The organism is Diplocloster hominis, assembly GCF_032380655.1.
GTDB classification, from domain to species: Bacteria; Bacillota; Clostridia; order Lachnospirales; family Lachnospiraceae; genus Diplocloster; species Diplocloster hominis.
In genome coordinates this window covers 288,357-403,699 of record NZ_JAWDIY010000001.1, presented here as the reverse complement: position 1 = coordinate 403,699, position 115,343 = coordinate 288,357, and the positions used below count along the sequence as shown (strand labels likewise).

Sequence of the window (115,343 nt, the reverse complement as noted above, 5' to 3'; positions counted from 1 at the left end):
TTTCGAGGGCCATATGTTTAAAGGCGCTATAGATGATTTGAAAGTATACGATCAGGCCTTGTCCGATGGAGATATCAAAAAATTAGCGGAAATAAATGGTATCAGAGTTGAAATAGAAACGCCCAAGAGCGATCAGATCATCCAGAGAGAAGAAGATGGAACCGCTGCGATTCCAATCAGAGGGAAACTCGTGGGAAATCAGTCCGCCGATGTGGAGATTACGTTGCTGGACACTGCGGGTGAAAAAGTAGCGGGTTTTGAACCAGTGCAAGCTGATATTTCCGAAGGGACATTTCAGGCGGAAATACAAAGAGTCCCCGCCGGACTGTATCAAATACAGGTATCCGGAAAAAATAATGAAACGACCATATTCCAAAGTTCGCCGGTTCGGGTAGGAGTAGGGGACTTATGGATTATCGCCGGACAGAGCAACGCAGCGGGCTACGGCCGTTACCTGCCTGATGAGGAAATAAAAAGCGCGGCGGACGATCCCTCCATGGAAGGTGTAAACCTATACCGGTGGGCAAGCGGGACCTGGTGTCAGGCGTCCCAGCCGATTGGGGAGGTACAGTCTCCGGAAAACCACGCTCCGGGCCTGACATTTGCGAAAGAAATCAGCCGTGCTGAGAATGTGCCGGTCGGCATCTTACAGGTTGCGGTGGGAGGCAGCAGTATATCGGACTGGCTAAAAGGGAAACCCTATTATGAACGTATTTTAAACTGCTTCGATTCCAATGACCGGAGAGCGAAAGGTATCTTTTGGTATCAGGGGGAGGCCGAAACACTGTCCACAACCGACGGTTCTATACCTCAGGAAAATGTGGACGCTTACCCGGCACGTTTTACCCGGATGGTCGAGGATTTACGTGCTGATTTCAATAACCCCGGTCTGACCGTGATAACAGCACAGCTCAATAGCCATGCGGACCGGGATCAAAGACATCCGCCGGCATCGCTCTGGTATCAGATGAAAGAAATACAGCGCCAGTTGGGTGATCCGGAAAGCGAAATATATATCCCGAACACAGCAGTGATATCCACATCAGGATTAAGACTGAGCGATGGAATCCATAACAGCGCCAACAGTAATGTTATTTTGGCAAAACGTATGGCGCAGGCAGCGCTGGCTCTGGCATACAAAAAGGAGATTTCCTGGGAACAGCCGAGCCTCAGCCACGGTATTATCAAAGACCGCACGGTTCTTCTGACCTTTCGTTATGCGGACGACGGGTTAAAGTCAAACCGAGCCGTTACAGATTTTACCATACAAGACGACAGCGGTGCTGTACCTATAATAAGCACGCAGATCGACGGCTGTCACGTCAAACTGACAGTGAGCCGGGAATTTTCCGGCGCGGTAAAAGTAGATGGGCTGGCGTCGGTAAAACCGTCCCCCACGATATTCAATCAAAGGGATGAACCCATCTTAGCTTTTTACCACGTGCCGGCCGAAGCGGTAAATACAAAAACGCTGCTACAATTAGTAAAAAATGCAGAAAAAATTACCGAGAACATCTATACTGCGGGAAGCTGGGACTGTCTGCAGAACGTGTTAGCAGATGCGAAAGCGGCCTTGCAAAATGAGTACAGCACACAAGAAGAGACAAATGAAAAAGCAGATCTCTTATTCAAAGCGATCGAAGAACTGGTAACAGTTAAAAATCTGAACGACCTTTATCAGACGAATAAAGATAAAAACAACAACAATTACACAGCCTCAAGCTGGACAACTTTCCAGAATGCGCTAAAAAAAGCGAAAGAAATTTTGGAAGATCCAAAGGCCAGTCAGGAGCAAGTAGATACGGCCTATAATAATCTGGTTTCAGCAGTTAAATGCCTGCAGGCAGAACCCGTTAAAAAAGACAGGTTGTTACAGCTATACCAGGCCAACAAGGATAAGAAAAACGACGGATATACCGATGACAGCTGGACAACCTTCCAGAATGCTATAGCCGTTGCCAAGGACAGGCTGGATAATCCCCAAACCACCCAGCAGCAAGCCGATCAGGCCTTATCCGATTTACAAAAAGCCATAGACAGTCTCAAAACGGAAAAAAAGGAACCCGGCGGTACCAAAACGGAGGAAAACAAAATAGAGGAAAACAAAACAGAGGAAAACAAATCAGAGGGTACCCCATCCGCTGAGGAAACATCCAGGGAAAATATTCAAGCGCCGCCTACTGGCGACGGATTCAATTACCTCTTAAACAGTCTGATGATTGCTATATCAGGAGGAACCATTATATACATATGGAAACGAAAAAAACTAAGCAACTAATTACAGATCACAAATTAAGTCGTTGAAATCAATAGAAGCACCCGAAGCTGCGGACGGAGAGGAACCAGAAGGGAGAGGTAACTGCTCTATAATGCCGTGTCCAAACCTATATTACAAAAAAATCCGGGAATCGGAGCTGCTGCAAAAGCAGTTCCAATTCCCGGAAATCCTGTCCTTCCAACATTGCCAGATACTATCCAACCTTGTATTCACATACCCTGCAAATAAATTCTCCATCGCCCCCAAATTGTGTGCACATGGTATTCCGCCTCTCCCTCCGTCAAAGGGTGTCTGGAATCCAATTCAGTTTTCTTTCTTTCAATGCTCTCAAGCAGATTTTCTGCGGACTTATAGCGTCTATCCTCCAGCTTTCCAGCCTCTGCTGGTATATCTCGGAACAACAGCAGCGCCATCAGAATAATATTTTCCGTCTATCGGGAAAATGCAAAAAAATCCTTCCATCTATATTATTTCATATTCCAACACATCGGCCTATTCGGCAAGTTCTTAATAACGCAAGGTATCCCGCTGGAGCTTGTAACGACATCTCTAGGGGTTAAGAAATCGAATACTGACAGCTAATTTTATAATAAGGGTTGTGTTTTGGACAAACCCAGCATATAATAAAAATGTGATTACTATACACAGAAACTTCAATAAAAGTGTGAAGGAGTGTATCTATGGAACGATTGATTTTGAAAAATCTGCTGGACTGGAAGAATTCTCCCTACCGCAAGCCTCTGATTCTGAAAGGTGTGCGGCAGGTAGGTAAGACCTGGATTCTCAAAGAGTTCGGCAGACACTATTATGAAAATACGGCTTACTTCAACTTTGACGAGAACGAGGAATATAAACAGTTCTTTGAAACTACTAAGGATGTAGACCGGATCTTGCAGAATCTGATGCTGGCCAGTGGTCAAAAGATCGTACCGGAAAAGACCCTTATCATATTTGACGAAGTACAGGATAGTCCCAAGGTTATCAATTCCATGAAGTATTTCTGCGAGAATGCGCCGCAGTATCACATTGCCTGTGCTGGTTCTCTGTTGGGCATTGCCCTGGCGAAACCGTCCTCTTTCCCCGTGGGCAAGGTCAACTTCATGCAAATCGACCCTATGACTTTTACAGAGTTCCTGCTGGCCAATGGTGATGAAAACCTGGCAAAATATTTGGAATCGGTAGACACGATTGGGCCAATTCCCGATGCCTTCTTCAACCCCCTCTATGAAAAGCTCAAAATGTACTATGTGACCGGAGGTATGCCAGAATCTGTTCTGATGTGGACGGAGGCACGAGATGTTTCTGCCATGCAGGAAGCCCTGTCCGGGATCATTGGTGCATATGAGCGCGACTTTGCAAAGCACCCGAATATCAATGAGTTCCCGAAAATTTCGATGATTTGGAAGTCCATACCGTCCCAGCTGGCGAGGGAGAACAAAAAGTTTATCTATAAAGTGGTCAAAGAAGGGGCAAGAGCCCGTGAATACGAAGACGCTCTGCAGTGGCTGGTGGATGCCCGTCTGGTGCATAAAATCTACCGCAGCTCTGCTCCCGGCCTTCCTGTAGCTGCCTACGATGACCTTTCCGCTTTTAAGATTTATCTTGTGGATGTGGGGCTGCTCCGCCGTCTGGCGCAGCTGGCACCTACAGCCTTTGGAGAAGGCAACCGCCTCTTTACGGAGTTCAAGGGGGCATTAACCGAGAACTTTGTGCTTCAGGCATTAATCACACAGTTTGAAGTGGTTCCCCGGTACTGGACACAAAGCAATCCTCCTTATGAGGTAGACTTCCTCATTCAGCGCGAAAATGATATTTTTCCTGTAGAGGTCAAATCCGAGACCAATACCACCAGCAAGAGTCTCAAGAAGTTCAAGGAACTGTTCCCAGATCAAGTGAAGCTCCGTGTTCGGTTTTCTCTTGATAATTTGAAACTGGATGATGATGTGCTGAACATCCCATTGTTCATGGCTGACGAAGCAGATCGGCTGATTGGGTTAGCGTTGGAGCAAAGCCTTCTCTTGCAGCGGTTCAGTATCCGCTGAAAATTCTTGTTTCAAATCGTTTCCCTTGACAGAATGCGGTTTCCGGACTTATAATATGTTAACGCACAGCTACACATATCATAAGAAAAAACGCAGACGGAGACAGTAAGATATTCCAAACGCAGCAGCGAGCCGGGGATGGTGTAAGCCCGGTGCCAGTCGGGATATTCAGAAGATCACTCCTGAGTTTCAGCCTGAAAACCGCCCGGCGGTCAGTAGGGACTGACGGCATCCCGCCGTTACCGGGAACGCGTATGATGGTATGCGGTGATAGGTGGTACAACGGAGTCAAGACCTTCGTCCTGTTCGCAGGAGGAAGGCCTTTTTTATTTCATAGGAAAGTGCTCCTATGAAATATTAAACGCTCCGCGGGGATCGCACAGCGGCGGAAAGGAAGATGCCGCTTGCGCGGCCCGCCGCAGGCGGAGAGTTCCGCAAGCGAAACTCTTATTCATATTACTTAAGGAGGGAATAATATTGTACGACAAAGTATCAACCGACCTGAATTTTGTGGAACGGGAGAAAAAGACAGAAAAATTTTGGGCAGATCATCACATCTTTGAGAAGAGCATGGAAGACAGAAAAGGATGTGATACTTATACATTCTATGACGGACCGCCGACAGCTAATGGAAAACCCCATATCGGACACGTGCTGACACGTGTGATCAAAGATATGATTCCCCGTTTCCAGACAATGAAAGGACACATGGTTCCCCGGAAGGCAGGCTGGGATACACATGGACTGCCGGTGGAGCTGGAAGTGGAAAAACAGCTGGGACTGGATGGAAAGGAGCAGATCGAGGAATATGGCCTGGAGCCTTTTATCGGCCACTGCAAGGAAAGTGTCTGGAAATATAAGGGCATGTGGGAGGATTTCTCCGCTACGGTAGGTTTCTGGGCGGATATGGAGCATCCTTATGTAACCTATCACAATGACTATATCGAATCTGAGTGGTGGGCTTTGAAGCAGATCTGGGAGAAAGGCCTGTTATATAAAGGCTTTAAGATCGTGCCCTATTGCCCCCGCTGCGGGACTCCGCTGTCCAGCCACGAGGTGGCACAAGGATATAAGGATGTCAAAGAAAAATCCGCCATCGCAAAGTTCCGGGTAAAAGGTGAGGATGCGTATATCCTGGCCTGGACCACCACACCGTGGACGCTGCCGTCCAACGTGGCGTTATGTGTAAACCCGTCCGAGACTTATGTAAAGGTGAAAAATAACGGCGAAGTCTATTATCTGGCCCAGGCACTGACAGACACCGTGCTGGAAGGCGATGTGGAAGTACTGGAAACCTACGTGGGGAAGGACCTGGAGTATAAGGAATATGAGCCTCTCTTCCCGTTTGTCAAGCCCAATAAGAAAGCGTACTATGTTACCTGTGATAATTATGTCACTCTGACCGATGGTACGGGTATCGTCCATATTGCTCCGGCGTTTGGTGAAGATGACTCCAACGTAGGGAGAAAATATGATCTTCCCTTCGTTCAACTGGTGGACAGCAAAGGCGAGATGACGAAGGAGACTCCCTGGGAGGGAACTTTCTGTAAAAAAGCCGACCCGCTGGTATTAAAGGATCTGGAAGACAGAGGCCTTCTGTTTTCCGCGCCCAGTTTTGAGCACAGCTATCCTCACTGCTGGAGATGTGACACCCCTCTGATCTATTATGCCAGAGAGTCCTGGTTCATCAAGATGACGGATGTGAAAGAGGACCTGATCCGGAACAACAATACCATCAACTGGATTCCGGAAAGCATCGGGAAAGGCCGGTTTGGGGATTGGCTGGAGAATGTACAGGACTGGGGCATCAGCCGGAACCGTTACTGGGGGACACCCTTAAATATCTGGGAATGTGAATGCGGCCATATGCACTCCATCGGCAGCATCGAAGAATTAAAAGAAATGTCCGGGAACTGTCCGGATGATATCGAGCTCCACCGTCCGTTCATCGACAACGTAACCATCCGCTGTCCCAAATGCGGGAAGGAAATGCACCGGGTACCGGAAGTGATCGACTGCTGGTTTGACTCCGGAGCCATGCCTTTTGCACAGCACCACTATCCGTTTGAAAATAAGGAGCTGTTCGAGCAGCAGTTCCCCGCGGACTTCATATCAGAAGCGGTGGATCAGACCAGAGGCTGGTTCTATTCCCTGCTGGCGATCTCCACGCTGATCTTTAACAAAGCGCCCTATAAGAACGTGATCGTTCTGGGACATGTCCAGGATGAAAACGGACAGAAGATGAGTAAATCCAAAGGAAACGCGGTGGACCCCTTTGACGCCCTCAATACCTACGGGGCGGATGCGATCCGCTGGTATTTCTATATCAACAGCGCGCCCTGGCTGCCGAACCGCTTCCATGGAAAAGCGGTAACCGAAGGCCAGAGAAAGTTCATGGGTACGCTGTGGAACACGTATGCGTTCTTCGTGCTGTATGCCAACATCGACCAGTTCGACGCCACAAAATATAAACTGGAATATGAGAAGCTGCCGGTTATGGATAAGTGGCTATTGTCCAAACTGAACACACTGGTGCAGACAGTGGATGACAATCTGTCCAATTACCGGATTCCGGAAGCAGCCAGAGCACTGCAGGAATTCGTGGACGATATGAGCAACTGGTATGTCAGGAGAAGCCGGGAGAGATTCTGGGCCAAGGGAATGGAGCAGGATAAGATCAACGCCTATATGACCCTGTATACCGCGCTGGTAACCGTGTCAAAGGCCGCTGCGCCTATGATTCCTTTTATGACGGAGGATATCTACCGGAATCTTGTATGCAATATTGATCCGGCCGCGCCGGAAAGCGTACACCTATGCGATTTTCCCAAGGCGAAGGAAGCATGGATCGATAAAGAGCTGGAAAACAACATGGACGCGGTGTTAAAAGTGGTGGTTATGGGCCGTGCCTGCCGTAATTCCGCCAATATCAAGAACCGCCAGCCCATAGGACAGATGTTTATCAAGGCTTCCTTTACCCTGCCTGAGTTCTACCAGGAGATCATCGAAGATGAGCTGAATGTAAAAAAATTAAGCTTTACGCAGGACGTCAGAAGCTTTACTTCCTACAGCTTCAAACCGCAGTTAAAAACGGTTGGACCTAAGTACGGTAAGCTATTAGGAGGCATTAAGCAGGCGCTTGCCGATGTGGATGGGAATGCCGCCATGGATGAATTAAATGAAAGCGGCAGTCTGAAATTGAATATTAACGGTCAGGAAGTCGTATTATTGAAAGAGGACCTTTTGATCGACACGGCGCAGATGGAAGGCTATGTATCGGAGCAGGACGGCGATGTGACAGTAGTTCTGGATACAAACCTGACACCGGAACTGCTGGAAGAAGGCTTCATCCGTGAGATCATCAGCAAAATCCAGACCATGAGAAAAGAAGCCGGATTCGAAGTGACCGATAAGATCAGTGTTACTTACGAACAGAATGTAAAAATCGCAGAGCTTATGACAGAACACGCCGATGAGATAAAATCAGAAGTACTGGCTGTATCCCTGAGCCAGGAGACGGTACTAGGATATACCAAAGAGTGGAATATCAATGGGGAGAAGGTATTGTTCGGAGTGGAGAAACAGTAAACTTCTGCCAAAACAAGGAGGTAATGATTATTGACCAATCAAATGTTTAATAAAGAAACTTTTAAGAAGAGTGTAAAAGATAATGTAAAAACGCTCTACCGCAGAACCCTGGAGGAGGCCACACCCCAGCAGGTATTTCAGGCAGTGTCCTATGCGGTAAAAGACGTCATCATCGATGACTGGCTGGCCACACAGAAGACCTATGAGCAGGAAGACCCAAAGACTGTATACTATATGTCCATGGAATTCCTGATGGGCCGGGCCCTTGGCAACAACCTGCTGAACCTGATGGCCTACGACCAGGTGCGGGAAGCTCTGGAAGAGCTGGGATTCGACCTGAATGCGATCGAGGACCAGGAACCCGACCCAGCCCTCGGCAACGGCGGTCTGGGCCGTCTGGCGGCCTGTTTCCTGGACTCCCTGGCGACCCTGGGCTACTCGGCGTATGGATGCGGAATCCGCTACCGTTACGGAATGTTCAAGCAGAAGATTGAAAATGGCTACCAGATAGAGGTGCCGGATCAGTGGCTGAAAGATGGATATCCCTTTGAGCTTCGCAGGCCCGAGTATGCCAAGGAAGTGAAATTCGGCGGCTATGTGCGTGTGGAGATGGAGCCAAACGGCAAAATGAAATTCATCCAGGAAAATTACCAGTCCGTATTGGCGATCCCCTTTGATATGCCAATCGTCGGCTATAACAATCATGTGGTAAATACGCTGCGGATCTGGGACGCGGAAGCGATCAACAATTTCCAGCTGGACAAATTCGATAAGGGTGAATACCATCAGGCGGTGGAGCAGGAGAACCTGGCAAAGACCATCGTGGAGGTATTGTACCCCAACGACAACCACTACGCCGGAAAAGAGCTGAGGCTGAAACAGCAGTACTTCTTTATATCGGCCAGTGTGCAGGCGGCTATTGAAAAATATAAAAAGAAACACAGCGACATCCACAAATTTTATGAAAAAGTGACGTTCCAGCTGAATGACACCCATCCCACCGTGGCCATCGCTGAGCTGATGCGTATCCTGATGGATGAAGAAGGCCTGGAATGGGATGAGGCGTGGGAGATTACCACCAAGACATGTGCCTACACCAACCATACGATTATGGCGGAAGCACTGGAAAAGTGGCCCATTGAGCTGTTCTCCAAGTTACTGCCCAGAATCTACCAGATTATCGAGGAAATTAACCGCAGATTTATCATGGAAATCCAGCAGAAATATCCCGGTAATCAGGAAAAGATCAAGAAAATGGCCATTATCTACGATGGTCAGGTAAAAATGGCGCATCTGGCCATCGCTTCCGGCTATTCAGTCAACGGTGTGGCGAAGCTGCACACGGAGATCCTGAAAAACCAGGAGCTGAAAGATTTCTATGAGATGATGCCATGGAAATTCAACAATAAAACCAACGGAATTACCCAGAGAAGATTCCTTCTGCACGGCAATCAGCTGCTGGCGTCCTGGGTAACGGACCACATCGGCAAAGAGTGGATCACCGATCTGCCGCAGATCTCAAGGCTTAAGGTCTATGCGGATGATGAAAAGGCCCAGCAGGAATTCATGAATATCAAATACCAGAACAAACTGCGCCTGGCCAAATATATATACGAGCACAACGGCATTGAAGTGGACCCCAGATCCATCTTTGACGTACAGGTGAAGCGCCTGCACGAATATAAGCGGCAGCTGCTGAATATCCTGCATGTCATGTATCTGTATAACCAGATCAAAGAGCATCCGGATATGGACTTCTATCCCAGAACCTTTATCTTCGGGGCCAAGGCAGCGGCCGGCTACCGGAGGGCGAAGCTGACCATCAAGCTGATCAACGCCGTGGCTGATGTGATTAATAACGACACCTCAATCAATGGAAAGATCAAAGTGGTCTTTATCGAGGATTACCGTGTCTCCAACGCGGAGATGATCTTCGCGGCCGCGGATGTCAGCGAGCAGATCTCCACCGCATCCAAGGAAGCTTCCGGTACCAGCAATATGAAATTCATGCTGAACGGGGCCATCACCCTGGGCACCATGGACGGGGCCAATGTGGAGATTGTGGAAGAAGTGGGAGAGGAGAATGCCTTTATCTTCGGTCTCCGGTCCGATGAAGTGATTCAGTATGAAAAGAACGGCGGCTATTATCCTATGGATATCTTCAACAATGACCAGGATATCCGGAAAGTGCTGATGCAGCTGATCAACGGGACATACGCAAACGGCGACATGGAAATGTTCCGGGATATCTATGATTCGCTGCTGAACACCAAGAGTTCGGAACGGGCCGACACGTATTTCATCCTCAAAGACTTCAAACCTTACGCGGAGGCGCACAGGCAGGTGGAGGCGGCTTACCGGGATGAGAAGCGCTGGGCGAAGATGGCTATTCTGAACACCGCCAGCTGCGGGAAATTTACTTCAGACCGTACGATACAGCAGTATGTGGATGAGATCTGGCATTTGGATAAGGTGCAGATCGTGACGGAAGGGTAGCAGATCCCTATGGGGGACGACGCTTGATCGATAATATATAGCTGTAATTAAATAGAACAAAGCCCTTAGCGCTGGTATGATCAAACAGACGTTAAGGGCTTTGTTCTAATTGTAGAGCTTTAGGCATATATCTAACAGACCCAGCAACAGGCCATGGTGCACGGTTTTGAAATATGTGATTGCTAAGTGCAAAGACAGGAAAAAATAATATGGTGAGAATGGAATCCTTACTCTGCGCATATAGATATAAGGACAAAGTATACGCGGTGATCCTTTGAAAGAAAAATTAAAGAATTTAGCGGCAGTGGCGGTTGTAATACTGCTGCTGCCTTATGTATTGACCCTCTTTATCTCTGGGAGGGATGAGAGTTCTGTCACAGCGCCAAAGGTCCGGGACCAAACCCGGAATGAGGGACGGACTGAGAGCCAGGCAGGGGAGCATGGGGGCACGGACGGTATCGATATGGAGGACAGGGTCATGCATATTGTCGCGAAACAGATTCCTATGACATATGAAGACGAGGCCATTAAGACTCAGGCGGTCATAGCCAGAACAGAAGTTTATAAAGAAATCGGGGAGGGAAAAGATCCGTCGGCGTCGGCGGGTACAGACGACCTTGAAAAGCTGTGGGGATTTGAAAATTTCACAGAAAACTATGACAGGCTGAAAACGCTGGTCCAGTCTACGGCGGGACAGGTAGCCATCTGGCAGGGAGGACTGATCGAAGCGTCCTTTCACGCTGTCAGCGCCGGTAAGACCAGGAGCGCAGCGGAGGCTTTGGGCAGTGATCAGTATCCCTATCTGGCCAGCGTGGAATGCCCGAAGGATCTGGAATCAAAACAGTTTCTGGAGATCCGTACCTACAGGCCGGACGAGATCCTGGACCGGATGCGGGAGAAATATCCGCAGATGGAAGTCACAGAAGATGATCTGCTGTCACAGATTCAGATCGCAGGCACTGACAGTGCGGAATATGTAAGCCAATTACAGATAGGTAATGTGACCATGTCCGGCGAAGAGTTCCGGACGCTGTTTGATCTGAATTCCAGCTGCCTGTCCTTTGGCATGACCGGCGATGAGATCAGGATTACTACCAAAGGATTGGGACATGGACTGGGAGTCAGCCAGTATCAGGCCAACGAGCTGGCCAAAGAAGGAAAAGGATATCAGGAAATTCTGGCCTACTTCTATCCGGGGATCGAAGTCAAGGCCTACGATGGTACCAAATAAGCCATAATTATATTTGAAAAAATAAGGGAAATCAGCCAGGAATTCCCTCAGTAATCTGCCTAAATAAGTATATCTTTTCCGGAATCCGGCAAAGATATATGCGAGGTGATGATTATGAGGAGAAAGAAGGCAGTAAATTTTCTGAAATCACGGGCGACAGTTGTAACCTTGAGTCTGTGTTTCGTAGCTGCCGTTGCATTAGTTGGTATGTATTGGGCCGGAAACAGATCAAAAGATGATACGCAGGATCTGGTTGATTTAAGTGATACGGCAGAGGAACAGCTGGCACAGCAGACACCGGCACCTGATACCGCTGAAGCGGCAACCAACCACGTTGTAAATGAGGAAGTAATACCTGAGGCAACACCGACTCCCACCCCCGAGGCGGAAGAGACGGTAGCCGAAGCAGAGGAAACGGAACAGGAACCGGAGGAAGAAGAACCTGCGGCGCAGACAAATGCCAAAGTGAATCCCAGTCCCAGCTTTAGCGAGGAAGATAAGATCGCGTGGCCGGTAACAGGAAATGTACTGATGGACTATAGCATGGATAAAAGCATTTATTTTTCCACACTGGATCAGTATAAATATAACCCCGCACTGATTATACAGGGCGATGTAAATTCACAGGTATTTTCAGCCGCACCCGGAACCGTCACATCCGTAGTTGTCAGCGAAGAGACCGGAACCACAGTGACCGTAGATCTTGGCAATGGCTTTGAAGCCATCTACGGACAGTTAAAAGAAGTGCCGGTAGAAGAGGGCAGCAATGTAAAAGAAGGAGAGATTATCGGTTATATCAGCGAGCCTACGAAGTATTACAGCGTAGAAGGAAGCAATCTCTTTTTTGAAATGCGTAAGGATGGTGCGCCTGTAGATCCTATGAACTATCTTGAGTAATTGAAAAATCCATACACAAAAACCGGAAAGTGGAGTATAATATATTAATCGACGGATTACGGAACGAGCAGCACATCACGCAATCGAATATACTTTACTTTCCGTTTCTCGTTCTATTATGGGTAATATACTGTTTGGTCGATTGCTTAAAATAGACGGCGTGCATACTTCGTTTTTAGTATGTGCGCTTTACATATGGAGCAGCTATGAATTATACGTATATAGTCAAATGTAAAGACGGCAGCTTGTACACCGGCTGGACAAACAATATCGAAAAAAGGATCGCGGATCACAACAGCGGCAGAGGTGCGAAATATACCAGAAGCCGGGGCCCTGTCACGTTGGTTCATCTGGAGACTTTTGATACAAAAGAAGAGGCCATGTCCAGAGAGGCGCTGATCAAAAGGATGAATCGTAAAAAAAAGATGGATCTGATCAAATATGCGCAGTGCATAACTCCGGGTAAGTCTGGAGAGGCAGGAGAGACAAAAGAGACAGGAGAGACGAGTAAGAAATAAAGAAGAACCGTGGATGTTACTTAGCAGAAGTAAAAAGTCCGTCCATTGGGGATCAGAATATAATAGGACCTTTGAATCGGAAAGCGCTAGCTGTAATTCGGATTCAAAGGTCTTGCTTTATATCTGGAGACAGTACAATTATCCCCTTGTGGCTGAACGTATCACATTCCTGAGACATGTGCTTTATAGAATGTTTGTAATTATGTTTTGTATTATCTGGCTGTAATTATGTTTGTAATTCTGGCTGCAATTATAATTGTTATTTTGGTTGTAAGTTTGAACAAAGTTAATTATTGCATAAAATTCCTGGTATCTGCATAGATTTGAAAGCAGTGTTATCTGCAGCGGCCTTTATAGCTGCAGTACATAATACATGACAATATAATGGCAGACACTGCCGGCCATGACGAACAGGTGAAAGATTTCATGGGACCCGAAATTCTTATGCCGCGAGTTAAATATTTTTAATTTTAACGCGTAGATAATTCCGCCCACTGTATAAATGATGCCTCCAGCCAGAAGCCAGACAAAGGCAGCGGTTGGCAGAGCGCGGACAATTTTGGCAAAAGCCAGGACACAGACCCAGCCCATGGCTATATATAATATAGAAGAAAACCATTTCGGGCAGGTGATCCAGCAGGCTTTAATGATGATCCCGCCAAGGGCGATACCCCAAACGACGGCCAGAAGCCAGTAACCCGTAGTTCCCTGAAGGACGATCAGGCAGATGGGAGTATAAGTACCGGCGATGAGTATAAAGATCATCATATGGTCTATTTTCCGCAGGGTCCGGTTGGCGCGTGCCGACAGATCCAGGGAGTGATAGGTGGTGCTGGCTGCATATAACAGGACCATACTCAGCATAAAAATAGCCATTGAAATCAGATAAACCCGATCAGGGCGTTGGGATGCTTTCATCAGAAGGGGGACGGCTCCGATGAGAGCCAACAGGACTCCAATGAAATGTGTGACTGCACTGCCGGGATCTTTTATATGTAACTTCATAACAATACCTCCTGATGGTGTTCTGGTTAATGCGTAACATAGTATTAAATACTACATTACACGCATTCCGCAAAAAAAGCAACCAAAAGTTTAGGTCAAAGCCTTTTGGGAGGGGACTGCCGAAAGATGCCAGTCCCCTCTCTGCACAGCAATCTAAATTTATAAAAATTAAATGTTGACAGAAGCGATCGAACTGATTATAATAAAAACAGTAATAATTATTATTATTTGAGAAAGGAGAATGCTTTTGTCAGCTCTAAAATACAGCCGTCAGAGGGAATCGATTAAAGAGTTTCTATCCAATCGCTATGACCACCCTACTGCTGATATGATATATGCGAATATGAGAGCACTGTATCCGAACATCAGTCTCGGAACGGTTTACAGGAATCTGTCTCTGCTGGTAGATATGGGAGAAGTGCTGAAGCTTTCGGTAGGGGATGGCCCGGACCGCTTCGATGGTAATACGGAACCGCATTATCACTTTATATGCACAGAGTGCCAGAACGTCCTGGATCTTAAGATGGAAAGCATCGATCATATCAATGTGATTGCCGGTCAGAATTTTGACGGTGAGATCAAGGGGCATATGGCATATTTCTATGGAGTCTGTGGTGATTGTATAAAAAAATCTTAAAAAAAATTTTGAAAACCTATTGACGAAAATGGAAACATGTGGTAAATTAATATCAGTAATCGTTACTACTATTAAAAAATAAAATATAAAAAAAGAAAAGGAGATAAGTAAGATGAAAAAATTTGTATGTTCTGTATGTGGTTATGTTCATGAGGGAGATTCTGCACCGGAGTTCTGTCCGATCTGTAAAGCACCTGCTGAGAAATTCATCGAGCAGTCCGGCGAGATGCAGTGGGCAGCTGAGCACGTAGTTGGAGTAGCTCAGGGTGTCAGCGAAGATATTATCAAAGACCTGAGAATGAATTTTGAGGGCGAATGTTCCGAAGTAGGTATGTACCTGGCTATGGCGAGAGTAGCTCACAGAGAAGGATATCCGGAAGTAGGCCTTTACTATGAAAAAGCTGCTTACGAAGAAGCAGAGCATGCTGCAAAATTTGCAGAGCTTTTAGGTGAAGTAGTTACCGCCAGCACCAAGAAAAACCTGGAGATGCGTGTAGAAGCTGAGAACGGCGCTACCGCTGGTAAATTCGACCTGGCAAAACGCGCGAAAGCTGCTAATCTGGACGCGATCCATGATACTGTTCATGAAATGGCCAGAGACGAGGCCCGTCACGGTAAAGCTTTCAAAGGTTTACTTGACAGATACTTCGCATAATAGGATAATAAAACATAGGCATTCATAACGGGGCAGGCAAAGGGATAATGCCTGCCCTTATTTATTCAACAGGCGCCTAACGTCCATGTTGGAAACGAAGGAGGAGAAACACATGTCAAAGTACGATGGAACAAAGACAGCCCAAAATTTGGCAGACGCATTTGCCGGAGAATCGATGGCAAGAAACAAGTATACATATTTCGCTTCCGCAGCGAAGAAAGCGGGATTTGAGCAGATGGCGGCTCTGTACCTGGAGACAGCGGATCAGGAAAAAGAACATGCAAAAATGTGGTTCAAGGAGCTTTACGGAATCGGCAGTGTAGATGAGAATCTTTTAAGCGCGGCTGAGGGAGAAAACTACGAGTGGACCGATATGTATGCCCGTATGGCCAGAGAAGCCAGAGAAGAGGGCTTTGAAGAGCTTGCGGTTAAGTTCGAAGGCGTTGCCCGTGTGGAAGCTGCCCATGAAAAACGTTACCTGAAGTTATTAGACAGCTATAAGGCAGACAAGACCTTCAAGACCGATGCTCCTCTGGGATGGAAATGCAGAAACTGCGGTTATGTACATATGGCAGAGGAAGCTCCTGAGATTTGCCCGGTATGTTCCCATCCCCGCGCATATTTTGAAAGAAAAGTTGAAAATTACTAAAAGAACAGTTTATTTATAGAAGTGGGACATGTCCATATCAGATCTGTTCCGGCTCAATAGTTAAAATCCGTCGAGGTTTACATAGGATCGGCGGATTTTTTCTTAAACAGGGGAATACTAATTGTTGAGCGGAATAGATTTGGTATATAACTGCTAAAATAATAGGGAGAGAGCGGATCGATCTCCAGAAAAAATGGAAGAAAAGGAGTACAGCGATATGGGACATATATATGATCTTATTATAATAGGAAGCGGGCCGGCCGGACTGTCCGCCGCGATCTATGCCCAGCGGGCGAAACTGGATACACTGGTAATGGAGAAAAACTATGCCAGCGGCGGCCAGGTGCTGAATACTTACGAAGTGGATAACTATCCCGGCTTAAAAGGGATCAATGGATTTGAAATGGGAACCAAGTTCCGGGAGCATGCGGATGAACTGGGTGCGGTATTTGCCGAGGCACAAGTGCGCAGGCTGGTGGATGACGGCGCGGTTAAGAAAGTGATCACGGATCAGGAAACCTACGAAGCGAAAGCAGTCATTATCGCCACCGGTGCCCGTCACAGGAAGCTGGGTGTACCGGGGGAAGAAGAACTGTCAGGTATGGGCGTTTCCTACTGTGCGACCTGCGACGGCGCGTTTTTCCGCGGTAAAACGGTAGCGGTGGCCGGCGGCGGGGACGTAGCCGTGGAGGACGCGATCTTTCTGGCCCGAATCTGCAAAAAGGTATATGTAATCCACCGCAGGGATGAGCTGCGTGCGGCAAACATACTGCAGCATAATCTATTCGAACTGGATAATGTGGAAATGGTCTGGGATACGGTTGTGGATGAGATCAGCGGGGGGCAGCAGGTAGAAAAACTGAAGCTTCATAATAAGAAAACCGGCGAGGCCAGCGAGCTTGCGGTAGACGGCATTTTTATTGCGGTGGGAATCCTTCCGAATTCCGATGAATTTGAACATCCGGTGGAGATGGATGAAGGGAAATATCTGATCGCAGGGGAAGAAGGCCTTACGAATATTCCGGGCGTGTTTGCGGCCGGGGATGTGCGAACGAAAATGTTACGGCAAATTGTTACGGCGGTATCTGATGGGGCGAACGCGGTAACCTCCGTTCAAAAGTATTTACTGACCCTGAAATAAGCCCTTAAAGGCCCTTAAATATTAACAAAATGTGAATTCTGAACAAAATGTTAAATTTATCCAGTGTATTGACAAGGCTCTGTGCTTGCAGTATACTGGATTTAACATTTGTAACAAATTTGTAATAATTAATAATATATCTGAAATAACTAATAGTTCGGAGGATTCACATGAAAAGCAAGTACCTGAGAATTGCAACAGGCTGTCTGGTCGGCGCGATCACATTCAGCGGAATGACTATGAGCGCGGCAGCGGGAACAGCAGGAGTCACAGCAGGAATCGGCACAATACTTACAGAAGCAGAAACCACGAATCCAAATGTGGACGCCCAGATAAAGGAATATCTGGTCCCCACCGTAAAGTCTGAATATTCGGACATCGCCATAGCGCAGGTAGATAATTACGTGAACATTCGAGACAGCGCCAGTGAAGAAGGCCAGATTCTCGGTAAATTATATAATAATTCGGCAGCTACCGTTCAGGGCTCAGAGGGAGACTGGTATCAGATCACCTCAGGCACCGTTACCGGATATGTAAAAGGAGAATACGTAGTTACGGGGGAAGCGGGCGAAGAACTGGCCAAGCAGGTTGGCCACAGGGTAGCGAAGGTAAATACCACCACCCTTTATGTACGCCAGGAGATGAACACGGAATCCACGATCCTGACGCTGGTACCCATCGATGAAGAACTGGACGTAGTGGAAGAGCTGGACGGCTGGGTTAAGGTATCCTTAGACGCCGACGTAGTCGGATTCGTATCCAGTGAATATGTAGATATCAGAACAGATTTTGTACAGGCAGAATCGACAGAGGAAGAGCAGGCCAGACTGGAAAAAGAAGAGGCAGCCAAGCAGGCGGCACAAAACGCTGCGAGACAGGCGGATGCGAATTCCCAGTCGAAGAGTTCCAAGTCAGAGGAAAGCGCAGTGCCTTCCTCAGGTGGAGAAGCATCCGGCAGCAGAGCGGCTATCATCAATACAGCACTCAGCGTAGTGGGTCATCCCTATGTAGCCGGCGGCACCAGCCTGACAGACGGGGCGGATTGTTCCGGATTCACCATGGCGGTATTCGCGAATAACGGGGTGGGAATCCCGAGAGATTCCAGATCCCAGGCAGCAGGCGGAAGAGAGATTTCTATGGATTCTATCCAGCCTGGAGACCTGTTGTTCTACTCTAACGGGGGAAGCATCAATCATGTGGCACTGTATATCGGAAATGGCCAGGTAGTCCACGCCAGTACCCCTCAGGGCGGGATCAAAGTATCGAACTACAATTACCGGTCACCGGTTAAGGCTGTTAGTTATCTGAATTAGTAAAGTTAGGACCTCTGCGGATGCAGAGGTCTTTTTTTAGGCTTTAAGCGGGCTGGGAACGGGCCAGGAACGGTTCTTCCTCTGGTTTGGGTATGCCCTTTGCCTCAGGCGGCGCTGACCGGCCCGAATCCTGGGCTGCCAAAGGCACTGGGGGGCCGTTTGTGTCACCCTGGACGAGCGGAGGGCTTGCGCTGGCAGCAGCTAGGTGAGAAAGAAGCCCCAGATTCAGGAACCGGGCCAATTCACCAGGAACGCATGATGCGTTCCCGGTTCAGTGGCCCTTGCGTGTCGGCCGTGAAGGCCGCCCCGCATCCTGAATCTGGGGCTTCTTTCTCACCAAGCTGCTGCTCAGCCGCCCTATGCTCGTCCAGGGTGAAACAAACGGCCCCCCAGTGCCTTTGGCAGCCCAGGATTCGGGCCGGTCAGCGCCGCCTGAGGCAAAGGGCATCCCAAACCAGAGGAAGAACCGTTCCTGGCCCTGGGGATTTTAAGATTTTTGTGCTAGCCCTTTTCAGGTAACATTTACGCAGATTGATTTTCACAGATTCGGGCTTATTATAATTTAGAGTGAGTTTATAGGTTGGGATTCGGGGATGGTAGCAAAATGAAAGTGTACTTTATTAAGTACATTGGGCTTTGGTGTTGACAAGGAGGAGAGTATGCATTTTGCACAAAAATGTCAAATTTCGTCGATAGTACTTAACATAAAAAGGGGGTGTTATGGAAAAAGTTATCCACATTGAAAACTCGAAAAAAGTAGATGAAATCGAGTTATACACTAAGTTATGCACATTATCCACATTAAATCACATAAATCGAGCGAATGTGAGTGGATAAAAAACGAACAGAGGTTTTGTTTAATCCTCATAAATCGACGTTTTTTAAAAAATATGTTGAAAAAAGTATTGACTTTTTTATCGTCTGAACGATGGTCCGAAATGTCGAAAATTGTCTGATAACGGACCGGTAAGGGGGTCATTGTATGATAATAAATGAGGGATTTATTGGTGGTTATAGGATATAGGTTATTAGACTGCTAAGAAAGAATTTTATGCAGATTGCAGGAGGTGGGTTCGATTAGCCGGAATCCGGACGGGAGAAATATGGGGGGAAGGGATGAGAGGATTTATAGCGCTTATGGGGGGCAGGGATTGTGCGGGATAAAGAGGGGGTGTGGGATAGGAGATTTGATATAGTTGATATAGATAAAAGAAACGCCGTAGGAAGCGGTATCGCATCATACGGCGTTTCTTTGTATCTTCTGTTTTATTTGGACTGCATCCGTTTTATTACTTTCAGACGGGTGAATTCTTCCCGTTCCTTTTCTTCCAGAGCGTTGGTGATCGATGTGACCAGCTCCGTATAGTGGGGGATCGTAATATTCTTCAGCGCGTTGGCGCGTTTTTGGGTTTTCTTGATATTGGCTGCCAGCCGGTAGGCGGCGTTTTCAATCATGGCCAGCTGAATCGTCAGGTCCTTCACTTTTTCAAAACAGGTTTTGGCTTTATCTAATGACTCCTTGGTGGACATGAAATCGTAGGCCGGAGCATTGGTCTGGCTTTCGTACCGGACCAGGGGGATTTCTGTCCCCATGACACTTCGGGACTTGATCTCGATGGAGGACTCGATGGGGATAGTCCCGGCCAGATCGTAGACGTAATGGATCCCCATCTCGATATTAGCCTTCTGGAGGGCGATATAAGCCGCTGTGAAGGTGGAATCGATCTGGGTCTGGATTTCCTTTGCCTGATCGATCAGATTCATGATTTCCCGTATCAGAATATTCCGTTTTTTGTCCATCAGGTCGAAACCCTGCCTGGAAAGTACCAGGGAGTTTTTCGCTAACATCAGATTTCCTTTTGTGGGAAATGTTCTGGGATCCATGAAATCACCTCTTATTCTGCGTTGGAAGGTCCATCTGTGCTGTCCTCTTCGGAAGGCAGCTCAGATTCTTCTTTATTATAATATACATCCAGTACCTTTGTATCGATACGGTCCAGCTCTTCCCTGGGCAGCATACGCAGCAGGTGCCAGCCGATGTCCAGTGTCGTTTCGATGGTACGGTTTTCGTCGGCTCTCTGGCCCAGGAATTCTAACTCGAAGGCTTTCCCGAATTCCAGATATTTTTTATCCAGAGGGGACAGTTCGTCTTCCCCGATAACGGAGGCCAGGGCTCTGGCGTCTCCCACTTTTGCGTAACAGGAGAACAGCTGATTGGCTACATCCTGATGGTCGGCCCTGGTGAACCCTTCACCGATACCGTCCTTCATCAGACGGGACAGGGAAGGAAGGATATTGATCGGCGGATACACGGACTGGCCGTGCAGGTTCCGGTCCAGCACGATCTGGCCTTCGGTAATGTATCCGGTCAGGTCGGGGATCGGGTGCGTGATGTCATCGTTGGGCATGGTCAGAATCGGGATCTGCGTGACAGAACCGTTTACGCCCTCCACGATACCGGCGCGTTCATAGATGGTGGCCAGTTCGCTGTACAGGTAGCCGGGATAACCCTTTCTGGAAGGGATCTCGCCCTTGGAGGAGGAGACCTCACGCATGGCCTCCGCGAAGGAGGTCATATCCGTTAAGATGACCAGCACATGCATGTTGCAGTCAAAGGCCAGATATTCGGCCACAGTTAAAGCTACTTTGGGTGTGATCAGCCGTTCCACCACCGGGTCGTTGGCCAGGTTTAAGAACATGACCACGTGATCTGACGCCCCGCTTTCCTGGAAGGTCCTGCGGAAGAAATCGGCTACATCGTACTTGACGCCCATGGCGGCGAATACGATGGCGAAGTTTTTATCCGCTTCGGCGTCTCCCAGAGAAGCCTGGCGCACGATCTGGGCGGCCAGCTCATTGTGGGGAAGGCCGTTCCCGGAGAAGATCGGCAGCTTCTGGCCCCGGATCAGGGTAGTCAGGCCGTCGATGGCGGAGATACCGGTACGGATGTAGTTCCTGGGATATTCACGGGTTACCGGATTCAGGGGCAGGCCGTTGACGTTCCGCTTAATATCGGAGACGATTCTGCCCAGCCGGTCTATGGGGCGTCCCAGACCATCAAAGGTACGTCCCAGCATTTTCGGGGACAGGGAGATTTCCATGGGATGCCCGGTCAGTTTTGTATGGGTATTGTGTAAGGACATATTTTCCGAGCCGGCGAACACCTGGATAACGGCTTTGTCGTCGTAGACTTCCACAATACGCCCTAATTTCTTTTCTTTGCCCTCAACCGTTAATTCTACGATTTCCTCGTAGGCGGCGTTTTTTACACCTTCCAGAGCGATCAGAGGGCCATTAATCTCACTTAAACCTAAATATTCGATAGACATGCCGCTTCAGGCCTCCTTACGCATTCTTTTCCATAACACGGTTATAGAAAGCATCGATATCTTTTTCATATTCATCAAATTTATACATCTCATCATTGGCGATATCATATTTGACAGAGATGATTTTTTCAAATATATTTTCCTCCCGCAGTACGGAGATGGGCATTCCCATCGTGATCAGCGATCTGCACTTGCGGTAGAGGTAGAGAATGATCTCCATCATCCGGAACTGCTTTTCCATGGGTACGCAGGTATCTTCCTGGTGGAAGGCGTTCTGCTGCAGGAAGCCCAGGCGGATGACTCTGGCGATCTCCAATACCAGCTTCTGGTCGTCCGGGAGGACGTCGCTGCCGATCAGCTTCACGATTTCCATCAGGGAGCTCTCCTGGTTCAGGATCGCCATCAGCTGGTTCCGGTAGTCCACGAAGTTGGGTGAAACATTGTCCTTATACCAGGGAGCCAGATCCTGCAGGTACTCACTGTAGCTGGTAAGCCAGTGTATGGCAGGGAAATGTCTGGCGTAGGCCAGGGATTTATCCAGACCCCAGAAGCAGCGGACGAAACGCTTCGTATTCTGGGTTACGGGCTCGGAGAAGTCACCGCCCTGGGGCGATACAGCGCCGATTATGGATACGCTGCCTTCCGTACCGTTCATATTGTGCATCATGCCGGCACGCTCGTAGAACTCCGAGAGCCGGGAAGCCAGATAAGCCGGGAAACCTTCCTCGGCGGGCATCTCCTCCAGGCGGCCGGACAGCTCACGAAGAGCCTCCGCCCAACGGGAAGTGGAATCCGCCATGATAGCCACATCATATCCCATGTCCCGGTAGTATTCGGCCAGGGTGATGCCGGTGTAGATACTGGCTTCACGGGCCGCCACGGGCATATTGGATGTGTTGGCGATCAGAGTGGTACGGGCCATCAGTTTATTGCCGGTACGGGGGTCCACAAGCTTCGAGAAATCCTCCAGTACCTGTGTCATTTCATTTCCGCGCTCTCCGCAGCCGATATAGATAATAATGTCGGCGTCAGACCATTTGGCGATCTGATGCTGGGTCATGGTTTTTCCTGTGCCGAACCCTCCGGGCACGGCAGCGGTCCCTCCCTTGGCGATGGGGAACAGGGTGTCCAGGATACGCTGGCCGGTGATCAGGGGCCGGGAAGCAGGAAAACGCTTATGTACCGGCCTGGGTACACGGATCGGCCATTTCTGGACCATGGTTAGATTCACCTCTGTGCCGTCCTCCAGCTGAAGCACGGCGATGGTATCGTGAATGGTATATTTACCGTCTGTTACTGCGCTGATAATCGTTCCATCCATATTGGGAGGAACCATACATTTGTGTACAATGGCGTGGGTCTCCTGGACTTCGCAGATAATCGAACCGCCCAGAACCTCCTGGCCCTTGTGGACGGTTATATGGGCATCCCACAGCTTCTCGCCGTCCAGGGAATCCACGCTGATACCGCGGGATATATAAGCGCCGGAACGCTCCGCTATTTTGGCCAGCGGACGCTCGATACCGTCAAAGATATTGTCCAGAATACCCGGCGCCAGTGTGACTGAGATAGGCGCGCCGGTTCCCACCACGGGTTCGCCGGGTTTGACACCGGTGGTCTCCTCATATACCTGGATGGTGGTCCGCTCGGAGGATAGACGGATTACTTCACCGACAAGCCTCTCGTTCCCGACGTAAACCATCTCAGCCATTTTAAATTCAGTCCGGCCCTTCACATAGACGACCGGGCCGTTGATTCCGTATATAACACCTTTACTTGTCACCTGTCTTTACCTCCATGTGAATGCATCTTTGGCTTCCGCAAGCTTGGTCTGGAAGGAATTGTCGATCAGAATATTCTTCGAGGGGATCACCGCGCGGGTTCCGCCTAAAAAGGAATACTGGCTGATGGTAAGACCGACTCCCGTAGCCATCTCAAGGCCTGCCAGGCGGGAGGAATCGGAAGGATCTATATAGATTATGATCTCATCGTCTTTCGCGAATTCCTTAGCCTCCCGGATCTGCCGTATCAGCATATCGTTATATTCATGCGTTGAGGTGAAGTTGGTCAGCATATCGCCGATCTCCACGAAGAGCTTATCGGTCAACGCAGTTTGTTGCCTTGTCAACTTTCTCTTAATATGAAGCTGCTCCCGGGAAAGTTCTTTATTCTTATTACGTTCCAGATCAGCTGTCTGCATCTCTATTTGAAGCTTCGCCTGCCGTAATTTGTCCTGCTTATGCTCTTCCAGCTCTTTTTCCAGGGCTTTCGTGTAATCATCCAGCATCTGCCGGCTTTGCTGTCTCGCATCTTCCATGGCCGAAGCCTGAAAGTGCTGAAGCTTTTCTTCTGTTGTCATAGGACCCACCTTCTTTTCATTACAATTTAATCCCAATGGCCTCATTTACGTAGGCAGTGATAAAGTCTGGCTTACGGCCGGTTCCGTGCCGGTCAGGTATTTCCACGATAAGCGGGAGCTTCCGGTTCAACTTAATATCGTCGACGATCTCCGGGAATTCCCGGCCGAATTTTTCGGTCAGCAGGACGATGCCGATTTCTTTGTCTTTTATGACTCCTTCCAGAGCCGCTTTTAACTCAGCCCTTTCATGAACCACGACACCATCCACCCCTGCCAGTCGCATACCTGTCTGGGTGTCCACATTATCACTGATCAGAAACATCTTCATGACAGCTTACAGCTTTCCTAAGATCATGATAGATACGATCAGGCCGTACAGAGCAACTCCTTCTGCCAGAGCAACGAAGATCAGGGATTTACCCAGGATACTGGAATCTTCGCTGATCGCACCCAGTGCTGCACTTGCGGAAGATGCAACGGCGATACCGGCGCCGATACAGGAAAGGCCCGTGGCTAATGCAGCGGCCAGATAACCAAGCCCGGAAGCGGTGGATGCCGCTGCGGCACCGTCAGCCGCATAGGCCTGGCCTCCGAACATGGCGATACTGACACAGACAATCGTACCAAAGAAGAAAAACACGTTGATGCCGAGGGATTTTTTGAAACGGCCCTTATTTTTTTCACCAAGCAAGAAAGCTCCAAAAGGAATAATAATGCTTAACAACAGTGCTGCAATGATAACAACCTTCAATAATAATGACATAATACATTTCCTCCTCAAATAATTATTTTTTAGATTTCACTTCCGTGTAGGGAATAAATTCCCTGCCGCTTCCAGAGAAGAACCGGCTGAACATCTCGTAGTATTCCAGACGCAGAACATGGATTCCTACGATCAGGCCTTCCATACCCATAACAAACAGGTTGCCGATCACGACTACAGGCCAGTTGGGACTTCCCCCGTTTTCCGCGTGAGCTAACATCAGTACGACCTGCATCATACCGGCGTGGCTTAGAGCAAAAGCTCCGATACGGACGAATGAAATGGTATTGGTCAGATAACTTAAGACCACTTCAAACAGTTCGAAAACGGACTGAACGAGAAACATCCCTTTTTCCTTCGGCATGAGTTCCGCATGTCTGGTTACCAGGGCCGTAAGAGGCTCCTTGAAGAGAATCAGCACCAGGGGCAGAACAAACATGACGATCAGCAGGATTGCTGCGGGTAATGTGTTTCCGGTCATCAGGAGCACTACGGTTAAAACCAGAGCGCCGTAGAAAATGAAACCGGATAATCCATTGCTGTCAAAAAATATTTTTCCGACATTGTGCTGCTTAATGCCGTTATATATGTTAATCAGCATGGCAATCAGTATCATTGCCATACCAAATGCGACAGCCAATACTAATACGGTATTGAGCGTTCCGACAATCGGGAGCGTGATCACCTGTTCCATGGGCTTTAGCCACAGAGCCGGTATCACATCCTCAAAACCAAAGAAACTGCCGTACAGGACACCGAAGATCGTCGAGAAGATTCCGGCGGTACCGATGATGGCGGCCAGGTTCGACTTCTTGAATTTGTAGAGAAGGAACCCTCCGATCACCAGCAGGATACCCTGCCCCGCATCTCCGAACATACAGCCGAAGATGAATGTGTAAGTAATCGCTAAGAATATGGTAGGGTCAAACTCATCATAGACGGGAAGACCGTACATTTTAATAAACATTTCAAATGGCCGAAAGACTTTCGGGTTCTTAAGCTTCGTGGGAGGCTTGCTGAACGTCTCATTGTGATCGTCCTCGATCAGTACGAAGAGCTCATCATCCTTTTCCACATCGCTGATAAAGTCATAGGCATCCTTCTCCGACATCCAGCCGCAGAGGATGAAGAATACCTGCCCCTTTTCGCTGGTACAGGCGGCCAGTTTACGGATATCGAAGTTTTTGAAGGCATGGGCGATCTTGTCTGCAGCGCTGACCAGTTCCTGTCTGGATTTGCTCAGTTCCGCGCCGATCTGCTCGTTGATATCAGCGATCTCTTTTTCGCATTCGGAGATCTTTCTGAGGATATCCTGATAAGCCTCTTCGGGTGTTCCCTGATAATCATCCGGGAGGAAGATACGCTCAAAATGAAGGGAGGAATAGACCGCGTCTATTTTTTCCTTTATTTTGGCTGGCACAAAGTATACGCCCCATACGTAATCCTGGTCCACATGGCATTTGTAAAATATGGTATCAAGACTTTCGTAGACATATTTTTCAAATTTCTGGAAATACTCCTGCGAGATTTTACCAAACCGGTATTTTACAAACCGGAAATTCAATAACTGGTGGACGTTATACGTCAGTTCCCGGAATGGTTCGATCATATCCAGCGATGTATGCAGATTTTTCCAGTTTTCTGAAGCAGCGTTCCGCCTGGCCTGCAGATCCGTGATTTTCTCATCGATGTGGGTGATCACTTCCTGCGCTTCCTCCAGGCTCATGGACGGCTGGGGCTGCAGATTTTTGGAGTCGATGAGACTTAAATATTCTTCCGATTTTTTCATCAGGTCCTTGTAGGGGTTCACCTCGACGTATGGACCCAGGTCTTTCACTGTCTTCAGCTCCGAAAGGGCATTTTCCAGTTGGACTTCATACTTGGCCAGGTATTCGTCCGTGACCCTGTCGATGGAAGCTCTTGGGCCCGTAATGGTGATGAATTTCATTTTCACTATCACCGGTGTTACCTCCTCTTACTTAAATGATAATGTACTTCATGATATCAGCCGGCTGTAAGCCATAGCGGATAGATTCCAGTATTGTGGTCAGATTGTCTATTTCCTGTCCCTTTTCAAAGAGATAGGAGTTGATACAGGCGATGGAATAGGGGTTCCGGCGTTTCGCCAGCTGGTGCATCTTATAGATCAGATTGTTATACAGGGATTCCAGCTGCGCCCCGTTTAATTCATCCGCCCGTTTCGCATAATAAGTAGTTTGCAGGACATGGTCGAATTCATTCATGTCCGCCGCCTCCACCAGCTGCGCAATCTGAACCTGTTTCAGTTTGAACCGAATCGGTATGAGCAGGGCGTAGATATCGGCGCTGGTGATCCGGTAATATTTCTTTGACCGGTAAATCCATTGGATATTCAACAAATCGATCATACTTCCATAAGTTTCCCGAAGTGTCATTAATTCCTTTCCCTTGAACATCTTATGATAGGTCTTCCAGAGATAGGAGAAATAGAACAAATCCAGTGTCATTTCGTAGTCAAACAAGGTGGGATGCTCCATCTGTGACAGATGCATCAAAGGCTTATGATACTCGGTACCCGAAAGGTCATTGACGAATTCATCGACCGTCTTAGCGGTGACCAGCTTCTCCAAATCCAGCGTGGAGTGCTTACGGAAAAATTCTCCCGCCATCTGCGGATTCCACGTCTCGTCCGAAGGATTAAAAATCGTCCGGAGAAAATATTTCATGAGAATGATATCATATTGGCGAAAATACATATCCAGAAAATGACGCTGCTTCAGCCCTGAGAAACGGTAAAGCTTGGAAAAGTCCTTATACAGGGAACGGATCAGGACAGCCTCCACGTCTCCCCGATGCAGATGCGCCTCATCAATGGATTCCAGCAGACGCTGGTAGGCGGGCTTTGACCGGAGATAATTGACAGCCTCGGGCACACTGCCAAGCAGAACCAGTTCCCGGTAATCGTCGGGTTTTATTAAATTTTTCTGCATGGCGCGGATCTTAGTTGCGATTCCGCCGTAGGTTAATATATTGCCCATAGTGCTACTCCTTTATGATTTGGTTCACTACATATTTGGCCAGCTCCGTGTGATGGTCTTCGTAGGCTTTGTCCAAAGCGCTCATCAGCTTTTCCGTATCATCCTTTAACTTGGCCAGTTCCTCTTCTTTTTCCTTTGTCAGCTTTATATTCAGATCCGACAGCCGCTTCTGTGTGTCCAGGTCGACCTGCTCGTCAAAATCCCGTGTCAGCTGTTTGAAGTGTTCGGAAATCTCTTTCTTCTGTTCTGTGGCATGTTCGATAATTTTTACCGATGCGGCTTCGATCTCAGACAATTGATTGATGATCAGCTCCATGTAGCAGCCTCCTTTATGAAATGAGTAAAACAAATGCGTTGTAACTTCTTACTTAAGAACATTATTATCATACTCCTTTTTTGATATTTTGACATTAGTGAATATAACAAAAAACGTCTTTCAATTTTTAGTAGAATAGTGTAAAATAACGTAAAGAATAAAGGAAGTGTTAAGATTTGAGATTACGAAATATAAAAGGTTCCAGGGAAATTATCCAAAAAAGTCCATATGTGGTTCACGAAGAGGTAAGCGCGAAGGGAAAGTGGCAGGACATATTCGGGAACCAGAATAAGATCCATATAGAGATCGGTATGGGTAAGGGCCGGTTTCTCATGACCCTGGCGAAGGAACACCCGGATATCAATTATATAGGAATAGAAAAATATTCCAGCGTGTTGTTGAGAGCCCTGGAAAAGCAGCAGGAAGAGGAGCTGCCAAATGTAAAATTCATCCGGATGGAAGCGGAATATCTTCCGGAAGTATTTGCGAAGGGTGAGGTGGACCGTGTCTATCTGAATTTTTCCGATCCATGGCCAAAAGACAGACATGCCAAACGCAGGCTGACCAGCCGGGAATTCTTCGCCCGGTATGATCAGATCCTGGCGCCTGAGGGGCTTGTGGAGTTCAAAACGGATAACCGGGTTTTATTTGAATTTTCATTGGAAGAAGTGACGGAAGCCGGATGGTGCCTCAAAGTATCCACCTTCGACCTGCATCATGACCCCGTATTAAATGAGGGAAATGTCATGACGGAATATGAGGAAAAATTCTCATCCATGGGCAATCCGATCCATAAATTAACAGCAGTCCGCAAGCTGCCTGTATAAAAGGCGGCAGTAATACATAAGCTAAAAAAAAGAAGTAAAGTGATGTCTATGGCAGCAAAGCGGAACATGTCGGACCGTGTGAACCAGATGCTCTACAACAAGCCAGGCCTCGACCGGTCGTTACGCGATATGAAGAATTCCATGAATGAAGTAAACAAGATTTTAGACAAAACAGCAAAAATTACGAAGAAAAAGAAGAAAGGATGATCAGAAGATGGCACTTACATTTAATGATGAAAATTTTGAACAGGAAGTATTAAAATCGGACATTCCGGTACTGGTGGATTTTTATGCGGACTGGTGCGGCCCTTGTAAAATGATGGGACCGGTGGTGGAGAAGCTGGCGGACGCGTATAACGGCAAGGTGAAGGTTGGTAAGCTGAATGTGGATAACAGTATGGAGACAGCAGGAAAATACCGGGTCATGTCCATACCCACTTTTATTATCTTCAAGGACGGGCAGCCGGTGGACACCATCCAGGGCGCGGTACCGAAAGAGATGATTGAGTCAAAATTAAATGCACTTTAATAAGTAGATAAGCAATCCGTAAGGCCGCCCGGCCAGACAGCCGGCCTTACGGATTATTTTTATTTCATTTCATAGGAAAGTGCTCCTATGAAATAAAAACGCTCCGCGGTGCCTGAAGATTTTTACTGGGAAAAACTAAAGATATTACCCGAAATCAAAAGATTTTACTCTGCCCAAAGTGGATGCATTCATTTAGAATAGAGACGAAACAATCATTTCGAAAGAGAATGTGATCACGATGATCAAATAAACAAGGGCGAAAGTCCGGGAATGATCAGGAGGAGTGAATAAGATGGTGAAAAAGGAAAAAGGAAATCTTGTTAAGAGAGGATGGGGCGTGAAGCGGTTCATTGCAATGGCATTGGCCTTCGTGATGATCTGTGTCTCGATGATCTCCAATGGCGGGACTTTGGCAAAGGCGGATGAGAACGGGAATACAGCGCCTTCTCAGCCCACGGACTTAAAGACGGAGATGCTGGAGTACGCGTATGGGTTGAATACGAAGAATCCGGCTTTTTCCTGGGTGCTGCATGATGCGGATAAGGACGAGATTCAGACTGCTTATCAGATCCAGGTGGCAAAGAGATCGGGTGATTTTAATGGAGGGGTTCTGGTGCATGATACCGGTAAGGTGGAGTCACAGGAGAGCTCTTTTGTTCATGTGGACAAACTGGCTGAGTTATTGGAGGATAACCAGTTGTATTATTGGCGGGTGAAGTCCTGGGATAGGGGGCAGTTGGAGAGTGCCTGGTCTGAGGCAAGGCCGTTTATGACAGATATCAGCTCTGAGTGGGAAAGCATGACGGGGATCTGGGCGGATCCGGCGGCGACGGCCGGGAAGTCCCTGTGGACAGATTATAACGCGGAATTTACGATGGGGATCGATAGTGGGAAGGCTCTGGCGGTGATGGTTCGCATCGGACAAACTTCACGAGATGGATATATGCTTCAGTTCAGAGGGAACGGAAGTGAAGCCGGCGGCGAAAAAAATATGATTAAGTTCCATAAGGTCAATGGGGGAAATGTGGTTACGAACACGTTCGCGGTCCTGAATCTGACGGATAAAGGAGTATCGCTTCCGGCTGATAACAGCGCCTTTGGCGTGAGTATTAAGGCTCAGGGTTCCGCGCTGACAATCGGTGTGAAAACGGATCTTGCGGCTGGGACTTATACGGAAGTGGGATCGGTGGATATCTCGGGACAGGGGGATCTGACTGAAGGCACCATCGGTTTCCGTACCGGCGGATCGGAATCGGGCGTGATTGATGATCTGACAGTGACGGCCCTGGATGGAAAGGATACGATTCTTTATCAGTCTGATTTTTCAGGTGATGATGGAAAATTTGCCGGCGGCTGTTCCGTAGCGGATGGGAAATTAAAGGTTGGGAAGAGTACCTTTTCCCTGTTTGGCGGGGACCTGACTACGGCGGGGTTTGGCTGGCTGGATTATACGGTGGAAGAGACGATTCAGACGACGGATAATATATATACTCTGTTCCGTTTTGCTAACGGCAAAGAAGCGGCTTATATGTATCGGGTGAATCCAGGTACGAACGAGATGGGATTCTATACGAGAGCGAATTCGACCAGCGCTCCGGCGCATCAGGGGGATGTGAATCTGTCTGGGAAAGTAACGCTGTCTGCGGATAAACCGTTCCGGATTAAGATTACTGTAAAAGGAGATTCAGTGAATACCTGGCTGGATGCGGATGCATCGGATGGCGCAGAAAGCTGGGTGCTGGTGGATGCTGACCGGGATCTGGCTGAATTTGCTTATGGAGCCGGTTATCTGGGCTTCCGCACGGATACGGCTGCTGCTGCAACGGTGAGTGATATTAAGGTCACGGATGCTTCGGGAAATGTGCAGTATCAGAGTGATTTCACGGAATCCAATCCGTTTTCAGACAGTAGTGTGAAGGACGGGAACCTGGTAATCCCGGGGGATCTGAGATCCTGTGCGATCTATAAGCCAGCCGACGCAAAACTGACGAACCTGGGCCGTTATACCTTCCTGCGTAGTCCCAGGCTTAATTTTGCCAAAGGAAAAGAGATAGAAAAGGTGATTGTCAGCGCAGCCTGCCGCGGAACCGGGAAGGACCGGGGGATTATTTATGATTTATATATGAATGGAGTATGTCTGGGAGCCGGTTCTGCGCGCGAGCTGAATAATGTGGGGGACAGCAATTACAGACAGGTATATTATAACTCTTATGATGTGACGGAGCTGATCGCGGCCGGTCAGGATAATGTGATCAGCGCGGTCGGGAATTCCCGGGATGATGCCCGCAGTATCCTGGTACAGGCGACGGCTTTTTATAAAGATGGCTCGAAAGAAATCATCTGTAACAGCGGGAAGGACAGAGACAGCTGGAAGACATTTGACGGAACCAATGCGTTCGGGGATGACGGCAGCGGTATCACGACCGGATATGTAACGCTGATGCATGATAATTATAATGCAAATGAATATCCGACCGGATGGCAGGAAGTGGAATTTGATGATTCCAAATGGTCCACACAGCATAAGACGTTTGAAGTGGCCACGGATAAATCAGGGACACAGGGGAATGTACTGTATCCATTTTCATCGGAGAACGCGCTGCGGGTGGTGACGGATGAACCCACGAAACGCGTGTATCAGAATACGCTGGGTAATGTAGTTATCGACCTTGGCAAAGAGGTGATCGGAGGACTGAAAGTCTCGCTGACCAGCAGCACGCAGCAGTCGGTAGGCGTACATATGGGTGAGGAGATGAACGGCGACGGCACGGTTAAGAATAAGATGAGCTCGCTTCAGGGCGGTTCTTATGAGGATGTGTGGACGCTGAAAAAGGGTGTTAATGCGTTTGAAACCATTACCATGCGGAATTTCCGCTATGTGGAGCTGATCGGCCTGGACGACGGGACAAAGGCGGAGATACTGAAAGAAGAGAATAAAGGCTGGATCAAAGGCTGGGCGATTCAGCAGCCCTTCGATGAGAATGATTCCTCTTTTGAGGCAACCGATGGAAGTGATGCAGCCACGCTTATGAACCGGCTGTATGAACTTTCGAAATATACCATAAAAGCGACCAACCAGGATCTGTTTGTAGATTCCCAGGCGAGGGAGCGCGCGCCATATGAGGGTGACCTGCTGGTGAATTCCAACACCAGTTACGCAGTGTCCGATAACTATTCGCTGGCCAGGCATTCCAACGAATGGCTGGTGGATAATCCGCAGTGGTGTAACGATTATAAGCTATTCTCTGTGGAAATGGCATATTGGGATTACATTTATACGGGCAATACGGATTCACTGACAGAGTTTTACAATGCGCTGGGACGCAAGCTGACAACGGAAGTGATCGAATATGAGGACAGCGCTACCGGTTTCATCCGTCCCAAAGGCAGCCAGGCAGGAAACTCCGCCCTTATTGACTGGCCGACCAGTGAACGTGACGGATATCAGGGCAGCTATTACGATGTAGTCTTAAACAGTGAGTATGTTGGCATCTATGATCGGATGGCATCCATCAGCGAGGCAGTCGGAAACAGCGGGGATGCGCAGACATACAGGGAAAAATCTGCTAAATTAAAGGACAACCTTATCAAATATGCCTATGACGAGACAAACGGATGCTTCTATGATTCGCTGGCGCAGGATTATACGCCGACCAGGCATTCGTCTACTCACGCGACAGCATACGCCCTTACCTACGGTGTATTTACCGATCAGGAAATGGCAGACCGTTTGTGCCAGTTTGTCTATAATAATTGTAAGGATGAGTTCCGGGGTAGTGTCTATGTCACCTATTTCATCCTGAAAGGGCTGTATAACGGCAACCACGGTGAAATGGCGGAACGGTTGATGACCAATCCGAAGGTGGGTACGGATGTGAAGACATTCGCTTCCCTGCTGGATGATCTAAACTGTACGATTACTCCTGAGGCGTGGGGACATAAATGGAAAGGAAACATGACCCTGTCGCATCCCTGGGGAGCCGCTCCCGGATGCTCCATCGTACAGGGAATGTTTGGAATTCTTCCCACAAAAGCAGGCTTTGATGAATTTGCCATAAAACTGCAGCCGGGTGATATATCTTCCGCCAGCATCAAGGCGCCTACGGTAAAGGGACCGATAACAGTTTCTGTTGAAAATGCAGGGGAAGAAGGGATCCGGACAAACCAGATGAAGGCTGTGGTTACGATCCCTGTAAATTCAAAAGCAAAAGTATACATGCCGGTAGAGGATAATCTGCTTACTTATCTGGATATCGACGGGGTTAAGACCGATGGGATCAAAGAGGACGGTTATCTGGCCGTGGAATTGGGATCCGGTACTTATACGGTCTCTGTCAATCCGGAAAAGCCGGATTATGAGCCGGTTCTGACCATGACACTTAGTGTAGAATCCGATAAATTAACCGTAGAAGACGAGACTATAGTCAAAGCAGTTGTAAAAGATCAGTATAACAATAACCGGACAGAAAATTCTGCTTTTACCTACAAAAGTAATGATGAAAACATCCTTACCGTAGATGAGACAGGTAAGATAACCGCAGTTCGAAGGGGAGACACCACCGTAGAAGTGACAGCGGAATATAAATATTCGGAAAGTAAATCTGCCACGGTAACCGGTACAGTAAATGTTCATGTGGATGCAGTATTGAAGAATTTTGCCCTGAAACTGGACAGCGGGAACGATGCGGTTGAAACCGGTGAGACTGTTAAGGCTTCGATGGCGGCTGTTTATAACGACGGTCAGGAAGAAATCTTAGATAATACGAAAGTGACGTACACGGCAGAAGGAGACGCTGCCACCGTTAACAGTGCAGGGCTGATCACCGGGGTAAAAGAAGGGACCGTGACAGTCAAAGCGGATATCCGTGACAAGTTCACAAAGATCAACGCAAAGATGGAACCTGTGCCGGTTATGACCCGGAAGGCATGGAGTTTCGACGGTGTAAACAGCCCGCTGTCAAATGTTGCCGTTAAAGACGGAGCGCTGCATGCCGGGTTGGGCCAGAAGGTGATCAACACGGATGCGGATAAACAGGGAAGTGTATTCAGCGGAACATTTTCTGTGGAAAATGTGGCTGCAAGTATTGCCTTTAATGTAAAAGATGATAACAACCGTTATTTCTGGCAATTCCGGACAGACAATACGCTGAAAAAACACAAAGGAAACGCGGATCTGATGGAGGTCATTCCGATCCAGCTTGAAGAAGGGGATAATACATTCCTGATCGCGACGATTGACGGAGTAATCTATACATACCTGAACGGGAAACTAATAGACATCTGCGGTGCAGACCCTGGTATGCCGGTATCCGGCGGATTCGGGGTACGCAATGGCAATTCCGAAAGCTTCTACCTGAAAGAGATGAATGTCGGAAGCGACCCGGCATTCCGGATCGAGAGTACCCTAAAAATTCAAAATCCGCTGCCCACGGTAACATCCGTTCAAAATCCAAAAGATATTACGGTAGACCTGGGAACCACCTTAGAAGAACTGAATCTGCCTTCAGAGGTGGATATCACGCTGGATAACGGGCAGACCGTAAAAGCTGAAGTGAACTGGACAGGAATCTACGATGGCAATGCGGAAGCGACTTATACCTTAACAGGAACACTCACGGCCAGTGATACCTTCAAGAATCCGGACGGTGTAACAGCGGAACTGAAAGTAACGGTAAAAAAATCCGCCCCCAAGGTAATCTCGGTACAGGAGAGCAGTTATGAGACCGTGGTGGGAACTGACTGGGAATCCCTGTCCCTGCCTGGAGAAGTAACAGTGACATTAAGCGACAACACTACGAAGGATATTCCGGTTACCTGGCAGAAGGGTGATTACGATAAGGATACCGTCGGCGATTACACAGTAAGCGGTGACCTGACCGTAGATGAAGGTTACGAGAACCCGGATAATATCAGAGCGCAGATCACGATCTCTGTGAAATCCCCGGATCTGCCGAAGGTCGTACTTGTCCAGACGTTCGGGAAACTGGAAGTAGCATTCGGGACAGCCAGAGAAGACCTGGAGCTGCCGGCGACAGCAGAGATAACACTGAACGACGAAGCGTCCACGATAAAAACCGCAGCCATTAGTTGGAGCGGAGCGTATGACGGCAACACGGCAGGAGACTATACCCTGACAGGAAGCCTTGCAGACAGCGAAGAGTACACAAACACGGATAACCTTACGGCAGAGATCGTGGTAACTGTGAAGCAGGGACTGCCCGTTATCCGGTCTGTAAAAGCAATACCTGACAAAGAAGTGCCCCACGGTACCGCGGCGGAGGAACTGGAGCTTCCCCTAACGATAGAAGTGACCTACGAAGATACGACAACACAGGAGCTGTGTGTAACCTGGTCGGGAGATTACGACGGAAATGTGGCCGGAGAATACCTGCTTACCGGGACCCTGGAAACCGACGGTATCTGTACCAACCCGAACGACATAAAGGCGGCCGTGAAGATAGTCGTGCAGGAAAAAGCAGCAGAGCCTACGCCTACGCCGGTACCTACACCAACCCCTACAGCAACGCCTGTACCCACCCCGGCGCCTACCGTTACACCTGTACCTACACCCACTCCGATCCCGTCCGAGAAACCGGATGACATCATCCGCATAACGGACAGCGAAACCGGCGTTACCGTCCAGGCCAATCCTGGTATCGTGCCCAAGGATGTACAGCTTAAGGTAGTTCCGGAGAACAGCGGAGAAGTATACGAGCAGTTAAAAGCCAGTGTAAAAAATACGGCCGGCAAAGAGCAAAAACAGGTGCTGGTGTACGATATCACCCTGTACAGCGGGGGCGTGGAGATACAGCCCGACGGAGCGGTAAAAGTAACCATCCCGCTGCCGGAAGGCACAGACAGCAAAAATATTCTCCTTTACCATGTAAAAGCGGACAAACAGCTTGAAAAAGTCGATTTTACCGTGGAAGGAAACAGCATAATATTTTATGCCAGCTCCTTCAGCAAATATATAATAGCTGAAAACAAAGCGGATGCGGACGATCACAACAACTCCGGCAACAATGACAGTCAGAATCAGAATTCGTCCTCTGATGATAATTCTACAGTAAAAGGAGCCCAGACCGGCGATAACGGAATGCTCTATGAAACCATGCTGCTTATGCTGGGAGCTATAATGATCATCGGCACGCTTTGCTACAGGAACAGGGCAAAAAGGTCCGGACACAGATAAACGGCCAACAATCAAATGACCGGTAACAGACACATTATAAAATAAACTGGATATAAAAACGGAGCTGTAAGTCAGGAGGCATCAACAAACCGATCTTCCTGACCAACAGCTCCATTTTCTTAAACCATTCAATCGATATGCAGATCCTTATCCGCCAGCCGGTGATCGATGGCCCGCTTGGAAAGATAAGCGATGACAGCCACGACAGGAACACCAAAAAACATACCCAGAGGCCCCCAGATATATCCCCCTATGGTAATGGCGAAGATGATCCACAGCGGTTTGAGCCCGGTGGAATCCCCCAGGATCTTCGGCCCCAGAATGAGCCCGTCGAACTGCTGCAGGGCGAGAATCAGCACACCGAAGATCAGAGCCTTAATGGGATCGATCAGCAGCAGGATGAACAGGCCCGGAATCGCCCCGATAAAAGGTCCGAAATAGGGGATCATGTTCGTCACACCTACGATTACACTGATCAGCAGCGCATAGGGCAGCCGCAAAAGTGTCATGAGGAGAAAACACAGAATACCTATAATGGTGGAATCAATGGTTTTACCGATGATAAACCCGCCGAATATACTGTTGCACTGTTTGAGCGTTTCCAGGAAGCGGTCCACCCGACTCTGGGGGATATACGCATAGAGCAGACGCTTAAAATTCAGTTTGAGCGTTCCCTGGTCGGACAGCATGTAGGCGGAAACAATGATGGCGATCAGGATATTGATGATCCATTTGATGACCGACACGGAAGTGGTGTATATCACAGGGATCACATTGGTTACCAGATTTTTCAGGTAATCCAGCAGATCCGGGCCGAGGCTTTCCAGTATCTGGTTGATAAACCGGAAATCAAAATCCGGATAACTTTCCTCAAAGGTCTCCATGAATGTCAGCAGACGGGTGTAAGTGCTGGGGATCAGGGCAATCAGATCGGTCAGGCTGGTGACGATCTGGGGCAGTATCCGGAACAGCGCGATGATGATAATTCCCACGACAATAATGTAGGAAATCAAAATGGATAAAAATTTGCGTAAACGGGGTGTTTTTCCCTGAAACAACTTTTTCAGCAGGCTGTCCAGACGTTTCACCAAAGGGTTCAAAAGGTAAGCCATAAATGCGCCGATCAGGAACGGAGACAGGATCACCACAAAATTGTTAAACAGGGCTTTGGCCTTATCCCAGTCCATAACAATTTTGACGATCAGGGCTCCGATCAGTATCACAAAAAGAGCGTAAATGCAGATCGTAAAGTATTTTTTGTTAGATTCAAACTTGTTGTTTCTCAAAGGATTCATGTAGTATTCTCCATTAATTTCATTAGTTCCTAACATTGATTATACTTGCTGGCGGAATACGAAACAAGGGGGAATAGTAATTCTAACTAAAAATTAACATCTTTATACTTTATCGAAGTTTAAAGTTATCTCACCAGATTCAGGCACTTATCAGGCTCAGGCGCAAACAGGGAGGTGATCACAATCCCATCCTCCAGCCCTTCTTCTCTGAGCATATCTTTCAATACAGACATGAATACTCCGGAACCGCGCGCCAGCCGGCATTCAGAGAGGGTCTCCGGCAGGTCCGTGCGGCAGTCAAAGGAGCCGTACCAGTTGGCCCGGCAGGTGTAATCAACCCCGCAGCTGGGGCTTCCGTCAACTCCCACAAATCCCAATACCTCAAAGCGCTGGCCGTTGGCCAGATACTCTTTCAGCTGATTCAGAATCGGGGTAAGTATCTTCCTGCAATGGGTACGGAAGAATACATTATCAAATTGATCGCTCACATGTCCCCAGCGTTTGGCGCCGTACAAAGTAAACTCAGGGCATGGAAGCTGGATCACCTGAATCTCATTGTCTATCACACGTCTCATAAATGTTTTGCGAAGTGCCTCCTCTGCATCGATCTCCTCCTGATTGTATAGAACGACTTTGGAAGCGGTATTAAGAATACAGTGAGCGGTAAATATAATCTTTTGCATATCTTAATTCCTCCTGAGTGTAACCGTAGTGTCGCCCGCATATGCCTCTGCCAGGCGTTGATATGAAGAATGTAGCACAGGAAATCAGAAAAGTAAAGCCTGGATGTTCAGAGGACAACATCCCCGTATCGCACTTTCAGACGTTCAAAATGTTCAGTCTCTATAACGATTTTTCCTTTCCGCCGTGTGAGGTAGCCGTTTTCATTCATGGAGTCGATCAGCCGGTAAAGGGTGCGCAGATTGATATGTAATTTTTCTGCCAGCACCTGCCGTGTCAGCGGGCAGACATAGGGGAGAACATGCTCCGCCTGAAGGTACAGATAATGTCCCAGAATATCTTTGGGGTGGAACAGGGAATTCGTCTCCGCCCGGTTCATATTGGATTCCAGAACCTTTCCAAGTACCAGCAGGGTCTGATAGCAGAGAAAGGCGTTCTGCTGGATAATATGGACAAAAACCTCCACAGGAATGCGGAACAGGACACAGTCTGTCGCGGCTAATACAAAGGCAGTGTAAGCATCGACATTGTTCAGGTATTCCACCATACCTAAGATATCAAGGGGCTCCAGAAAATCCACCACATTGTCATTGCTCCAGGTAATGTGGTTCAGAACACAGGCCCGCCCTTTTAAAAGAAGATAAAAATATTTGACGGGGTCTTTTTGATTGATAATCGTATCATTTCTCTCGGCGGTAATCAATTGATTCTTAGCCGCGATTCCCCGCAGAGCGGCGGCAGGGTTCCTGAGATCGTATTCGCCTTTAAAAATGATTTCTAACGCCTTGATGGTATTATTATACATAAAATGTTTGAAATCCTCCCTTCTGTTGTGAAAAATAACAATAAAAACTGACAAATGTCATTTTCCATATTTTACATGTATGATAATGTAAAGTCAAGCTTGGAACATGATATATAGTACTTTGACAAACAGCAACAATAGACACAACACTGCTGAGTGGAAGATGCCTGGAGGGTAAATAAAATAACAGCAGACTATTTATGAAGGAGGAAATGAGATATGGGAAAAAAGAAATATTCAATCAAGGAAGATTTTTCGATGCTGGCAATTCTGGTAATTCCTGTAGGTGTGGCGGTTAACTTCGTGGGAGGCCAGCTGGCGTCACTTTTGAAACTGCCGATGTATCTGGATACCATCGGAACGATTTTTGCAGCTATGCTTTGCGGACCGTGGGTAGGCGCGGTGACAGGCGGTTTGACCAACGTAGTTACGGGCATCGCCAACCCGGTAAACTTTGCATTTATTCCGGTCAATGTGATCGCCGGCCTGGTAACCGGTTTTCTGGCAAGAAAGCAGATGTTCGGTGTTTGGTGGAAATGGATACTTTCCATGCTTATTATGGCGGCCGTATCTATCATTTCATCCGCACCGATCGTTGTTCTTGTGTACGGAGGTGTGACCGGCGGCGGAACGTCCATCATTACCGCGGCGGCAATGGCCGCAGGAGCGAATATCTGGGCGGCGTTTTTCGGAACAGAAGGTATCTTCACGGTACTTGACCGGGTCATTTCATTTGTCATCTGCTGGCTTGTGATCAAAGTCATCCCGGAACGTACGTTAATCAAATTCGGGTGCGGAAGTAATTATATAAAAGAAAAGAAATAGTACAAATACCCTCCGGCAGCTCTTCAAAGAATCAAACAATAACCATACTGTAAAAGAGGTTAGATATGGAAAAAACTTATACGGAAATGATACAGATTCACAAAGAAAATAAACTGGCAGGGCTCTATCCGTCAACGAAGCTGCTGGTAGTCTGCTTATATATTGTATGCACCTTTATCATTGGAACCGTACATGTGACAAAAGTGGGTCTGTCTCTGCTTCTTATCCCATGGTTTATCGCAGTACCTGTCCTGTGTATCGCAAGCGGTGCCTTTAGAAAGTGTATTAAAGTACTGAAAGCAGTCTCCATTGTAGCGGCTATTATTTTGGTGGTACAGACGTTTCTGGTTCCCGGCGGGGAACTCCTTATGAAATTCGGATTCATAACTATCTATGAAAAAGGGTTGAAAACAGCCATATCCTTATCATTTATGATTATGAACATAGCAGGGATATTCATATGGCTTTTTCAGACTACAGAAAACAAAGAGATTGCAAGAGCTATGGAAGCTTCCGGAATGAATTATAAGGCGGCCTATGTATTTACATCCAGTCTGCAGATGATAGAAATTCTGAGCAAAAACAGTAAAACGATCATGAATGCGCAAAAAGCCAGAGGGGTAGAGACAGAAGGTAATATTTTCATCAGGGCAAAAGCGTTCTTTCCGTCCCTTGTTCCTCTGATTCTGGGGGCAGTGATCGGCTCGGAAGAGCGGGTGCTTACCCTGGAGGCGAGAGGCTTCTCCATACAGGGAGAAAAGACACGTTTATTTCATCTTGAAAAGTCGGGATGTGAAAGAGAAGTGGCGGCTGCCGCAGTGATCATCACAGTTCTGGTATTGGCGGGGAGGGTGGCTTTATGGATCCTATAATAGAAGTTAAAAATGTCACGTATTGCTATCCGCTGACGAAGATACCGGCTATCCGGGACTTGAATGTGAACATCGAGCGGGGCAGATTCTATGGAGTGATCGGAGAGAATGGATCAGGAAAAACCACATTCTGTGCTCTGCTTCGAGGATTCATACCAGATTTTTATAAGGGAGAGTTAAAGGGCGAAGTCCTTGTGGAAGGAAAAAAGACAACGGATTACGGCGGGGAACTGTCTGCGAAGATCGGATATGTATTCCAGAATCCATTCACCCAGATAAGCGGTGTAAAAGAGACGGTATTTGAGGAAGTGGCTTATGGTCTGGAGAATTTCGGTGTGCCGGTGGAAGAGATCGAAAGACGCGTGGTGGAAGTTATGCAAATGACCGACATTGAAGCGCTAGCGGAAAAAAATCCTTTTGATCTGTCAGGCGGACAAATGCAGAGAGTGGCATTGGCCTCCGTCATTGTTCTGGAACCCGATATCCTCATCATCGATGAACCCACCAGCCAGCTGGACCCGGAAGGCACGGAGAGTGTTTTTGCGATTATTAAAACATTGAAGGAAAAACATAAGACCATCATATTGGTAGAGCACAAGATCGACCTGATTGCGGAATATGCGGACGAGGTTCTGGTATTTAAAGAAGGACGCCTGATTGCTTCAGGGGATAAACAGGAACTATTGTCGGATCTTTCCCTTTTGGACCAGGGGGCGGCACTTCCGCAGGTAGCGATATTGGGAAGCAGGTTAAGGGAAAGAGGACTGCCCGTATCCAGGATACCCGTAACAGAGAAACAGGCGATAGAGCTCATTGCCGGGGCACTCAAAGAAAGGGATAAGAAATGAGCGATTTAGTATTAAAAGACGTAAGCTTTTCATATCCGGGCGGTTTCCTGGCGGTGGACCATATCAACATGGAAATCAAGGCCGGAGAAAATGTGGCCATAGTAGGGCAGAACGGAGCCGGAAAGACAACCACGGTAAAGATGATGAATGGACTTCTGCGGCCCACAGAAGGTCAGGTCCTGATCGGAGAGATGAATACCAAAGATTATACTACCGCACAGATATCCAAAGTGGTGGGATATGTATTCCAGAATCCGGATGACCAGATTTTCCACTCCACCGTGGAGAGCGAGGTGAGGTTCGGTCCCAAGAGGATGAAGCTTTCTTTGGAGGAGGAAAACCGGAGAGTGGAGACGGCGCTTGCAATGACCGGGATGGAACGTTACAAAGATGAAAATCCCTATAACCTGCCGCTGTCCACACGTAAATTTGTGACCATCGCAGCAGTAATTGCTATGGAGACAGACATTCTGATCTTTGATGAACCGACAGCGGGCCAGGATATTGAAGGAAACAGGAGACTGAGTGAAATTCTTAAGACTCTTCACGAGAAAGGGAAAACGGTTATTACGATATCCCATGATATGGAGTTCGTGGCGGACAATTTTAAAAAGGTTATAGTCATGGCAAAGAAACGAATCGTCCGCAGCGGTACTCCGGAAGAGATTTTCTGGGATTTTGAAGCACTGGAGCAGGCGATGCTGAAACAGCCTTACGTAAGCAGAGTGTGCAGGGCTCTGGGATTGGAAGGCAGGGTCATCAACATCAAGGATGCCATAGAAGAAATCATAAGTAGGTAAATCATGCGGAAAAATAATACTCTTATCGCGTTTTTGGCATTTGCCATGTATTTTTTAACAGGAGCAGCCTGTATCGTGGTGGGCAGCGGCCTTCCCCATCTGGTGAAAATGTATCATATGCAGCTGGATCAGGTAGTACTTCTGGGTTCGGCCTATGCTTTCGGGCGTGTGCTTACCGTCTATACGACAGGAAGGCTGGTGGAAAAACTGGGCCCGGTCAAAGTGCTGGCGGGGGGCGTTATCCTGATAGCAGTCTTTCTTTTTGGACTTCCGACTTTTGTGAATTACTATGCGGGTCTTTGCTTTGCCTTCCTCGGAGGCGTGGGGATGGGAGCGCAGGATACCGTATGTCCGGTACTCTTAAGTGTAGCTTTCCGGAAGAATTATGCGGGCTCGCTGAGCGCGGGGCAGGCGCTGTTCGGCCTGGGGAGCTTTGCCACCCCATTTTTGGTGGGTGTATTGCTGGCAGGCGGCAAGATCTTCTTCTATGCCTACTACATATTATTGATTGTGCCTGTCGTGATGCTGATCTGTATGCCGTTTGTGAAGCTGGATTTGAAGGAGCATGCACTAAATCACGAGGAGAGTGTAAAACCCATCCATGTGAAGCACAAGCTGCTGGCCTACGGGGCCATCCTGCTCATATGCGCGGCGTACAGCGCGGTGGTGAATACGCTGGGTCTCTACCTCTCAAGCTTTGCCGAAAATATAGGGATATCACAGTCAACGTCCGCATTTATGCTGACGGTCTATAATGTGGGTTGTGTAATCGGTTCCTTTGTTTTTGTGCTTGTGCTGAAAAAAGTAAAAGCCCAGATGGTACTGCTGGTCAACAATATCTGTGCAATGGCCGCGGTGGCGGCTGCGCTTGCGATTCATACGGTGGCGGCCTATTTTATAGGGATGTTTACGGCCGGATTTTTTCTGGGAGTATTGTTCAGCGTTATCGTCGCGGTTGCCACCAGAATCGGCTATGAGCGCATTAGTGTAGCCAGCTCGCTGGTAGCCACTGCGGGCGGCCTGTCGGATATTCTTACGCCTGTCGTAACAGGGTTTCTGGTGGGAAGGCTGGGTGTGGGATTTTCTTTCAGGTATGCAATTATTATGATGGCTGTAAGTATCGCGGCTGCCGTGGTTTTGCAATTAAATACAAGCGAAAATAAGCAGGAGGTAGAGAAAAATGTCAATACAGAGTAAAGAGGTAATCAATGACTTGGGGCAGCAGTACCACATCTGCTGCAGGAAAGAGGATATCGGCAGATATGTGCTGCTTCCGGGTGACCCGTTCCGTACAGATCTTATTGCCCGGCATCTGCAGAATCCGAAGCTTGTGGCGCATAACAGAGAGCATAAGACCTGGACGGGTACGCTAAACGGGGAGAAAGTAACGGTCATCAGCACAGGTATGGGATGCCCGTCGACAGCCATCGCGCTGGAAGAACTGATTCATTGCGGCGCCGATACGTTTATCCGGGTGGGGACCTGCGGACGGGTGTGCCAGGAGAGCTATGACGAAAGCCTGGAAGGCGTTATCATCACCGGGGCTGTCAGAGATGAAGGGACCACGGTCCATTATGTTCCGATTGAATACCCGGCCATCGCGGACCGCCATGTGACCGACGCGCTGGCCAGGGCGTGCAGGGATAAGGGATATAACTTCGCGGAGGGAATTGCGCAGTCCAAAGATTCTTTTTATGGACAGCATGACCCGGACAGTATGCCTAACAGCGGCAGGCTTCATCAGCGCTGGGAGGCGTGGGAGAAGAGCGGGGTAATGGCATCCGAGATGGAGACGGCGGCGCTGTTTATCGTATCCTCGATCAGAGGCGCAAGAGCCGGTGCGATTATGGCATACGGCAGTATGAATGACCACACCATTGAGCTTGCCTGTGACGCGGTCAAAATTCTGATAGAAAGAGATAAAAAGTAAAAGACAGGCACATAGGACGGAAAGGAGCTGCCGGGTATGGGATTCTATGAAGAAAAGCTGGTTCCTGTTATCCGTGAGGTGTGTGGAGTAATCGAAGAGACTCCGCATATGCAGGATATATTAAAGGGAACCATGCCCTATGAAAAATTTCGGTTTCAGATAAAACAGAATTATCAGTATTTGTTGGATTATACCAGATGCTGGGCTGTGGGTTTTTCAAAATGCAGCTGTTTTGCCGAGATGGAGGAATGGTATCAGATCGTAAAAAACACCATGGAAGGAACGGTTATGGTGAACCGGGATTTCTGGGCGGAGCAGGTGGGGGTGAGCCTGGAGGAGATGGATGCCGTTATGGAAGCTCCGGCAAAGCGTTCCTACACGGCATTTCAATTGATGTGCGCAGAGCAGGGCGGTCTGGCCGAATGTATGATGGCGTTATTCCCCTGTAACATATTGTACCGTTTCTTCGGGGAGGACCTGCTGCCCAAATGTTTGCTGCCGGAGGATAATATGTATTACCAATGGCTAGCCTTTTATGTCAGTGAGGCATATCTGAATAAAACAGACAATGAGATCCGAATGGTGAACAGGCTTTGCCGGAATAAGACGGAAAGGGAACAGGCAAAGCTTCTGGAAATTTTCGCAGCCGGCTGTAATTATGAGATTCTGCAATGGCAGGACATGTATCAAAATATGACGACGTGGCCGCTGGACCACATTTTCCCCAAAAAATTTACCATGGTAGAGGAGTAGTAATGGAGACAACAAGAAGGAAAAAAATAATCATTGACACAGACTGCGGCTCTGATGATGCTATGGCGATAGCGATGGCGCTGAATGATCCGGCATACGAGATTGTGCTGATTACAACGGTGTCAGGAAATGTGGATGTAAAGCAGGCCACCATCAATACACTGACCACTATTGAATATGCAGGGACTTACGAGCCTCCGGTGTATATAGGTTCGGAAAAAATGCTTCTGCGGGATCTGGTATTTGCCCATGAAACCCACGGCAATGACGGTATGGGGGATATCGGACTTGTGCCAAAACGCCTGAAGGCACAGAAGGAAAATGGTATTTTTAAAATGCTGGATACACTCAGGGAAAGTGAGGCAGGAGAGATTGACATCGTGGCATTGGGCCCCCTCACCAATCTGGCATTGGCCATCAGACTTGACTGTGAAGCGATGAAAAAAGCCGGCCGCATCGTCATCATGGGGACTGCGGGACTTGGCACCGGCAATGTGACTCCTGTGGCCGAATTTAACATCTGGCAGGACGCGGAAGCGGCTAAGATCGTCACGGAATCAGGGCTTGACGAAATTATCTATGTAGGGTGGGATGCCTGCCTGGGGGACAGTATGCTGAATCCGCAGGAGATTGAAAAAATTCAAAATGGCAGCGAACTTGGGAAATTTGCCATTGACTGCAATAAAAAACTGCTGGCAATGAACCAGGAGCGGTTCGGAGATAATTATCTGGATATGGCAGACCCTTCCGCTATGGCGGCGGCCCTGTATCCGGAATGCATCGACAAATGTGAAAAATATTACTGTGAAGTAGATGTTTCCAACGGCCCAAGCTATGGGGCCGTGCTGGTAGATGTCAATCACTTTTCGGGAAAAGAACCGAATGTATCTATCTGCAGTAAGCTGCACGCGGACAAATATAAAGATTACATTTTCAGAACACTTAAGATACAGTAACCATACAGGAATGGAACGAATGGAAAGACATCCGTCCGTCTGAAAAGGAGGAAAAAGCCATGGAAGAATTAAAAGTAAAGTTTTTAATGGGGCCGGCAGAGTGTAATGACCGTTATATACCCACCTACAGCCAGGAATTTTTGGAAGAGCTGAGCAAAGCCATGGGAGTGGACATAAAATGCGCACAGATGGATGAGGTGAAAGACCAGCCTCTCCCGGTCTATTTCATTGCTTCCGGCGGGGCAGAGCAGGGGTTTAAGGCCTTGTACCAGGAGACAGAGGAACCGTACATCTTATTGACTACCCCCGGATATAATTCCCTGGCGGCATCCATGGAGATCCTGGGATTCCTCCAGGAACACAGCCTGAAGGGGGAGATCCTCCACGGTTCTGCGGAAGAGATCGCGGCGCGCTTAAAGGTTTTGAAAAGGGTGGCGGATGCAAAGGATGAATTAAAGCATACGAAGCTTGGATGCTTTGGAACTCCGGGAGGCCTGATTGCCAGCGACGCAGATTTCGATGCGGTAAAAAAAGTAAGCGGTATGGAGCTCGTTTTATTCGGACTGGATGAGCTGGTGGCGGAATATGAAAAAGGCGGTTATCCGGAAAATACATACACAGAAGAATTGAAGAATCAGGGATACCGCCCGGAGGAAACGCAGAAGGCGCTGAATGTCTATGGGGCGCTCAAACGCCTGATTGGGAAATATCATTTAAACGGGGTTACCGTAAAATGTTTTGATCTTTTAGATATGATCCATACCACAGGATGTCTTGCTTTGGCGATACTAAACGCGGAAGGCATTCCGGCCGCCTGTGAGGGCGATCAGAAGAGTCTCGTGAGCATGGCTGTGCTGAAGGCATTGACAGGTGTATCCGGATTTATGGCAAACCCCAGCTGCATGGACCCGGGCAAGAGTGAGATTATCTTTGCCCACTGTACCCTTCCTATAGATATGCCCGACTCCTACCGCCTGACCACCCATTTCGAATCCGGAATAGGCGTGGCGGTGACCTGCGATATCGCGGCCCAGCCCATGACTATTTTCAAATGTGACGATACGCTGCATAGATATTACGCCGGACGTGCCGAGTTACTTGAGACCATGCACAGAAGCGACCTGTGCCGTTCGCAGATGCGCCTGCGTCTCACAGACGGAACCGGATATTTCTCCAGCTGCCCAATCAGCAACCATCATATTATCTGCAAAGGGGACTGGAAGGAAGTAATCGACGAATACTTCAGCCAGATCAAATAAGGAAGTAAGATTATAGAAGCCGACGTGAAAGACCGGCTATAGGAAGGCCCCGGCGGTCAGAAGCCGGGGCCGCTCTCTTTCTTTTACCCTATAAAAATCCCTGGGTTTAAGTTGACAATTAGATCGAATCCCAATACAATAAATTTAGTAAAGTTGTTTTACCACAATAGGAATAAGGGTATTTATTTAAATATAAAGGGGTAAAATGGATGCTGTTAAAAGTTATCATCGCAGATGACGAGGATAAAGTATGCCAGCTCATATATGGGCTGATAGACTGGGAATCACTGGGGATGGAAGTGATCGGGATCGCCCATAACGGCCTGGAAGCGCTGGAAATGGTGAAGGCCCTGGAGCCGGATCTGATGATCACGGATATAAGAATGCCCGGATACGATGGTTTGGAACTGATCGAACGCTCAAAGGCACTCAGCGATACACTGGAATTTATCATTATCAGTGGGTTCCGGCATTTTGAGTATGCGCAGCATGCCATAAAATACGGGGTGGGAGACTACCTGCTGAAACCGATCAAAAAAGAAGAACTGACCCATACCCTGGAACAGATCGCGGAAAAACATATGCGCAGGACGGAGCGTATAAGCAACGAGGAGCGCTTGAAAATGCGGCTCCAAAGTGACATAGACAGACTCAGGGCGAACCTGTTCCTGGAAATAATGATGAAGCCGGAACAGGAGGATATCACTCTTGCTCAGGTGAACGAAGATTACCACTACCACTTCCGGGAGGGCTGTTTCCAGGTGGCTGTGGTGAAATATGACTGCGGCGTGGATGAGCAGTACGACAGCAGTATTAAGGTGCTGGAAGAGAAAGTCGTTCAGATTATGAACCGGCAGCTTGGCGGCGAATGTTTTGATATGGAGCATTTCGGCCTTGAGAACAGCAGCTTCTATCTGTTGAATTATAAGGCGGAGAATAGAAAGCTGATCAGAAAGCAGCTGAAAGAAGTGCTGGATGAGCTGACCGTCCAGAAGAGTGCCTTTGGTTATGTGGAATTTACCATCGGGGTCGGGGAGGCAGTGGAGCAGATCGGTAAGATCGCCGCTTCCTGCGAGGACGCCCGCGAGGCCATCGCGCAGCAGCTGATCGAGGGGACCGGCCGGCTGATCGATCATGTGGAGCGGAATGACCAGAAGGAGCAGGTGGACGCCCTTTTGGCCGGTTTTAACAAAGCCATGGATCAGGCGCTGGAGATTCTGAATAAAGACGCGGCCTTGAAGGTGATTGCGGATCTTAGGACAGCCGTGGGAAGCGTCCGTGATATGAACGGGATAGATATCCTGAATCTGGCCCTGGAGGCGTGCGATACTTATGCTATGCTGGTGCGCAAGAACCAACTGCCGCTTACAGAGGGCGATATTGCACAAAAATTCAGAAAATACGCACAGCGGTGCGGAAGTGTGGATGAAATATTTCACTATTTTTCCGATCTGGTTTCTTGGTCCCTGGAGATCATGTTAAAGGAAAAGAAAGAGGAAAATATCCGGCCCATCCGCCTGGCGAAGCAGTACATACAACAAAACTTTATGAAGCCGATATCGCTTGAGGATGTGAGCAGTGTGGCAGGATTCAATGCCACTTATTTTAGTTCACTGTTTAAAAAAGAGACCGGAAGTAATTTCGTGGAATATTTGACAGAGATTCGGATGAACCGGGCAAAGGATCTGCTGAAAGAGACGAATATGAGTATTGCCGCTGTCTGTGAGGCAGTGGGTTATAATGATCTGAAACATTTTACAAAGAGCTTTAAGAAGGCCACCGGCATCAAACCGGGAGAATATCGCAAACTGTATTCTTAGGAGATATCCATATGAAGAGGAAACAGACCCATTATCTGTCCTGCCGCATGAAAATCATGGTTGCCATACTGGCAGTGATTCTCCTGCTGATGCTCTGGACCCTTTCTGCCGCCGCGTTCCGGGACAGGTCTTTTGTGATACCGTCAGTCCTTTCCTGGATCGGATGCTTCGCTCTGGGATATGGCTGTGTGAACTGGCTGTACCGGCCTTATAAAGAAAACACAAAGGTACTGCATCTGTTCGTGACCGGATACCTCTTTGAGGGGGTTTTTAACCAGAGGGTGGATATCAATCCCGAGACGGCCCAGGCCATGGATAAGTTCCGGGATATGATTAAAACCAATGAGCTGATCAGCGCCTCCAAAAAGCAGGCACAGTATCTGGCTTTGCAGAATCAGATCAACCCGCACTTCCTGTACAACACCCTGGAGGGAATCCGCGGGGAAACCATGAAAGCCGGACTGGAAAACGTGGCGAAAATGACGGAAGCATTGGCTACATTTTTCCAGTACACCATATCCAATGTGGAACATCTGGTGACGCTGGAAGATGAGCTGAAAAATGTGCAGAATTACTACATTATCCAGCAGTACCGTTTCGGAGAGCGGCTGTCGCTTCAGATACGGGACCGGACCGAGGAGGAGGAAGAAGCCATGCAGTACCGGCTTCCGAAACTGACGCTGCAGCCCATCGTGGAGAATTCCATCTTCCATGGGATCGAGCGCAAGATCGGGAAGGGAAATCTGGAGATCGGGATCGAGACAACACCAAAACGTCTGATCATCACTGTGTCGGATGATGGGCTCGGGATAGAACGCAGGTCTTTGGACGAGCTGAACGCCAAGTTAAGCAGCAGCTCCGTGGACACAGTGAAAGCGGATACGGACGCCAAGGGCGGAATCGCTATTGTCAATGTAAACAGCAGGATCAAGCTGCTGTTCGGGGAAGAATATGGTATCTGCATCTACAGTACCCAGAATGTGGGCACGGATGTGGAGATCACGCTTCCGCTGATTAAAAAAGACATGAAGGAAATCTTATGAGAGAAGAAATTCTGAGACTGGAAAATGTCACCCGGGTGGTGGATGATGTGGTTCTTCTGGACAAGCTGAACCTGCATATCTTTTGCGGCGAAATCATGGGCGTCGTCTGCCTGAACGGGTATGGACAGGAGAGTTTAATCGAACTGATCAGTCAGAATCTGCCTATTCTCTACGGACGGATTTATTTTCATGAAGAGCTGGTCAACAACTATGCCCACAGCTCCAATACGCTTAACAAAGTCTATGTGATCGAAGATCCTACAAAGCTGGTCAAAGATCTGTCAGTGGCGGACAATGTATTCGTGCTGCGCAGAGGCTTTCGGAATTATGTGATCAAATCCCATGTGCTGAACCGGCAGTTAAAAATGCTGATGGATGAGCTGGATATCCAGATCGACGGGAAAACCCAGGTGGAGGTGCTGTCCCCCTTTGAAAAATGCGTGGTGGAACTGCTAAAGGCGGTGACCATGGGCGTCAAACTGATTGTGGTGAGGGATATCTGTAATTTTATCAGCTCAGCCGACCTGCCCAAATTCCAGAGGCTGATACGGATGTATGCCGCCCAGGGGGTTTCTTTTTTGTATGTCTGCAACCATCATGAGGAGGCGTTCAAGATCTGTGACCGGATTTCTCTGATGGAAAACGGTAAAATACTGAGGGTTTTAGAGAGGGCAAATTTCCGGCGTGAATTGATTAAGCCGTACTATGTCAACGCATTTCACCGGGAAGAAATCCCTCACAAAGAGGGAAATGGTGTTCTGGGATTCCACGATGTGGTGACCAATAATATGAACGGCCTAAGCTTCCGGATCGAAAAAGGGGAGTGCGTGATCCTTCTGGATATCAACCATACGGTGGCGGACGACATTGTCCGGGTGATGAACGGGGAAATGGATGTCATATCCGGAGAAATCCGGCTGGAGGAAAAGCCATACCGGCTCAAATCCTCCGGGGAGGCGCTGCGGGCGGGGATTGCCTTTATCGGACAATATCCCGTACCGGGAATGCTGTTTGAAGATATGAGTTATATTGAAAATCTGTGTTTTCTTCTGAGTGAAAAGTCGAAGAGGATCTGGTTTGACAGACGTGTCTTAAAAAGTGTAATCAGAGAGTATGAACCTCTGATTGGACCGGATATCCATGCTAAAAATATCACGGAGTTAAGTCTGACGTCTCTCTATAATCTTGTCTATTACCGGGTTCACGTCTATCACCCCAAGATCTTATTCTGCGTCCAGCCGTTTGCGGATGCGGATATGCCGCTGCGCTCACAGATCATCCTGCTGATACAGCAGCTGAAAAAGAAAGGGATTGCGGTGGTCATCCTGGCGACCAGTTTTTCCGATTCGCTGATGGTGGCGGACCGGATGCTCCAGGTGGAAAATGGAAAGTTAAGCCAGGAATTTGACCGGTCCCAGTTCCATCACTTCAGCCAGGACGCAACGGTTATCTGAAGGATAAAATCCGTAAATAGTACCAAAAATAGTCTAAAGAAATTGTCTAATTTGTACATGAAGTACAAAAATATCTGAAAAAAAGCCCTATAATTCAAAATCCATCCCCCTTAACGCGCCGGGATCCGTTTGCTATACTGATATCACAGAACAAGAGAAAGTGTAAGGTCGGGTGATAGAAGGATGCAGGATTATATAGTTGAGATTAACCATGTGAGTAAGACATTCCCCGGTGTAAAAGCGTTGGATGACGTTTCCTTTCATTTGCGTGCGGGAGAGGTTATGGCGCTGCTGGGTGAGAACGGCGCTGGAAAATCCACACTGATGAAGGTACTGAGCGGTGTGTATACAAGAGACAGCGGCGAAGTAAAGATATTCGGCAAGCCCCAGGGGGACCTGACGCCGAAGCTGGCCCAGGAGCTGGGAGTCGCCATCATTCACCAGGAGCTGAATATGTGCGCACATCTGTCGGTGGCAGAGAACATATTCCTGGGGCGGGAAGAGATACATACCGGCGTACTGGCTAACCGCCAGATGTGCAAAAAGGCCAGGGAAGTGCTGGATCGTCTGAATATTGACATCGATCCGAATATGATCGTGGGGGACCTGCAGGTATCCAAACAGCAGATGGTGGAGATCGCAAAAGCGCTTGCTACAAACGCCAAGATCCTGATCATGGATGAGCCTACTTCGGCGCTGACCTCTAAGGAAATCGATGATTTATTTGTTATCATCCACAAGCTGAAAGAAGAAGGATGCGGGATTGTCTATATCTCCCACCGTCTGGAGGAATTGCAGCATATTGTGGACCGGGTCACCATCATGAGGGACGGTAAATACATCACGGAGATGAACTATAAGGATACACAGCTGGAAGACATCATTTCCCTGATGGTCGGCCGTGAGATTAAGGAGAAGTTCCCCCGGGTACAGTGCAAGCGGGGAAAGAAAATCTTCGAAGTCCGGGGTTTGAATGCGGGCAAAATGGTCCGGGATGTAGATATAGAGCTGTACGAAGGTGAGATCGTGGGAGTCGCCGGATTAATGGGCGCGGGACGTACCGAAACGACAAGAGCCATCTTCGGGGTAGATCAAAAGGAGAGCGGTGAGATTATCCTGGATGGCAGCAAAGTGGATATTCACAGTCCCATGGATGCCATCAAGGCAGGCATCGTTCTCGCTCCCGAGGACCGGAAAAAGGACGGTCTGTGCACCAAGCTCAGTATCCGGGAAAACATCGCGCTTCCCAACCTGGATATTCTCTGCAACAAGGCAGGGGTGGTGAACCGGAAAAAAGAGCGGACCATGACGGAAAAAGCGGTGGTGGATCTGAAGATCAAGCTGCCAAATGCCGAGGTAAACGCGGCAACGCTTTCCGGAGGAAATCAGCAGAAGGTAGTGGTGGCCAAGTGGCTGGCCAGAAATTCCAGAGTAGTTATTTTCGATGAGCCCACAAGAGGAATTGACGTAGCGGCAAAGGTTGAGATTTATAATCTGATGAATCAGCTGAAGCAGCAGGGAATCGGTGTTCTGTTTGTATCCTCGGAAATGCCGGAGGTTATGGGGATCAGCGACCGCATTATAGTCATGTGTGACGGGCGGGTAACCGGAGAGTTGAAGCGGGAGGAAGCGACCCAGGACCTGATTCTGAAGTTTGCGACCAGATTCGATAATAAATTAGACAATCATGCTGCGGTAAATAATTAGAGGAGCTAAGGAGATAAAAACAATGGAAAAGAAAGAAAAGAATAATTTTTTTAAAAGTTTTATGGCCATCCGCGGTATCGGGCAGGTCATTACGGTTACCGTCGGTCTGATTGTATTGTGCATTGTATTCGGCATTATGAGCCCCACCTTTTTCTCCGGAAGAAACGTGACCAATCTTCTGCGTCAGGTGGCTCCGATCCTGCTGGTGGGCATCGGACAGTCCTATGTGCTGATTACGGGAAATATCGACCTGTCGATCGGGTCTGTGATCGGAATGAGCACCATGACCTCCGCCACCTTGATGACCAGAGGGGTAAATCCCTGGATCGCGGTAGTGATAACCATGGCCGCCTGTCTGGTGGTAGGTGTCGTCAACGGTACGCTGGTGGCAAAATTCAATCTGCCGCCCTTCATTGCCACGCTGGGTACCATGACAGTGGCCCGGGGGATTGCCCAGATCGTAAATAATAATTATAACACGGACGCTATTGGTGATGCGGCCCAGGGATTCCGGGATTTCTTCTACTACGGGAAAACCATGGGAATATACAACCCGGTGTGGATCGCCATTATACTGTTCCTGATCTTTAACTTTATTCTCAGCAGGACCAGGACCGGACGCCATACATATGCGGTTGGAAGCAATATAGAGGCAGCCAAGCTGTCCGGTGTCAATGTGTTCGGCACCGTGTTAAAGGTATATCTGGTCAGTTCCTTCTGCGCCTGTGTGGTCGGCTTGATTACCTGCGCCACCGCCGGGATGGGAACCATGGATGCTGGAAATATGTACGAAATGTATGCGGTTGCGGCTTCGGTAATCGGCGGAGTGTCCACCCTGGGCGGACAGGGACTGCTGTTCGGTACTGTGATCGGCGCTTCCATCTGGGGCGTACTGCAAAACGGGCTTCAGTTTGTGGGGGCACCAGTCGGTATGAGAAATGTAGTCATCGGCATTATAGTCATTGTTTCGGTATTGCTGGATGTCATTATACGTACGGGAAGGAAACCGAGAAAAAAGGCAAATTAGAAACATAGTTTCAGGCTACAGGATGACTTAGACTTATAGGATGGCTTATAGGATGATTAAAGCACAGGATGCTTTGATTATAAAATTGAAAAGGGAGGTTTCAAATTATGAAACGAAAAGTATTATCCGTACTGTTATGTGCAGGAATGATCGCTACGATGCTTGCAGGCTGCGGCCAGAAGAATGAGGAGGCAGCCGCGCCTGCGGCTGAGGATTCCGCTGCAAAGGAAAGCCCGGCAGCCGACGCAGCGGCCGGTGATTCCGCCGCAGCTCCTGCCGCGGATTCAGGAGAAAAAGTAAAGGTGATCCTGATTACCATGGACAGCTCCGACCAGCACTGGGTATCGGTTGACAAAGGGGCAAAAGAAGAAGCGGAAGCTCTTGGCAACGTGGACTATAAGTGGATGGCTCCCGACAAAAAGGACGATGCACAGCAGATCGAGCGTGTCAATAACGCGGTAGCGGACGGAGCAGATGCGATCATGATCGCCGCCAACGGACCGGATGCTATCACCGCGGTTCTGGATGATGCAAAGTCCCAGGGCGTGAAGATCATCTATGTTGACTCTCCGGCAAACACAGAAGCGGAAGCCACATTCTCTACGGACAACAAAGCTGCCGGCAAGACCGCAGGTCAAGAGATGTTAAAAGCATTGGAAGCCGCGGGCAAGAAAGACGGCAAGATCGGTATCGTAAATATCAGTGCATCCACGGATTCCACCGCCAACCGGGAAGCCGGATTCAGGGAAGCCTTCGAAGGCACCCCTTATGAAATCCTTGAGACCCAGTACGGGGAAGGTGACGCTGCGAAATCTCAGGATATCGCAGACAACTATATCACAGACGGCTGTGTAGGTATCTTCGGATGCAACGAGGGCGCGACTGTAGGTGTCGGCAATGCCATCAAAGGAGCAGGCGGCGGTGTGATCGGTGTTGGTTTTGATAAATCCGATGCGATTCTCGGCTTGATCAAAGATGGTTCCCTGGTGGCCTGCATGGCTCAGAATCCCGAGGTAATGGGTAAAATGGGTATGGACGCGGCAGTGAAAGCCGTAAAAGGTGAGCCGATTGAGGAAACACAGGTAGATACCGGAGTTTCCGTTCTGACCAAAGATACTATTCAGTAAGGATTGATTGACGGAAAGAAGAGTATAACTGTAACAGACAGGAACGGATCCTCTGGAACCTGATGTAAAGAGCTGTTAAAGGGAGTATTATTTCTGATATGCCTCCTGTTAAGTAAACAGGGGGCATATTATTACTTTCCTGGTATGTTTCGATAAATAATAACGAAATTCTGAGAAATTTTAAGAAATTTGGAAAAAATGCTTGCATTTTAAAAAGCTTTCAGATATAATAACTCTTGCGTTGTGAATATTCGCGCTGCTAGCTCATTTGGTAGAGCACCTGACTCTTAATCAGGGTGTGCAGGGTTCGAGCCCCTGGCGGCGCATCGAGGTACTGTTTTTGTAGACATAGAGCTACGGGGACGGTACTTTTTTCATGTCCTGAAACTGCCGGTTTTGAAAAAATCAGTTTTCCCGGAGGAACACTTTATCCAGGTGCGATATGTTCATTTTAGAGACTATAATTTGGTTCGCATGATGAAGATAAATCCGGGTAGTTTCGATGTCTTCATGATGACCCATTAGAAGCATCAGCTTGTACACATCGATCTGCCCTGTTTTTGAGAAAAGAATTGAGATGATTATATTACCGGAGATACGGAATCGCCACGCATAATTGATATAACGGTTCCGTTTTTTGTCTCAAACACAACTATAAAGTGGAACCATAATCCAGGGAAATGCACTGTCCTGTTATGGGAGCTGCCTCATCACTTGCTAAAAATAGTATGCTGTTGGCCACATCTTCCGCAGTGCAGACGGGCAGGGACAGATCCGAGTGGGCCACCACTGCTCCCATCATGTCTGAATCCATGCTCTCACCAGTCGTATCAGCCATGGGTGTCTTGATCATGCTGGGGCAAAGCGCATTGCAGCGCACGCCGCTCTGGGCGCATCGAATCGCCGTGTGCTTGGTAATACCCAGAATGGCCGCCTTGGAAGTCACGTAAGCGGCTCCGCCGCCGCCGCTAATACCGGCAACACTTGACACATTTATAATAGAACCTTTTTTGTTTTTTAACATTACTTTGAGCGCTGCACGTATGCAATACATGGTACCTTTGGTATTTATATTTACAACACGGTCTATCTCGTTATCAGTCACTTTGTCAATCGGGCGGAGGCCTTCATCCCTTACGCCTGCGTTATTTACCAGTATGTCTAGTTCTCCGAACGTTTCCAACGTTTTTGATACTAGCATTACACTGTCCTCTGGTTTGGAGATATCTCCGCGGATTGCCAGAACTGAACCACCTTCCGCCTGAATTTTTTCTGCCACTTTCTTTAGCTGTTCCTCACGACGGGCCGCGATGATTACCTTGGCTCCTTCTCTGGCAAACAAAGTTGCCGTGGCTTCTCCCACTCCAGAATTACCTCCTGTAATAAGTGCTGTTTTTCCTTCAAGTCGTTTCATTTGCTATATCCTCCTTTGTTAATAACGATTAACTTTAAATTATATCACGATCATTTTAAAATTAAAATACTTTTAATATTTTTTGTTACTTTTTTTGCTGCTTTTTGCTTTTTTATTAAGTTTTTAATTTTATTAACTTGGTTTTGATTTATCTAGTTATCTTAGGTTCCTATTTCTGTCCCGACGATAATAAAATGTCCGATTGACAGTACATGAGTCACAGAAAAAGGAATCGCTTAACTGGATATGTGGAGCTTAATATTCTATACAGAACGATGTTGATTCTTCATCCCGGCTGTTATAACCGGGAAAAAGATTAACCTATGATAAGACTTTGATACGGTGGGTTCGGTATTTCCGGCTATATTAGATAATTTAACACAGGACTCCGGATAGCGGGTTAGAACGGAAGCTTCCTGAATTTTCCCGGGGACATCCCCTCATTCTTGTGGAAGCAGGAGACAAAGTTGGATTCACTTTTAAAACCGGTGGTAAACCCAACCTCCCGGATTGTCATAGCGGTATTCTTCAAAAGCCTCTTCGCCCGGTCCAGCCGGTAGTGCATCAGATACTCATAAGGCGAATAGCCGGTTTCCTTTTTGAACATCCGTGAGAAATAGTAGATGCTCAGGTTCACGGTACCGGCCAGTGCTTTCACGTCCAGATCCTCCATATAGTGATCTTTGATATAATCCAAAATCTGCGGAATCATCTGACGGTCCGGGCTTGAGTCGGCCGCCGAACCGGTCGTTTGAAAGGGAAGGCCCAGCAGGGTGTGCAGCAGGAGGGAGATTTCGCTCTCGGTCAGAAGCTTTTCCTTCCGGTAATGGGAAACCAGACGGCAGAAAGCCTCATCGTATGGCCCGATCTCCGCCGGCCGCAATATCATTCCGCAGGAATGTAATATTTCCCGGTAAAAATCCCCGGAAGCATTGCCGTCAAAATGAATAAAGCGAAACAGGACATCCCGCTTCGTATAATACTCATGATGCTGGTAACAGTTGATCCATATAAGATCTCCTTTTTCGGCAGTTTCATAGCGTTTCTCTTTGGGCAGCTTAACGGTCAGGCTCCCGTCTAAGATCTGGATTAACAGATAGCTGTTATAGCTGTCCCTCTTTACGTGATAGGGCACTTTGCAGCTGAATTCCCCGCAGCAGATTCCATAAAAAAATAACTTTTTCGCAATTCCGCTGGGCGTACTGAAATAGTAATCCGAGCAGCCTAAAACTCCTGGTTCCAGACATTTCATGGGAACACCTCCAATAGAAAAGTATCGGGATCAACAGCATGAGATTAAGAGAGCAAGATTTCAAAATAAAAGGGCAGGTTAAAGGAATGCGTTTTTAATGTCCCTCTTGTATAATTGCATTATATCAGGAATTATACCAAGTTCGCAAGGAGGAATAACAATGGATGAAAGGGAGAAAAAAGTTCGGGTGTGGGAGCAGGATATTGAAATTCCAACCTATGAAGTAGGGAAACCGGATAAGAATCCCATGTTTTTGGAAAAAAGAGTGTATCAGGGAAGTTCCGGTAAGGTATATCCCCACAGCGTCATCGACAAAATCTACGACGAGAAAGTAAATAAGACTTATCATGCGGTATATCTGGAGAATAAATATCTGAAAATAATGGTATTGCCGGAGCTGGGCGGAAGAATCCAGAGAGCCACGGACAAGACCAACAACTATGATTTTGTATACTATAATCATGTGATCAAACCGGCATTGGTAGGGCTGACCGGGCCGTGGATCTCCGGCGGGATCGAATTCAACTGGCCGCAGCATCACAGGCCCAGTACCTTTGCCCCGGTGGACTTCCGGATTATGGAAAATTCCGACGGAAGCTGCACGGTTCTGGTTGGAGAGATTGAAAATATGTTCCGCACAAAGGGGATGGCGGCCTTTACCCTGTATCCCGACAGGGCATATCTGGAGATTTCCGCACAGTTATATAACCGTACCAACCGGCCCCAGACATTTCTGTGGTGGGCGAATCCGGCTGTACCGGTTAATGATCACACCCAGTCCATTTTCCCGCCGGATGTCCACGCAGTAATGGACCACGGTAAAAGGGACGTGTCCAATTTCCCCATCGCAACCGGTGTATACTATAAAATGGATTACTCGGAAGGCGTCGACATTTCCAGGTATAAAAATATCCCGGTGCCGACTTCCTATATGGCGGACCACTCGGATTATGATTTTGTAGGCGGCTATGACTATAATAAGAAAGCGGGGATTCTGCACGTGGCCGACCACCATGTGGCCCCGGGGAAGAAGCAGTGGACCTGGGGATGCGGAGAGTTCGGCAAGGCCTGGGACCGGAATCTGACAGACGAAGACGGCCCCTATGTGGAACTGATGACCGGATGCTATACGGACAATCAGCCGGACTTTACCTGGATGGCACCCTATGAAGAAAAGGTATTTACCCAGTATTTCATGCCGTACAAAGGCGTGGGGCAGATCAAAAACGCGACGGTTCACGGGGCGGTCGGCCTGGAAACGGAAGATAACGGAATTACCATAAGAGCATACGTGACAGGGGAATATCCGAAGGCGGAGATCCGGTTGACCAGGGATGAGGTAATCCTCTTCAGTAAGGTGCTGGATCTGTCACCAGAGCATGCGTTTGAGACAAGGATCGGGACCGCCGGGGATACCGGCCGGGAGAATACCAGCCTGGAAGTATCGGTTCGGGATCAGGCCGGAAATATATTGGTCACCTACAGGCCGGAAAAACAGACGATCCATAAGACACCCGATCCGGCAAGCCCGGTACCGCTGCCTGAGGATGTGAAGACCAACGAAGATCTCTATCTCTACGGCCTGCATCTGGAACAGTACCGGCATGCCACCTATGAACCGGCGGACTATTATCTGGAGGGGCTTCGCAGAGACCCAACCGATTCCCGCATCAATACTGCTTATGGAAAGCTGCTGATGTCCAGAGGGCGGTTTGCGGAAAGTATCCCGTTTTTCGAGGCCGCGATCGGCAAACTGACGCGGTCCAATCCGAATCCCTATGACGGGGAGGCCTATTTCCAGCTGGGTCTGGCGCTGCGCTACGTGGGAAAAGATCCGGAGGCTTATGACCGTTTTTATAAAGCGGCCTGGAGTGCTGCATGGCAGGATGCTGCGTTTTACCAGATGGCCTGTATCTGCACGGCAAAGAACGAACTGGAAACCGCATTGTCCCACATCGAGAGATCTTTGGTGAGGAACTATCATAATATGAAGGCTAGAAATTTAAAAGCTTCCATATTAAGAAAATTAGAAAAATGGGAAGCGTGCGGCAATCTGCTGAAAGAAAATAGACAAATCGATCCGCTGGATCTTGGGTCCGTCTATGAAGAGGCCCTGTTAAAAGGGGGAAGCCAGAATGCAGGAAGCCGGGAAGCGGGCTGCCGGGAAGCAGGAAGCCGAAAAGTAGGCTGTCAAAAAGAAGGCGGCCGGTACGGCCAGGAATTGTTGCAGGAGCTGATCCGAAGACTTCGCGGTAACTTCAACACGGCTATCGAACTGGCTATTGATAAAATGGAGGCGGGACTGTTCCGGGAAGCTGCGGAATTGTTAGAGCTGTTTGCCGACGGGGAACTGCAGAAGGGGAAAAGGGAAGACCAGGTCTACCCGTTAGTGTATTATTATATAGCGGAATGTTATGGAAAACTGAATCAACCCAAAGCGCAGGAGACAGCGCTAAGCCGGGCGGCTTCGGCAGACAGCAGTTACTGCTTCCCGCACCGGCTGGAGGACATAGGCGTCCTATCCGCGGCGATTGCCGAAAATCCCGAAGATTCCCGCGCTGAGTATTATCTGGGGAACTTATGGTATGATAAAAAGCAATACAGCGAAGCGGTCGGTTGTTTTGAAAGATCGGCTGCGGTCTGTGATGACTTTGCTACCGTTCACAGGAATCTGGCCCTGGCCTACTATAATAAACAACATGACACAAAAAGAGCAATCGGGGAACTGGAGAAAGCGTTCCAAATGGACACCACGGATGCCAGAGTTTTCATGGAGCTGGATCAGCTGCGCAAAAAGACAGGTATGTCCAAAGAAGAGCGGCTGAAAGAACTGCAGAACCATATGGAATTAGTGGAAATCAGAGACGACCTGTATCTGGAGTACGTAACCCTTCTGAACGCCTGCGGCCGGTACGAAGAGGCGCTGCAGTACATAAGCCGCAGAAACTTCCACCCTTGGGAGGGCGGAGAAGGAAAGGTGCCCGCACAGTATCTGTTCAGCCTGGTGGAGATCGGCAAGAAATATCTTGGCCAGGGGAATTTTACAGAAGCGGTAAAGATACTGGAACAGGCAGCCGGTTCCTATCCGTTCAATCTGGGGGAAGGCAAATTGGCTGGTGCGCAGGAGAACAATATTTACTATTATCTGGGATGCGCGTACGAAGGAGCAAAACAGCCGGAGAAAGCGGCTGCCTGTTTCGACAGGGCTTCGGTGGGAAGTAGTGAGCCTGCCGGCATGATGTATTACAATGACCAGCCGCCGGAAATGATCTTCTATCAGGGAATGGCCCTTCGTAAGCTGGGCAGAGAAAAGGAAGCCAGAAGCAGATTCCATAAACTGTTGGATTATGGGCAAAAACATATATTTGACGATGTCAAAATAGACTATTTCGCCGTCAGCCTGCCTGATCTCCAGATCTTTGATGAAGACCTGAACCGGAAAAACGAGATCCATTGCCGGTTTCTGATGGGACTTGGATTATTGGGACTGGGACAGGAGCAGAAGGCCGGTGCCGAATTTGAAAAAGTGCTTGCATTGGATCATATGCATATGGGAGCGTTCATTCACAGCAGCTGGTCGTAATATTCAATACGATTTGGGACATGTCCAGTTCGGTTTGGGACATGTCCAAATCAGTTTGGGACATGTCCAAATTCGATTAGGGACATGTCTAAATCAGTTTAGATTCTCAAATACGAATTAAACCAATGGAATGTGACACGCATTATATGCAGCCTGGCTTTTTTGGCTGAATGTTTAGCGTAACAGATCGAGTGTCTTGAGAAGTCAACCCTCGATACCATATAGCCCTCTGGTGTAAATCTTTCTGAATACAATCCGGGGCCGCAACCAATATCCACAAAAGATGAATACTTTTGAGAAGGCATAACCTGTTTTATCCATGAAACAGATTTATCGATAAAGTCAAGCTTTCTGCTTGCTCCATTAAAATCTGGATCCAGATGAGCTTTCAGCATTTGTTTTGAGATATAATCATCATACATCGTTATGTTCTCCTTTCATTTTAATTAAATAGAAAAGCCGTAGATTTTACTCTACGGCTAATCCTCGTTAGATGAAGAAAAGTTTAGAGTAGTATAAAATCAAACATTAGGTACATAAACCAAGCTGATAGTATCAGCCAATTTACGCCCTATTTGAATTGATTTTATCTACTCTTTTCCAGTCATATCCACACCACTGATTGCGTGGCCTCTGATACACCGGACTTTTATCACCTTTTCTGTTCATTTTATGATTTGATTTTATTTCTTAAAGGGATTATATGGATTTCGCAAAACGACATGTTAGGAACCGCTTATTTACGGCGTTCCGTGTTGTTATGGAATGTGATCTAATTTAATACACGTTGTAAAAACAACAGACTTATGAAAGCTTATAGCTTAAGATAAACCCATAAAGATAAAATAAACCGTTGAAAAGCGGTAAATACCTAAAACATAAAAATTCAAATTCGGGAGGCTACAAACATGATCAGAAAAATTATTCATATCAATGAAGAAAAATGCAATGGCTGCGGACTGTGTGCAGATGCCTGTCATGAAGGCGCCATCGGGATGGTGGACGGCAAGGCAAAACTGCTTCGGGATGACTACTGCGACGGCCTGGGAGACTGTCTGCCGGTCTGTCCTACCGGAGCCATTACCTTTGAGGAAAGGGAAGCTGCCGAGTATGACCGGGAAGCAGTAGAAAATAACAGAGAGAAAGCGAAGAGAAAAGACCCGGCCCCATCCTTTACCGGCTGTCCCGGTTCCAGGGCCAGGCAGCTGTCAGGACAAAAGCGAAACCCAGCCGGAAAAGACCCGGTAAAAGCAGTAAATCCGGATACAGCACAGCCGGAGACAGAACTCAGACAGTGGCCGGTACAGATACAGCTGGCGCCCATACAGGCACCATATTTTGACCAGGCGGATCTGCTGATCGCTGCGGACTGTTCGGCATACGCTTATGGTAATTTCCACAGGGAGTTCATGCGGGGAAAGGTAACCCTGATCGGCTGCCCGAAACTGGACCCTGTGGATTACAGTGAAAAGCTCACGCAGATTATAAAATTAAATGAAATCAAAAGCGTCACTGTTGTAAGGATGGAGGTTCCCTGCTGCGGCGGAATCGGGCAGGCAGTAATAAAAGCGCTGCGGGACAGCGGCAGGTTTATCCCATGGAGAATCATCACCCTGTCCGTGGATGGAAATATTCTGGAAGGATAGATACCGGTCAGGAAAGTTCGAAACCAGACAAGAAGAATAGAAACCAAGCAATGGCAGCCCGATCATAAGCAGAAGTAAAGGAGGATAAACAATGGATCAAAAAATGTTTTGCTACCAATGTGAACAGACAGCAGGCTGTGCAGCCTGCACAGGAAATGCAGGAGTCTGCGGGAAGAAAGCGGATACCGCCCATTTACAGGATGAACTGACAGGAGCGCTGATCGGCCTGGCCAGGGCGGCGGACGGGAACCATCCGACCAGCGCGACGCACCGGGCCATGATTGAGGGGCTATTTACGACAGTGACCAATGTAAGCTTTGACAATGAAGCGCTGCAAAGGCAGATCAGGATCGTCCATCAGGAAAAAGAAGCGCTGATCCCGCGCTGCGGAAGCTGTGAATCCCGCTGCGGCCGGAATGATGATTATGACATGAACATGCTATGGGGGGCCCAGGAAGACGTACGGTCCTTAAAATCCCTCATTCTGTTCGGTCTGCGGGGGATGGCTGCGTATGCCTGCCATGCGCTGGTGCTGGGATATACGGATGAAGAGGTGAACCAGTTTTTCTATCAGGGACTTTTTGCTGTGGGAGAGGACTGGAATATGGAAGAACTCCTTCCGGTCGTGTTGAAAACAGGGGAAATGAACCTTAAGTGCATGGCGTTGCTGGATGAAGCAAACACGAAAACATATGGAGTTCCAAAACCCACAGTGGTACCGCTGACCGTAGAGAAAGGCCCCTTCATCGTGATCTCCGGACACGATCTAAAGGACTTGAAGCTGCTTTTAGAGCAGACAAAAGATAAGGGAATCAACATATACACCCACGGAGAAATGCTGCCGGCCCATGCGTATCCGGAACTTAAGGCATACCCTCATCTGAAGGGAAACTTTGGAACCGCATGGCAGAATCAGCAGAAAGAATTCGCAGATCTGCCGGCGCCGGTGCTGTTTACCACCAACTGCCTGATGCCGCCAAAAGAAAGTTATGCAGACCGGGTATTTACCACTGAAGTCGTCGCTTATCCCCGGATGCGGCATATAGGGGATGAGAAGGATTTTACACCGGTAATCGAGAAATCGCTGGCTCTGGGCGGATTCCGGGAGGATACGGTATTTTGCGGCATAAACGGAGGCACCCAGGTGACTACCGGATTCGGCCACGGTACGATCCTGAGCGCGGCGGACCAGGTGGTGGAGGCCGTAAAATCAGGAGCCATCCGGCACTTCTTCCTGGTAGGGGGATGTGACGGGGCCCGTCCCGGCAGAAATTATTATACCGAGTTCGTGAAACAGACACCGCCGGATACGGTCATACTGACCCTGGCCTGCGGAAAATACCGCTTCCACGATCTGGAGCTTGGCAGTATCGGAAATCTGCCGCGGCTGATGGATATGGGACAGTGCAATGATGCCTACGGTGCGATCCGGGTAGCTGCTGCGCTGGCGGAAGCTTTTGGATGTGAAGTCAATGACCTGCCGTTGTCCATGGTTTTATCCTGGTATGAGCAGAAGGCCGTATGTATTCTGCTGACGCTGCTCCATCTGGGCATTAAAAACATACGCCTTGGCCCGACGCTTCCGGCATTTATTTCAGAAAATGTATGGAATTATCTGGTTGAAAATTATGGGATAGCACCGATTACTACTCCGGAGGAGGATTTGAAGCAGTTATTGGGAGAGGCATAACAGAAGGAACGCCTGAAAAAAGGAGGGGCCGGTATCTAGCAGATACCGGCTCTATGAAAAAGAAGTTTTATATGAAAAGGTTATTGCCTTGTTTGATTATTAATATACAGGACAGCTGTGAAAAACGTGTGAATGAATTGTCAACAGTTTGTGAAGAAAATTCAAAAATATTGTGAGCAAAATCTGACGAGTTCTTAAGAATCGGAAGAAATCCTTAAGATGGCCCGTACAAAATTGACATTCATCCAAATAAAGAATAGACTGTTAGGAGACTCACCGGAGGTAAAAATGAAAATAAAGAAGATACACCTGACAATGCTGCTGTCTGTATGAATGAAAGAAAGGCCAACGTATGGGCTTCCCTGTATTTTGTTCTCTTACATTTTCCCTCCTACTTCATCCACTGGTATCTGGACGGTTCGCTGGCGGTATCCGCAATGCTGACACAGGCGGTCTATGTATTCGCACTGGGACTGGTATTCGGCTTCCTGTTCAGGAAAAGCAAATCCATTCTGCCGGCCGCTTTTGTACATTTCTGGTCAGATTTTGCTTCGATCCTGTTCATCGGATAGCGGGACCGGTTAAAACGGTATTTACAAATTAGTTACATTCGGGCTTTATAATAAGATCAGGCCATGAGGGAGAATAATAAATATTCTGCGCCATGGCCTGATTCGATTTAGCGGGTCACTGTTTTATAAGAAAAGAGCCGGCATATCAGCGCATTACCGGCTGTTTTTTAAATAAGATAAAAAAGTTTGATTAAAGCATTCCAGTTCATCATAGAATATACCATGGCCGCTCTTATGAAAGGTAAACAGGGTGGAATCCGGGATGCGCTGGTGCTGCTGCAGAGCCAGGGAGTAAGGGACGATCTGATCCCGGGTGCCGTGGAAGATTCCGGTGGGTACGTTGATCCGGCACAGATCCTCCCGCAGGTCCTCATCCCGCAGTGCGTATCCTGTCTGAACCGTAGCGATCCCGGAGGCGCTTAAGGACAGGTCTGCGAACCACTTTTTAATGGATTCGCTGTGCGGAGAATACAGCAGCATCTGACTGAAATTATCACTGAGCTGGGCCCGGTCAGTTAAAGCCAGGCAGATCAGCCGGTTTACTTCCGAATAGGTTTCTCCATAAGGAAAATCCTTTGTCTGGGTAAAGCGGGGGGCAGCGGCGGCCAGCAGGCATAATTTCTTCACACCATACCCATGATGGCGTCCCATGTAGCGGCTGACGATGGCTCCGCCCATGGAAAAACCCACAAGGGTAAACGAGCGGAGGTTTAACTTGCAGACAACCGTATAGATATCATCGGCCATCCGGTTATAATCATAAGGGCAGGCAGGGGCATCCGAATTGCCGAACCCCCGCAGATCCATGGTGATTACGCGGTAACCGGCACACAGCAGCATACTTTTCTGATATTCATACATCTTTTCGTTAAGGGGCCAGCCGTGTATCAGGAGAATGGCTTCATCGGAACAGGGATTCAGATCATAAACAGCTATTTTAACATGGTCGCTGGTGGTGATATAATACATTAGAAAACTCCTTTTATTTCTAATATATGAAAGACCGCTGTTTTTGTTTAGGGTAAATTCCAGTAATTGTAATTATAATTTAATATTATTTAAACCAAAAGAAATATATATTATGTTATGATTATGTTAGTTTATTGTTGTATTTTATCAGATAAAGGGGCAGAACCTTATGAAACAGGTATTGGCGAACGTTATGCGGATTATGTCAACTGTGGCCGTGTTTGCCTGTGCGGTATGGTTTGGATTAATGATCTTATCATATCAGCAGGAACTGCGGGCCGGGATTACAGACATGGCCGGAATACATAAATTAGACGAGCTGGCATCCAGGGACGTGGCTGTGGTGGAAAGTACCATTAAGGACAGCAGGGCGTCATCCGGGCAGCAGCCCGAAGCGGCGGAAACCACGGCGGAAACGGAACCGCAGGCGGATATGAAAACGCGGTTTGCCAACTCTGTGGTGATGGGGGATTCGATTACTAAGGCGCTGGAGGATTATGAATTTCTGGACAGTACCAGCGTAGTGGCGAAGAACGGGATTAACCTGCCTCATATTCAGCCAGAACTGGATCAGGCCATCGCATTGAATCCTCAGAACATTTTCATGTCATACGGGATGAATGACCTGGAGTACCTCTGGGGCAATCCACAAAAGTTCGAAGAGCTTTATGAGAACGCGGTCCGTACACTCCAGGAGAATCTGCCGGACACGAAGATTTACATAAACGGGATTCTTCCGATTCAACAAAAGGCCATCGATGAAAAACCCCTGTACGGCAATGTGGATGGATACAACCAGGCGCTGACGGAAATGTGTACACGCCTGGGCATACCCTTTATTGACAACAGCGGGTTGATGCAGCAGGAGGATATCTATCAGGAGGACGGGATTCATCCCAGACCTCCCTACTATCCGCAGTGGCTGGAAAATATGGCATCGAAAGCGGGAATCTGAGATGAAATATCTTTATAATATATTAAAAATCGGGATGGTGATGATCCTGGCCCTGTTCATAACGGCCATGCTGCATTATAATGCATATAGCGCCAAACCGATCCGGGAAGTGGAACAGAACATCTTGCAGTCGGCGGATCTAAGCACGATGCAGAAGGCCGATGCGAGAACACTGAAAAAACTCTATGGGCTGGACAAGGGAAGCTATGAGGAGTTTGCTCTGTACACCTCCACTGATAGTATGGATGTAAAAGAAATCCTGCTGGTAAAGACGGAAAACGACAGTCAGGCTGACGCTGTGGAACAGGCTGTAACGAAGCGGGTCGAGGCACAGAAACAGAACTTTGACGGTTACGGCGTGGAGCAGATGAAACTGATCGGAGATGCCGAAACTCTGGTCAAAGGAAACTATGTATTCTTCGCGATCTCACCGGGCGCGGAGTCTATGAAGAAAGCGTTTCTGGAAAGCCTGATTAACGACAACAGTAAGAAAGAATGAGGAAGCAGGAATGATATTCAGCAGTGTCTTTTTTATTTTTACATTTTTACCGGCCATGCTGCTGGTTTATTATATTGTCCCCAGAAAATTTAAAAATTTTGTCTTGCTGGCCGGAAGCCTCATCTTCTACGCGTGGGGAGAACCGGTCTATATTTTCCTGATGGTATTTTCCATCTGCTTTAACTATGTCTGCGGCATGGATATCCAGAGGTGCCGCGGCCGGAAAAAGGCCGCCCTGCTCAATCTGATCTTCGCGGCAGCGGTGAATCTTTTTATCCTGGGTTTTTTCAAGTATTACGGATTCGTTGTGGAAAATGTGAACGGAATTTTCGGTCTGCACATTCCGATCCAGGATCTGGCGCTGCCAATCGGAATTTCCTTCTATACTTTTCAGACCATGTCCTATATCATTGATGTATACCGGGGAGTTGTGGACGCACAGAAGAATATCGTTGATTTCGGCCTCTATGTCTCCATGTTTCCCCAGCTGATCGCCGGACCGATTGTAAAATACAAGGATATCGCAGAGCAGTTAAAGGGCAGAAGAGAGAGCTTTTGCAAGTTCGGCTATGGGATATCCAGATTCCTGCAGGGCCTGGCCAAGAAGGTGCTGATCGCCAATACGATCGGGAGTGTCTACCAGAGTATCAATCATCTGGGACTGGAACAGCTTTCCGTTCTGAGCGCATGGGTGGGTATTCTGGCTTTTACCTTCCAGATCTATTTTGACTTCAGCGGATATTCGGATATGGCCATCGGCCTGGGACAGATGTTCGGCTTTGAATTTCAGGAGAACTTTGACCATCCCTATGTGGCGAGAGGGATCACGGATTTCTGGAGAAGGTGGCATATCTCACTGAGCACCTGGTTTCGGGAGTATGTCTATATCCCGCTGGGAGGCAACCGGAAGGGAAGCGTGCGGACGATACGCAATATTCTCATCGTCTGGCTGCTGACCGGGCTCTGGCACGGGGCCAGCTGGAATTTTGTGGCCTGGGGCCTGTATTACGGCATTTTACTACTGATTGAAAAATTCGTGCTTCGGAAATTGCTGGATAAGCTTCCGGCAGTTTTTGTCCACGTGTATACCATGTTTTTCGTGGTGATCGGCTGGGTTTTGTTTGCAAGTCCGGACCTTCCATATGCCGGCCGGTATCTGGCCGCCATGTTTGGGCAAAACGGCGTACCCCTTGCGGATACCGCCGGGATCTATTATCTGTTTACGAATGCGGTGCTGTTCGCACTGGCCGCGGTCTGCTCCACGAAAGCGGTGCAGCGTCTGTTCCAATGGCTGATGTTCGAGGGGCGCAAAGGGCGTTCCAAAACGGCGGTGGCCCTGCATTTGCTAATATTTGTATTGTGTATCGCATTCCTTGTAACGGAAACTTATAATCCTTTCCTTTATTTCAGATTCTGACATTGGAGCAAGACGATCTATGAAGCGAGAAAATCAACGTTTTTATAAATTGCTGTTTATCTGTTTTCTGCTGGCATTGACAGCCATCACGGCAGTGAACCTGTTCATTCCGGATCAGGCTTATTCGGAAACGGAAAACCGTATGCTGGCGGAGCGCCCGGCCCTTACAGCCGCCGGCTTCCTGGACGGCAGGTACCCCAAAAAATATGAAAAGTACACGACGGACCAGTTCGCCTTCCGGCCCTTCTGGGTGGAGATCAAGACCACGGTAGACCGGATGGTGGGCAAAAACTATTCCAACGGGGTTTATTACGGAGACCAGCAGTATCTGCTGGAAGATATCGCGGTTCCGGATCAGGACAGCCTTTCAAAAAAAACAGACGCCATGAACGCGTTCGCCGCCCGCTATCCCCAAATGCGTTCTGCGGTGATGCTGGTACCCGACGCGGCGAATGTACTGCGGGATTATCTGCCGCCTTATGCCCCGGTGAAGGACCAGGATGTCTATATCAGCCAGGTGCGGGATTCCCTGGCGCAGCCCCTTATCTTCGTGGATGTAAAGGATGCTTTGGAGCGGGATTCGGTGAACCCGATGTACTATAAGACGGATCACCACTGGACGACGCAGGGAGCTTATGACGCGTTCCGGCAGCTGGCGCCTGTACTGAACCTGGACCCGGATGCGGTGGCGTATGACAGTTATCCCGTGACCAATGAATTCGTGGGGTCCCTGGCTTCCAAAAGCGGATATTATCTGAACAATGGGGATACCATCAGCGTGTTCCTGCCCAAAGAGCCGCTGGACTATGTGGTGACCTATGTGGAGGAGAAGCAAAAGACCGCTACGTTTTATGATGAATCCAAACTGGAGATCAAAGATAAGTATGAAGTATTCTTCGGGGGGAATTTTCCGTTGGTGCAGATAGAGAGTACTGCGGATCCAAATAGAAAGCTGCTTGTGATCAAGGACTCTTATGCCAACTGTTTCGTCCCGTTTCTGGCACCGTATTTCGGGGAGATCACCATGCTGGACCCCAGGTACTATACGGGGAACATCGAGGAGCTGATGCAGGCCGGGAATTATACGGATCTGTTATTTCTGTATAATGCGAATACCTTTTTCCAGGACAGCAGTTTGGAGACGGTGTTAAACCAATCCTGAGACAATGGCTGTCTCACGGTTTTGGCAGTACCGCAGAACGGAAGACTGCCCTGGCTTATTCAGACGTTTTGGCCTGAACAGACAGGGCAGTGTTCCTTTTTTTATTTCGTTATCTACCCTGGAAGGGCTTATGTTCCCGCTTTTCCAGGAAGGCGTTCATAGCTTCTGTTTGATCTTCGGTTCCGTAGAGATGCGCGAACAGGGAAGACTCCAGGAGCAGGCCGCGGTCCAGATCCATTTGGGAACCCTGGTCTACAGCGATCTTGATGTATTCCAGAGCCAGCGGGGGCATTTTCGCTATTTTCGCGGCATAGGCTACGGCTTCATCCAGTAAGCGGTCGGCCGGGAAGAGCTGATCGACCAGGCCCATCTGAAGCGCGCGTTCCCCCTTGTATTTTTCACCGGAGAACATGACCATTTTGGCTTTGCTGTTACCGATCAGGCGGGGCAAACGCTGCGTCCCTCCGCTTCCGGGAATCACGCCCAGGGTAACTTCTGTAAGGCCGATTTTTGCGGTGTCCGCGGCGATCCGGATATCACAGGCCAGCGCCATCTCAAAACCACCGCCGAGGCAATAGCCGTTAATCGCGGCAATCACCGGAAGCCGGCATGTCTCTATCCGGCTCATGAGCTTATTTCCTGTAATTCCTCCGTGAAAAGCACCGATAGTATCCATCTGTGCTTCTGAGCCGATATCGCCGCCGGCGCAAAAAGCTTTTCCCACGCCTGTGAGTACGACGACCCGAACCTCCGGGTCTTCTTCAAATGCATCCATTAGATATAACAGGTCCTCAATGATGTCGGAATTCAGTGCGTTCAATTTGTCGGGTCTGTTCAGAAAAACGATACCTACGCCGTCCTTTTTTTCGACCAGCGTACCCTTCAGGTCTCTTTGTTCCATACCGCATGCCTCCCCTTAGACAAAATATTGAGCTGATGCTGCACAATTGGTTACTACAATTTAATAATAGCCGTGTTCCCTGGCTAAGTCAACAACCTGGCTAAGTCAATGATTGACAAACCGGGCAAAACAAGGTATACTAAAATTCTCATTCTGGTTTAGAATGGTTGGATTATGTTATAAAGTTTCCGTGCAGCCGGGGAGTTAGCGGTGCCCTGTACCTGCAATCCGCTACAGCAGGGGTGATATCCCGCCCAGGGTTCCTTCTTGTAGAGCAGCCCTTTATAAGTGGCGTTGACGTCTGGGTCTTACGCAACAGGAATCTATGAACCGTGTCAGGTCAGGAATGAAGCAGCACTAAGTAGAAACTCCTGTGTGCCGTGAGGGCGCCTGGGCCGAGTTAACTGTAAAGGTAACGTCTATGATGGGGATTCAAAGCGGGATGCACGGATTTAAAATAAGAATGAAATAGATAATAACAGACAACAGGGTCACTGCCTTCGCAGATGCCCTGTTGTTTTGCGTTCGATATATTTTTGTCCTTTTGGGTCCTCCTGATTTATACCAGCTGTTCATTCTTTTCAAAAGTTTCCAGAATGATATCCCTGGTATAAGCCCCTACATGCTTGCGTTCTTCTTTGGACAGAGCCTTAATATCTATGGGGGCGCCGTATTCCAGAATCACATGGACGGGACGGATCTTTGGAAACTGGTTTTCAAATATGTTGGCGGTGTTATTTAAGGTGACCGGGATGATGGGACAGCCGGTCTTTTCCGCCATTTTCATACTGCCCTCCTTGAAGGGAAGCAGCTTGTCGCCGGACTTGTTCCGGGTACCTTCCGGGAAAATGCACATGGAGACCCCGGATTTGATCTGATCGATGCCTTTTAATATGGTTTTTAAACCGGCCTTGATGTCATCACGGTCCAGGAACAGGCAATAGAGAAGCTTCATCCAGTTGGACAAAAGAGGGATCTTTTCCATCGATTTTTTGGCCACATATCCGGTCAGCCGCGGGCACCTGGAGTAGGTGATCAGGATATCGAAGAAACTGTTGTGGTTGGGGATATAGAGAACCGGCTGGTCCTTTGGAACATTTTCCTCCCCGATGACCGTCAGCTTAAGCCCGGTTAACAGCAAAATGAAGCGGAATACCCCCTGCACGATGCGTAAGGAGCTGATATCTCTGGCGCGCGGGTTGAATTTTCCCAGAATCCATTCTGCGATCAGGATGGGAATCGACAGAATCAGAAAGCCTACTACGGTGATTACGATCAGGATAAATCGGAACATATCTCATACCTCTTCTTTTCTAAAGTAGATACATTGTTGAGCGGCGAATGCCGCGAACCCGCCCGGAGGGCATGTGTTACGGGATGCTGTAAAGCATACAGTCTTATTATAGAAAACCCCTCAGGAAATTACAAGCAAATGGTGTATAAATTTTCCAGTCCCTTAATAAAATGGTTAAAAAGGTGATAGGAATGTTGCTATGAAAAAACGATACCATTTCCGGCACCGCGTAATGCATACCCTTTGGGCGGGCGCGCAGCATTCGCTGGTCGTTCATGTATGGATTTTACTGGTCATTGCCTGCCTGCTGACCGGATGCAGTGTGGAAAATACAGATCCGGTCAAGCTTAAGGATCTGGAGTTCACCGTTGTGGAAAATGCGGAAGTTCCGGAAGAGCTTCTGACAATCATCGAAGAAAAAAAAGCGGCTAATTTCAAGCTGACCTACGAGGACGGCGGCTATTTGTATATTGTGGTGGGCTATGGGGAACAGAATACAGGAGGATACAGCATCGCGGTAAATGAACTGTTTCTGACCAGTAATGCCATATATATCGATACGAATCTGATCGGCCCATCCAAGGATGAGAAAATCGCAGATGCTGCCAGTTATCCGTATATCGTGATCAAGACGGAATATTTAGACAAATCAGTAGTATTTCAGTAAGCATAAATAGATATGGACGGGAATACAATAAAAAGAAGGATACTCGTGCGGAGGTATAGCTATGGAGTTGATAAAGAAAAATATTCATATGAATAAACTCAAAAATAAAGCCGTCAGTCAGCTGACTCTGGATGACGATTATAATGTACCGGACAGTAAACCCGATATCGGGAAAATCATACAGCAAAAAGGCGAGGTTAACATTGATGAAGTCAAGCCTACTGCCGATCACGTCGGTATCAAGGGGAGTCTTACATTCCGGATTCTCTACATGAGTGATACCGAGGATAAGCTGGTACATAGCCTGGATGGCAAACTGCCCTTTGAGGAAGTTATGAACCTGGAAGGAGCTGCGGATGGCGACAATATCCGCCTGAAATGGGATCTGGAAGATTTAAGCACCAACCTGATCAATTCCAGAAAATTAAGTGTAAAAACACTGGTTACATTTATGATGGCGCTGGAAGAGCTCTATGACGAGGAAACCGCGGTTGAGGTACACGATGACGAGACGGTTGCTTTCCGTAATGAGGGAATGGATGTTCTCCAATTGGCGGTCAGCAAAAAGGATACCTATCGGATCAAAGACGAAGTAGTGCTTCCTTCCAATAAGCCGAATATCTATGAAATGCTCTGGAACAGCGTGCAGGTAAGAGGACTGGATCTGCGGCTGGCAGAGAATATGGTCAGTATCAAAGGAGAATTGCTGCTGTTTGTACTCTATACGGGTGAAGATGAGGAAAACCAGGTACAGTGGCTGGAAACCAGTGTCCCGTTTCACGGGGAACTGGAGTGTTACGGCTGTAATGCTGATATGATCGGTGATATCGAAGTGGCGGTACCCCATATAGAACTGGAACCGAAACCGGATTACGACGGAGAAGAACGGCTGTTAAATGTGGACGTGGTGCTGGAACTGGATATGAAACTCTACGAGGAAGAACAGGTAGGCATTCTCGATGATGTCTATATGCCCAGCAAAGAACTGAAACCTGTGGTGCAGCCAGCTGTCTTTGACACGCTTTTAATTAAGAATTTTTCAAAATGCCGGGCCTCCGAGCGTATCCGTATCGGAAGCAATGATTCGAGAATCCTGCAGGTCTGCCACAGCGAGGGAGATGTCAAGATCGACGACATCCAGGTGGTAGAGAACGGAATCGAGATCGAAGGGGCGGTGGAAGTGCAGCTGCTGTATGTGACCTCGGATGATACCATGCCGTTTAACTCCATGAAGGGGATGGTCCCGTTCCATCACACCATAGAGGCACCCGGAATTGACGCGGACTGCGAATATAACCTTCGGACAGATATCGAACAGCTTTCCACGACCATGATCGACAGCGAGGAGATTGAAGTCAAACTGACGATTAACCTGAACACGCTGGTATTGCGCAAGCTGAAGAGAAATAATATCGTGGATGTGGAAGTGGAACCGCTGGATATGAATAAGCTGCAGGGTCTGCCCGGGATCGTGGGCTACTGTGTACAGCCCGGTGACAGCCTCTGGAGTATAGCGAAGCAATACTATACCACAGTGGAAAAAATCATGGCAGCCAATGAACTCACCAGCGATGAGATAAAACCGGGAGATAAACTGCTGATTGTAAAGATAGTAGAATCCATGCTGACGGCTTAACAGTTGTGCCAGCTGAAGCGGGGATGTTACAGGAAATGAAAAAATCAGGGCTGTCTTGTTAAGATAAAGGCAGATAATAAAAGGGAACCACTTTTGCATTCTGTGCTCCATCCAGCCGGATGGAGCACTAGGGTACACAAGCAGTTCTCTTTTTTTGCCTTTTTACTTGCTGAAGGGGAATAAGCAGTCGGAGGAGGAAAATAAGCATTCCTGTATGCGGGGATAAACGGAACATTTTACAATCAGATGCTATTTCTTAATACATCAGTTACCGCATCAATCGGGGCGATTTTACTTTCTTCGAAGTGAACCACAGGCGCCTCGACGATAGGATATAAGAAACCCTTTCCCGAAACGCAGGCTGCCGGGGACTAAGGCGGCGGGCGGTTCCCGGAAGACGTAAGGCCCCGCCGGTGCGGCGGCGGGTGCTTCAGGACCTGTGAAAAAACGACGAATTCAGCGGGTTTTCCAGGAAAATTATGTCGAGCGAATTTTATTGCGTCAAATAGCGGGTATGTTATAATTGGAAAGAGAAAAAATTGTAAAATTTTTACAATCCTGGAGGGACAAGTATGAGTAATGAACGAGGTACACGCTACATGATTTCTGACGCGGCCAAAAAGGTGTCGGTAGAAGCTCATGTTCTTCGGTACTGGGAAGAAGAGCTGGAAATCACCATCGCCAGAAATGAAATGGGTCATCGATACTATACGGATAAAGACATTCAATTGTTTAAGAATATAAAGGAACTGAAAAATCAGGGGTTCCAGCTGAAGGCGATTAAAATGCTGATACCGGAATTAATCTCCAACGGCGGAAAAAATATGGACAGCCTGATCATCCTGAAGGAAGAGCTGAACCGCCAGGTGATGGAGCAGACACTGAAAGAAACGGCGATGAAAGAAGTGGCCGCCTCCGCGCCAAAAGCGGAAGGGAAAAAAGAGCCGGAGCCGGTGGAAAAGGAGATCGTGGTGGTTGAGCAGTCATCTGCTGTGAAAAACATGGACAAGGGTCAGAAGATGAACCAGTTCCGAATGATTCTGGGCAATATGATCACCGAGGTCCTGAGAGAAAACAACAAGGAGCTGGGGAAAGAAGTCAGCACCCAGGTCAGCGATAACGTAATTAAAGAGATGGATTATCTGCTGCGCATGAAGGAAGACCGGGAAGAAGAACGCTTCAAAAAGCTGGACGAATCGATCCGGAACGTGCAGAGATCCCGGCGGGAAGTGGCCGCTGCCAAATCTGAGGAGAAAAAGCAGAGAAGGCACCGCATGAAGATGGCCAAGCGCAAAAAAAGAGCACTGCGCAGTGAACTGATTTAGGTAAATGGGGACATGTCCAAATCGGTTTGGGACATGTACATTCAGAATGTACATGTCCCAAACCGGATTGGACATGTCCCTTTCTGCACTTTAACAACAAATAACAACGTTTTGTATTTTCCGCCATCATCGCAGAATCTATTTTATAATTGAAGGGACAGAGAATAGAGAGGGTGACATGAGCATCATGTTAAGAATTGCGATCTGTGATGAGTGGGAGAACAGCAGAAGAGAAATGTATGACTTCCTGACGGACTTATTGAGTAAGAATCGTATGCACTTTGCGATCAGGGAATATCAGGAAGTTAATAATTTCCTGGAGCAGTATGAAAAAGAAGAGTATCAGATTATTTTTCTGGGTTTTCATGCCGACAGGCCTGAAAAAGTCCAGGCTGCCGAAAAACTCCGGGCACTGGATGACGACCAATGTATGGTCTTTTTTTCAGACAGCAGAAAATTCGCGTTAAAAAGCCAGGAAGTATTCGCGTCCGGTTATCTGCTGCTGCCGCTGGAACGGCCAAAAGCGGAATCGCTGATGTACAGGCTGATCCGCAGGGAATTTCCGCAGGCGGATAAGAGTTTCGAGATTAAGACGAAAAAGGAGCGCTGCCGGATTCCGTATCATGATATTTTATACCTCGAAAGCCAGAACCGTATTGTGATGATTCATCAGTTCGACGGTGCCGTGTATCAGATCTACGATAAGCTGAATCATGTGGAACAGGTATTGAGGGATTCCAGGTTTCTGCGCTGCCAGCAGAGCTTTCTGATTAACATGGAACACGTAAAAGAGGTAAATACAAAGTTCCTGCTGAGCAACGGCATATCGATCCCCATCCGCAGAGGGCAGGTACGCCAGATCCGGGATAGTTACTATCAATACCTGATTAATCAGAAGTAAGCGGGATACCGGCCACATGCTATCCCTGTGAAAGAAGCGGCAGGGTAATGGTAAAGCGTGTAAAAATACCCGGATCTGATTCGGCCGTTATGGAGCCGCCCAGTTCCTCCACTGTGGTTTTAACAAAGTAGAGCCCCAGCCCCCGTACTCCCTGATGATTCTTTGTACTAAACTGATAGTCAAAGATATGATCCATATGAACGGGCAAAATTCCTTCGCCGGTATCCGTGACCGATACTTCCAGTGTTTCCGGTAAATAGTTGATGCCGATGGTGATCCTGCCGCCCAGAGGCGTGTGCTCCACCGCGTTCAGGATAATGTTTTCAAATACCCGGAAGAGCCGGTTCCGCTGGCAATACAAAGAGGCATCCTGATCCGGGAGGGACAGGTCATAATAAATTCCATTGGCATCCGTGTATGCGCGCGTCTCCTTGTAGACGAATCTGAAAAAATCGGGGCAGCTTAAACGCTCGGACGTTTCCTGTATCCGGTCCTGGGCGTTAAAGATCTGCAGCGTCTGAATATTATCCCGCAGCTGGGCGGATTTGTTATCGATCACCGTCAGATACCGTTCCATTTCCTCATCCATATCGACTCCGCTTTCCCGGATAAAATCAATATAGGTCTGAATAACGGCAGCCGGCCCCTTCAGATCGTGGGCCACGGCGGACAGGAATTTCTTCCGTTCGTTTAACATACTGGTTAAGGATGCGGTCTTAAGCGAGACTTCTTCCTGCAGATGCTCGGTCAGACGCTGATTTTCCGAAATAATTTTACGGTTGTACCGGATGATCAGACCGGTAAACAGCATGACCATAATAAAACCGCAATACTCATTCTGCCAGCCAAAGCGGATGGGCTCAAACTGTCCTCCAGTGACATAATCCAACAGAATGCCAAAGCCGAAAACCGCGTTGCCGGAGAGAAGCCAGATGGAAAAACTTCGTCTCAGCGCGCCATAAAGGGCGGCAGCCATCAGGTAGATACACATAATCAGCTTTGCCAGGCTGATGAATGTACCATACCATGCTATGGTATGGGGGAACAGAGGAAACAGAATGTACATGGAAACAGGGGGCAAGATGCACAGCACGACCGAAAACAGATAGAAAACGATATGCAGCCTTCGCGGCAGTACCCTGCGGGTAAGCCAATAAGTCAGCAAAGTCATACAGGAAAGCATGGCAAAATAAGAGGAATCCTCGATGACATAGGCCAATTCCCCCAGACTGATCCCGCTCCAGTGGATAAAAGGATAAAGGGTATGGATGGAAAAGAAAAGGCAGAGCAGGCCGTAGGTCAGATAAAGCGGTTCCTTCTGGCGGTGGGCCCAGACAGCGATCGAAGCGGCCGCGCCGCCCAGCGGGAAGAAACACAACAGCGCATAGAATATAAAACGGACCGTCAGGTTCTTCAATAGATCATCGCTGCTGCCAAGCAAAGGCGGATAGGTGACACCGCTGTAGTAATGGGAGAAATTCGAGGTCTGTATAATCAGTTCTACGTGCCCGTCAGGCAGGCTCAACAAGGTATTGCGGACCCCGTACTTATAGTGATCCGGATCTACATTGCCGATATCCTGTACCTTTTCCCCGTTTATGTATATGCTGCAGGCCGAAAAAACCTCAGGAAGTTCGAGAAGCCATCCCTGGGGCTGATGTGCCAGTGTGAGACACTTGCGGTAGGTGGCGGTTCCAAAAGGTGAGCCGCCGTTGCTGTCCTGTGAGAAATTTCCGAATTGCCCGATATAGATCAATTCCGGTTCAGATACGGCGCCGGTCACAAAATCATCCGGTCCGTACAGGTGATCGGGATAGTACTCCCATTGATCGGTTAAAGGATAGAGCTCTTTGCTGCTTAAAGTATACTTATTATCATAGTGATAAGTAACCCAAAATAAGATCCCAGCCAATAAAAAGGAAAAGGCCAGGATCAGTATGGAAATCCGTATATTGTGTTCTGCTTCCTTAGTCATAGATCACTCCGTGTAGATGTAGCCCTTTCCCCACTGCGTCTTGATATATTCCTTATCGGGGGAAAGCGCCTGGATTTTTCTGCGTATCCGCATAACCAGGATTTGTATACTGTGGGTGTTATAATAATCTTCTCCCCACAAGGCCTGATAGATCGCCTCCTGGCGGTACGGTGTACCCTTGTGCTGCGCGAGAAACTGTAATATTTCATATTCATTCACGGTAAGATTTAGTGACTTGCCGCCTATGTATGCCTGCTTTTCCTCCGGATTGAGCTGCAGGGCGCAGTCCAAAGACTTTGCCGGGGCCGGTGGATTGTTATTCCGGATCCTGGCTCGTACCCTCATCTCCAGCTCCTTCATGCGATAGGGCTTCAGCAGATAATCATCGCCGCCGCATTCGAATCCTTCGATCATGATCTCCTCTTCCGTCAGACTGGTCAGAAATATGATCGGCACCCGGTATTTTTGCCGAATAAGCCTGCAGAGATCCAGACCATTTACATCATCCATTCGAATATCCAGTACAATACAATTATAATGATGTTCGGACAGAAAACGGAGTGCATCTTCCGCGCCCAATGCGATATCCACCAAATATCCGATTTTCTCAAAATAGATCTTATTCATATCCAGTAAATCCGCATCGTCATCCACAAATAATAACCGTTCCATAGTTCCCCGCCTTATATTATAGTTTAAGCAGTACAGGTGTAATTGTCCAGATGTTTTGGATGTTGTATCTACCCATTATCTCTTTATCTGCCATTTGTCTGCCTGTTCCTCTGTTCCTCTGAGAGAATCTGAGAGATATTCAGTAAAACTAATTTTAATTATAACGGAATAAAACTGCAATCTAAATAATTATCTGTTGTTATTTGTTGTTAAATATTGTTAAATATTGTAGATTTCGTACAAAATATGTAGATATATAGAAAAACAATTTGACTGTAACAGGTTGAACCTATACTATGAAAATGAAGGTGACATAATTTAGGAGGAGCTATACAGATGCGGAGTAAAGCACGTAGCAAAAGAGTACATATATGGGCGGGCATCGTTATTGTTTTGGCGGTGGTATTGATCAACACCAGTAACTGCTTCGCGTTTATATGGCCGCCTGCCAGAGAAGACGAACAAGAATTCCTGAAATGGTATGAGGAGCATAAAAACGAGGATGCCCGGTATGTGCTGTCGGGAGATCTGCAGCTGACCCTCGGCACCGGGGAGCAGCCAATCCTCCTGGATGGTACCGGACATATCAATATCGAGTGCGGACCTTATGCCATCGTTGCAGCCAGTCCGTTGGTACTGGATAATGAGAATCTTCTGATCACAGAGACCGGCGGTATCGCCCTGGTAGTGAACAGCGGGGAAACTGTAGCTTTATATAACGGTAAAATCTCAGTATCCAGCGGAGCTGGAATTATGTTATCCGGAGAGATCCGTACAGATCCCCAAAAAGGGGAATTTCAAATAGAAGCAACAGGTGAAAGCTGTACAGGAGTGTACTATTCCGGGGGAGAGACTGCGGAACTATCCGGGCTGTACATCCGTAGTTCGGGAACGGGGCAGATTCGCGGAGCATATAGTTTTATGGGGGACATCTCCCTTTCGGACTGTGATATCGCTGTCTCCAGTACTGATGATGCCTATGGAATCTATGGGAACAGAGAGGTATCGGTCAGCAACTGTACTGTAGAAGCCACTGCTGGTGAGGGCGGAAATGCGATGAGCGTATACAGCCAGCTGGATCAGATGACGATTATAAACAGCAGCCTGACGCCTCCGGTGGAAGGGGCTATGACAGTCTATCAGATAATAAATAACGGCAATCCAAAGCCTGTGACCGTACAGGTGGGAACCGAACTTACACAGGAAATGCTGCCGGATTCGGTCCTGACCCTGATAGAGCTTAAGGGAACGAAGGAACTCATTGACGTGGACCTGCCGGTCCGCTGGGAGGTCTCTCAGGCGGATACGGATGCCTTTGGTGTAACACAGATTACGGGTACTTATTTGCTGCAGGATCTTCCATACACAGTACTCAATCCGGAAAATATCACGCCCCGGATGGCAGTGATAAGTAAAAATGAGGAAAAGGGTATGTTTCCGGTATCATATCAGGTTTATGACAAGGACAGCGGGATATATGGGATACTTTTCCTAATGCCTTATCCCTATGGGGCGGACACGCTTGAAATGGAATACAGTCTCGATAAGGAAGACTGGAGTCTGTACCGCCTCTCCCATTCGGGCAGTGATCTGCTGAACGGTAGCGTGCCTACGGAGCTGGGCCTGTTAAGTTTTTATATGGAAATCCCATGTGAGAAGGATGAGCTTTATGTCAGGTTCCTGACGGGGCCCGGGAGCAGTTATGAGGAGCTGGGTGATATGTGGCTGCTGGATCTTACCAGTACCCAGACGATCCCTCCGGTCTGGTCCGGATCGAGTGAAGGGGATCGGGGCGGAGCAGGAGTCAATCCTCCGGACCGGGACCCGGACAACGGCGGCGGAGAAGGCGGTAAGCCGGAGGATATCCCGGCGGTTCCGGACGTACCGGACATCTCAGATAAACCGGATACTCCGGACAACGGCCAGGTGCAGCCGACGCCGGAGCCATCGGCACCTGCCGGGCAGGAGAATACCCCGTCGCAGAACCAGGACACACAAGGGGATCAGCAAAACAGCCAGAATCATTCCCAGGGGAACGAGGCAGATCAGTCAGCAGACACAGCAACAGTCAGCGCCCAGAAGAAGATCAGAACGTCCAGCAAACAGGCAGGCATTCAGGAATCTTTTCCGCCGGAACAAGGGGGAACGGCAGAAATAACGAAGCCTGCCGGACAGGAAGAAAAAGGGGCGGATACGGAGCCGGAGGTAAAACCGTCTCAGAAACCGGAAGAGGAAGCCAGCCAGGCTGGACGTGATAAAGACCAGTCCAAGCCGGGGATTTCCCCGTGGAAAGTGACAGTGGTGATTCTGTGCTGCGTGTTGATAACGGCGGCGGTAGTTTACCTGGGGTTAAAATTAATGAGAAAAGGACCCGACGTCCCAACGGATCAAAATTTAGATTCATGATACTATGGTTTCCGGCCGGATGGAACACTGGCAATTTCGGAAAAAGAAAAAGAGTCTGCTGCAGCCCGATATAAAACGGGTTACAACAGACTCTTTAGTAATTCGTTATTATTCAGCTGAGATAGCGCCGGTCGGGCAAGCGCCTTCACAAGCACCGCAATCAATGCAGGTATCTGCATCAATAACGAATTTGCCATCTCCTTCGCTGATAGCACCAACCGGACATTCGCCCTCGCAGGTTCCGCAGCTGATGCAGCTATCGTTAATTACATGTGCCATAATGCGTATCCTCCTTCTATAAACTTTTCTTAAATTAGCTTATCCTCGCGATATGCTTAGAATTATTCTAATACATTCATATCAATTATACAAGTAAATTATGTGCATTTTATTTAGGACAATACTGGGAGAAGAACCGGCGGACCGGGTGTAAACTTAAGTTCCAAATCCGGAGGCAGAACCGTTATAAAGCTTCCGGGAATAAGAAAATAACATGGTTTGCGAAGCCGCGGATCAGTTAACGGTTCCGGCCCCGAACAGAACGGATTCCCTCAAGGATATAGGACCTTAAGGCCTTCGCTTGCTCCTTAGGCATATCCTGCAGATGTTTCAGCGGATAATCAAGTCCCAGCGCCTCATACTTGGCGGCCCCCATGGAGTGATAAGGCAGAACATCCAGGGCCTTAAGCGTTGGAAGGGTGCCGATGAATGCGCCGAGCCGCTTCAGCGCCTGTGGATCATCCGTTAATCCGGGAACGACCACATGGCGGATCCAAAGAGGGATCTTGCGCTCACCCAGATAGCGGGCGAAGGCAAGGGCCGGATCATTCGGCTGTCCTGTCAGTGCCCGGTGAGCCTCCTGATCGATATGCTTGATATCCAGCATGACCAGATCGGTATAGCGGACCAGAAGGTCGAATTTTTCCATCAATGCCTTCGAATCACGGTGAAAAGTGATGCCGGAGGTATCCAGGCACGTATGGATACCCTGCCGGTGTGCTTCCCGAAACAGTTCCGTGAGAAAATCAATCTGGATAAGCGGCTCGCCGCCGGTGGCGGTGAGCCCGCCGTTTCGGTAAAAGGCTTTGTTTCTTCCGTATTCACAGAGAATCTCATCCACCGTCATCTCCCGGCCGCCGTCCGGATTCCAGGTGTCAGGATTGTGACAATACAGGCAGCGCATCGGGCATCCCTGGAAAAAGATGACCATGCGGATGCCGGGACCGTCTACGGTGCCGAAGCTTTCGATCGAATGGATTTTACCAGTCATAGTTTTTCGCCTCTGTCCTCTTCCGGCTCTTACATGCCCTCGTGGAAAGTCCTGGAGATCACGTCGTCCTGCTGTTCCTTAGTCAGTTTTGTGAAGTTGACCGCGTAACCGGATACGCGGATGGTCAGCTGCGGATATTTTTCCGGATGCTGCTGGGCGTCCAGCAGAGTATCCTTCGAGAATACATTGACGTTTAAGTGATGGCCGCCCTGTTCTACATAGCCGTCCAACATATTTACGAGATTGTCGATTTGCGCCTGGCTTGGATTAGTCATATGAGTTTCCTCCTTCTGAATTCTGTGGTTAACAATTACTATTTTGCACCTCTAACCGGGACCGCCTGGCTTTCAGACGGTTAATTACCGGCTTCGTTGTCGTCGATTCCTTCCATCAGGTTCGGAATACCGCAGGACATATCGGGACCGCAGTCACAGCCGGATTCCAGATCGATGGAGAGATCGCCGGAGAGGATCAGATCGTCTTTGCCGAGGGCCCCCGGGATGATGGAGAAGGTATTCGAGATACCGTCCTGCGCATCTTTAAACGGCAGTTTTGCCACCGAGGCAAGGGAAGAGACCGCTCCGTGGGAATCCCGGCCGTGCATGGGATTGGCCCCGGGGGCGAAAGGCTGCCCCTGCACCCGCCCGTCCGGTGTAGAACCGGTATTCTTTCCATAGACCACGTTGGAGGTGATCGTCAGAATGGACATGGTGGGTACGCCGCCGCGGTAGGTATGATTCCCGCGGATCATCTGCATAAAGGTGTGGACGATATCCCTTGCGATTTCATCCACGCGGTCATCGTTATTGCCATATTTGGGGAAATCGCCTTCCACTTTATAGTCCACGACGATCCCGTTCTCATCCCGGATGGCTTTTACCTTCGCATATTTGATCGCGGACAGAGAGTCAGCTACGACGGAAAGCCCGGCGATACCGGTGGCAAAATAACGTTTTACGTATTTATCATGCAATGCCATCTGGATCTTTTCATAGCAGTATTTATCATGCATATAGTGGATGACATTCAGGGTATTCACATACAGACGGGCCAGCCATTTCATCATATCATGATAGCGCTCCATCACTTCGTCATAGTCCAGATATTCCGAGGTGACCGGTCTGAACTTCGGTCCCACCTGCTTCTTGGAAATCTCATCCACACCGCCGTTGATGGCGTAGAGCAGGCATTTGGCCAGGTTCGCTCTGGCGCCGAAGAACTGCATCTCCTTACCGACACGCATAGATGACACACAGCAGGCGATAGCGTAATCATCTCCGTGGGTGACCCGCATCAGGTCATCATTTTCATACTGAATGGAAGAGGACTTAATCGACATCTTCGCGCAGTATCGCTTGAAAGTCTGAGGCAGCTTCACGGACCACAGAACGGTCAGGTTGGGTTCCGGGGCAGTGCCCAGGTTATCCAGCGTGTGCAGGTAACGATAAGACATTTTGGTTACCATGTGGCGGCCGTCGATTCCGACGCCGGCGATGGACTCGGTGACCCAGGTCGGGTCTCCGGAAAACAGAGAATTATACTCAGGGGTTCTGGCAAACTTCACCAGGCGCAGCTTCATAATAAAATGATCTACGAATTCCTGAATCTCTTCCTCTGTAAAAGTACCGTTCTCCAGGTCCCTGTGTGCATAGATATCCAGGAAAGTAGAGGTACGGCCAAGACTCATAGCAGCCCCGTTCTGCTCTTTGACAGCGGCCAGATAACCGAAATACAGCCATTGGATCGCTTCCTGAACATTAGCCGCAGGTTTGGAGATATCAAGACCATAGATCTGGCCCAGTTTCTTCAGATCCTGCAGTGCCCGGATCTGCTCTGAGAGTTCTTCCCGCTCCCGGATCACGTCCGAATACATAATCGTACGGGTGCTGTCCTTCTGCGCTTCTTTATCCTGGATCAGCTTGTCTACGCCATAGAGGGCTACCCGGCGGTAGTCGCCGATAATCCGGCCGCGGCCGTAAGCGTCGGGCAGGCCGGTAATGATATGATTCGATCTGGCGGCGCGCATCTCCGGTGTATAGGCGTCAAACACGCCTGCGTTATGTGTCTTGCGGTGTGTGGCAAAGAAGTCCACGATCTCCGGGTCCACTTCATACCCGTTATCTTTACAAGCTTTCTGCGCCATACGGATTCCGCCATAAGGCTGCAGGGAACGCTTGAACGGCTTATCTGTCTGAAAGCCGACGATCTTCTCCTTGTCCTGGTTCAGGTATCCCGGACCGTGGGAGGTGATAGTTGAAATGATCCTGGTATCCATATCCAGGACTCCTCCGGCTTCCCGCTCCTGCTTGCTTAATTCCATAACCTGATCCCACAGCTGTGCGGTCGCCTCGGTCGGTCCGGCCAGGAATTCCTCATCCCCTTCATAGGGAGTATAATTTTTTAAAATAAAATCCCGGACATCTACTTCACGAACCCATGCTCCCGGGTGAAAACCCTGCCACTGCGTTTCCATTCTGTGACTCATATATTTTTCCTCCTGTTCCTGACGTAATGCCATTAGAACCCAATGATTTCATCGGAATCTGTTAGTAAACAGCCAGATCAATAAAACAAATCTGATTCTTAGTGTCTTATTGTGCCCACATTATAAGGGAAATAACTGTCCCAGGTCAATAGTTTGCCGTGTACTTTTTTGAATACAGTATACAAAATTCCATAATCTGGAATAAAGAGAGGGGACTGGCATCTTTCGGTTATAAAGTTAAATTCTCAAGTAACACTCCCCTTTTTGACGAAAAAGCAGTCCGTTTCGATTATGAGCTGAACCAGTGGCAGGACTGCACACTGGAAACAGAAATCACTTTTCAGGGGAAAACCGCCGGAAAGATGTTGATTTCGCCCGTAGGGAAAAAAGGGACCTTCTGCCTGCAGCTGGATGAGGCGGCGCTGGGCGGCTGGAATGTGACAGAAGATTTCGCCTGGACGCCCGAGCACCCCAGACTTTTTGATGTGGAATACCGGCTGAAACAGAGGCAGGAGACGGTTGACACGGTGAAATCCTACTTCGGGATGCGGAAAGTTTCCATCGCCTCGGGAAAATTTCTGCTGAACAACCGCCCCTATTACCAGCGGCTGATACTGGATCAGGGCTATTGGCCCGAAGGCTTGATGAGCGCCCCGTCCGATGAGGACTATATAAAAGATATTACTCTGATAAAACAGATGGGGTTCAATGGTGTACGAAAACATCAGAAAGCTGAGGATCCCCGCTTTTTGTATCATGCGGACCGGATGGGACTGCTGGTGTGGGGGGAAAACGCCTCCGGCTATGTATATTCCCGGCGTCTGGCGCAGGACATGCTGCAGGAGTGGTCCCGGATCGTTCTCAGGGATTATAATCATCCCAGTATCGTGGCCTGGACTCCTTTGAATGAATCCTGGGGCGTGCTGGAGATCGCTAACCGGCCCGAGCAGCAGGAATTTTGCAGAGCCCTGGCCGCATTCACGAAAGCGCTGGACTTAAGCCGCCCGGTCAGTGACAACGACGGCTGGGAACATGTGGACAGTGATCTTCTGACGATCCATGACTACGAGTCCCGGGAAGAGGTGTTAAAAGAGAGATATGCTTCCCTGGAACAGATCATCAACGCTCAGCCGGCCGGTCGTCCTCTGTATACGGAGGGAAGCGGCTATCACGGGGAGCCGATTATAGTCAGTGAATTCGGCGGCATTTCCTATGCGGTGGAAGGCGCAAAAGGCTGGGGATATTCGACCGCCGGATCAGCCCGGGATTTTCTGGAGCGATACCGCAATGTGATAGAACCAATCCTTAAGTCTCCCCACATACAAGGCTTTTGCTATACGCAGCTAACCGATATCGAACAGGAGATCAACGGGCTCCTTACCTATGACAGAGCTGCCAAAGTGGACCTGGAGCAGATACGGCGGATCACTTCGGGGGAGACCATAACTGGATAAAGGCTTAGACGCAATGTGCACCTGTCCGTTTACCACTCCTTTACCGGGTGTTATATGCCTCTCTGTAAATATATCCATTTACAGGAATATAAGCCCGATTTCGTATAAAATATACTTTACGAATATTCATGAAAGTATTATAATGAGAAAACTGAATACTATAAGGAGGAAACGAAAATGGCACAAGTTACGAAGGACATGATTATTTCCGATATTATCGGGATTGACACCAATATTATTCCCATTCTTATGCGGGCCGGAATGCATTGCATCGGCTGTCCGTCCGCACAGGGAGAGAGCCTGGAAGAAGCGGCATTCGTGCATGGTATGGATGCGGACGAGCTGGTGAACCAGATTAACGAATATCTGGCAGGTAAGTAATCGGGGCCGCAGAGTTTCTCGAGGTTTTGGCTATAGGTGATCACAAAGCAAGAGTTTCCGCAGGGAAACTCTTTTTTGTGATCAAAAATCACCTTGATCTTTCTGATGGTTCTGGAAAACTTATTTACTATGGAGATGATTTTGCAGATATTCATTAGGCGTCATTCCATAAAACTTTTTAAACACATAGTGAAAATGTTTCGGGCTGATAAAGCCTGTTTTTTTCGCAATTTCATAAATTTTCCCGCTGGGGTTTGCGCAGAGCATCCGGGTAGCCGCTTCCATTCGGATGCGCAAAACATACTTTGAGTAGGACTCACCCACGCTTTTGTGGAACAAGTCGCTTAAGTAGCTGGGGGTTACTTCCAACAAGTCGGCTACCAGTGCAAGGCTGATGGGCTCGCTGTAGTGGGCGCAAATGTACGCGCAGGCACGCTCCGGCAGGCTGCCGGAATCCGGAGGGCAGGACCGCTCTTCTCCCGGCAGGACCAGGGAGGCTGCTTCGATGTTTCCTGCCGCTTTCTGTAAGATTTCCGCTATTGCCTTATCATTCAGCGGCTTCAGAAGATAATCCAGTACACCGCAGCGCAGGGCGCGTCTTGCGTATTCAAATTCGTCAAAGCCGGAAATGATGATCACCTTTGTAGCGGGTGAAGTATGGAAAACATAATTCGCGAGCTCCAGGCCATCCATTTCCGGCATTTTGATGTCGGTAAGAATCAGATGGAAGGCCTGCGTTTTTAAGAGCTCCACCGCCTGCACGCCGTCCTCGGCTTCCCCCCGCACCTCCCACATGGGGGCGATACGGGACAAGTTCTCGCGCAGATATTTGCGCATCAGCGGTTCATCGTCCACGATCATTACAGAATACATGACGGGTCATCTCCTTCCTGCATCATAGAAGGCAGAGGCAGGGAAAGCACGGCCTGCGTGCCTTTGCCCTGTTCTGAAAATATCTGTACGCCATAGTCAAGGCCGAATAACAGTTTAATCCGTTTGTTTACATTCAGAAGCCCAATGCTCTCGGTAAATATATCTTCTTCTGTGCGGCTGTCCAAAAGAGATTCCTCACTCAGACATTGATTTAATTCGGCCAGTTTTTCCGGAGCGATACCCGCTCCGCTGTCCCATACATAGAGGTACAGCTTCTGCCCATCCCTGGAGGTACTGATGGTAATCTGTGAGCTGCCGCGCTTTTTTTCGCAGCCGTGGACCACAGCATTCTCCACCAGCGGTTCCACACTGAGGGCCGGAAGCCGGTAGGTGAGCAGATCTTCCGGTACATCGATTTGGTAGGATAATTTCTCCCCGTACCGGCTTGTTTGAAGGCTCAGATATGCCACAGCGAGATCCAGTTCCTGGGACAGCAGGATTTCCTTATCCACATGCATCACGCCGCGCAGAAAAACAGACAGGCTTTCGATGTCTTCGACCGCTTTATCATTTTCCCGGCATTTGATCAGAAGGCTGATCGTATTCAGAGTATTATAGAGGAAATGCGGCTTGATCTGTCCGCAGAGCGCGTTATACTGGGCTTCCTTTTGAAGATAGCGTGCTTCGTAGATCTCTTTGACAAGCTGGGTATTCCGATTCAGTGTTTCGGCTACCTGTACGGTCATGTTATTGAAGCTTTCACTCAGATAGCCGGTCTCGTCGTGGCCCTCTACAGGCACCCGCACAGTAAGATCACCGCCCTCCACAGCTTTCATACCCTTCACGATCCGGGATACAGGCTGCAGGAAGCCCCGCACAAAAAGTGCGAGTACGCCTACGGATAACAGCACACAGACGACCGCCGCAAAAAAGGAGGCATTGCGCGTCTGGACGGAATACTGATTCAGCGCCTCAAAGGAATTGACAAAGGCTACCGTCCAGCCTGTGCTTAAGAGACGGCACGTATTTACCACATACCGCTGTCCCTCGATATGGCGGATGCTGCCGCCCCGGGTATCCAAAATCTCGGAAAGAAACGTTTGGTTAAGCGAAAAATCGCTGATCGGACTTTTTTGATTATTCTGATAGATCATATTCAGATCGTCATCCAGAATCAGCAGGGAGCTTCCGGGGCTGAGCCGCACTTTGTCGCAGATGCTTTTGATGCCGTCATAGCTGGCATCCACCTTGATCACGCCCAGTACGCGGTTGTTGTCTTCCTTGCTGCGCAGCCCCCGCACGATAGAGAAGATCAGAGTTCCCTTTTCGCCGAACACCCGCTCCATATGCACCGGAAGAAAAATAGGCTCCTGGGTGGCCTTTGACTGCCGGTACCAATCTGTCTGGGAATAGTCCTGCAGATCCATTGTGCTGTAGGGGGTCTTCTCATTGGAATAGATGTCCTTGTCCGTCAGGATGTAGACCCGCAGGATCTCTTTTCGGGGCAGGATCATAACCGAACCCAGAAATTCCTCGATACGGCGGCGCTTGTCCAGCTGCTTTTCTTCTGTGTCCGCATTGGTCTCCAGCTCCCGCATGACACTGTCATCATAGTAGGGAGACATGGAGAGACGGAATAATTCGTCCATATACGAGTCGACGTTAATGCCGATCTGTTCGATAATCTGCTGTGTCTGCCCCACCGTCTGGTTCGTCAGATAGCTGGAATAGCGCACGTAGTTCAGCGTGACCACCACCAGCACGGCCGCTGTCAGCAGGGATGAGATCATAATGAGCAGCTTGCTTTTCAAACTCCAGTCGCGGTATACCTTCATGTGTCTCATCTGCAGATCCTCCCCCTCACATCCCCGGCAAAAATTGGCAGCGCTTGAAAAAGCTTCGCCGCCTATTTTTCATACATCACCCGTAAGTGCCGTTAGTAAAAAATTATGAAGTTATTATAACTTACCATCTAAAATTGTGCAATCCTCACAACTTCAAATCCAAAAAACACGAACTTTTATCTAAAAAAACGGGAGTTTTCTATATGAGGGGATCGTGTTACTCTAAAAACAGAGGAACCGGCAGAACGATGCAAGCCGGTTATTGAAAAGGAGGAAGATGTGTAAATGAAAAAACTGATTTCCATGACACTATGTATGACCATGCTGGCCGGACTTCTCAGCGGCTGCGGCTCGGCGCCCGGTGAAGCTGCTGCCACGCCGGCCCCGGACGCTTCCGCGCCTGCTCCTGCGGATACGACGGCTCCGTCCGCCGGCGATTCCGCCCAGGCGAAGCCGGAGCATGTGAACCTGAAGCTCTTTACAGGTAAAATTGAGACCATCGACGTGATGAATGACATTATCAATGACTTCAATGCATCCCAGGACCGGATCACTGTGGAGCAGGAGTATCAAAAAGACGCCAGTAATATTATTAAGATCAAATTCGCGTCCGGCCAGGTGCCCGATATCATGACTACCTATGAGCAGGGCTTTGTGGACGAGGGGAAATATCTGGACCTCTCATCGGAAAGCCAATGGTGGGACCGGATGTCCCCCAGCATGAAAGAGATGTGTACCGACGTAAAGAGCGGCAAACAGTACCGGATCTGCACGAATATGACTATGGCCGGTCTCTTTTACAATAAGGATATTTTCCAGGAATTGGGACTTAAGAATGCGGACACCTGGGAGGAATTGGTCACGAATCTACAGACGATCAAGGATAAGAAGCCAGGCGTCACTCCCTGGTTCATCTTTGGAAAAGAAGCCTGGCACCTGGGCCATCTGATCGAATTCCTGCCCCACGGTTACATCAAGCAGACCCTGGGTGCTGTGGAAGCCAAGAAGGCATTCCTTGCAGACGACAAGGCGAAGCTGAACTTCGGGGCGGCGGACGGCCCCATGGCCGTATTTGCAAAGGATCTGGCGGAGCTTAAGGACAAGGGGCTGATCAATGCCGACGTGCTCACAGCCACCAGTGACAACTGCGTGCAGGACTTTGTGACCGGCAAGGCCGCCATGTTCAGCAACGGTATGTGGGTGCTGTCCAGCCTTCTGGAGGCCAATCCCGACATGGCCGACAAGATCGGATTTGCCCCTTATCCCGCTTTTATGCCGGACAGCAAACCCGTTGTCTTAAGCGCAGAGGATTCCGGATATTCCATTTCCGCCACGACTCCTTACAAGGAGGAGAGCATCGAATTCCTGAACTTCCTGTTCCAGCCTGAGAACCAGAAAAAATATGCAGAGGCCCTGAAGGCCCCCAGCGCATTTACCGACGTGGACGCGGAATGGGCCCCCGCGGGAATCGTGTCCCAGGTGAAGGACGCCCTGAACAGCGCCGTGAATATTGGTTATACCAACGAGAAGCCCGCCGGATTCTCCGGTGACGACGCCGGACGTATGGTACAGGATCTGCTGAGCGGCAAGTACACGCCCGAGACCTTCGCACAGGCATACGAAAAGGCCTGGGATGACGGCATGAAATAAAAGGCGGATTAATTTGGGACATGTCCAAACCGGAACGGACATGTCCCAAACCGAAATGGACATGTCCCAAACTTTAATATCCGGGAAATCGGAGGCGAGTATACAATGAAAACAAAACGGGTCGGTCTGCACACCTTCATGGCCGTGCCTGCATTTCTGTTGTTTGGTATATTTTTTATCTGGCCGCTGCTGCAGGGGATCGGGATGAGCCTGACGGACTGGGACGGCATTTCACAGGCGAACTTTATCGGACTTCGCAACTTTTTTGACTTTTTTAAGGATGACCGCGCTCTGAATGACATTAAGACAACCCTGCTGTTCGCCCTGGGCAGCGCGCCGCTTCTCAACCTCGTGGGTCTGGGATATGCGCTGCTAATGAACGGCCGCTTCCGGGGCAAGGGCATAGCGCGGACTCTCATCTACCTGCCTGCCGTCATCAGTCCGCTGATCATGGGTTATATCTGGTATCTGCTCCTTCAGCCGGGACGCGGCTTTTTGTTCCACGCGCTGGATCTCATTGGCCAAAGCGCGCTTTTGGGTAACTGGATGGACCGGTACGGAATCGAGATGCTGGTGCTGATCCTGGTAAATGTATGGCAGTTCGCGGGCATGACTATGGTTATCTACACCGCCGGTCTGCAGAGCATTCCCGATGATCTGTACGAGGCAGCTAAGATAGACGGTGCCGGCGGCCCGCAGCGTTTCCGCTATATCACTTTGCCGCTGCTCATACCCTCGATCCGTATTAATGTGGTAACCAATATCATCGGTTCCCTCTCGGTCTTTGATGTTATCATGGCGCTGACAGACGGAGGACCGGGTTACAGTACCGAGAGCCTCAGCATCTATATCATGCGTATGTGCTATGGAAGTAAGACCGGATACTCGACTGCGGTGGCGATCATCATGTTTTTGATTATCCTGGTGCCGGTGCTGGTCTCCATGTACCTGACCAAAGAAAAGGAGTGACGGCAAATGAAAACACATATCCTTGCCCGGCGCGCCGGAAAGACGGCGCGTATACTGGCCATTGTCCTGATCTGCCTGCTGTGCCTGATCCCTTTTTATATCCTGCTGGTCCTGGCACTCAATTCCCCGCAGCGGGTGTTCTATGAGGGAAATATGTTCGTGCCGGACTTTTTCTTCCGGAACTTTATCGACGGCTGGAACAAATCCCATATTGGCAGAGCGATTATAAATTCTGCCGTTATCACGGGAGGTGCGCTGCTCCTGGTCCTGCTCTTCGGCTCATCCGCGGCCTATGCCATCGCCCGGTTCCGCAGCCGGTTTAACCGCTTTGTATTCTGGACCCTGTTAAGCTGTATGATGATCCCCGGTATTATCAACACCGTGCCTCTCTATACCCTGATGATCCGCCTTCACGCCGTCGACACGCTGTGGGGGATGATCCTGGTGTGCGCCACATTGGCGCTGCCCTCCACCGTATTTATCTTCACGGGTTTTATTAAGGCGCTGCCCAGGGAGGTGGAGGAGGCGGCGATCATCGACGGCTGCTCTTGGTTCGGCGCATACCGGCGGGTGACGTTTCCGCTGCTGAAGCCCTGCGTCGCCGCCGTGGTAATCTTAAACGGCTTCGGTATCTGGAACAATTATGCCCAGGCTGTCTTCTTCCTGCAGGACAGCAGAAAACATAATATACCCCAGGCCCTCTCGGTCTACTTCCAGCAGTTTGCCGGCGCGCATTGGAATCTGATGGCTGCTACCGCGGTCATCGCCATTATCCCCGTGATCGTGGTCTTTCTGGTGTTCCAGCGCCAGCTGATGAAGGGACTGACGGACGGGGCTTTGAAAGGATAGCCTATGAGATACGACTTTTATCCGGAAAAGGCGCAATACAGGCCGGGAGAGGACGTGCGCCTCTGCTGCGCCGGCGTTCCGGAGTGCAGGGGAACGCTGCGCATTTATCATCTTTTCCGACTTATAGAAGAGCGGACGGTAGAAGTCTGTGAAGAGAATCCGATAGACGCCGGCAGTTATGAGGATACTTTTGCCGGGTATGGGGCAGAGCTTACCCTTACGCTTCCTCTTGCGCCTCCCCGGGATGAGATTCGCCTGGTGACAGCCTTCGACGTGACCCGGGATCCCGGCCGTGTGGTGCGCTATGGTTTCCTGAGTGACTTTGGACCTGGCGAAGACGACACAGAAGATGTGGACGTTCTGCGCCGCTATCATATTAACTTTGTGCAGTATTATGACTGGTCATACCGGCACGACGACCTGACAGCAGAGCGGGAAGTCTACACCGATATGATGGGCCGTGAGGTGGACCAAAGAGCTGTGCGGGCGAAAATAGAGGCATGCAGGCGCTATGGGATGCGCTCGCTGGGGTACGGCGCGGTGTACGCGGCTTCCCGTGCTTATTATGAAGCCCATCCGGAACAGGGACTTTATACCGGCGCGGGAGATCCTCTGGTTTTCATCGATACCTTCTACCTCATGAATGTGGAACAAAGCTGTCCCTGGCATGATCATATTATATCGGAATATGTGAAAGCGGTAAGGGAGGTGGGATTTGACGGTATTCATATGGATACATACGGATTTCCCAAAACAGCTTTTACCCGGGACGGTCGGCTGCTGCGCATGGATGAACACTACGCCGGTCTGATCGGGGATGCAGGGAAAGCGTTAGACGCTTTGGGTACAGAAAGTCATTTGATTTTTAATAATGTGGGAAACTGGCCTGTGGCTCCTGTGGCCAAAGCGCGGCAAGATGCGGTATATATCGAAGTGTGGGAACCATATACTACTTATGGCCACCTCCGCCAGATCATTCTGGATGCGCAGCGGGCCTGCGGCGGCCAAAAGCCGGTGGTGCTGGCGGCCTATCTGGCGCCTTTTCGGACGGACGCCCCCTTCCGCGCGCTGAACGCCGCGAGACTGCTCTTAGCCGGTACGGCCTCCTGCGGAGCCTCAAACCTGCTGCTTGGCGAAAAGAATGGAGTGCTTACCCAAGGATACTATGTGGACCATTCCCACCTGTCGGAGGAGCAGGCGGATATAATACGGCGGTACGCCGATTTTATCGTCCGCTACGAGGAGCTTTTTTTTGATACCAATCTGAAGGATGTGAGTTTTACCCACATCGGCTGGGACAATACGGAATACTGCTGTGAGAGCCATCCGTGGAGTCCGGACGGGCAGGCCGGCAGATTATGGCTTACACTCCGTGAGGGCAGACAGCGAAAGATGATCAGCATTGTCAACCTATGCGGCTGTGATAACCGCTGGAACGAGGGGAAGGAGACTCCGGTTCCCCAGGAAAATGTAACCTTCCAGGTTCAGGTTGATACGCAGGCCCTGGGTGTCTGGATCGCTTCTCCAGATGGAGTGTCCGGTATGACCGGGGTACCCTATCATACCATACGGACGCAGCGGGGGTGGGCGGTACGGTTTACGCTTCCGCTGGTCGAATTCTGGAGCCTAATATATATTCAACAGGAAAATACGCAATGAGCGCAGCCCGACGCTGGCAATGAATTTTATACGTTAAAAAAAACCCGCCCAAAAGGCGGGTTTTCTAGATACGTTTTATACCAGAGCCAGGTTCTGCAATGCCTGGTCAGAAATCATAACCTCGTAATGCTCCTTGAAGTAAGCTTCGCCGGCGGTTGTAAATTTGTCGCTTCGGCCGTACTCGGATAATATATTACATACTTTATTGAACGCAACCGGCGTGTGGGAGGATTGGCTTAATGTTAAAAGATATTCTCCGCTATCCGGATTCTTATATAAAGTATTATATCCGTTATAAAAATGATTCAGCACGTGAGCCGCGTCAATCAAATTATCCAGCTGCCGGAACCGGTAGAGCTTCGTCACATTCGGCGTACTCTCGGTAGTATCCCTGTTGCTGCCGGTCTGTGATTCTTTTTTCTGACGGTCTTCCCGGTATTTCTTGAAAAGATCCAGGATCTCGTCGGCTCCTTCCCGGATGGCACTGCCCCAATCCAGCGTACTTTCACTTTCATCCCGAAGCAGAGGAGCAAATTTGGAAAATCTGGTATCCAGCTCTTCCGGGTCCTCTACCTTCGTTACGATTAATACTATGCAGTCCGCTGAGAGAGGGACTGCTTCTATCATCAGAGGAATATCCTCCGCTTCAAAACCAAATTCATAGGAGGCCTGCTGCATAAGATCCCGGAACAAGGACTTTGCCTTTTCTGTTCCGTAAGCCAGTTCACTCAATTTTATTTGACGATCTGCTAAATCTTCTCTGGTTAAGGTACAACGGATCTGGTTTTCACTGACTTTTTCTATCTTCATAAAATCACTTCCTATTCTAAAATGAGATTAGAAACTGTCGGACTACCTACCTATAGTATAAACAAAAATGCCCGATAAGTAAAGCGATTACCATAAGTATAATTTGGTAGTAAAAAGTATATCCAATATAGTATATGAAGTCAATAGAACAAATCTTTCAATTTTATAAACATTTTGTAAAAAAGTATAAAATTTTACAATTTCCTTGAAAATGTTCCTCTTTTTCCCTATACTATTCTATAGAGAAGATATTATGTCATTGAAAAAGGAAAGGAGTGGTTCTATTACAGGAGGATAAGATTATCGCAGGCCGTTACCGCGTTCTCGCAGTTCTGGGGAGAGGTTACAGCGGCACCGTATTTCTGGCAGAACATACCGGTTTGCAGGCGCTGCGTGCAGTGAAGTGCATCAGCAGAAAACACGTTATGTACCGTCAGTTTCTAAAAGAAGCTATGCTTCTGAAAAATCTCAAGCACCCGGGGATACCCCTGATCTACGATCTGGAAGAAGAAGGGGAAAACCTCTATATAATAGAGGAATATATCGAGGGTGAGTCTGTTCAGACTATCATGCTGCATCAGCAATACATACCAGAATCTACAATTATTGATTATGGAATTCAACTCTGCGAAATTATCATGTACTTACATCATATGCGTCCGGAGCCCGTTTTATACCTGGATTTGAAGCCGTCCCATCTGCTGGTTAACGATGGCCGGCTCAAACTCATCGATTTCGGCGCGGTCTGTCAAAAGTCAGACTGCGAGAGCTATTCTCTGGGAACTCCGGGGTTCGCTGCACCGGAACAGTATGAAGGAGAGCTGCCCGATGAAAAGACGGATCTTTACGCGATCGGAGCAATTTTATTTTATATGGCTTCCGGAAGAACCTATGAGAAAAATCTGTCAAAGGAGACAGAGGGGATTCCTGTATCAAAAAAGCTTCAGGCTGTCATAAAAACCTGTCTGAATCACGACCCTGGCGGGCGTTATGACTCAGTGGCTGAGTTGAAAAGAGCACTAAAAAACGCATCAAAGTATGAAAGGCAATCGAATAAAAATGGCGGAATATCTTCTCTGATATCCGGATTAAACAGCACCCTGTCCATTCTTACCAGGAGCGGTGATCGTAAGCTGCTTCAGATAGAGTATAAAGCTACGGTAATCGGAATCCTGGGATGCCGCTCAGGAACCGGCACGACTCATCTGGCGCTTATGGCAGCGGGATATTTATCGGGAGTCCGGCATAAAAGAACCCTGCTGGTTCAGAGGGATGAAAATCCGGACTACACAATGCTGCAGCGCGCCTGTCAGGGCCAGACGGAAAAAGCCGGTCAGCGGAAAGTATTTCCCGTATTCGGATTTACATGCTGCAGGAATGCCACACACAGAGAATTGACCGATTTACTCAACGAGTCCTACGAGATGGTGATTATCGATTTTGGATGCGACTATGAGGCGAACCGGGATGAATTCAAGCGGTGTGACAGGCAGATCGTTACAGGCAGTCTGTGCGCCTGGAAAAGGGAAGCGTATCTTGGCTTTCTGGAAGACAGGGTAAATGAAAAGGGAAACGCTTCCGTTCTGTATACGGCGCAGTTCGCAGGCAGCCGGGAAATAAAGGAAATCGCGCATTTGACGAAAATCCGGATGCGGCCTGTCCCGTTTGCGCCAAATCCCTTTGTCTTAAATGAGGAAAGCCGGAAGTTTGTGCGGGAGCTGCTGTCCTGAAGAAGAAAGGATGAAACCTGTTGAATAATATATCACGAAACCTCCTGAACGGTCAGGATCATACAGGGGACATCCGCAAATTCAGAAGTAGGAGGCATCTTCTATGAACGAATCAAGAGATTACCCGGACCGGATCGGCCTTTTGCTGGAGCTGGAAGGCTATGAAAACGGCGGAATTACGGTCTGGCTTGACGGGACTGTCAGCAGCCCCTGTGAAATAGCCTACGCGTGCATGGTGGAGGAAGATAGCAATTCCTACATGCGCGACTATATTACGGATGAAAAGGGGGAATTAAAAGAGATCCGTTTTGACAGGATCAGGAATGGAAACCTGGATTAAAGAATAGAATTAACAAAATATGGATATCCTTACCAGGACGGCAGAGCGGCTGTTTATGCCGCTCTGCCTTGTGTGTGGGGGAGCTAGGACCGGGAAGAGAGGGAAGCGGCCGGGCCTTGGAACCGGCCGCTTCCCTCTCTTCCCTGCTTTGGTGAATCCCCCCCCTTTGATATAGCGGGTTGAATGATGATGAATATTTTTCTGGGATTCTCTTAATTTTTTGTAAACATGTAAAAAAGTTGATGAAGTTGTTGAATTATATGATATAATGTCGAGAGACATTATATCTGCGCCGGAGCGCTTTCCCTGGCGCGGAGTGTGCATCGCCCCGGAGGGGGCATGATTGCTTGCAATCATGATTAATGTCGAGAGACATTATATCTGCGCCGGAGCGCTTTCTCCGGTGCGGAGTGTGCGTTGTGGATTGAACATTTATATTAGGAGGAATGGGACGGAATGAAGAAGAAGCTGATTCCGATACTGGCAGCGCTGCTGCTGATAGTGATCGTGGTGGCGATTACATTGGCCAGCGGCTTGATTAAAAAATATAGTTTTACGGATGAACGTGCGGACCTGAATGCTTATTTTAACCTGCAGGGGGAGGATCAGGTAGGACTGGTGCTCCAGGATGAGGTGGTTGAGGATAAAGGGAAGCTGATCGACGGGGAAGTATATCTGAATTACAATACCGTTAAGAATTACTTCAACTCCAGGTTCTATTGGGATTCAAATGAGAATGTTCTGCTTTACACGACACCCACCGATATTATTAAGGCAGAAGTGGGAAGCAAGGATTATTATATTTCCAAAAATAAGAATACGGAAAATTATGCGATCGTAAAGGTGGATGGGGATCAGGCGTATATCGCGCTGGATTATGTTCAGAAATTTACGAATATAGAGTATGAGACGTTCCAGGAGCCGAACCGTGTCCATATCACTTATCAGTGGGGCGAGGTAAAGATGGCTGACGTCAAAGGGGATACCCAGGTCCGGGTGAAGGCTGGGAATAAGAGCCCGATTCTGACGGATGTTCTGAAAGGGGATCAGCTCTATGTCCTTCCGGAGGAAGCGCAGATCGAAGAATGGACGAAGGTGCGGACCGGGGACGGTTATATTGGATATATTCTGAATAAGAAGATTGGCGAGACCCGCACGGAGACTACCAGCCGGGAATTTGAAGAGCCGGTCTATACGAATATCTCCAAAGATTATCCGATTAATCTGGTGTGGCATCAGGTAACCAACGCCCAGGCCAACGGTAAGCTGTTGGAGCTGATTACGAATACCAAGGGAGTGAATACGATTTCCCCTACCTGGTTCTCATTGTCGGATAACGAGGGAAACATCGCTTCTCTGGCGGATAAGAATTATGTGACCCAATGCCATCAGATCGGAGTGGAAGTCTGGGGATTGGTGGATAATTTTAATAAAGAAGTAAGTACCTTTGATGTGCTGTCACATACGTCCAGAAGAGAGACGCTGATCAACCAGCTGATCGCAGCAGCGATCGAGTATCAGTTAGACGGGCTGAATATTGATTTTGAGGAGCTGTCCGGTGAGACAGGGGAACATTTTATAGAGTTTATCCGGGAATTATCCATCAAATGCCGGGCTAATGGGATCGTTCTGTCGATCGACAATTATGTACCCAAGGCTCACACGGCTCATTATGACCGCAGGGAACAGGGAATTGTGGCGGATTATGTGATTATCATGGGGTATGATGAACATTACAGCGGCTCCAAGGAATCCGGGTCTGTGGCCTCGATGGGATTTGTCCGGGAAGGGATAGAGAAAACGCTGGAGGAAGTTCCGGCGGATAAGGTAATTAACGCCGTCCCGTTCTTCAGCCGACTCTGGAAGGAGACACCCAAGACGGAGGAGGAGATCGCTGCGGAAGACCTGACCGAGGAATATGTTCCGTATCACCTGAGCAGTGAGGCACTGGGGATGCAGGCCCAGCAGGATATCATCAGTGTCAACGGCCTGGAGCCGGTTTGGCAGGAGGATATCGGGCAGAATTATGTGGAATACGAAAAAGACGGTTCCACTTATAAGATGTGGATCGAGGATGATCAGTCCATTGATCTGAAGGCAGGCCTGGTGAAGGAATATAATCTGGCCGGTATCGCCGCATGGCGGCTGGGGCTGGAGCAGCCCAGCACCTGGGATGTTATTTTGAAATATGTGAACTGACGGCAGCCGTTCTGTTGTCATGAATCGGGCGGGCTCCCACATATATTATATAAAATGTGTGTGGGAGCTGCTTTTGTGAAAAGAAAGACTCTGGAGATCGGAATGGGAGTTCTGATGCTGGCGGGAGTACTGTTTTTGTCCAGGCAGGGAGCTGTTCTGGTATCAAATATGAAACAGGCACAGGCTCAGCAGAAGGTAGTGGTGATAGACGCGGGACACGGCGGTGCGGACCCGGGTAAAGTCGGTGTCAGCGGAACATTGGAAAAAGATATTAATCTGAAAATTGCGTTTCAGCTGAAAGAGTTTTTGGAGGAAAATGACATTAAGGTGGTGATGACCCGGGACAGTGACGGCGGCCTGTATGATTCCAGTGCCAGCAATAAAAAGGTGCAGGATATGCAGCGGCGCTGTTCAGTGATCGACAGCGCGAAACCGGTCTGCACGGTGAGCATTCACCAGAACAGTTATCATGAAGAGGGAGTGCACGGGGCGCAGGCGTTCTATTATTCTCATTCGGCTGAGGGGAAGGAACTGGCGGAGATGATACAGGCTTCGCTGATCGGTACTGTTGATCCTGAGAATCATCGGGAGGCCAAAGCGAATGACAGCTATTATCTGCTGAAACGAACCGAGACGCCTGTGGTTATCGTCGAATGCGGGTTCCTGTCAAACTGGGTGGAATCGGCTAAGCTGGAGGATGAATATTACCAGGAGAAACTGGCCTGGGCGGTCCATATGGCTGTGATGCAGTACATAGCCGCAAACTGACCGAAGAGGCCGGTGCCGGAAGGAAATTGGAAGAAATCAATAGTTTCCCTTTCGATAATGAAGTGGTATAATAACGAAGGATGACGTATGCCTCTGGATGGCTTACGCACAAAAACTGAGGTAGATGAATGGAAGCAAAGATAATAAAAGTGGATAGACAAAATATAGATCCGGAAGTCATGCGGCAGGCGGGTTCGATTATCCGCATGGGCGGATTGGTGGCGTTTCCGACGGAGACGGTATACGGACTGGGAGCCGATGCGAGACAGAAGGATGCGGCTTCCAGGATTTATGCGGCCAAAGGGCGGCCTTCGGATAATCCGCTGATCGTCCACATAGCGGAATTTCAGGCGCTGCGGGCGATCGTAAGCGAGATTCCGGAAAAGGCCGTGCGGCTGGCCCAGACGTTCTGGCCGGGCCCGCTGACTATGATTCTGAATAAAAGCGGGGAGATCCCTTATGAGACTACAGGAGGCCTGGATACGGTGGCGGTCCGGATGCCGGATCACCCGGTTGCCCTCACCCTGATCCGTGAGGGGGGCGGCTATATTGCCGCGCCCAGCGCCAATACATCGGGCAGGCCAAGCCCCACGATGGCGGAACACGTCATGGAGGACCTGGGAGATAAGATCGAACTGATCATAGACGGCGGGCCGGTGGGAATCGGTATCGAATCCACCATCGTGGATATGACGGTGGAGCCGCCTATGATTCTGCGGCCCGGATATATAAATCGAGAAATGCTGGAGACCGTGGTCGGCCCTGTGGAAGAGGACAAGACTCTGTTTCTTGATCATCAGGACATGAAGCCCAAGGCGCCCGGCATGAAATACCGCCATTACGCGCCCAAAGCGGATATGATGATCGTGGAGGGATCGGAGGCTGCTGTGATCGCCAAGATCAATGAGCTGATACGCAAGGATCAGGGCGGGAAGATCGGGGTCATTGCCACAGACGAAACCAAGGCCAGATATATCGGCGCGGATGTTAAGAGTATCGGAAGCCGCAGTGAAGAGATCTCCATATCCAGGAATCTCTATCGGATTCTGCGGGAGTTTGACCGGGAAGAAGTAAACAGCATCTATTCCGAGGCATTCGAGCTGCCGGAACTGGGACAGGCAGTGATGAACCGGCTGCTAAAGGCGGCCGGCTATCATGTGATCAATGTAAAAAATGAGATTAAACTCCGGAACTATCGGAAAGTGGTGTTTGTCTGTGCCAGCGATACCTGCAGGGCGCCTATGGCAGAGGCGATCATGAAGAGCAAACATGTAACGGCTCCGGTCGTGATCCAGTCCAAGGGGCTGGTGGTCCTGTTCCCCGAACCGCTGAATCAGAAGGCGGAAGCTGTGATGATCAGCAATGGTCTGAAGATGGAACAGCATATGTCTTCCCCGCTGGAGGAAGAGGACTTCGGTGATGATACTCTGATCATTACCATGGATGAAGAGCAGAAACAGAAGGTACTAATGGGCTATTCGAAGGCGATAAATGTATATACACTGAAATCTCTGGTAGGAGAGGACGGCGACATTCCGGATCCTTACGGAGGACCGCTCACGGACTATGGAGAATGCTATGAGGAACTGTATCGTCTGGTTACCCTGTTGGTAGAAAATTGGAATGAGGAGGAACCATAATGATCGCATTGGGCAGTGACCACGGCGGCTATGAACTGAAACAGGAGATTAAGCAATACCTGGAGGAACAAAAACTGGAATATAAAGACTTCGGCAGTTACGATGAGGAGGCCTGCGATTATCCGGTATACGCCAAAGCAGTCGCACACGCGGTGGCGGACGGGGAGTGTGAAAAAGGAATCCTGATCTGCGGGACCGGAATCGGTATTTCCATTACGGCAAACAAGGTGAAGGGAATCCGTGCGGCGCTCTGTTCTGACTGTTTCAGCGCGGAAGCCACCAGGCTTCACAATGATGCCAATATACTGGCTATGGGAGGACGGGTCGTCGGCCCCGGACTGGCTGTTAAAATAGTGGATACGTTTTTGAACACGGAATTTTCAGGGGATGAACGCCATATGAGAAGAATCCGGCAGATAGAAGATATCTGAATGAATTGGCAGATAAAATTTAAAAATATACAATCAGGAGGAGACACATGTCAAAAGTAATGATTATGGATCACCCGCTGATCCAGCACAAAATCGGATTAATCCGCAAGGTGGATACCGGTTCAAAGGATTTCCGCCAGATGATCGGCGAAATCGCCATGCTGATGTGCTACGAGGCGACCAGGGACCTGAAACTGCAGGATGTGGAGATCACTACCCCGATCTGTACAACGACGGTAAAGGAGCTTCAGGGTAAGAAGCTGGCGATCGTGCCGATCCTCCGGGCAGGATTAGGCATGGTCGACGGTATGCTGACGATGATTCCGGCGGCTAAAGTCGGGCATATTGGCCTGTACCGCGATCCGGAGACGTTAAACCCGGTGGAATATTACTGCAAACTTCCTGCGGACTGTTCCGAAAGGGAAGTGTTTGTGGTAGATCCCATGCTGGCGACCGGAGGTTCCTCCGTGGCCGCGATCCAGATGCTGAAGGATAAGGGAGTCAATAACATCCGGTTCATGTGTATTATCGCAGCGCCGGAGGGGTTGAAGAAGATGCAGGAAATTCATCCGGATGTGGATGTATATATTGGAGCCATGGATGATCATTTGAATGATCATGGATATATCGTTCCGGGTCTGGGAGACGCGGGGGACCGCATATTCGGAACGAAATAAGCAGTAGTCGGCCGTTGGTGTTTGTTTTGGACAAAGGAGCAGGTATATGAGCGATAAAAGAGAAGATTATATAAGCTGGGATGAATACTTTATGGGAGTTGCCATTCTGTCGGGGATGCGGTCCAAGGACCCAAGTACCCAGGTAGGGGCCTGTATCGTCAGCCAGGATAATAAGATTCTTTCCATGGGATATAACGGGTTCCCCATAGGCTGTTCGGATGATGATTTCCCGTGGACCAGGGAAGGCGAGCCGCTGGATAACAAATACTTCTATACCACCCACAGTGAGCTGAACGCTATTCTCAATTACCGGGGAGGCAGCCTCGAGGGTGCAAAGCTTTATGTATCCTTATTTCCCTGCAACGAGTGTGCCAAAGCGATTATTCAAAGCGGGATCAAGACGATCGTCTATGACTGTGATAAATATGCCGATACACCTTCGGTGCTCGCTTCCAGACGGATGCTGGATGCGGCGGGGGTGCGGTATTATCAGTATAAGAGAACGAACCGGGAGATTAGATTTTCGGTTTAGGTGAGGTTGGCGATTCAAAGGGGGAACATCAAAAGGGGACATGTCCATTTCAGTTTGGGACAGGTACAGTTCAGAAAGTACCTGTCCCAAACTGAAATGGACATGTCCCCCTTTTGATCATCTTTATTTATTGTAGGCGGATGGATTCCGTGTTAGTCTTTGTATTGTATCTTTATATTGTTTTCGCGATCTCTCGCAGATAGTTACCGTCTGTACCGCAGCATCCTCCTAATATACGCAGGCTGAATTTGCGCTTTACATGATACATGCTTTGTGCCAGGGAGATTGGATCGGAACATTTCAGATCCCGGGAGCCGTCCAGTTCTTCATAAGATAAAGGGGAGGCGTTGGCCTGTATTCCCAGAAAACGCGACCGAACATTCCCGCTGCGGTTAAAGTCGTGGGATAGAGCAAGGGATAGAATATCGGGATGTACACAGTTAGTCATGTAGCAGAGCGGGCGGTGGTTGACGTGCCGGTCGATGGAATGGATAGCGCTGTCTATGGTTGTGCCGTCGATCAGACGTCCGTCCTGTCGGATTGTAAAGCTGATGATATAGGGGAGGCCGGTGTCTGACATGGCCATTGCCATACCTTTGGCCTCTTCCAATACCGGCATAATTCCGGCGAACAGGAAGTCTGCGCCGGCTTTGGCAAAGGTATTAGCCTGCCATGAGTGGAAATTGTGTGCTTCCGTGGAAGTCAGGCTGTCTTTGCCGGTGTAGGCGTCTCCCTTACACCCCATGAGGCCGCCCACAAACATTGGAGTATTTGCGGTGCGTTGGATCTCTTTGAGCAGGGCGACATTATCATATAAAAGAATGGAATGATAGCCTGCGGAATGTACCTGCGATTGATTGGCGCGTCTGGTCGGTGTCGTGGCAAGGAAAGGCAGATGGTATTCTTCCGCAATTGATAAGTATTCGGTCCATAAATTTCTCAGAGCAGATTTGCCGGAATGGTGATAGATGAGATCGGCCATTGCTACAGGCCCATCGATTGGCAGTCCATATTCTCTTTTTAATCTTTCGCCCAGAGCCCCTTCCATTAATAACGTCTGAGAATCCTTAAAACACTGTTCAAAATCCATAATATAGGCTCACATTCCTTAAGATTTATTTGCGGGATTAAATCCGGTTAAAGGTACGTGTACAAACAGTTTTGGACATGTCCCAAACTGGAATGGACATGTCCCAAACTGGAATGGACATGTCCCAAACTGAATTGGACATGTCCCCTTTTAGTCACTTGATTATTCCCGGGTTAGAATCTCACGCTGGAGATCGTCAAACCTGTCCTGATATATGATGGACAGCAGATAGTCCAGACGCCGCAGAGCCCGCAGCAGCATACCCTGTGAGATTAACTTGTTTTCCATGGCGTCGGCCAGTTCGTCCACATCCACGACTTTTATGCTTCCGTCGGGGGTTAGGATGACATCCACCAGCAGATCGGTGAAGGTATAAGCGTTCAGCTGCGTATCATAGGCGGTATCGATAATGTCGCAGTACCAGCATATGTGCTGGTTTTCATGGTCGTAAAAGCGGCTGACTTTGAATCCCTTTTTCATGAAATAGCAGGAATATCCGTGATCCAGCTCTTTTTTGGGACGGATGGTATTCCATTTCGTTACGATAATCCGGTCATCCCGGTAGAGGATCTGATCCTCCTTTAATTCGATACATTCCGAGGGGATGAGGCGTTTCCGGTAGAGAATCGGGTTGGTTTCCATTTCCATAAGCGCTCCTTACTGCATGATTTCGGTATTTTTGATAATGGTCATGGGCTCTTTGTCCATGTACTGCTTTTCCGTTGATTTATGCTTGTAATATGCCAGGTTGTAAGCGCCTTTATCGGGCATTGCGGAAAATTCGGTGGGGGTATATCCGGTCATTTCCTTGAAGACCCGGTTGAAGGTCCGGACGTTGTTAAAACCGCAGTTGAATGCGATATCAGTGATCTTATCGTTGGAGGTCCTGAGAAGGTCCGCGGCTTTTTCCACACGGATCATATTCAGATAGATGACAAAATTAATACCGGTAAGCTTCTTGAATATTTTTGAGAAATGGCTCTCGCTGAAATGCATCCTGCCTGCCGCGAATTCCAGAGTGATGTTCTCCATATAATGCTCTTCCATATAGGAGAGCAGCTGCTGTAAATCTTCCAGCATGATGAGCCGGCGGTTCTGGCTCTGCATGGCGGTGTCGCTGGTGGGGACATTGCGTTTCAGCAGATACCAGAACTGGCGGATCGAGGCGGTTACCACGTCCTGGTAATAGGGCTTCTGGCTTTCCATTTCATCGTCAATCAGGTCCAGCAGCCTTTCCAGCATGTCAAATAAACCGTATGCTTCCAGCTGTTCTCTGGTCACACACGGGTGCTGAAAATGTGAATTTGTATAGTGGGAACTGATGAGATTTGTATCAAATATCAAGAAATCCAAACAATTGTCCATCTGATAAGAATCGCTGTAATGGATATCCCCGCTGTCACAGATGATCAGATCCCCGGCTTTGGCATAAAAACTCTGATCGGTAACGCTCAACTTTGCGCTGCCGGAGCGAATATAGATCAATTCGATTTCTTTGTGCCAATGCGCCAAAAAACTGATATCTTTGTAAGATTTGTGCCAAACCATGAATTCCGTGGCGTATCTGCGCACTTCGTGAAATGCTTTCATGATGCACCTCCCGGGCGCGGGTGTCGGCCCCTGATGGGGATATTTCCTTGATTATAGCAGGAGTGTATCGAAAAGTCCAGAGTAACATCACAAAAATTGTCTATATCCGCACAAATTTTTACGTGTGTTTTTTACGGACATGTTGTATAATTAGCATATCTGGTTAAAGAATTCTACATATCCATTGTGGAAAACGTTGAAAGAAAAATATTATGGAGGTAAGAAGAAATGGCAAAGAGCAGATTAATTGGTGATTATCCTGTGATTGGTATCAGACCGACCATTGACGGACGCAGAGGTGCATTAAAGATCAGAGAATCTCTGGAAGATCAGACCATGAACATGGCAAAAGCTGCCGCTAAATTGTTTGAAGAGAACTTAAGATATTCCAACGGCGAACCCGTAAAAGTTATTATCGCCGATACAACCATCGGCCGTGTGGGTGAGACCGCCGCATGTGCTGAGAAATTTAAAAAAGCAGGTGTTGACATTACGTTAACCGTTACCCCTTGCTGGTGCTACGGAGCGGAGACCATGGACATGGACCCCAATACCATCAAAGGCGTATGGGGATTCAACGGAACAGAGAGACCCGGCGCTGTATATCTGGCCAGCGTACTGGCGACTCATGCACAGAAAGGCCTTCCGGCATTCGGCATCTACGGACATGATGTTCAGGATGCGGACGACACCAGCATCCCCGCTGATGTTGAGGAAAAATTGTTAAGATTCGGCCGTGCGGCAGTGGCCTGCGCTACCATGAGAGGTAAATCCTATCTGCAGATCGGATCGATCTGTATGGGTATCGGCGGCTCCATCATTGATCCTGCGTTTATCGAAGAATATCTTGGCATGCGTGTGGAATCTGTCGATGAGGTGGAGATCATCCGCCGTATGACAGAGGGTATCTATGACGAAGCTGAATTCCAGAAAGCTCTGGCCTGGACAAAGGCAAACTGCAAAGAAGGATTCGACAAGAATCCGGAAGGCCTGCAGAAGACCAGGGAAGAAAAAGACGAAGCCTGGGAGTTCGTAGTCAAGATGATGGTTATCATCAAAGACCTGATGAACGGCAATCCGAACCTTCCGGCCGGCCGCGAGGAAGAGATGTGCGGACACAACGCTCTGGCTGCTGGTTTCCAGGGACAGAGACAGTGGACAGACTTCTATCCCAACTGTGATTTCGCTGAGGCGATGTTAAATACCTCCTTCGACTGGAACGGAGCGAGAGAGCCCTATGTACTGGCTACAGAAAACGATGTACTCAATGGACTTGGCATGATGTTTATGAAACTTCTGACCAACCGTCCTCAGATATTCGCGGACGTGCGTACTTACTGGAGTCCGGAAGCGGTTAAGAAAGCTACCGGATATGATCTGGAAGGTGTTGCGAAAGATGCCGGCGGATTCATCCATCTGATCAACTCCGGCGCAGCCTGCCTGGATGCCTGCGGAGAAGCAAAAGATGAGAACGGCAATGCTGTTCTGAAACAGTGGTGGGATGTAACCGAAGCAGACCAGAAAGCGATCATGGAAGCGACTACCTGGAACCCGGCCGATAACGGATATTTCCGCGGCGGCGGTTTCTCCTCCAGATTCGTAACCAAAGCAGAAATGCCTGCCACCATGATCCGTCTGAATCTGGTAAAAGGCCTTGGGCCGATGCTTCAGATCGCAGAAGGCTGGACCGTAGCCCTTCCCGATGAAGTAACCGACATCTTATGGAAGAGAACCGACTATACATGGCCTTGTACCTGGTTCGCTCCCAGAACAACCGGTGAGGGTGCATTCAAGACCGCTTATGATGTAATGAACAACTGGGGCGCGAACCACGGCGCGATCAGCTATGGCCACATCGGCGCAGACCTGATCACTATGTGTTCCATGCTCCGTATCCCGGTAGCTATGCATAACGTACCGGACGATAAGATTTTCCGTCCGGCCAGCTGGAACGCATTCGGCATGGACAAAGAAGGACAGGACTTCAGAGCCTGCGCTGCTTATGGTCCGCAGTTCAAATTAGTGAGATAAGTCTTTATGACGAAATAACTGGATAAAGGAAAGCCCGTGAGGGCCAGGATGTGACGATTCGTCCATCCTGGCCCTTTTGTTGATTTGTACAAGTTAAATTTTCAATAGAAAGTAAATGATTATACACAAAAAAGCAAAAGTTCTGTGGGAAAAAATGAGTCTGAAGTAACCATTCATTCTATAAAATCAACGATTCCCCTCAATTATTACAATGCAAAAAAATTCATCAGAACTACAAAATTTTATTAAAAAATGCACAATGAATAAAAAATATTAACGCATTTAATTGACATCTTGTATAAGGGGACCTATAATAAAAACAGTTACACTGCAATGATTCAGAGAGGAAAAGAAGGGAGAAGAGGGTTGAACGAAGTGTTCAAGCTTCCATCCCTAAATGTGCGGGAAAGCGCACGGAAGGAGGAAATCATGGAAAAAGAAATTGTATCCACCGAGCTGGCTCCGGGAGCCATCGGGCCGTATTCCCAGGCGGCAAAAGGAGCGGGCGTCGTGTGTGTGTCGGGGCAGCTTCCGCTGGATCCCGTGACCGGAACCATGCCGCAGACGGTGGAGGAACAGGTGGCCCAGTCGATGAAAAACGTACTGGCCATATTGGAGGCCAGCGGATCGGACCGTTCAAAGATTCTGAAATGCTGCCTGTTTATCCGGGATATGGATAAGTTTTCCGCGATCAATGAAGTTTACGCCACCTTTTTCCCCGACGAGCCACCGGCCCGGGTTGTAGTAGAGGTGTCCCGACTGCCGAAAGACGCGCTGGTGGAGATAGACGCCATCGCTCTGTGCTGAGGTCCTGCTATGGCAGTTAAGATTGCAAAGCGGTACCGGGGAGTGGAAGGCGGATTGTTTTCCAAAGTGACGAAGGCTGATGTGGGTGACAGCTTTGCTTCGATGGAGGGGCAGGTCACGCTGATGGGGTGGGCGGATCCATTTTATCCGGACCCGGCTATTCCGGAACATATTCAAAAGGTGCTGATCGATACCGTAAAGACTGGTTTTCCTGCCCACTATACCATGCCCAGCGGTTCTCTGGAACTGAGGCAGGAACTGGCGGAGAAGTTAAAGAATTTCAATCAGATTTCTGCAGATCCCAGACGGAATATTATTATTACCCCGGGATCGGATTCCGGCCTGTTTTTTGCTATGAGCGCCTTTATCGGGCCGGGGGACGAAGTGCTGGTGCCGGATCCCAGCTATCCCAATAATTTCCTGAATGTACAGCTGCTGGGCGCTGCGGCGGTACCTGTACCGCTGGACCGGGAACGGGGATATCAGCTGGATGTGGATGCTTTCGCCCGGGCTGTGACGGATAAGACGAAGGCCATCGTCCTGACCCATCCCAATAACCCGACCACCACCGTATTCCGCCGGGAAGGGCTGGAGGCTCTGGCCAGGCTTGTGGTGGAGAAGGACCTGGCACTTATCGTAGATCAGGCATTTGAGGATTCGGTATTCGATGGGGTAGAGTATGTCTCCCCTGCTGCGCTGCCCGGAATGTGGGAGCGGACCGTGACCGTATGCTCGATTTCCAAGGGAATGGGACTGAGCGGGTTCCGTGTGGGGTATCTGGTTGCGGACGACCGGGTGATGGATGTGTTCCACGGCGCGGCGGTAAACGTTCTCGGAGCGACGAATACCCTCTCCCAGATCGCGGCAGTTGAGGCATTTCGGCATCCTGAGTTCCTGGAGGAGAATATCCGGGCATTCGGGCGGCGAAGAGACATGGCCTGGGAAGAGCTGTCGGGTGTACCAGGCGTACATATGTACCGGCCTGAGTCGGCGTTTTACTGTTGGCTCGATGTATCTGCCCTGGGGGATTCCACCGAGATCGTGGACAGAATCCTGCGGGAGGCAGGCGTGGCGGTCAATGACGGGAAGGCATACGGCAGCCAGGGAGCAGGCTGTCTGCGGATTATCCACGGTTGTCTGGGCGACGAGGAAGCAGCCCGCGATGCGCTCAAGCGTATCGCGAATGTTCTGACCGTGATTGCCCAAGAAAGAGAAGTGAAACAAGGAAACACGCTTTTAGGCAAATGAGGAAGTGGAGGAGAGAGAAAGCATGAGTACGTTGATTTCAGTAGACAACAATATTGGTTTGATGGCGGTGCTGTGCGGCATTGTCGCGCTTGCAATCTGTCTGGAGCAGAGGTACAAATGGGCGGCGAAACTGACCGGCTGTATCCTGGTCCTGTTAACGACACTGATTTTATCCAACCTGCGTATCATACCGGAGGATGCGCCTGCTTACGGATTTGTGGGTACCTATCTGGTTCCGATGGCTTTGCCGCTGCTGCTGTTCAGGGCAAATATCCGCGAAATTGCGAAAAACAGCGGCAGGCTGTTAATCTTATTTTTACTCAGCGCCTGCGGTACCATGCTGGGCTCTGTCATTGCGTTTTTCACGGTTGGACGGTTTATCCCTGAAGTGGGTAAATTCCTGGCTATGATTACCGGCTCTTACATAGGCGGAGGAATCAACTTTGTGGCTATGGCGGAGAACTACGGTGCCAGTGGAACCATGGTTTCCACTGCCAATGTGGCGGACGCGATTACCATGATGTTTTTCTTCTTCGCACTGATGACGATTCCGAGTATGGCATTCTTTAAACGGCATTTCCGTCATCCGATCGAAGATCACCTGGCCACTGTGGAGGGACAGAACGCAACGGGTAAGACCAATGCTGCGAATTACTGGTCCCGCAAAGAAATTTCCCTGAAGGATATCGCACTGGCACTGGGCATTTCCGTTGTGATCGTGGCAGTATCCACCCCGCTGGCGGATTTCTTCGCATCGGCGATCCCTACCAGTAATTTTATCCTGAAATTCTTCAACGCGCTGCTGGGCAGCAAATACCTGATCATCACCCTCATTGCGGTTGTGGCGGCTACCGTTTTCCATAAACAGCTGAACGAAATCAAGGGAGCGCAGGAATTTGGTACTTACTTTATCTATATGTTCTTCGCTACCATGAGTGCGCCGGTTTCCCTGCGCCTGCTGGTAAATGACGCCCCCATTTTCTTCGTCTGCTGTATCATCATCGTAGCGGTGAATATTATCGTGACTCTGGTGTTTACGAAACTGCTCAAGTTCGGTATCGAGGATGCTATGGTCGCATCCAATGCCAATGTAGGCGGAGCGTCTACCGCGGCAGCCCTGGCTATCGCTAAAGGATGGGACAGCCTTGTGGTTCCCGGCATCCTGGTAGGAACTCTGGGCAACGTGATCGGTAATATCTGCGGAATCCTGATCGGCACTATTTTCGGGGCATAAGTTCAGAACGTAAAATGCTTAATACAGAAAGGAATGATCATTTTTGTTTATTGATAATCGGGAAATACCCAAGGGAACAAAGTTAAAGTGGAACTTTTTGGCCGCTGAAATGACAGTTAATAAGATCGAAGTTCCGGTCACTGTCATCAATGGCGCGAAAGACGGCCCTACCCTGACGATTACGGCCGGAGTTCATCCCAATGAGCTTATCGGAATGGCGGCGACGATCCGTCTGTCCAACGAGATCGATCCTAAGGACGTGGCGGGAACCCTGATCCTGGTCCATGTGGAAAATGTGATGGGACTCCAGTTCAAGTATGCCAACCGCTCTCCGCTGGACGGCGTAAATATGAATTCGGTATTCCCTACCGGAGAGCAGACCGGAGAGGATTCCGGCAAAGATCAGCTGCACCTGGGAATTTCCCCCACAAAGCAGGCGGCTGAGAGGATCTTTCAGACCTTTATCTCTATTGCTGACTGGCATGTGGATATGCACGGCGGTGAACTGCATGAGGATCTGGATATGAATATCGAGATTCTGCCTATCGGGGAACCGGTGGATGAGAAGACCAGGAAGCTGGCCAGGATGTTCATGTCGGAGAAGATCTGGGAAGTACCCCAGGGGACGATCCCGCAGATGCCTAATTATCCCGGCCGCGGTTCTGCTGTTGCGGAAGCCAACCACCGGGGAATTCCCTCCGTGTTCTTTGAGATCGGCGGAGAAGGCAAGCTGGTGAAGGAGCATGTGGACTTTGCCTGTGACGCGCTGAAAAATGTGATGAAATCCATCGGTATGCTGGAAGGTGAGCCGGTGGTGGTAGAGCCCACGGTCTACTCAGGCGGAAATGTTTTATTTGCCCAGAGGGGCGGGCTTCACTTTATCAACATTAAGAGCGGCGATCTGGTGTATGAGGGCCAGGAATTAGGCTACACCATCGACTGGAACGGCGATGTGATACACCGGGATATCTGCCCGTGCAATGGCCTGATGACCAATATGGTGGTGCATGGCGGCGTGGAACCCGGCGATATGCTCTACGTGATCGCGAATGCAGTCGAGTGAGTGTGAGGCCACGGCACAAAGGCATCTCATAATATACTAAATTTAGGGGCTGTTGCAAAGTAGATGGCGGATTTTAAAACCGCTGCCCGCCATCTATAGAGCAGCAGCTCTTTTACGTATACGAAGAGTGTGTACAGATAATAGACAGGCGGTTCACGACAGGGAACTGCCGGTAAGATCTGAATTGACAAGAGGCTGTTTCGTACGGTAATATTTTATTCATGAAAAAGAGTTTCGCTGGCTGTACTCTTTTCCATGAATTTTAGGATAATCTGGCAGGAGGAGCCATTATGAAATATGAGCAAAATATCGTGTTAACGGAAACAGACCGTGCAATACTGGAAGCGTTCAAGACCTATGTGGAAGGACTCTCCGACTACCTGGGGGAGGGATATGAAATCGTTTTGCACAGTCTGGAGAATCTCGACCGGTCGGTTATCAAGATCATAAACGGACATTATACCGGCCGCAAAGAAGGAGCTCCGATCACGGATCTGGCGTTAAATATGCTGGCGAATATAAGCCAGGACGAGAGGAAGCCTTATGCCACTTATTTCGCAAAAAACAAAAACGGTGCGCCCATTAAGGCCAGCACCATCGCGATCCGCGGCGAGGGCGGCAGGATTATCGGCCTGATGTGCATGAATTTTTATCTGGATATGCCGCTGTCTTCCATGATTCATGCGTTCTCACCGGATGTAAAAAATGACAGTGTGTCGGAGACATTTGCGGAAAATGTATCCGAGGTTATCGAGAAAGCGGTGATTCAGGAAAAGGCTACGGTAATCAGCGATAAGGA

General features: G+C 48.8%; 95 protein-coding genes, 1 tRNA gene and 1 other RNA gene (2 of these 97 cut by a window edge). 66 read left to right on the top strand and 31 right to left on the bottom strand.

Translation table 11 applies throughout. The annotated features are described in order from the left end of the window. From ABC831_RS01620 to ABC831_RS01590, 7 genes are all read left to right on the top strand, one after another. Window positions 1–2,278, top strand: the 3' portion of a protein-coding gene (locus ABC831_RS01620; RefSeq protein WP_343246545.1) for a sialate O-acetylesterase. The gene continues 644 nt to the left of window position 1, outside the view; only the last 2,278 of its 2,922 coding nucleotides appear in the window; the start codon falls outside the window, past its left edge; the stop codon is at window positions 2,276–2,278. Window positions 2,279–2,958: 680 nt separating this feature from the next. Further along, a complete protein-coding gene (locus ABC831_RS01615; protein ID WP_343246544.1) occupies window positions 2,959–4,320 on the top strand; it encodes an ATP-binding protein in 1,362 nt (453 codons plus the stop codon). 477 nt (window positions 4,321–4,797) lie between these two features. After that, window positions 4,798–7,908: an isoleucine--tRNA ligase gene (ileS, locus tag ABC831_RS01610; RefSeq protein ID WP_343246543.1), complete on the top strand. Its 3,111-nt coding sequence runs from the start codon at window positions 4,798–4,800 to the stop codon at window positions 7,906–7,908. Window positions 7,909–7,950: 42 nt separating this feature from the next. Next, window positions 7,951–10,404, top strand: a complete 2,454-nt coding sequence (locus ABC831_RS01605; RefSeq protein WP_343246586.1) for a glycogen/starch/alpha-glucan phosphorylase — start codon at window positions 7,951–7,953, stop codon at window positions 10,402–10,404. A gap of 274 nt (window positions 10,405–10,678) precedes the next feature. Continuing rightward, entirely contained in the window at window positions 10,679–11,635 is a 957-nt protein-coding gene (locus tag ABC831_RS01600) for a SpoIID/LytB domain-containing protein (protein WP_343246542.1), read from the top strand. Between the two features lie 114 nt (window positions 11,636–11,749). Continuing rightward, a complete protein-coding gene (locus ABC831_RS01595) occupies window positions 11,750–12,532 on the top strand; it encodes a peptidoglycan DD-metalloendopeptidase family protein (protein ID WP_343246541.1) in 783 nt (260 codons plus the stop codon). Between the two features lie 206 nt (window positions 12,533–12,738). Beyond that, on the top strand, window positions 12,739–13,050 hold the full coding sequence (locus ABC831_RS01590) for a GIY-YIG nuclease family protein (protein WP_343246540.1): 312 nt from the start codon (window positions 12,739–12,741) through the stop codon (window positions 13,048–13,050). 351 nt (window positions 13,051–13,401) lie between these two features. On the opposite strand, the gene trhA is transcribed toward ABC831_RS01590, so the two are convergent. Then, complete coding sequence (trhA, locus tag ABC831_RS01585; RefSeq protein WP_343246539.1) at window positions 13,402–14,055, bottom strand: PAQR family membrane homeostasis protein TrhA; 654 nt, start codon at window positions 14,053–14,055, stop codon at window positions 13,402–13,404. 241 nt (window positions 14,056–14,296) lie between these two features. On the opposite strand from trhA, the gene ABC831_RS01580 reads away from it, so the two are divergent. The 5 genes from ABC831_RS01580 to ABC831_RS01560 all read left to right on the top strand — a co-directional run bounded on the left by ABC831_RS01580 (window position 14,297) and on the right by ABC831_RS01560 (window position 18,450). Continuing rightward, window positions 14,297–14,692 (top strand): Fur family transcriptional regulator, encoded by a 396-nt coding sequence (locus ABC831_RS01580; protein WP_343246538.1) that lies wholly within the window; start codon window positions 14,297–14,299, stop codon window positions 14,690–14,692. A gap of 112 nt (window positions 14,693–14,804) precedes the next feature. After that, the gene (locus tag ABC831_RS01575) at window positions 14,805–15,347 is read left to right on the top strand and encodes an NADH peroxidase (RefSeq protein ID WP_158350545.1); all 543 of its coding nucleotides are present in this window, start codon (window positions 14,805–14,807) and stop codon (window positions 15,345–15,347) included. Between the two features lie 112 nt (window positions 15,348–15,459). Further along, window positions 15,460–15,996, top strand: coding sequence for a rubrerythrin (rbr, locus tag ABC831_RS01570; protein ID WP_158347123.1), 537 nt, complete (start codon window positions 15,460–15,462; stop codon window positions 15,994–15,996). A 217-nt stretch (window positions 15,997–16,213) separates the two neighbouring features. Continuing rightward, a complete protein-coding gene (gene trxB / locus ABC831_RS01565) occupies window positions 16,214–17,137 on the top strand; it encodes a thioredoxin-disulfide reductase (RefSeq protein ID WP_343246537.1) in 924 nt (307 codons plus the stop codon). 170 nt (window positions 17,138–17,307) lie between these two features. After that, entirely contained in the window at window positions 17,308–18,450 is a 1,143-nt protein-coding gene (locus tag ABC831_RS01560; protein WP_343246536.1) for a C40 family peptidase, read from the top strand. A gap of 1,266 nt (window positions 18,451–19,716) precedes the next feature. On the opposite strand, the gene ABC831_RS01555 is transcribed toward ABC831_RS01560, so the two are convergent. Genes ABC831_RS01555 through ABC831_RS01515 form a run of 9 tightly spaced genes read right to left on the bottom strand, consistent with a single transcriptional unit; the run spans window position 19,717 to window position 28,234 of the window. Beyond that, window positions 19,717–20,334, bottom strand: a complete 618-nt coding sequence (locus ABC831_RS01555; protein ID WP_343246535.1) for a V-type ATP synthase subunit D — start codon at window positions 20,332–20,334, stop codon at window positions 19,717–19,719. A gap of 11 nt (window positions 20,335–20,345) precedes the next feature. Then, the gene (locus ABC831_RS01550) at window positions 20,346–21,779 is read right to left on the bottom strand and encodes a V-type ATP synthase subunit B (protein WP_343246534.1); all 1,434 of its coding nucleotides are present in this window, start codon (window positions 21,777–21,779) and stop codon (window positions 20,346–20,348) included. A 16-nt stretch (window positions 21,780–21,795) separates the two neighbouring features. Beyond that, window positions 21,796–23,562 (bottom strand): V-type ATP synthase subunit A, encoded by a 1,767-nt coding sequence (locus tag ABC831_RS01545; protein WP_343246533.1) that lies wholly within the window; start codon window positions 23,560–23,562, stop codon window positions 21,796–21,798. A gap of 6 nt (window positions 23,563–23,568) precedes the next feature. Next, the gene (locus tag ABC831_RS01540; protein WP_343246532.1) at window positions 23,569–24,138 is read right to left on the bottom strand and encodes a V-type ATP synthase subunit E; all 570 of its coding nucleotides are present in this window, start codon (window positions 24,136–24,138) and stop codon (window positions 23,569–23,571) included. Between the two features lie 19 nt (window positions 24,139–24,157). Then, window positions 24,158–24,466, bottom strand: a complete 309-nt coding sequence (locus ABC831_RS01535) for a V-type ATP synthase subunit F (protein WP_343246531.1) — start codon at window positions 24,464–24,466, stop codon at window positions 24,158–24,160. Window positions 24,467–24,472: 6 nt separating this feature from the next. Continuing rightward, window positions 24,473–24,901 (bottom strand): ATP synthase subunit C, encoded by a 429-nt coding sequence (locus tag ABC831_RS01530; protein ID WP_343246530.1) that lies wholly within the window; start codon window positions 24,899–24,901, stop codon window positions 24,473–24,475. A 22-nt stretch (window positions 24,902–24,923) separates the two neighbouring features. After that, complete coding sequence (locus tag ABC831_RS01525; RefSeq protein ID WP_343246529.1) at window positions 24,924–26,861, bottom strand: V-type ATP synthase subunit I; 1,938 nt, start codon at window positions 26,859–26,861, stop codon at window positions 24,924–24,926. 19 nt (window positions 26,862–26,880) lie between these two features. Further along, window positions 26,881–27,918: a V0D/AC39 family V-type ATPase subunit gene (locus ABC831_RS01520; RefSeq protein ID WP_343246528.1), complete on the bottom strand. Its 1,038-nt coding sequence runs from the start codon at window positions 27,916–27,918 to the stop codon at window positions 26,881–26,883. Window positions 27,919–27,922: 4 nt separating this feature from the next. After that, the gene (locus ABC831_RS01515) at window positions 27,923–28,234 is read right to left on the bottom strand and encodes a hypothetical protein (protein ID WP_343246527.1); all 312 of its coding nucleotides are present in this window, start codon (window positions 28,232–28,234) and stop codon (window positions 27,923–27,925) included. A gap of 176 nt (window positions 28,235–28,410) precedes the next feature. Here ABC831_RS01515 and trmB point away from each other — a divergent pair, with 176 nt between their 5' ends. The 4 genes from trmB to ABC831_RS01495 all read left to right on the top strand — a co-directional run bounded on the left by trmB (window position 28,411) and on the right by ABC831_RS01495 (window position 36,782). Further along, complete coding sequence (gene trmB / locus ABC831_RS01510) at window positions 28,411–29,061, top strand: tRNA (guanosine(46)-N7)-methyltransferase TrmB (RefSeq protein ID WP_343246526.1); 651 nt, start codon at window positions 28,411–28,413, stop codon at window positions 29,059–29,061. A 48-nt stretch (window positions 29,062–29,109) separates the two neighbouring features. Beyond that, window positions 29,110–29,268, top strand: a complete 159-nt coding sequence (locus ABC831_RS01505; RefSeq protein ID WP_343246525.1) for a hypothetical protein — start codon at window positions 29,110–29,112, stop codon at window positions 29,266–29,268. 7 nt (window positions 29,269–29,275) lie between these two features. Beyond that, complete coding sequence (trxA, locus tag ABC831_RS01500) at window positions 29,276–29,590, top strand: thioredoxin (protein WP_343246524.1); 315 nt, start codon at window positions 29,276–29,278, stop codon at window positions 29,588–29,590. A gap of 292 nt (window positions 29,591–29,882) precedes the next feature. Continuing rightward, window positions 29,883–36,782 carry a family 78 glycoside hydrolase catalytic domain gene (locus ABC831_RS01495; RefSeq protein WP_343246523.1) on the top strand — a complete coding sequence of 2,300 codons (6,900 nt, stop codon included), beginning with the start codon at window positions 29,883–29,885 and terminating at the stop codon, window positions 36,780–36,782. 128 nt (window positions 36,783–36,910) lie between these two features. Here the strand turns inward: ABC831_RS01495 and ABC831_RS01490 are convergent, their stop codons facing one another. From ABC831_RS01490 to ABC831_RS01480, 3 genes are all read right to left on the bottom strand, one after another. Beyond that, window positions 36,911–38,077, bottom strand: a complete 1,167-nt coding sequence (locus ABC831_RS01490) for an AI-2E family transporter (RefSeq protein WP_343246522.1) — start codon at window positions 38,075–38,077, stop codon at window positions 36,911–36,913. A gap of 125 nt (window positions 38,078–38,202) precedes the next feature. Next, on the bottom strand, window positions 38,203–38,760 hold the full coding sequence (locus tag ABC831_RS01485) for a CD3072 family TudS-related putative desulfidase (RefSeq protein ID WP_343246521.1): 558 nt from the start codon (window positions 38,758–38,760) through the stop codon (window positions 38,203–38,205). 107 nt (window positions 38,761–38,867) lie between these two features. After that, window positions 38,868–39,563, bottom strand: a complete 696-nt coding sequence (locus ABC831_RS01480; protein WP_343246520.1) for a Crp/Fnr family transcriptional regulator — start codon at window positions 39,561–39,563, stop codon at window positions 38,868–38,870. 219 nt (window positions 39,564–39,782) lie between these two features. Between ABC831_RS01480 and ABC831_RS01475 the strand changes: the two genes are divergently transcribed. The 16 genes from ABC831_RS01475 to ABC831_RS01400 all read left to right on the top strand — a co-directional run bounded on the left by ABC831_RS01475 (window position 39,783) and on the right by ABC831_RS01400 (window position 56,310). Beyond that, on the top strand, window positions 39,783–40,388 hold the full coding sequence (locus ABC831_RS01475) for an ECF transporter S component (protein WP_343246519.1): 606 nt from the start codon (window positions 39,783–39,785) through the stop codon (window positions 40,386–40,388). A 65-nt stretch (window positions 40,389–40,453) separates the two neighbouring features. Beyond that, the gene (locus ABC831_RS01470; protein WP_343246518.1) at window positions 40,454–41,260 is read left to right on the top strand and encodes an energy-coupling factor transporter transmembrane component T; all 807 of its coding nucleotides are present in this window, start codon (window positions 40,454–40,456) and stop codon (window positions 41,258–41,260) included. Beyond that, a complete protein-coding gene (locus ABC831_RS01465; protein WP_343246517.1) occupies window positions 41,248–42,108 on the top strand; it encodes an energy-coupling factor ABC transporter ATP-binding protein in 861 nt (286 codons plus the stop codon). The genes ABC831_RS01470 and ABC831_RS01465 overlap by 13 nt, the downstream gene beginning before the upstream one ends. Next, window positions 42,105–42,908 (top strand): energy-coupling factor ABC transporter ATP-binding protein, encoded by an 804-nt coding sequence (locus ABC831_RS01460; protein ID WP_343246516.1) that lies wholly within the window; start codon window positions 42,105–42,107, stop codon window positions 42,906–42,908. The genes ABC831_RS01465 and ABC831_RS01460 overlap by 4 nt, the downstream gene beginning before the upstream one ends. Before the next feature lie 45 nt (window positions 42,909–42,953). After that, a complete protein-coding gene (locus ABC831_RS01455) occupies window positions 42,954–44,105 on the top strand; it encodes an MFS transporter (protein WP_343246515.1) in 1,152 nt (383 codons plus the stop codon). Further along, window positions 44,089–44,838 carry a nucleoside phosphorylase gene (locus ABC831_RS01450; RefSeq protein ID WP_343246514.1) on the top strand — a complete coding sequence of 250 codons (750 nt, stop codon included), beginning with the start codon at window positions 44,089–44,091 and terminating at the stop codon, window positions 44,836–44,838. The genes ABC831_RS01455 and ABC831_RS01450 overlap by 17 nt, the downstream gene beginning before the upstream one ends. A 36-nt stretch (window positions 44,839–44,874) precedes the next feature. Next, window positions 44,875–45,591: a TenA family protein gene (locus tag ABC831_RS01445; RefSeq protein ID WP_343246513.1), complete on the top strand. Its 717-nt coding sequence runs from the start codon at window positions 44,875–44,877 to the stop codon at window positions 45,589–45,591. A 2-nt stretch (window positions 45,592–45,593) separates the two neighbouring features. Next, entirely contained in the window at window positions 45,594–46,547 is a 954-nt protein-coding gene (locus ABC831_RS01440) for a nucleoside hydrolase (RefSeq protein WP_343246512.1), read from the top strand. Between the two features lie 59 nt (window positions 46,548–46,606). Next, window positions 46,607–47,806, top strand: a complete 1,200-nt coding sequence (locus ABC831_RS01435; RefSeq protein ID WP_343246511.1) for a hypothetical protein — start codon at window positions 46,607–46,609, stop codon at window positions 47,804–47,806. Window positions 47,807–48,015: 209 nt separating this feature from the next. After that, window positions 48,016–49,626 (top strand): response regulator transcription factor, encoded by a 1,611-nt coding sequence (locus tag ABC831_RS01430; protein WP_343246510.1) that lies wholly within the window; start codon window positions 48,016–48,018, stop codon window positions 49,624–49,626. A gap of 11 nt (window positions 49,627–49,637) precedes the next feature. Beyond that, the gene (locus ABC831_RS01425) at window positions 49,638–50,669 is read left to right on the top strand and encodes a sensor histidine kinase (RefSeq protein ID WP_343246509.1); all 1,032 of its coding nucleotides are present in this window, start codon (window positions 49,638–49,640) and stop codon (window positions 50,667–50,669) included. Continuing rightward, window positions 50,666–52,123 (top strand): ATP-binding cassette domain-containing protein, encoded by a 1,458-nt coding sequence (locus tag ABC831_RS01420; protein WP_343246508.1) that lies wholly within the window; start codon window positions 50,666–50,668, stop codon window positions 52,121–52,123. Before ABC831_RS01425 ends, ABC831_RS01420 begins: the two co-directional genes overlap by 4 nt. A 183-nt stretch (window positions 52,124–52,306) precedes the next feature. Further along, window positions 52,307–53,830 (top strand): sugar ABC transporter ATP-binding protein, encoded by a 1,524-nt coding sequence (locus tag ABC831_RS01415; RefSeq protein ID WP_343246507.1) that lies wholly within the window; start codon window positions 52,307–52,309, stop codon window positions 53,828–53,830. Between the two features lie 22 nt (window positions 53,831–53,852). After that, on the top strand, window positions 53,853–54,857 hold the full coding sequence (locus ABC831_RS01410) for an ABC transporter permease (RefSeq protein WP_343246506.1): 1,005 nt from the start codon (window positions 53,853–53,855) through the stop codon (window positions 54,855–54,857). 107 nt (window positions 54,858–54,964) lie between these two features. Further along, window positions 54,965–55,984 carry a substrate-binding domain-containing protein gene (locus ABC831_RS01405; RefSeq protein WP_343246505.1) on the top strand — a complete coding sequence of 340 codons (1,020 nt, stop codon included), beginning with the start codon at window positions 54,965–54,967 and terminating at the stop codon, window positions 55,982–55,984. A gap of 253 nt (window positions 55,985–56,237) precedes the next feature. Next, a tRNA-Lys gene (locus tag ABC831_RS01400) sits at window positions 56,238–56,310 on the top strand. A gap of 326 nt (window positions 56,311–56,636) precedes the next feature. Here the strand turns inward: ABC831_RS01400 and ABC831_RS01395 are convergent. Further along, the gene (locus ABC831_RS01395; RefSeq protein ID WP_343246504.1) at window positions 56,637–57,398 is read right to left on the bottom strand and encodes an SDR family NAD(P)-dependent oxidoreductase; all 762 of its coding nucleotides are present in this window, start codon (window positions 57,396–57,398) and stop codon (window positions 56,637–56,639) included. Between the two features lie 400 nt (window positions 57,399–57,798). Further along, entirely contained in the window at window positions 57,799–58,650 is an 852-nt protein-coding gene (locus ABC831_RS01390; protein ID WP_343246503.1) for a helix-turn-helix domain-containing protein, read from the bottom strand. Between the two features lie 160 nt (window positions 58,651–58,810). On the opposite strand from ABC831_RS01390, the gene ABC831_RS01385 reads away from it, so the two are divergent. Then, complete coding sequence (locus tag ABC831_RS01385) at window positions 58,811–62,233, top strand: DUF5107 domain-containing protein (RefSeq protein WP_343246502.1); 3,423 nt, start codon at window positions 58,811–58,813, stop codon at window positions 62,231–62,233. Between the two features lie 98 nt (window positions 62,234–62,331). On the opposite strand, the gene ABC831_RS01380 is transcribed toward ABC831_RS01385, so the two are convergent. Then, complete coding sequence (locus ABC831_RS01380; RefSeq protein ID WP_343246501.1) at window positions 62,332–62,655, bottom strand: methyltransferase domain-containing protein; 324 nt, start codon at window positions 62,653–62,655, stop codon at window positions 62,332–62,334. Window positions 62,656–63,141: 486 nt separating this feature from the next. Here ABC831_RS01380 and ABC831_RS01375 point away from each other — a divergent pair, with 486 nt between their 5' ends. From ABC831_RS01375 to ABC831_RS01365, 3 genes are all read left to right on the top strand, one after another. Beyond that, window positions 63,142–63,879, top strand: coding sequence for an ATP-binding protein (locus tag ABC831_RS01375; protein ID WP_343246500.1), 738 nt, complete (start codon window positions 63,142–63,144; stop codon window positions 63,877–63,879). A gap of 91 nt (window positions 63,880–63,970) precedes the next feature. Continuing rightward, entirely contained in the window at window positions 63,971–65,569 is a 1,599-nt protein-coding gene (gene hcp / locus ABC831_RS01370; RefSeq protein WP_343246499.1) for a hydroxylamine reductase, read from the top strand. A 329-nt stretch (window positions 65,570–65,898) separates the two neighbouring features. After that, a complete protein-coding gene (locus tag ABC831_RS01365) occupies window positions 65,899–66,141 on the top strand; it encodes a CPBP family glutamic-type intramembrane protease (protein WP_343246498.1) in 243 nt (80 codons plus the stop codon). A 153-nt stretch (window positions 66,142–66,294) separates the two neighbouring features. On the opposite strand, the gene ABC831_RS01360 is transcribed toward ABC831_RS01365, so the two are convergent. Continuing rightward, window positions 66,295–67,110 carry an alpha/beta fold hydrolase gene (locus ABC831_RS01360; RefSeq protein ID WP_343246497.1) on the bottom strand — a complete coding sequence of 272 codons (816 nt, stop codon included), beginning with the start codon at window positions 67,108–67,110 and terminating at the stop codon, window positions 66,295–66,297. A gap of 169 nt (window positions 67,111–67,279) precedes the next feature. Here ABC831_RS01360 and ABC831_RS01355 point away from each other — a divergent pair, with 169 nt between their 5' ends. From ABC831_RS01355 to ABC831_RS01340, 4 genes are read left to right on the top strand one after another with little or no spacing between them, the layout of a single operon-like run. Beyond that, window positions 67,280–68,065 carry a GDSL-type esterase/lipase family protein gene (locus ABC831_RS01355; protein WP_343246496.1) on the top strand — a complete coding sequence of 262 codons (786 nt, stop codon included), beginning with the start codon at window positions 67,280–67,282 and terminating at the stop codon, window positions 68,063–68,065. 1 nt (window position 68,066) lies between these two features. Next, window positions 68,067–68,564 carry a DUF4358 domain-containing protein gene (locus ABC831_RS01350; protein ID WP_343246495.1) on the top strand — a complete coding sequence of 166 codons (498 nt, stop codon included), beginning with the start codon at window positions 68,067–68,069 and terminating at the stop codon, window positions 68,562–68,564. A gap of 10 nt (window positions 68,565–68,574) precedes the next feature. Further along, a complete protein-coding gene (locus ABC831_RS01345) occupies window positions 68,575–69,981 on the top strand; it encodes an MBOAT family O-acyltransferase (protein WP_343246494.1) in 1,407 nt (468 codons plus the stop codon). A 19-nt stretch (window positions 69,982–70,000) separates the two neighbouring features. Next, a complete protein-coding gene (locus ABC831_RS01340) occupies window positions 70,001–71,143 on the top strand; it encodes a DHHW family protein (protein WP_343246493.1) in 1,143 nt (380 codons plus the stop codon). A gap of 109 nt (window positions 71,144–71,252) precedes the next feature. Here ABC831_RS01340 and ABC831_RS01335 read toward each other — a convergent pair whose 3' ends face one another. After that, a complete protein-coding gene (locus ABC831_RS01335; RefSeq protein WP_343246492.1) occupies window positions 71,253–72,044 on the bottom strand; it encodes an enoyl-CoA hydratase/isomerase family protein in 792 nt (263 codons plus the stop codon). A 188-nt stretch (window positions 72,045–72,232) separates the two neighbouring features. Between ABC831_RS01335 and ffs the strand changes: the two genes are divergently transcribed. Further along, window positions 72,233–72,494, top strand: an RNA gene (ffs, locus tag ABC831_RS01330) — signal recognition particle sRNA large type. Between the two features lie 109 nt (window positions 72,495–72,603). Here the strand turns inward: ffs and ABC831_RS01325 are convergent. Beyond that, window positions 72,604–73,338, bottom strand: a complete 735-nt coding sequence (locus ABC831_RS01325; RefSeq protein WP_343246491.1) for a lysophospholipid acyltransferase family protein — start codon at window positions 73,336–73,338, stop codon at window positions 72,604–72,606. Window positions 73,339–73,537: 199 nt separating this feature from the next. Between ABC831_RS01325 and ABC831_RS01320 the strand changes: the two genes are divergently transcribed. The 4 genes from ABC831_RS01320 (at window position 73,538) to ABC831_RS01305 (ending at window position 77,867) form a co-directional block, all read left to right on the top strand. Continuing rightward, on the top strand, window positions 73,538–74,005 hold the full coding sequence (locus ABC831_RS01320; RefSeq protein ID WP_343246490.1) for a protease complex subunit PrcB family protein: 468 nt from the start codon (window positions 73,538–73,540) through the stop codon (window positions 74,003–74,005). Between the two features lie 61 nt (window positions 74,006–74,066). Continuing rightward, window positions 74,067–75,641 carry a DUF3794 and LysM peptidoglycan-binding domain-containing protein gene (locus ABC831_RS01315; RefSeq protein ID WP_343246489.1) on the top strand — a complete coding sequence of 525 codons (1,575 nt, stop codon included), beginning with the start codon at window positions 74,067–74,069 and terminating at the stop codon, window positions 75,639–75,641. A 572-nt stretch (window positions 75,642–76,213) separates the two neighbouring features. Then, window positions 76,214–76,966 (top strand): helix-turn-helix domain-containing protein, encoded by a 753-nt coding sequence (locus ABC831_RS01310; protein WP_343246488.1) that lies wholly within the window; start codon window positions 76,214–76,216, stop codon window positions 76,964–76,966. Between the two features lie 178 nt (window positions 76,967–77,144). After that, window positions 77,145–77,867 (top strand): LytR/AlgR family response regulator transcription factor, encoded by a 723-nt coding sequence (locus tag ABC831_RS01305; protein WP_343246487.1) that lies wholly within the window; start codon window positions 77,145–77,147, stop codon window positions 77,865–77,867. Between the two features lie 19 nt (window positions 77,868–77,886). Here the strand turns inward: ABC831_RS01305 and ABC831_RS01300 are convergent, their stop codons facing one another. Next, complete coding sequence (locus ABC831_RS01300; protein ID WP_343246486.1) at window positions 77,887–79,842, bottom strand: sensor histidine kinase; 1,956 nt, start codon at window positions 79,840–79,842, stop codon at window positions 77,887–77,889. Window positions 79,843–79,845: 3 nt separating this feature from the next. Continuing rightward, window positions 79,846–80,514: a response regulator transcription factor gene (locus ABC831_RS01295; protein ID WP_343246485.1), complete on the bottom strand. Its 669-nt coding sequence runs from the start codon at window positions 80,512–80,514 to the stop codon at window positions 79,846–79,848. A gap of 336 nt (window positions 80,515–80,850) precedes the next feature. Between ABC831_RS01295 and ABC831_RS01290 the strand changes: the two genes are divergently transcribed. After that, entirely contained in the window at window positions 80,851–82,920 is a 2,070-nt protein-coding gene (locus tag ABC831_RS01290) for a hypothetical protein (RefSeq protein WP_343246484.1), read from the top strand. 108 nt (window positions 82,921–83,028) lie between these two features. On the opposite strand, the gene ABC831_RS01285 is transcribed toward ABC831_RS01290, so the two are convergent. From ABC831_RS01285 to pflB, 4 genes are all read right to left on the bottom strand, one after another. Next, on the bottom strand, window positions 83,029–83,199 hold the full coding sequence (locus ABC831_RS01285) for a DUF362 domain-containing protein (RefSeq protein ID WP_158350711.1): 171 nt from the start codon (window positions 83,197–83,199) through the stop codon (window positions 83,029–83,031). Between the two features lie 238 nt (window positions 83,200–83,437). Beyond that, entirely contained in the window at window positions 83,438–84,190 is a 753-nt protein-coding gene (gene pflA, locus ABC831_RS01280; protein ID WP_343246483.1) for a pyruvate formate-lyase-activating protein, read from the bottom strand. Between the two features lie 29 nt (window positions 84,191–84,219). After that, window positions 84,220–84,465 carry an autonomous glycyl radical cofactor GrcA3 gene (gene grcA3 / locus ABC831_RS01275; protein WP_343246482.1) on the bottom strand — a complete coding sequence of 82 codons (246 nt, stop codon included), beginning with the start codon at window positions 84,463–84,465 and terminating at the stop codon, window positions 84,220–84,222. Between the two features lie 80 nt (window positions 84,466–84,545). After that, window positions 84,546–86,663, bottom strand: a complete 2,118-nt coding sequence (pflB, locus tag ABC831_RS01270) for a formate C-acetyltransferase (RefSeq protein ID WP_343246585.1) — start codon at window positions 86,661–86,663, stop codon at window positions 84,546–84,548. 170 nt (window positions 86,664–86,833) lie between these two features. On the opposite strand from pflB, the gene ABC831_RS01265 reads away from it, so the two are divergent. Both ABC831_RS01265 and ABC831_RS01260 read left to right on the top strand, forming a co-directional pair. Then, a complete protein-coding gene (locus tag ABC831_RS01265; RefSeq protein ID WP_343246481.1) occupies window positions 86,834–88,129 on the top strand; it encodes a glycoside hydrolase family 2 TIM barrel-domain containing protein in 1,296 nt (431 codons plus the stop codon). Between the two features lie 177 nt (window positions 88,130–88,306). Next, the gene (locus ABC831_RS01260; protein WP_343246480.1) at window positions 88,307–88,510 is read left to right on the top strand and encodes a DUF1858 domain-containing protein; all 204 of its coding nucleotides are present in this window, start codon (window positions 88,307–88,309) and stop codon (window positions 88,508–88,510) included. A 120-nt stretch (window positions 88,511–88,630) separates the two neighbouring features. Here ABC831_RS01260 and ABC831_RS01255 read toward each other — a convergent pair whose 3' ends face one another. Further along, window positions 88,631–89,383: a response regulator transcription factor gene (locus ABC831_RS01255; RefSeq protein ID WP_343246479.1), complete on the bottom strand. Its 753-nt coding sequence runs from the start codon at window positions 89,381–89,383 to the stop codon at window positions 88,631–88,633. After that, window positions 89,371–91,227, bottom strand: coding sequence for a cache domain-containing sensor histidine kinase (locus tag ABC831_RS01250; RefSeq protein WP_343246478.1), 1,857 nt, complete (start codon window positions 91,225–91,227; stop codon window positions 89,371–89,373). Before ABC831_RS01250 ends, ABC831_RS01255 begins: the two co-directional genes overlap by 13 nt. 285 nt (window positions 91,228–91,512) lie before the next feature. On the opposite strand from ABC831_RS01250, the gene ABC831_RS01245 reads away from it, so the two are divergent. The 4 genes from ABC831_RS01245 to ABC831_RS01230 all read left to right on the top strand — a co-directional run bounded on the left by ABC831_RS01245 (window position 91,513) and on the right by ABC831_RS01230 (window position 96,354). Further along, window positions 91,513–92,877, top strand: a complete 1,365-nt coding sequence (locus tag ABC831_RS01245) for an ABC transporter substrate-binding protein (protein ID WP_343246477.1) — start codon at window positions 91,513–91,515, stop codon at window positions 92,875–92,877. A gap of 105 nt (window positions 92,878–92,982) precedes the next feature. Beyond that, a complete protein-coding gene (locus ABC831_RS01240) occupies window positions 92,983–93,846 on the top strand; it encodes a carbohydrate ABC transporter permease (RefSeq protein ID WP_343246476.1) in 864 nt (287 codons plus the stop codon). A 6-nt stretch (window positions 93,847–93,852) separates the two neighbouring features. Then, window positions 93,853–94,695 carry a carbohydrate ABC transporter permease gene (locus ABC831_RS01235; RefSeq protein WP_343246475.1) on the top strand — a complete coding sequence of 281 codons (843 nt, stop codon included), beginning with the start codon at window positions 93,853–93,855 and terminating at the stop codon, window positions 94,693–94,695. Window positions 94,696–94,698: 3 nt separating this feature from the next. Continuing rightward, window positions 94,699–96,354, top strand: a complete 1,656-nt coding sequence (locus ABC831_RS01230) for a glycoside hydrolase family 66 protein (protein ID WP_343246474.1) — start codon at window positions 94,699–94,701, stop codon at window positions 96,352–96,354. Window positions 96,355–96,429: 75 nt separating this feature from the next. Here the strand turns inward: ABC831_RS01230 and ABC831_RS01225 are convergent, their stop codons facing one another. Next, window positions 96,430–97,164, bottom strand: coding sequence for an adaptor protein MecA (locus tag ABC831_RS01225; protein WP_343246473.1), 735 nt, complete (start codon window positions 97,162–97,164; stop codon window positions 96,430–96,432). Between the two features lie 275 nt (window positions 97,165–97,439). Here ABC831_RS01225 and ABC831_RS01220 point away from each other — a divergent pair, with 275 nt between their 5' ends. The 8 genes from ABC831_RS01220 (at window position 97,440) to ABC831_RS01185 (ending at window position 105,481) form a co-directional block, all read left to right on the top strand. Next, window positions 97,440–98,894 carry a serine/threonine protein kinase gene (locus tag ABC831_RS01220; protein WP_343246472.1) on the top strand — a complete coding sequence of 485 codons (1,455 nt, stop codon included), beginning with the start codon at window positions 97,440–97,442 and terminating at the stop codon, window positions 98,892–98,894. 103 nt (window positions 98,895–98,997) lie between these two features. Then, window positions 98,998–99,234 carry a hypothetical protein gene (locus ABC831_RS01215; protein WP_343246471.1) on the top strand — a complete coding sequence of 79 codons (237 nt, stop codon included), beginning with the start codon at window positions 98,998–99,000 and terminating at the stop codon, window positions 99,232–99,234. Window positions 99,235–99,690: 456 nt separating this feature from the next. Further along, entirely contained in the window at window positions 99,691–101,433 is a 1,743-nt protein-coding gene (locus tag ABC831_RS01210) for a glycosyl hydrolase family 18 protein (RefSeq protein ID WP_343246470.1), read from the top strand. Between the two features lie 75 nt (window positions 101,434–101,508). Continuing rightward, entirely contained in the window at window positions 101,509–102,201 is a 693-nt protein-coding gene (locus ABC831_RS01205) for an N-acetylmuramoyl-L-alanine amidase (protein ID WP_343246469.1), read from the top strand. A 128-nt stretch (window positions 102,202–102,329) separates the two neighbouring features. Continuing rightward, entirely contained in the window at window positions 102,330–103,841 is a 1,512-nt protein-coding gene (locus ABC831_RS01200) for an L-threonylcarbamoyladenylate synthase (protein ID WP_343246468.1), read from the top strand. Continuing rightward, window positions 103,841–104,272 (top strand): ribose 5-phosphate isomerase B, encoded by a 432-nt coding sequence (gene rpiB / locus ABC831_RS01195; RefSeq protein WP_343246467.1) that lies wholly within the window; start codon window positions 103,841–103,843, stop codon window positions 104,270–104,272. Before ABC831_RS01200 ends, rpiB begins: the two co-directional genes overlap by 1 nt. 47 nt (window positions 104,273–104,319) lie before the next feature. Beyond that, a complete protein-coding gene (gene upp / locus ABC831_RS01190; protein ID WP_343246466.1) occupies window positions 104,320–104,949 on the top strand; it encodes a uracil phosphoribosyltransferase in 630 nt (209 codons plus the stop codon). Between the two features lie 46 nt (window positions 104,950–104,995). Then, the gene (locus tag ABC831_RS01185; RefSeq protein WP_343246465.1) at window positions 104,996–105,481 is read left to right on the top strand and encodes a deoxycytidylate deaminase; all 486 of its coding nucleotides are present in this window, start codon (window positions 104,996–104,998) and stop codon (window positions 105,479–105,481) included. Window positions 105,482–105,653: 172 nt separating this feature from the next. Here the strand turns inward: ABC831_RS01185 and ABC831_RS01180 are convergent, their stop codons facing one another. From ABC831_RS01180 to ABC831_RS01170, 3 genes are all read right to left on the bottom strand, one after another. Then, window positions 105,654–106,571, bottom strand: coding sequence for a homocysteine S-methyltransferase family protein (locus ABC831_RS01180; protein WP_343246464.1), 918 nt, complete (start codon window positions 106,569–106,571; stop codon window positions 105,654–105,656). A 162-nt stretch (window positions 106,572–106,733) separates the two neighbouring features. Next, complete coding sequence (locus ABC831_RS01175; RefSeq protein ID WP_343246463.1) at window positions 106,734–107,219, bottom strand: DUF402 domain-containing protein; 486 nt, start codon at window positions 107,217–107,219, stop codon at window positions 106,734–106,736. 9 nt (window positions 107,220–107,228) lie between these two features. Next, a complete protein-coding gene (locus ABC831_RS01170) occupies window positions 107,229–108,161 on the bottom strand; it encodes an AraC family transcriptional regulator (RefSeq protein WP_343246462.1) in 933 nt (310 codons plus the stop codon). 228 nt (window positions 108,162–108,389) lie between these two features. Here ABC831_RS01170 and ABC831_RS01165 point away from each other — a divergent pair, with 228 nt between their 5' ends. The 6 genes from ABC831_RS01165 to ABC831_RS01140 form a co-directional block, all read left to right on the top strand. Further along, window positions 108,390–110,192, top strand: a complete 1,803-nt coding sequence (locus ABC831_RS01165; RefSeq protein ID WP_343246461.1) for an L-fucose isomerase — start codon at window positions 108,390–108,392, stop codon at window positions 110,190–110,192. Between the two features lie 429 nt (window positions 110,193–110,621). Next, window positions 110,622–110,999, top strand: a complete 378-nt coding sequence (locus ABC831_RS01160; protein WP_343246460.1) for a Rid family detoxifying hydrolase — start codon at window positions 110,622–110,624, stop codon at window positions 110,997–110,999. 9 nt (window positions 111,000–111,008) lie between these two features. Next, entirely contained in the window at window positions 111,009–112,247 is a 1,239-nt protein-coding gene (locus tag ABC831_RS01155) for a pyridoxal phosphate-dependent aminotransferase (protein ID WP_343246459.1), read from the top strand. A 22-nt stretch (window positions 112,248–112,269) separates the two neighbouring features. Continuing rightward, window positions 112,270–113,481 carry a DUF819 family protein gene (locus ABC831_RS01150; protein ID WP_343246458.1) on the top strand — a complete coding sequence of 404 codons (1,212 nt, stop codon included), beginning with the start codon at window positions 112,270–112,272 and terminating at the stop codon, window positions 113,479–113,481. A gap of 109 nt (window positions 113,482–113,590) precedes the next feature. Continuing rightward, a complete protein-coding gene (locus ABC831_RS01145) occupies window positions 113,591–114,544 on the top strand; it encodes a succinylglutamate desuccinylase/aspartoacylase family protein (RefSeq protein ID WP_343246457.1) in 954 nt (317 codons plus the stop codon). Window positions 114,545–114,834: 290 nt separating this feature from the next. Then, a protein-coding gene (locus tag ABC831_RS01140) for a helix-turn-helix transcriptional regulator (RefSeq protein ID WP_158350788.1) crosses the window boundary here: on the top strand, window positions 114,835–115,343 show its 5' portion. Its footprint extends 148 nt past the window's final position; only the first 509 of its 657 coding nucleotides appear in the window; its start codon is at window positions 114,835–114,837; its stop codon lies off the right edge, out of view.

Excerpts from the sequence above, each read along its gene's own strand:
- ABC831_RS01245 (WP_343246477.1), top strand. The coding sequence starts at position 91,513 with ATGAAAAAACTGATTTCCATGACACTATGTATGACCATGCTGGCCGGA.
- ABC831_RS01230 (WP_343246474.1), top strand. The coding sequence starts at position 94,699 with ATGAGATACGACTTTTATCCGGAAAAGGCGCAATACAGGCCGGGAGAG.
- ABC831_RS01290 (WP_343246484.1), top strand. The coding sequence starts at position 80,851 with ATGCGGAGTAAAGCACGTAGCAAAAGAGTACATATATGGGCGGGCATC.
- ABC831_RS01160 (WP_343246460.1), top strand. The coding sequence starts at position 110,622 with ATGGAAAAAGAAATTGTATCCACCGAGCTGGCTCCGGGAGCCATCGGG.
- ABC831_RS01200 (WP_343246468.1), top strand. The coding sequence starts at position 102,330 with ATGGAAGCAAAGATAATAAAAGTGGATAGACAAAATATAGATCCGGAA.
- ABC831_RS01305 (WP_343246487.1), top strand. The coding sequence starts at position 77,145 with ATGAGCATCATGTTAAGAATTGCGATCTGTGATGAGTGGGAGAACAGC.
- upp (WP_343246466.1), top strand. The coding sequence starts at position 104,320 with ATGTCAAAAGTAATGATTATGGATCACCCGCTGATCCAGCACAAAATC.
- ABC831_RS01355 (WP_343246496.1), top strand. The coding sequence starts at position 67,280 with ATGAAACAGGTATTGGCGAACGTTATGCGGATTATGTCAACTGTGGCC.
- ABC831_RS01225 (WP_343246473.1), bottom strand. The coding sequence starts at position 97,164 with ATGAAGATAGAAAAAGTCAGTGAAAACCAGATCCGTTGTACCTTAACC.
- ABC831_RS01235 (WP_343246475.1), top strand. The coding sequence starts at position 93,853 with ATGAAAACACATATCCTTGCCCGGCGCGCCGGAAAGACGGCGCGTATA.
- rbr (WP_158347123.1), top strand. The coding sequence starts at position 15,460 with ATGTCAAAGTACGATGGAACAAAGACAGCCCAAAATTTGGCAGACGCA.
- ABC831_RS01615 (WP_343246544.1), top strand. The coding sequence starts at position 2,959 with ATGGAACGATTGATTTTGAAAAATCTGCTGGACTGGAAGAATTCTCCC.
- ABC831_RS01425 (WP_343246509.1), top strand. The coding sequence starts at position 49,638 with ATGAAGAGGAAACAGACCCATTATCTGTCCTGCCGCATGAAAATCATG.
- ABC831_RS01595 (WP_343246541.1), top strand. The coding sequence starts at position 11,750 with ATGAGGAGAAAGAAGGCAGTAAATTTTCTGAAATCACGGGCGACAGTT.
- ABC831_RS01420 (WP_343246508.1), top strand. The coding sequence starts at position 50,666 with ATGAGAGAAGAAATTCTGAGACTGGAAAATGTCACCCGGGTGGTGGAT.
- ABC831_RS01340 (WP_343246493.1), top strand. The coding sequence starts at position 70,001 with ATGAAGCGAGAAAATCAACGTTTTTATAAATTGCTGTTTATCTGTTTT.
- ABC831_RS01550 (WP_343246534.1), bottom strand. The coding sequence starts at position 21,779 with ATGTCTATCGAATATTTAGGTTTAAGTGAGATTAATGGCCCTCTGATC.
- ABC831_RS01480 (WP_343246520.1), bottom strand. The coding sequence starts at position 39,563 with ATGTATAATAATACCATCAAGGCGTTAGAAATCATTTTTAAAGGCGAA.
- ABC831_RS01540 (WP_343246532.1), bottom strand. The coding sequence starts at position 24,138 with ATGACAACAGAAGAAAAGCTTCAGCACTTTCAGGCTTCGGCCATGGAA.
- ABC831_RS01210 (WP_343246470.1), top strand. The coding sequence starts at position 99,691 with ATGAAGAAGAAGCTGATTCCGATACTGGCAGCGCTGCTGCTGATAGTG.
- ABC831_RS01185 (WP_343246465.1), top strand. The coding sequence starts at position 104,996 with ATGAGCGATAAAAGAGAAGATTATATAAGCTGGGATGAATACTTTATG.
- ABC831_RS01260 (WP_343246480.1), top strand. The coding sequence starts at position 88,307 with ATGGCACAAGTTACGAAGGACATGATTATTTCCGATATTATCGGGATT.
- ABC831_RS01555 (WP_343246535.1), bottom strand. The coding sequence starts at position 20,334 with ATGGATCCCAGAACATTTCCCACAAAAGGAAATCTGATGTTAGCGAAA.
- ABC831_RS01515 (WP_343246527.1), bottom strand. The coding sequence starts at position 28,234 with ATGGAGCTGATCATCAATCAATTGTCTGAGATCGAAGCCGCATCGGTA.
- ABC831_RS01450 (WP_343246514.1), top strand. The coding sequence starts at position 44,089 with ATGTCAATACAGAGTAAAGAGGTAATCAATGACTTGGGGCAGCAGTAC.
- ABC831_RS01590 (WP_343246540.1), top strand. The coding sequence starts at position 12,739 with ATGAATTATACGTATATAGTCAAATGTAAAGACGGCAGCTTGTACACC.
- ABC831_RS01475 (WP_343246519.1), top strand. The coding sequence starts at position 39,783 with ATGGGAAAAAAGAAATATTCAATCAAGGAAGATTTTTCGATGCTGGCA.
- ABC831_RS01155 (WP_343246459.1), top strand. The coding sequence starts at position 111,009 with ATGGCAGTTAAGATTGCAAAGCGGTACCGGGGAGTGGAAGGCGGATTG.
- ABC831_RS01535 (WP_343246531.1), bottom strand. The coding sequence starts at position 24,466 with ATGAAGATGTTTCTGATCAGTGATAATGTGGACACCCAGACAGGTATG.
- pflA (WP_343246483.1), bottom strand. The coding sequence starts at position 84,190 with ATGACTGGTAAAATCCATTCGATCGAAAGCTTCGGCACCGTAGACGGT.
- ABC831_RS01560 (WP_343246536.1), top strand. The coding sequence starts at position 17,308 with ATGAAAAGCAAGTACCTGAGAATTGCAACAGGCTGTCTGGTCGGCGCG.
- ABC831_RS01215 (WP_343246471.1), top strand. The coding sequence starts at position 98,998 with ATGAACGAATCAAGAGATTACCCGGACCGGATCGGCCTTTTGCTGGAG.
- ABC831_RS01505 (WP_343246525.1), top strand. The coding sequence starts at position 29,110 with ATGGCAGCAAAGCGGAACATGTCGGACCGTGTGAACCAGATGCTCTAC.
- ABC831_RS01415 (WP_343246507.1), top strand. The coding sequence starts at position 52,307 with ATGCAGGATTATATAGTTGAGATTAACCATGTGAGTAAGACATTCCCC.
- ABC831_RS01255 (WP_343246479.1), bottom strand. The coding sequence starts at position 89,383 with ATGTATTCTGTAATGATCGTGGACGATGAACCGCTGATGCGCAAATAT.
- ABC831_RS01350 (WP_343246495.1), top strand. The coding sequence starts at position 68,067 with ATGAAATATCTTTATAATATATTAAAAATCGGGATGGTGATGATCCTG.
- ABC831_RS01495 (WP_343246523.1), top strand. The coding sequence starts at position 29,883 with ATGGTGAAAAAGGAAAAAGGAAATCTTGTTAAGAGAGGATGGGGCGTG.
- ABC831_RS01395 (WP_343246504.1), bottom strand. The coding sequence starts at position 57,398 with ATGAAACGACTTGAAGGAAAAACAGCACTTATTACAGGAGGTAATTCT.
- ABC831_RS01520 (WP_343246528.1), bottom strand. The coding sequence starts at position 27,918 with ATGGGCAATATATTAACCTACGGCGGAATCGCAACTAAGATCCGCGCC.
- ABC831_RS01180 (WP_343246464.1), bottom strand. The coding sequence starts at position 106,571 with ATGGATTTTGAACAGTGTTTTAAGGATTCTCAGACGTTATTAATGGAA.
- pflB (WP_343246585.1), bottom strand. The coding sequence starts at position 86,663 with ATGGAAACGCAGTGGCAGGGTTTTCACCCGGGAGCATGGGTTCGTGAA.
- trxB (WP_343246537.1), top strand. The coding sequence starts at position 16,214 with ATGGGACATATATATGATCTTATTATAATAGGAAGCGGGCCGGCCGGA.
- ABC831_RS01575 (WP_158350545.1), top strand. The coding sequence starts at position 14,805 with ATGAAAAAATTTGTATGTTCTGTATGTGGTTATGTTCATGAGGGAGAT.
- ABC831_RS01440 (WP_343246512.1), top strand. The coding sequence starts at position 45,594 with ATGGAGACAACAAGAAGGAAAAAAATAATCATTGACACAGACTGCGGC.
- ABC831_RS01605 (WP_343246586.1), top strand. The coding sequence starts at position 7,951 with ATGTTTAATAAAGAAACTTTTAAGAAGAGTGTAAAAGATAATGTAAAA.
- ABC831_RS01460 (WP_343246516.1), top strand. The coding sequence starts at position 42,105 with ATGAGCGATTTAGTATTAAAAGACGTAAGCTTTTCATATCCGGGCGGT.
- ABC831_RS01430 (WP_343246510.1), top strand. The coding sequence starts at position 48,016 with ATGCTGTTAAAAGTTATCATCGCAGATGACGAGGATAAAGTATGCCAG.
- ABC831_RS01325 (WP_343246491.1), bottom strand. The coding sequence starts at position 73,338 with ATGTTCCGATTTATCCTGATCGTAATCACCGTAGTAGGCTTTCTGATT.
- ABC831_RS01170 (WP_343246462.1), bottom strand. The coding sequence starts at position 108,161 with ATGAAAGCATTTCACGAAGTGCGCAGATACGCCACGGAATTCATGGTT.
- ABC831_RS01405 (WP_343246505.1), top strand. The coding sequence starts at position 54,965 with ATGAAACGAAAAGTATTATCCGTACTGTTATGTGCAGGAATGATCGCT.
- ABC831_RS01470 (WP_343246518.1), top strand. The coding sequence starts at position 40,454 with ATGGAAAAAACTTATACGGAAATGATACAGATTCACAAAGAAAATAAA.
- ABC831_RS01320 (WP_343246490.1), top strand. The coding sequence starts at position 73,538 with ATGAAAAAACGATACCATTTCCGGCACCGCGTAATGCATACCCTTTGG.
- ABC831_RS01240 (WP_343246476.1), top strand. The coding sequence starts at position 92,983 with ATGAAAACAAAACGGGTCGGTCTGCACACCTTCATGGCCGTGCCTGCA.
- ABC831_RS01490 (WP_343246522.1), bottom strand. The coding sequence starts at position 38,077 with ATGAATCCTTTGAGAAACAACAAGTTTGAATCTAACAAAAAATACTTT.
- ABC831_RS01145 (WP_343246457.1), top strand. The coding sequence starts at position 113,591 with ATGACAGTTAATAAGATCGAAGTTCCGGTCACTGTCATCAATGGCGCG.
- ABC831_RS01380 (WP_343246501.1), bottom strand. The coding sequence starts at position 62,655 with ATGTATGATGATTATATCTCAAAACAAATGCTGAAAGCTCATCTGGAT.
- trhA (WP_343246539.1), bottom strand. The coding sequence starts at position 14,055 with ATGAAGTTACATATAAAAGATCCCGGCAGTGCAGTCACACATTTCATT.
- ABC831_RS01445 (WP_343246513.1), top strand. The coding sequence starts at position 44,875 with ATGGGATTCTATGAAGAAAAGCTGGTTCCTGTTATCCGTGAGGTGTGT.
- ABC831_RS01165 (WP_343246461.1), top strand. The coding sequence starts at position 108,390 with ATGGCAAAGAGCAGATTAATTGGTGATTATCCTGTGATTGGTATCAGA.
- grcA3 (WP_343246482.1), bottom strand. The coding sequence starts at position 84,465 with ATGACTAATCCAAGCCAGGCGCAAATCGACAATCTCGTAAATATGTTG.
- ABC831_RS01435 (WP_343246511.1), top strand. The coding sequence starts at position 46,607 with ATGGAAGAATTAAAAGTAAAGTTTTTAATGGGGCCGGCAGAGTGTAAT.
- ABC831_RS01150 (WP_343246458.1), top strand. The coding sequence starts at position 112,270 with ATGAGTACGTTGATTTCAGTAGACAACAATATTGGTTTGATGGCGGTG.
- ABC831_RS01465 (WP_343246517.1), top strand. The coding sequence starts at position 41,248 with ATGGATCCTATAATAGAAGTTAAAAATGTCACGTATTGCTATCCGCTG.
- ABC831_RS01175 (WP_343246463.1), bottom strand. The coding sequence starts at position 107,219 with ATGGAAATGGAAACCAACCCGATTCTCTACCGGAAACGCCTCATCCCC.
- ABC831_RS01295 (WP_343246485.1), bottom strand. The coding sequence starts at position 80,514 with ATGGAACGGTTATTATTTGTGGATGACGATGCGGATTTACTGGATATG.
- ABC831_RS01580 (WP_343246538.1), top strand. The coding sequence starts at position 14,297 with ATGCTTTTGTCAGCTCTAAAATACAGCCGTCAGAGGGAATCGATTAAA.
- ABC831_RS01285 (WP_158350711.1), bottom strand. The coding sequence starts at position 83,199 with ATGGCACATGTAATTAACGATAGCTGCATCAGCTGCGGAACCTGCGAG.
- hcp (WP_343246499.1), top strand. The coding sequence starts at position 63,971 with ATGGATCAAAAAATGTTTTGCTACCAATGTGAACAGACAGCAGGCTGT.
- ABC831_RS01485 (WP_343246521.1), bottom strand. The coding sequence starts at position 38,760 with ATGCAAAAGATTATATTTACCGCTCACTGTATTCTTAATACCGCTTCC.
- trxA (WP_343246524.1), top strand. The coding sequence starts at position 29,276 with ATGGCACTTACATTTAATGATGAAAATTTTGAACAGGAAGTATTAAAA.
- ABC831_RS01530 (WP_343246530.1), bottom strand. The coding sequence starts at position 24,901 with ATGTCATTATTATTGAAGGTTGTTATCATTGCAGCACTGTTGTTAAGC.
- ABC831_RS01390 (WP_343246503.1), bottom strand. The coding sequence starts at position 58,650 with ATGAAATGTCTGGAACCAGGAGTTTTAGGCTGCTCGGATTACTATTTC.
- ABC831_RS01385 (WP_343246502.1), top strand. The coding sequence starts at position 58,811 with ATGGATGAAAGGGAGAAAAAAGTTCGGGTGTGGGAGCAGGATATTGAA.
- ABC831_RS01250 (WP_343246478.1), bottom strand. The coding sequence starts at position 91,227 with ATGAGACACATGAAGGTATACCGCGACTGGAGTTTGAAAAGCAAGCTG.
- ABC831_RS01300 (WP_343246486.1), bottom strand. The coding sequence starts at position 79,842 with ATGACTAAGGAAGCAGAACACAATATACGGATTTCCATACTGATCCTG.
- ABC831_RS01310 (WP_343246488.1), top strand. The coding sequence starts at position 76,214 with ATGAGTAATGAACGAGGTACACGCTACATGATTTCTGACGCGGCCAAA.
- ABC831_RS01315 (WP_343246489.1), top strand. The coding sequence starts at position 74,067 with ATGGAGTTGATAAAGAAAAATATTCATATGAATAAACTCAAAAATAAA.
- ABC831_RS01375 (WP_343246500.1), top strand. The coding sequence starts at position 63,142 with ATGATCAGAAAAATTATTCATATCAATGAAGAAAAATGCAATGGCTGC.
- ABC831_RS01410 (WP_343246506.1), top strand. The coding sequence starts at position 53,853 with ATGGAAAAGAAAGAAAAGAATAATTTTTTTAAAAGTTTTATGGCCATC.
- ABC831_RS01455 (WP_343246515.1), top strand. The coding sequence starts at position 42,954 with ATGTATTTTTTAACAGGAGCAGCCTGTATCGTGGTGGGCAGCGGCCTT.
- ABC831_RS01360 (WP_343246497.1), bottom strand. The coding sequence starts at position 67,110 with ATGTATTATATCACCACCAGCGACCATGTTAAAATAGCTGTTTATGAT.
- ABC831_RS01365 (WP_343246498.1), top strand. The coding sequence starts at position 65,899 with ATGAATGAAAGAAAGGCCAACGTATGGGCTTCCCTGTATTTTGTTCTC.
- rpiB (WP_343246467.1), top strand. The coding sequence starts at position 103,841 with ATGATCGCATTGGGCAGTGACCACGGCGGCTATGAACTGAAACAGGAG.
- ABC831_RS01335 (WP_343246492.1), bottom strand. The coding sequence starts at position 72,044 with ATGGAACAAAGAGACCTGAAGGGTACGCTGGTCGAAAAAAAGGACGGC.
- ABC831_RS01345 (WP_343246494.1), top strand. The coding sequence starts at position 68,575 with ATGATATTCAGCAGTGTCTTTTTTATTTTTACATTTTTACCGGCCATG.